Source organism: Maribacter antarcticus DSM 21422, assembly GCF_000621125.1.
Classification (GTDB): Bacteria; Bacteroidota; Bacteroidia; order Flavobacteriales; family Flavobacteriaceae; genus Maribacter; species Maribacter antarcticus.
In genome coordinates, this window is the sequence record NZ_JHZC01000004.1 from 403,701 (window position 1) to 519,043 (window position 115,343).

Consider the following 115,343-nt stretch of genomic DNA (forward strand, 5'->3'; position numbering starts at 1 on the left):
AAGAAAAAGTATAATTTCAGATTTTTGGTAGATGATGCTCATGGTTTTGGAACCTTAGGGGAATCTGGTGCTGGAGCAGGGGAGGAACAGGGCATACAGGATGATATTGACGTTTATTTTGCAACTTTTGCTAAATCAATGGCCAGTATCGGTGCATTTGTAGCTGCTGATAAAGAAATCATCGATTACTTAAAATATAACCTACGATCGCAAATGTTTGCGAAGTCCTTACCTATGGTTTACGTAAAAGGAGCACTTAAACGCTTAGATATGTTACGTACACAGCCAGAGCTTAAGGCAAAGCTTTGGGAGAACGTAAATGCCTTACAAAACGGACTTAAAGAAAAAGGATTTGATATCGGTACGACTACAAGTTGCGTAACCCCGGTATATTTAAACGGAAGTATACCAGAAGCGATGGCATTGGTAAGGGATTTGCGCGAGAATTATGGTATTTTCTGTTCAATTGTTGTGTATCCTGTAATACCAAAAGGATTGATATTGCTACGTATGATTCCTACAGCAACCCATACTATGGAAGACATTAGGGAAACCTTGGTGGCCTTTTCGGGAATTAGGGAGCGATTAGAAAATGGCACGTATAAACGACTTTCTGCTGCTGTCGCTGCAGCAATGGGGGAGTAGTTAAATAATAAAACTTTAAAAAAGCCTAATCAACAGTTTGTTGATTAGGCTTTTTTTTGATTTTAAACGAGAGGTTAAATAGCATGGTGTTTTGAAATAAAAACCAAGTAGTGTTATAAATTCTTCCTGTAGGTTCGTCTCCTTTTGTAAATAACAGGGTCAAAGTTTTTCCATAGCTTATGAATAGCCGTATTATCTGCCAGTTCAGGCGTGCGATAACACATTTCTATTTTTTTTTCCCGGAAAGTTTTACTGTATTCATTAAAAAGGATAGCGGTAACCCCCTTATTGTGGTAGTTAGGATGAACGCCAATAAGATAAAAAATAACGTCTTTGCTGTGTTTTCTAGCCTTTAAAAAATGGAAAATTCCGAAAGGGAATAATTTTCCATTAGCTTTTTGTAGCGCTTTGGAAAAAGAGGGCATTACAATCGCAAAGGCAACCAAGGTATCTTCTTGGTCTACGACGAACTTTATGTACTCAGGATTTATAAAGCTGATGTATTTCTTTTTAAAATACGCTTTTTGAATATCTGTAATGGGTACAAATGAGGAAAGTGAAACGTAGGATTCATTAAAGAGGTCAAACATCCTATCGGCCCATGGCATTACGTCCTTTGTTTTTGTAAAGTTTAAGGGCCTAAGTTTGTATCTTTTTTTTATGAGTTCCTGAGCACGGGAAAAAAATTTTGGATCAGCATTTTTTTCAGGAAACTTATTCTCTAAATATTCTTTTTCAGTTGCAAAACCAAACTGCTCTAGATGATCTTTGTAATATGGATGATTATACCAGGTTATCATTGTGCCAATATGGTCAAAACCTTCTACTAGCACGCCTACTTTGTCCAAATTGGAAAAACCTACTGGGCCTTCCATATATGCTAAGTTATTTTTTGAGCCAATCTCCGCAACCTTTTCTAGTAAGGCTTTGGATACGTTTTCATCATCTATGAAATCGAACCAACCAAAGCGCATTTTTTTTACGTTCTGTTGATTTGTTTCTAAATGATTGATGATGGCTGCAACTCTTCCTACTATTTTATTGTCTTTGTAGGCCAAGAAAAATTGAGCATCTGCATCTTCGAAAACCGGATTTTTGGATTTGTCAAAAGTTTCTATTTCATCTTTTATAATAGGCGGTACCCAATAGGCATTGTCCTTGTAAAGAGAAAATGGAAATGTTACGAATTTTTTAAGATTCTTTGGCGTGGTAGCCTCTATGATTGAAATCATCTATTAGCTTTATAACTACCAATATTAGGAATATATATTAGTATTTAAAAGAATAAAAGTGAGAGTATGATAGATGTGAGTCCTAAAACTCTATTTCTCCATTAACCTCTTTTTTCTTCTTTTGTGCTTTTTTGAGTTTGCGTAGCTGTTTTTTAGATGGGCCAAGATTTACATCCTCTGCTCCACTGCCTTTTCTTTCTCCTTTTTTCTTTTTCTCCTTCTTCATAGCGTCCTTTTTAATCTCCCCGCCATTTTCGTCTGCCGCTTGGTCTTCAATAGGTACTAACGTGTCTTTGTGAAAATCAAACCGGTAGGAACCGCCCATACTTATAAAAACACGAGAAGGTGTATTTTTGAAACTGGCACCTAGGTTCATATCTACCTGAAGTCTTTCATTCATTAGGTAGGCAATACCACTTCGCAGCAGTACATCTGAATAACGGTCGCTTTGTATTCCTTGATGCTCTGCAAAAACACTCCATTTTGGGTTTTTAAAGGCATGGGAGATGGAGATAAGATAGCTAAGTTCAGGAAACTCGGTGCCAATTCTGTCGTAAGCGGTATTAGTAATCAAGACCATTCTTGGGGTCAATCTACTTTGTGTAGCAATCATGGCGCGTGGAGAAATCTGTGCTTCGCCTGGATACCATGGATTGTCTCCTAATATAAAATTTGCTCCCGCATAAACAGATACTGCTGGCAAAAGATTCTTTAATTGAAATTTGTTATTTGCCCGCCAACTGTATAGGTTAGGCTTGTTTCGTTCTGGATTTTTAAATGGATCGTAAACTAAAAATTTTAGTCCAAGCCTGTTCCTTTGAAAATTTGTTCGGGTTTCGCTGATATCAAAATTATCGAATAGGATGTCTTGGTTTTGGAAGGTGCCTTCATAATTTAGCTCTAAGGTTTCAAAAAGGAGTCCATAACGCAAGGAAATATCGCTTCCCCAAATATCTGATTGTGTATTCAAAAGCCCATGGTCTTGCTGCTCATAAAAAAGACCCATTTCTAGTTGAACTACGTTTTTACCAACAGCGTATGCGCTTACGGAAAGTCCTGGGCGGTTAGAATTTATAACATCGGTATATTGTCCTGATACGGATAGTGCTGCCAGAAAAAGCAGTAACGAAAACTTTCCTGTAATTCTTTTGATATAAGCGGGAATTCCCATGAATACGACTTTATAATTATTTTAATACTTTACAATCTAGTATTACAACGTGATAATTGTATTTTTGATATATAAGTATTTAATTAAATGGCTTTTTTAAAAATAATTTTATTTATCCTTTTAGGATATTATCTGCTGAAACTGTTGGCAAAACTTTTTGTACCTAAAATCATCCATTACGCAGCAAAGAAAACTGAATCGCATTTTAGACAGGCGTTTGAAGGTTTTGAGCAACAGCAAAGACCACAAGGGGAGCAGGCAGGTGATGTAGCTAAGAATAAAAAATCTACGAAACGCAAAATGGATAGTGAAAAAGTAGGCGAGTATATAGACTTTGAAGAAATAGACTAGTTATCTTTGAGTAACCAACGACCTCCTAGCAAATGAAGAAAGGATTAAGATTCTTTTTTACCCACTTTTTTGTAACCGTATTTTTTATCGTAGTTGCACTGGCTTATTTCCACCCTGTACTACAGGGAAAAGTGATTTATCAGCACGATATTGCCCAATATACGGGCATGGCAAAGGAACAAAATGATTTCCGCAAGCAGAACGATACAGAACCCTATTGGACCAATAGTGCATTTGGGGGAATGCCAACCTACCAGTTAGGTGCCAATTATCCCCATAATTATGTTAAACAATTAGATCGGTTAATACGGACATTGCCTAGGCCGGCAGACTATCTATTTCTATACTTTTTAGGGTTTTATATACTACTGTGTTGTTTAAAAGTAAATTATAAACTCGCCGTAGTTGGAGCGCTAGCTTTTGGTTTTTCTACCTATTTAATTATTATTCTTGGCGCAGGACACAATGCTAAAGCACATGCTTTGGGGTATCTACCTATGGTTTTAGGTGGAATTGTGCTGGTCTTTAGGAAAAAATATATTTGGGGATTTCTACTTACGGCACTCGCTATGGCACTGGAAATTGTAGCCAACCATTACCAAATGACGTATTATTTTATGCTATTGGTTTTGGTCTTAGGTGTTGTGTATTTAATTGATGCTATAAAGAAGAAGGGGTTAAAGCACTATTTCACTTCTGTAGGATTATTATTATTAGCAGTAGGTCTTGGTATTGCGGTCAATGCAACAGGATTGTTAGCTACTAAGGAATATGCAGATTGGAGTACAAGAGGAAAAAGTGAACTGACTATAAACCCTGACGGGTCCATAAAGGAAAACACAGGTGGATTAAGCAAGGAGTATATAACCCAGTGGAGCTATGGTATTTCAGAATCCTTGAATTTATTTGTGCCCAGATTGTTCGGTGGTGCAAGTCAGGAAAATTTAGGGGAAGATTCCAAATCATTTAATTATTTGGTAGATAAGGGCTTGCCAAAGTCAAGCGCTTTGGATTTTGTTTCAAGTGTCCCGCTTTATTGGGGGCAACAGCCTATAACCTCGGGTCCAGCTTATATTGGCGCAGTAGTATTCTTTTTGTTTATTCTAGGTCTTTTCTTGGTGCGTGGCAAGCATAGGTGGTGGTTGTTCTTTGGGTCGTTGCTTTCCTTGGTATTGTCTTGGGGAAAGAACTTTAGTATCCTTACGTATTTTATGATTGATTATTTTCCGCTCTATGATAAATTCAGGGCCGTATCATCAATACAGATAGTATTAGAATTGTGTGTCCCCATATTAGCCATTCTGGCCCTCAAGAAAATAGTATCTTCCAAGGTTGATGTCAAGGATAAACTTGGGGGTGTAAAGATAGCTGCCGGAGTTGTTCTTGGATTAGGCGCTTTATTATTTTTGTTTAAGGGAATGTTTGATTTTATAGGCCCTGCCGATGACCGCTTGCGCATGACAGGTTTAGAAGAATTACCAGAAATGCTGCGGTTGGATAGAAAAGCAGTGTATACGAGTGACTTGTTACGTTCTTTAGGTTACGTAGTGGTTACAGCAGTTTTACTTTGGTTTTTTATAAAAGAAAAATTAAAGGTTAACTTGCTAATTGTAGCTGTTGGGGCATTAATCGTATTCGACTTGGTAGGTGTAAACCTTAGGTATGTTAATGCCGATAGTTTTGTTTCCAAACGAAAAATGTTACAGCCCTTTAAAGCTACGGCAGCTGATAAAGTGATATTAAATGATGAGGGTGTTTTCCGTGTTTTTGACCAGACAGATGGTTTTGATTCTGCAAAAACAGCCTACTTTCATAAGAGTATCACGGGATATCATGCCGCCAAGCCTGCAGGAATGCAAGACTTGTTCGATTATCATGTATACAACGGAAACCTATCCGTCTTTAACATGCTTAATGTAAAATACGTGGTACGGCAAGATGAGGAAGGAACTAGCTTTCCTGTAGAAAATCCTAATGCGAATGGGAATGCGTGGTTTGTTAAGCAACTCAAACAAGTAAACTCTGCTGATGAAGAAATACGCGCCTTAGATAGTTTAAGGACGGGTTATACGGCAGTAGTAAATTCAACAGTATTCAAAAATATCAATAGGTTTGATTATCAGGTAGATTCTACGGCTTCTATTTCACTTGTGGACTATTCTCCGAATCATCTTACCTATGAATCACAGAACCCAAATACTGGAGTAGCCGTATTCTCGGAAATGTATTATGCGAATGGCTGGAATGCTTACATTGATGGTAAACCTCTAAATCATTTTAAGGTAAACTATGTGCTACGAGCTTTGAAGATTCCTGAAGGAAATCATAGGGTAGAATTTAAGTTTGAGCCCAAAGTAGTGCAGCTAGGTAGCCAGATAAGTTTGGCAAGTACGATGCTATTGGGGCTTATTTTACTAGGAGGTATAGGCTTCTCTTTTTGGAAAGCTAGAAAGGAGGAAACCGATTAATGAAGAAGGTGCTTGTTATCACTTACTATTGGCCACCTGCGGGCGGTCCTGGAGTACAACGTTGGTTGAAGTTCGTAAAGTACCTTAGGGATTTTGATATTGAACCTGTAGTGTATGTACCCGAAAATCCACAATATCCCATGACGGACGCCTCGTTTCTAAGCGAAGTTCCAAAGGATATTACCACATACAAGCAGCCTATTTTTGAGCCGTATCGCTTTGCTAGTTTCCTTTCCAGAAAAAAAACCAAGCGTATGAGTTCAGGAATTATTCAGGCAACAAATCAGTCCCTAACCGAGATGTTACTATTATGGATTCGTGGTAATTTCTTTATTCCGGATGCACGGAAATATTGGGTTAGACCATCTGTTGAATACCTGCATGATATTTTACAAAAAGAAAAAATTGACACCATTATTACTACAGGTCCTCCGCACAGCGTACATCTAATTGGTCACTTTTTAAAGCAGCACAACAAAGTACAATGGATTGCCGATTTTAGGGATCCATGGACATCTATCGGTTATCATAAGAAATTAAAATTAACCTTCCTTGCTAAAAACAAGCATAAGGAGTTAGAGCAATTGGTATTGACTAACGCCGATAAGCTCATAGTTACCAGTGAGACTACTAAGAAGGAGTTCCGGAAGATAAGTAGCAAACCTATAAAAGTTATTACCAATGGCTATGATCAGGAAAAGCCTGAACAAGCGGAATTGGATAAAAAGTTTACTATTTCCCACATAGGTTCCATGCTAAGTGGCAGAAATCCAGAGAACCTCTGGCAAGTACTAGTAGAATTAATACATGAGAACGCCACTTTTGAAGATGCACTGAGGATACAGTTTATAGGAGTTCTTAGCAAGGATATTCTGGGTCGTTTAAAAGCGTATGGTTTAGAAGGATATTTGGATGTAATAGGTTATGTAAATCACGATGAAGCCATTGCCTATCAACAAAAATCTCAAGTCTTGCTTTTAGCCGAAATCGACTCATCCGAAACCAAGGGAATAATTCCTGGTAAGTTGTTTGAATACATGGCATCTGGTAGGCCTATTTTAGGTGTTGGACCAAAAGATTGGGAAGTGGCAACTATGGTAGCACGCACCAAAACGGGTGCTATATTTGAATATACTTCGCATGCTGATCTTAAAAATGTACTTTTAAACTGGTTTCAGCAATATGAAAGACAAGATTTAAAAGTGTCTTCCATGCATGTTGAAAACTATAGTAGGCGTGAACTAACACGACAATTAGCGGAATACATCTAATGGGTATTGTATTTAAACAGTCTTTAAATAACACCATAGTTACCTACATTGGTTTTGCTATAGGTGCTGTGAATACCTTGTTTTTATATACGAATTTTATGCAGGCAGACCATTACGGTCTGGTGCAAGTAGTCCTATCAATAGCTGCGGTTTTAATGCCTCTTCTTGCGTTTGGAGTGCCTAATACCTTGGTTAAGTTTTACAGCAGTTTTAGGTCGGATAAGGACCAAGAAGGTTTTTTAACCATGATGCTATTGCTGCCTTTACTTTTGATACTGCCCGTTGCACTGCTCAGTTATATTTCCAATGAAGCAATTGGAACCTTATTATCCCGCAAGAATCCTATAGTACGGGATTATGTTTGGCATATCTTTTTGGCTGGTATGGCCATGGCCTATTTTGAAGTGTTTTATGCATGGGCGCGGATTCGTATGAAGTCCGTTTTTGGTAATTTTTTAAAAGAGGTTTTCTGTAGGTTGGGTCAATCCGTTTTATTGGTCTTGTTATATTTTGATTATATAGGGATTGAAGATTTTATAAATGCCTTGATAGGTTTTTACCTATTGCGGATGCTCATCATGAAATTATATGCATACACGCTTAGAATGCCAAAAGTGCAGTTTTCCTTTCCTGATAATTGGTGGGATATCGTCAAATATAGTGCGCTTATTATCTTAGGGGGTTCTACCGCTATTGTGCTGATGGAGGTCGATAAGGTCATGCTTAATAATTTTTTGGAATTGAAAAATATCGCCTACTACTCGGTAGCTGGTTTCATTGCATCTACTATAGCAGTACCATCAAGGGCGATGCACCAGATTACCTATCCGATGACCGCCGAGTATTTGAACAGAAATGATACGGTCTCGCTTAAACAATTATATCAAAAAAGCTCCTTAACCTTGTTTATCGTTGCTGGTCTCTTGTTTTTGCTGATTATTATAAACCTAGAAGATTTATACCAGCTTTTACCCGAAGAGTATACAGGTGGATTTATGATTGTATTTTGGATTGGGCTTGCCAAGGTATACGATGCGCTATTAGGGAATAATAATTCCATACTTTACAACTCTGATTACTATCGCTCCATTCTCTTTTTGGGCGTTTTACTGGCCGCACTGGCTGTTGGGTTTAATCTATGGTTGATTCCTGCGTACGGTATCAAAGGAGCTGCAATTGCTAGTTTTTCTGCATTTTTCATTTATAATTCTCTTAAATTATATTACGTAAAATCTAAGTTTTATATTTCTCCATTTACGTCGGAAACTCTTAAAGTACTCGCCTTATTGTTAATCGTTGGCGTGCTATTCTACAGCTTTCAATTTGAATTTCATCCGATTGTCAATATACTCTTAAAAAGCTTTTTGATTACCGTAATGTATGTAGGCATACTTTACCGATTCAAAATTTCTGAAGATGTATACGGTGTACTTTCCAAGTTCTTAAAGAAATAAGATGGAAATTATAGCCACCCATATCGCCAAGGAACAGAAGAAGCCCCTACGGTTACAGGAATATGGTGTTCGTATTTTTGATCTAATTTCTACAAAATCTGCCTTAAAAAAAGCATTGAAAAAGGAATTGATTTTGGTAGATGGTGTTACTGGTTGCACAGCTACTTTTATTAACGGCGGAGAACGCATCGAACTAAAACAAGTCGTAGAAAAAAAGATAATAAGACAGGTACGATTAGATGTACAAGTGCTTTACGAAGACGACCATCTGGCCATTATCCAAAAACCAGCAGGTATAACTGTCAGTGGTAACCGATTTTTCACCCTTGCGAATGCCTTAGCACAAAACCTAAAAAAAAGTACTGCTTTTGATGCGGTTAACCCCAAACCTATTCATCGATTGGATTATCCTACTACCGGTGCACTTCTGGTGGGGAAGACAAGTTTGGCGATTATTCATTTGAATACCTTGTTCGAAAAAAAACAGATACAGAAAGTCTATTATGCAGTTGCCATAGGTGTTATGAAAAAAAACGGAAGTGTAGTGGTTCCGATAGATGGTAAGGAGTCTATGTCCGACTACGAAGTAGAACAAACGATAGTTTCTGAGCGTTTTGGGTATCTAAACCTGGTAAAACTGCTGCCAAAAACTGGAAGAAGGCATCAGCTACGAAAACATTTAGCTTTGATAGGGAATCCAATCCTAGGAGATGTAGACTATATAAAAGAAGGTTTAGTATTAAAAGGAAAGGGACTTTACTTACATGCCTATTCTCTCCAATTTATGCATCCTAATATAAAAACTAATGTATATGTGCAGAGCGAGTTGCCCAAAAAATTTCTAAAGTTGTTTCCTACCATGTAGTACTTTGATATTTTAGTACTAGTATTACCAATAATTTAATGGAAACAATAAAGACGCTTGGGTAAGTGGAATCTTAAGATTTGTCTAAAATCTATCGCCTTTCCTAGGGAGAGGACTAGGGGGGAGCCGACAAAAAAAGCCCCGTAATGGATTTATCCATTACGGGGCTAAACAACTAACCAACCTAAAAACTACCTTTGATTCCCTAAACTTGTTTCAGGGTCTATATATTACTGTCTTCTGCTATTACTACTTTTTCTTGTTTTAGCAGACCTTGAGGAACCTCTAGCAGGAGCTTTTTTTACCGTTCTTGAACTATTACTTCTACTCACAGTACTTCTAGTTCTTGTCGGAGCTTTGCGCACTGTTCTAGTAGTAGCACTTCTTTGGGTTCTAGCTTGACTGCTTCGCGTGCCTCTCACTGTCGGCTTTTTATACGTAGTACTAGTTCTGGAAACTGTTTTACTTCTCGGGGTTTTTGTAACCTCTCTTTTGGTTACAGTTCTCCTTTGATTGCCTCTTACTGCATTATTATTACCACGCATAATGGTTGTTGAACTTCGTGTTGCGGATGTGGTTCTGTTTGCCACCCCACTGTTTCTATTCGTACGACTCGTATTATTAGACGCTATGGTGCTATTATTACGCAACCTGTTAGTACGTTTTGTTACCGTATTATTACTTCTATGCCCATTGCTTCTTTTCGCAACGTTTCTATTGGCTCTTTGTGCATTGTTCCTGACAGCTACGCGTCTGTCATTTCTGTACACTGTAGCTCTTTCACGTCTTGCGTTATTGTATCTATGTTCCCTACCAACTTGGGCATATGCTCTTCTAAAGTTGTTTCTATAAGGCCTGTGCCATGTATATCTAACGGGGTTATAAAACCTTCTGTATGGTGTATTCCATACATTAAAGAAACCTATCGCCGGTCTGGCGAACCATCGGTGAAATGGACGGTAGATGTAGCGTCTATTTTGTATATTGATAAAACCATTATAGTGACTAAAAGCACCTTGGTTATAAAAGATATTCATACCCCCGATTCTATTTACAAAACCGTTATTAAAGTTCAGATTAACAGCACCTATCTGGTTTACACGACCGTAAAAATCATAGAAGATAGGAACGTTTTCGACTTGGACAACTGCTCCGAAATCATCAAATTGGACAAAAGGGTTATAATCGAATCCTGAATTGAAGGTTACGCCTACGTTGCCTATTTGGGCGCCAGCACCTATATTTAATCTGTTATCTACATAAAAATCAAATTCACCATCAGGGTAAACTGAGAAGGTTACTCCATTTTCAACAAAGATGAATGAGTTTACAGCGTTAAGGTTGACGTTAGCAACCTTAAATTCAGCTGTTGCGGCTTTGGCCATTGCTGTTCCAAAAAGTACCGCTGCAAAAATAAGTACGAACTTTTTCATAATATAAGGATTAAAGACCTGCCACTTGGCAAGTGTATTCAGGAAGTAACTATTTACTTTCCATTTAGCTAATTGCAAACGCCGTGCCAAAAAATAGAAGAGTTATTTATAATTCTGATAATCAGAGTATTAGAATAAATAAATCATGTATTTTAGTGTAGGTTCCAAATGTTTTTTCTAGAATAGCACACTTGGTTTTATGTTATTTAACAGGATATTCGTCGCCTTCTCCCCATTCCGACCAAGCCCCATCATAAAGGAAAAGCTCATTTTCTAGGACCAAATTGGCTACCAAAAGAAGAATACATACAGTAATACCCGAACCGCAAGAAAACACCAGTGGATAATCACCTACAAATGCATCCTTAAAAGTAGTTTTCAGTTCTTGTTGAGGGAGGAATTTACCGTCTTTTAAAAGTTTTGTAAAGGGTAGATTTACGGACTTTGGGACATGTCTTCTTTTTAGATGCATTCTTGGTTTTGCACCTTTACCCAAAAATCAATCTTCACTTCTAGCATCGATAACGAGATGTTTTCCTAAACAGATATTATCAAGTATTGCTGAAGCATTTTTTAAACGCGTTGGGTCAAATTTTGATTTAAAATTACCTAAAGGATAGTTTTGTGCATATGCTAAAGTGCAGCCTCCCCCATGTTTTATCCATTCTGAAAGTCCGCCGTCCAAAACGGCTATCGCAGCATGTCCCATGGTTTTGAAGAGAAACCAAGCCCCGGGACTAGAGTAGATTCCCTTTGTATCCTAAATAATAATGGTATTAGCATTGATGCCTAAATTTCTGCAGGTTACTTCAAATTGTTTAGTAGAAGGCATATTGCTATGCAAATTGGCTTGTATGTATAAAAATGTATTTTCAAATCCATAAACCGAGCACCATTAATAATTGCTTGCGTACCGGTTTCTGAGTCCTCGGTTACTACAGGAATACTAGCATCTAAAACCACCATGTTTGGGTTATCGATGTTCTCTTTTAACCACGAAACTGCTACTAACTGTTTATCCATTACAACTTTTCCTTCAAATACTTCGCTGTAAAAGATATTGTACTCTTCGCTACTTTTTCGGGCGTTCCTTCTGCGAGAAGCTGGCCTCCGTTTTCACCTCCGCCAGGGCCAAGGTCAATAATGTAATCTGCACATTTTATCAGTTCTACGTTGTGCTCAATAACTACGACGCTATGTCCTTTTTTGATGAGTGCATTGAACGACTTTAATAGTTTTTGAATATCGTGAAAATGGAGACCGGTAGTCGGCTCATCAAAAATGAATAGCGCTTTGTCCTTTGTTGTTCCCTTTACCAAGAACGATGCAAGTTTAATACGTTGCGCTTCGCCACCGGAAAGGGTAGAGGAGGATTGCCCCAAGGTTACGTAGCCTAAACCGACGTCTTGTAAAGGTTTTAATTTGGATACGATTTTTGTTTGCACCCCAGCTTCAAAAAAAGCAATGGCGTCATCTATGGTCATGGTTAGGATGTCATCTATGTTGGCGTTGTTGAAGGTTACTTCCAAGACATCCTTTTTAAAACGCTTGCCGCCACAGGTATCGCATTCCAAATGCACATCGGCCATGAACTGCATTTCTACTGTAATTTCGCCTTCGCCTTTGCATTTTTCGCAACGACCGCCATCTACGTTAAAAGAAAAATGTTTGGCCTGGTAATTTCTAATTTTACTTAGTTTCTGGTTAGCGTATAAATTACGTATATCGTCATAGGCCTTTATATAGGTTACAGGATTAGAGCGCGAAGACCGTCCGATGGGATTTTGATCTACGAATTCTACATGCTTAATATGTTGATACTTCCCAGAGACCGAGCTAAACTGTCCGGCTTTTTCACCATAGCCGCCTACTTCTTTCAATATAATAGGATATAAAAGCTTTTTGACCAAGGTGCTTTTACCACTTCCGGAAACCCCTGTAACCACGGTAAGCATATCCAAAGGAAAAGTCACATTGATATTTCTTAGGTTATTCTCCCTACATCCTATAATCTGAATGTGGTTCTTGGAAGTACGCCGTTCTTTAGGAACTTTAATTTCCATGGTGCCGTTTAGGTAGCTTGCGGTAAGTGAGCTAGAAAGTAATATATCGCTCAATGTACCTTGTGCAACTACTTTGCCACCGTGAGTACCTGCTTCTGGACCAATATCAATTACCTCGTCTGCAGCTTTCATGATATCCTCATCGTGCTCAACTACAATAACGGTATTCCCCAGATTCCGAAGTGAAATTAACACGTCTATTAAATTTTCTGTATCCTTAGGATGCAGGCCAATACTAGGTTCGTCCAAAATATACATGGAGCCTACCAAGCTGCTGCCTAAAGAGGTCGCTAGGTTAATACGCTGACTCTCCCCCCCGGATAGCGTATTAGATTTTCGATTTAAGGTTAGGTAATTAAGCCCTACGTTATCTAGGAATCCCAAACGGGTATTTATTTCTGTTAACAATCTAGACGCAATAATAGCGTCGTTTTTACCCAACTCTAACTGTCCGAAATAGGCAATCAATTTTTCTATCGACACACCCACCAGTTCCGAAATGGACTTATCACCCACTTTTACATAGTCAGTTTCTGATCGTAATCGTTTTCCGTTACAGGTATTACATTTTGTTTTACCTCTGTATCTCGATAGCATCACCCTATTTTGAATCTTATAGCTCTTTTCCTCAAGGCCAGCAAAGAATTTATGTAGTCCTATAAAATGTGCATTACCGTCCCAAACTAGTTGTTGTTGTTTCTCGGTAAGTTCAAACCATGGCTTGTGAATGGGAAAATCGAATTTATAAGCCGAATTAACCAATTGGTCCCTGTACCAGCCCATACTATCGCCACGCCAAGGAAAAACAGCGTTTTCATAAATGGATAAGGCAGTATTAGGAACCACTAAATCTTCGTCTATACCGATAACATCACCGTAACCTTCACATTTTGGGCATGCGCCATAAGGATTGTTAAAACTAAATAAGTGTACGTTAGGTTCTAAGAAAAGCATACCATCCAGTTCAAAAGTATTACTGAATAGGGTTTGCTCTGCATCTACAAGGGTTTCAATAATACATTTTCCTTTTCCTTCAAAAAAAGCAGTATCTATGGCATTGGCAAGTCTATTGTAAAAATCTTCATCATCTTTTGTTATGATTCGATCTATAACCAAATAAAACTCCTTTCCGATAGTGTCGGGAGCCTGTTCTATTCTTAGTACGGTACCGTCATATTTAATACGCGCATACCCTTGTTTAGAAAACAACTCCAAAGACTTCTTTGTATCACGATCCTCACGTATTGTAATTGGTGCCAAGAGTAACAATTTGGTATTATCAGCAAAGGTCTTCACATGCTCTATAACATCGGTAACCGTATCTTTCTTTACTTGCTTTCCAGAAATAGGAGAAAATGTTTTTCCGATACGCGCATACAACAATTTAATATAGTCATAGATTTCTGTTGTAGTCCCTACGGTAGATCTTGGATTGGTAGAATTTACTTTCTGCTCAATTGCAATAGCTGGAGCTATACCTTTAATATAGTCTACCTTAGGCTTATCAAGTTTGCCTAAAAACTGTCTGGCGTAGGAAGAAAGGCTTTCTACATACCGTCGCTGCCCCTCTGCATAAAGCGTGTCAAACGCCAAGCTAGACTTGCCGGAACCAGAAAGACCCGTAATTACAACAAGCTTGTTTCTTGGGATAACAACATCGATATCCTTAAGATTGTGCAGTTTGGCACCTTTTATAATAATATTTTCCTTGGGGTTTACTTCTGCTATATTGGGCATACATTTAAATAAGAATGCAAAGATACAATATGCGCTATTTAATACGAGCCCATAACATATCCATGTTGCAGTTCATCGAATATTTTCACATAATTTTTAGAATATCTATTTTTTACTATCTTTGAATCTAACTAAAAATTGATTCGCCTATACTGCATCTTTACTTTGTAACGTAATAATTTAACCAAAAACAACCCTTTCTACTAAGAATTGGGGTTCGTTTAACTCGCAAAAGTAAAGCTATGGAAGTGCAAATCGAAGATTCCCAACTAGTCAGTCATTATATACAAGGAGACGAAAGAGCTATGGCAGTTCTTATCAATCGTCATAATTCCCGTCTTACTGGATTTATATATTCCAAGGTAAGCGATAGGGAGTTGACAGAGGATATTTTTCAGGATACCTTTATAAAGGTAATCCGTACCTTAAAACGAGGAGCTTATAACGAAGAAGGAAAATTTATACCTTGGGTTATGCGCATAGCACACAACCTTATTATAGATCACTTTAGGAAGAATAATAGAATGCCTATGTTCAATGCGACCGAAAGTTATAATATTTTTGCTATGATGAACGATGATTGCTTAAATGCTGAAAAGCAATTGATCAAGAATCAAATTGATTCGGATTTGTATAATCTAATAAAAGAGCTTCCTGAAGATCAGCAAGAAGTCTTGCATATGAGGTTATATAAGGATATGAGCTTTAAAGAAATCTCTAACAATACTGGAGTGAGTATTAATACGGCACTGGGTAGAATGCGATACGCGTTAATCAACTTAAGAAAGCTAGTTGAAGCCAATAGTATTGTTTTAACGAATTAATGTACCATAGGTCGGGAGGATCTACTATTTTTATTGTTATTCCGTTTTGCTATTGAACCAAAATGAAAAGTCTTATGGAGAAAATTTACATTAAGAAAAAAGACAAGTGCACTTTAGTAACTGCTAAGCCGGAAACAGTCGAGTTTTTATTGGCTTTTTCTAAATCCTTAAGAATAACTGAAGCAAAAGGGATAAAGTTCGAAAGTAACTTAAACTAAAAGCACTCATCTATATATAAAATAGCCCTAAGGAACCTATCCTTGGGGCTTTCTTTTTTTTGGTACTGATTGTAAGTGACCCTAATGACGGGATTTATCACGTTAGGACAAGGCTTGTCTTAGGTTTCCCACACAACTATATATATACCTGTTTATTGCATAAAAAATAAATATTCGTTGTTTCACATCATAAAAAGCGTGTTTGACAACATACTTTTTTACACAGGGTAGCTTTTCTCTAGTTTTATCTCAGATTAAATAACTAACGAAGAAATACTAACAGATTCCCAAATCGTTCAACCTTAAAGAAAGTAACTCGTATGGAACTACAAATTGATGATTCAGAATTAGTAAGAGATTATATCAGTGGTGATGAAAAAGCACTTTCTGTATTGATAAACAGGCACAACCAAAGAATAACCAGCTTTATCTATTCTAAGGTATTGGACAGGGATATTACCGAAGATATCTTTCAGGATACGTTTATTAAGGTAATTAAAACACTTAAAAAAGGTCGCTACAGTGAGGAAGGTAAATTTCTTCCTTGGGTTATGCGAATATCACATAATTTAATTATTGACCATTTTAGAAAGAATAAGAGAATGCCTATGTTCGAAGGCAATGATGACTTTAATATATTCTCCGTTATTGGCGATGATAAGTTAAATGCTGAAAAACAACTTATTAAAGACCAAATTGATACAGACTTACGTAGTTTGATTGAAGAGCTTCCAGATGACCAAAGAGAAGTTTTGTTAATGCGTATTTATAAGGATATGAGTTTTAAGGAAATATCTGAAAACACAGGAGTTAGTATTAATACGGCCTTAGGTAGAATGCGATATGCACTAATTAATATGAGAAAAATAATAGAAAAAAATAATATTGTTCTCACTAATTAAATCGCGTAAATATTAGCCAAAACAATATTTCTTTTCTTGTTGCGTTATTTTAGTGTACCAATACTAGAAATATGGAAAAAATTTACTCTAATTACCAAGAACAAACCAGTTTTGATAAAGTGTGTCCTAAAACCATCAATTTTTTGTTGAGTTTTTCACAGGCTCTTTATGAAATCGAATATAAAAATTTAAGATTCGAGACTTTCTTAAACTAATAAAAAGACCCGCTATTTGCGGGTCTTTTTATTTTTAAAATACGCATCTAATACTTTTTTTCTTCCAATAGTTTTGGTAATCGTGTCCTTTTCTAAATCCCAGCCTCTTGCAGGGGAGTATTCCCTTCCGTACCAAATAATTTGTAAGTGTAAATCGTTCCATATTTCTAGAGGAAATAATCGCTTTGCATCCTTTTCGGTCTGTACTACGTTTTTACCGGTGGTAAAGCCCCAACGGTACATAAGTCTGTGAATATGAGTATCTACAGGAAAAGCGGGTATTCCAAAAGCTTGTGAAACCACGACACTGGCGGTTTTATGACCAACCGCAGGAAATTCTTCTAATAAAGCTAATTCTTTAGGAACAATACCATTATATTTTTCTACCAGCATTTTTGATAGTCCGTAAATACCTTTGGACTTCATTGGTGATAGACCAACGGGTCGGATAATAGCCCGTATTTCTTCTACTGAAAGTTTTACCATATCGTAAGGATTATCTGCTTTGGCGAATAGTAAAGGCGTAATTTTATTTACGCGCACATCTGTACTCTGCGCGGATAAAAGCACCGCAATAAGCAAGGTATACGGGTCTTTGTGATCTAATGGAATTGGAATTTCTGGATATAGCTCCTGTAAGGTTGAAATTGTAAAGGCTACTTTTTCGGCTTTCGTCATTTATTGTTTAGTTTTACAGAACAAAGATTAAACGTAATTATTATATAAATATACTATGAACACATTAAACGTTGGGGATACCGTTCCTTCATTTTCCGCACACGACCAAGATGGCAATACTATAAATTTATCTGATTATTCCGGTAAAAATTTAGTTGTTTTTTTCTATCCTCGTGCAAATACTCCGGGTTGTACTGCAGAAGCCTGTAACTTAAGGGATAATTATAAAGCGCTCCAGGATGCCGGATACGAGTTGCTTGGTGTAAGTGAAGATTCACAAAAAAAACAATCTAATTTTAAAAATAAGTATGAATTTCCGTTTCCTTTATTGTCAGATGAAGACCATACTGTAATCAACGCTTTTGGTGTTTGGGGCCCTAAGAAATTTATGGGTAAGGAGTTTGATGGTATCCACAGAAAAACTTTCGTAGTTAATGGGGAAGGCAAGGTCTCTAAAGTGATAGATAAAGTAAAAACTAAAGAGCACGCAGCGCAGTTGTTGGAATCTTAAAATATAAAGCCCCTTTACTTAAGGGGCTTTATAGTATAGTTAACCTAACTATTTATTTCTCTAGAAGTACTTTTTTGGTAAATAGCTTTTTATCTTTTATAATTTCTGCGATTCCTTCAGGTAACATTTTCTCCCAGCCTTCTTCATCCTTTATAATTCTCTTAAGAACTTCACGGGAGAAAATATGCATAATTTCGGGGTCGTAATCTATAATGTCCATCACCTTCCCGTTATACTTAAAAAACTTGTAAAGTTCTTTCATTCTTGGATGAACCTTCACATTATTACTGGTCATAACCTGTCCAGTATCTGAATTTTTCATCGGGTATAGATACACTTGTAAATCCTTAAAGAATAGTTTTCCAAAGGCTTCCAAAATGCCACCGCTTAGATGACGGTAGTATTTTTCATCAAATATATCTACCAAGTTATTCACACCCATAGTGAGTCCAATTCTATTCTTAGTGAAATTATTAAAATACTCTACTAACTTGTAGTACTCTTGGAATTTTGAAATCATTACGGTATGACCTAGGGAGCAAAGTAGCTCTGCACGGTCCATAAAATCCTGTTCATCTATCTCGCCAGATGCTTTTAGATTTGATAAGGTTATTTCAAAAATAACGATAGTATTATCCTGGTCCACCCCTGGATCTCTGATAAATATATCATGTGATTTTTGAAACATGTCCATGTTGACCTTGGTTACGGGCCTAAAACTTCCACGTAATGCTAAAATATTTTTTTTGTAAAGAATTGCCGCTGGTAATAAGTTATTACCATCAGGCCCGAACATAACGGCATCCGTCATATCGTTTCTGATCAACTGCAAGCTCATTAGCCTGTTATCTACATCTTTAAAGTTAGGTCCAGAAAAGTTGATCATATCTACTTCCAAAATATCTTTATCAATATGATCGTAGAGATATTTCAGTATTTTTCTAGGTTTGTGATGCTTGTAAAAAGCACCGTATATTAAGTTTACACCTAATATGCCTAAGGTTTCTTGCTGTAATCTAGCTTCGTTCTGTTTAAAACGAATGTGTAGTATAATTTCGTCAAATTCTTTTTGGTTGGGGTCTAATTGGTACCGTATCCCAATCCAACCATGTCCCTTATATCGTTTAGAAAAATCAATAGTAGCAACCGTATTAGAATAGGAGAAAAACAACCTGTCTGGATGCGTTTCTCTACTAATTCGTTCCTCCATAAGTTTCATCTCATAAGCTAGCATTGTTTTTAAACGCGCCTGAGTGACATATCTCCCATCTTTCTCTGTACCATAAATAGCGTCGCTAAAATCCTTATCATAAGCGCTCATTGCTTTTGCGATGGTTCCCGATGCGCCACCAGAACGGAAAAAATGACGTGCAGTTTCTTGGCCTGCTCCTATTTCTGCAAAAGTTCCGTAGATATCCGGATTGAGATTTATCCGTAACGTTTTAGCCTTTATAGATGGAATATTCTCGAAGGCGGATTCTCTTTTAACAACTGATGACATGTGATTTAATTTGCTTTAACAAAGTTATAAAGATCATACTATCTAACGGTTAAACAGTTCAAAAATTTGAAATTAGTTTTGTACAGTCCTTTTTTGTGATATTTAAAACAATGCTTTTTACAAAGAATGGTGAATGCTTCTGCTTTTTGAGTTGTAAGTTGTACGAATAAAGCCCTAGCTTTGTAATTGAACTATGGCTTTAAAAATTACATTTTTAGGAACAGGAACGTCTCAGGGCGTACCGGTAATAGGCAGTAATCATCCTGTTTGTTTAAGTGATGACTCTAAGGATAAAAGGCTAAGGGTCTCCATTCTTGTCTCTTGGGACGATTGTAATTTTGTTATAGATTGTGGTCCGGATTTTAGACAGCAAATGCTTACTAACAAGGTGGCTGCCTTGGAAGCCATTTTATTTACCCACGAACATTCAGATCACACGGCTGGTATAGATGATATACGTCCGTTTTTCTTCAAGCAGGGCGATATTCCTATCTACGCTCACAAAAAGGTTGTTAAAGCTTTGAAAAAGAGGTTTAGTTATATTTTTGATGAAAAAAATAGGTATCCAGGAGCGCCGGCTGTCGAAATCAATTATGTAAAAAGGGGCGTCGATTTTACCCTTGGTGGCAAAACGATAATCCCAGTGCAAGCATTACACAACAGACTAAAGGTTTTTGGCTATCGCATAGATGACTTCACCTACTTAACCGATGTGAAATCTATATCCGATAAGGAGGTAGAAAAAATAATGGGGACGAAAATTTTGGTAGTAAATGCCTTGCGTAAAGAGCCGCATCATTCACATTTTAACCTAGAGGAAGCGTTGGCCTTTGTAGCCAGAATAAAACCTGAAAAAGCATATTTTACTCATATTAGCCACGTAATGGGCTTCCATGCCGAAGTGGAAAAAGGCCTTCCTGAAAACGTGCACTTGGCCTATGATAATCTTACGGTTGAAATTTGATATATAAAACTGCATTTTATTCCCAGTAATAACAGTAAAATACAGTAAACATAAAAAAACACTAACAACTTTGAATTTTATCGCATATGAAAAACCAAATTTTTCTTTACCTGTTTCTTTTTGCCGCATTGGTATGTATGTATCTTTTTGTGAGTAGTGGTAATATGGCGAAGGCCAATATGGCATCTATTGTTAAATTGAAGGAAGAAGTAAGCACACTGGAAGGTTCTTTGCAGCAATCTGAGTTAAATCTTTTGGAAATGCAGTATTTTTCCTTAGAAAACAATGACGACGCGCTAGCGTATTACGAGCATTTAAAATTAGAAAATCCCACACGGTACATATCCGATAAATTGTTGGAGACAAATGAAACCAAGGGGGATAATCCACTTATCCCTTATGAAGGCATGGAGAATGACTTTAAGATTAATAAAATTGAAATCTTAAACCATAAATGGATATTAGCCGATTTTTCCGACGGAAAGCACTGGGGCGAGCTCCTTATCGCATATGAACTTAAGGATGATATGGATGTAGATTTTAAGCTAATAAATCATTTGCTGTATACTAGGAGCAATTAGATTTTATTTACCAACCATTTCTTTAAGGAGTAGAAATTTTGTGGTGCAACGCCATGGCCTACTGGAAATTCCTCGAACACATGATTAATTTTTAGTTTTTTAAGAAGTTCCGGTGCTCTTTGTGCCCATTCTAAGGGGATCACTTGATCTACTTTCCCGTGGGAAGCGTATATGTTAAGGTTGGCGTAGTTTCCTGTCTCATAACCAGCTACCAATATGCTTTCATTTATATATCCGCTAAGGGCAATAACGTTTTTAATTTTATCGGGGTAGGAGAGGGCAACGGCATAACTTAATATGGTGCCTTGGCTAAAACCCAATAAGGAAACGGAATCTATATCTAGATGATAATTGGCACAGGCTTCTTCTATAAAGTGTGTAATTTTATCTCTGGATGCTGTCGCCTCGGTGTCATCGCTCCATTTTCCTTTTTCGGCATCAAAATTAATGGCATACCATGCATAGCCATAAGGTTCTAAGGGATAAGGTGCCCGAACGGAAATAATACAAAGTTCTTCAGGTAATTCCGCTGCGAAAGAAAAGAGGTCATCCTCATTACTTCCATAACCATGCAGCATAAACAACACGGGGGCTTTTTTATCTGTTAGCGAAGAAGGTCTAATAATATGTTGTAAAGAAAGTGGAGCTGTAGTCATGTATCTAAGGAATAAAAGTAAACCATTTTTGAAAATAAGGGCCTAAAACAGGTACAGACTGTTCTTTGTTGCTAAGGGCACCCATAAAACCGTAGAACCAGAGTACAAGGTAAAAAATATAAAGGCCATAAAAAGCATATACATTACCCCATTGGTTATTTAAAAGACCAAATCCAATAAATATTACATGTAAGCCAAAAGCTTGTCTGGTATGGAATCGGGCAAACCTATGTTTAGGTTCTGCATTCATGCTAAGTGCAATCAAAGAACCTAAAATGGTGATATAGGCAACAATTGCAATCATTTTTCCAGGTACGGTTTCATTTTTATCCATTCATTAATCGTTTAGCACCAATTGGTTATTGGCTATAGTACCTATTACTTTTCCCATAAGCATTTTGCCTAAAAACATGCTATTTTTAGAGGAGCTTACAATAGTTGAGGTTGAGAATTGATACGCAGTCACTGGTTCAAAAAGGGTTAATGACGCCGCTTTACCTTCTTGAAGTTGCGGTGTTTCCATACCAAAAGTTTCCCTTCCTTTGGTTAAAAGTTCAATGGCTGCTTCTATGTCAATTACAGTAAGTAACGCTCCAAATGCACTTTCAAGTCCAATAGTTCCGTATGTGGCATTATCAAATTCAACTTGTTTCAATTCTATGTTTAATGGTGTATGGTCGGAGGTTACAAAATCGATAGTACCGTTTTTAATACCCTTGATTAATTCCTTGCTATCCTCTTTGGTTCTCAGCGGAGGAAGTGTTTTAAAATTAGTATCAAACTCCCGTAGGTTGGTATCGTTAAAGATTAAATTATGAATAGCAACGCTACAGGTTAGCTTCAGGCCTTTCTTTTTTGCAGCTGCAATAAGGTTCACCGAATTCTTAGTGCTAATAGTGGGTATATGTAATTTACCTCCGGTATATTCTAAAATAAAAAGGTCACGAGCAACTTGAAGTTCTTCTGCAAGTGCAGGAATTCCCTTTAATCCCAGTTGGGTACTTTCCTCCCCTTCATTAACGACTCCCTTACCTGCGATTTTGGTATCCAAAGGAAACGAACAAACGGTAGCATTAAAACCTTGAGCGTATTGCAAAGCTATTTTTAAAAGATTTGGATTGGAAACCGCATGTTTATAATCATAAAACCCTACTGCACCGGAGTTTTTCATATCGTACAGTTCAGCCAAGCATTTACTTTCTCCCTTAACGGTGAGGTTGCCCAAGGGGTGCAACCCTGTAAGATGATTTTTGGCTGCGTTCTTTAAAAACACAATATCAGAACTGCTGTCAGGCACGGGATAGCTACTTGGGTTTAATACCACATCTGTGAATCCGCTTTTTGCAGCACAAAGGAGTCCGTTGGTGATTGTTTCTCGTTCCTCATACCCTGGTTCGCCAAAGCTAACCCCCGTATCAAACCAACCTATGCTAACATGTAAGTTCTTATATGCAACTACCTTGGTTTTTGGAGGTGGTGCAATGGTAATAGCAATTTTTTCTATTATCCCTTTGTTGATTAGGATATCCCTCTTCTTTAAATGTAGCTCGGTGTTGTTCGAGTTTATTATTTTGGCGGATTTTAAGAGTATTTTCATTTGCCTTATAGGTTGTTTACAAACTATTTTATTTCAATAATCTTTGGAGTACGGTTTCTAAGAAAACAAATAGCAATGCTAAAATAGCGAACCATTTCCAAAACTCGTTTATACTGTTTGTCTTTTGGGCTTTTTCAAAAAAGCTCGGAACGGTTTCATAGACACGATTCGTCGGTATATTTTTTAGGCTTAAGTAGGACAATATGCTCTCGGCTCTGTTGTAGTTGAAGCTTATGTTTTTTAGTAGTACACCATTATTCTCTATTTTGAATGTTCCATCTGTGGTAGGATTCTCCATAAAGGTTAGGGCTACCTTTTTTGGCAGTAAGCGTTGCTGCGGAATAAACACTTCCGTTCCTTTAACCAAGGTTAGAATGTTATCTTTGGATAGAGATATGGGAATCTCAACGGTAATAGGCTCGCCCAAGATATTATACAGCTGTGGTAACTTTAAACTGTTTACGCCCATATTGTAAAATGTGGGCACTATTAAAGGAGAACTCTTAAAGTTTGAATTATCCTGTGATAAACTGGCAGTAAAAAAATAGGCATTTTCTATACCTATCAAAAATGGAGCGTTGTTCTGTAATCCCAATACAGTTGGGTTTGTTGTCCTTATTGAGAAGTAGCTATTTACTTTTGGATATTGAAAATTAGCTACTCTTTTTTCAAAGACATTTTTGTATATCGGATGGTCAAATATTACATTGGCAACGGCAATTTCCTGATTTATTTTAGTGGTGTACCGTGTGTTAAAATACGCTGTAGCAAGCTGGTTGTAGCTTTCAATATCAATATTCGGAGCTGGAATTAAGATGATATTACCTCCGTTTTCGGTGTAGGATTTTATCGCCGTGGTAAGGCCTGTGGGAATCGTTTCCAATTCGTTGAGCACAATAAGGTTATAATTTGCTACGGTGGCGTAGTTCAGTTGTGCTAAACTACTCGTTGAAAACGAAAACTCCGGATTCGTAAATATTTTGGAGAGATAGCTTACATCCGAAGCACCAATGGCAAGCACTTTCAGTTTTTCAGGCGTATTTATATTAAAGTAGAATTGGTTATCGTAGGAGAGACCGTTATCTGACAGTACCACCTTGCCTATAATAGACGTGTTTGAGTCGATAGAAAAACGAACAGATGCCTTTTGGTTTTGGTTGAATTTAGCAGCTGTCTTTGCAATTAGTTTATCCCCATTGTATAATGATATGGCGGTGGTTTCCAAGGGATAACTGGAAGAAAGATTGGCGGTAAGTTCTGAATTATCGGTATCTATTGTGCTTAGATAAATAGAATCTATAGCGACGTTGGTTGGGGAGAGTAAAGGCTGTTGTACATAGTGAATGTTTGCTTCTAAAAGACTGTCGGTTGGGATTGGCCCCATACGGGTCTGGAAATCGGAAATTAGGATGGTGTTCTTACTGGTACCAGTTTTGTTTTTAAAATACGTTTCTGCTGCCAGAATAATTTCCTTAATAGTCAATTGGTTAGCGCTAATATGCAGTTGAAGCAGTTCGTTTTTAATTTCGGGTATCGCTACATTGGTAAACACTTTGTCGTTGGTAAATAAAGTGAAGCGTTCTTCTTGCGGTACGTTTTTAATAAAATCCTGTACCATACTTTGCAGGAGTGTGCCACTTTGTGTCTTGGCTTGCATACTAAAGGAATTGTCCAGATAAAATATGTTCTCCTTCTCCTGTAATGCAATGGCATCTGCTTTAAAAGGTTGAGCAAAAGCTATTACTAGCGCTGCAATAAGACCTAACCTAGTAAAGAGGAGCAACCATTTTTTAATAGAACTGCTCTTTCTGGATTCTGAAACTACTTTTTTAAGCAGTTTTACGTTGGTAAAGGGTGTTTTCTTAAACCTTCTAAGCTGAAAAAGATGAATAATAATTGGAATGACTAGAAGTAGTAGTGCCCAAAGAAGTTCTGGATATTTAAACTGCATTCCTGTTTTTGCTTATGCAAAGATACCTATTTTGAAGGTACCAGCTTTCGCCTTGACTAGTAAATATTTTGTCATTAATAAAATGGAGGGGCGCAGTTTTTTAACAGAAAAAAAAGTAATCTATCGCAGCTACTTTTCCTAGCGTACACAAGTAGTTACGTATTTTTTGTTGTTCATATTCATTAGCCACGGTAATGATGCTTTGAAAATTGATTAGGTTTTCCAACTCTTGATATGGCTGCATGATAGTGCTGTAAATTTCCTTGCCTATTTTATTGTGGTTATCACAAACCCAAGTAAAATCTATATTTTCCTTTTGGAGTATTTGGGCGATTTGCTTCCCTTTTTTACCCGCTCCCCAGAGGCTCAATGGTCTTTCCGTTTCCCGATTGAGTTTCAAAAAGTAATGTAGTTTAATATCCAAAAAATAGTTTTGGGCATAATGTGCGCTGGTGCGGGAGGTGCGGGAATCGTAATCGCGCCATAAAAGAAGCACCTTGTTACAAGGAATAATTTTTAGACCTGAAGCATAAAACCTAAAAGTAAGGTCATAATCTTCAGGGTAGCGTTCGGAATCAAAAGCACCACAGGCATCAAAATCGGTTTTATGAACCATCCAACAAGGGGAGGGCACCACGCATTCTTTATATAATTCGGAGAAATTACTGCCTTTAGCGGTTAAACCGTTTAGCCAGTTTGCATAGCGCTCATACCCATTACTAATGCCATGCTCAGCAAAGTAAGTAACCTGTCCAACGGATAAAAAGCCCATTCCACATTGAATCAAATCCTTAGTCATCTGTATAATTCGTATAGGAGTCATGATATCATCGGAATCCATTCTGGTGATTAGGCTACCCTTACTTTTAACATAGGCTGTTCTTAAAGCCTGTATAATTCCGTTTCCATGGTTGGGATAAGTTTTTATTCGTGTATCCTTCTTGGTGTAAAGCGTAACAATTTCTAAGCTATTGTCAGTAGAATTGTCGTCTATGGCTATAACTTCCCAATTGGTATATGTTTGGTCCATAATGGAATCTAAACATTCCTTTAGGTATGCCGATGTGTTTTTATAGGGAATAAGAATGCTGACTAATGGCTGGCTCATTATAAACGCGATGCATATGAAAAAGCAAACTACTATGGATTGTAGAAGTATCCAATCTTTAGGGTTGTTTATTTAATTAAATTGATAGTTAGTAAGTTTTAAATTCTTTTTTAATATTCTTAAACAAAAATGATTTGAACTGAGTTAATATCCGGAACCTTTAATTTGTTTGGTATTGATCAACAACTGAAAACACCTAAGTCTTTTAGTATCGATTGTAATTTGCATTTAGGTATAATTTAGTTTTACATGGAATATGAATTTATATCGACGAATAGGTTCGGTCGTACTACTTTAACTAAGGACTATTGATTAAATTAATTTTAAATTAAATTAATGAAAAGGTTATAATAGGTAGAAAAAGCTTTCTATATTTGCACCCGCATTCAGATAATAGCTGATGAGACACTTGGAGAAATGGCAGAGTGGTCGAATGCACTAGTCTTGAAAACTAGCGAGGGTCACACCTCCGGGGGTTCGAATCCCTCTTTCTCCGCTTAGGAATTACCAAATTCCGCTAAAAGCCCGTAAACAATATGTTTTCGGGCTTTTTTGATTATTACAAAAACCATCTAAAACTATCTAAAACCATCCAATACCAAATGATTCGGTGCGTGATTTGGTGCGTAAATTTTCAAACTAAAATACGCAACGAATTAACTGTTAAATACTGACATACAATTACTTATAGGTTATTCGTGTTCTTGTATTTTGTATCTTTAATTGGAACAAAAACTACGCACCGATGCAAAATAGATTCTCAGTTCTTTTTTATCCTAGAGGTAACGACATAGACAAAAGTGGGCATGCACCTATTTATCTAAGAATTACAGTAGATGGAAACCCTGGTTCTATCATACGCAAAGGGGTATCCGCGCGTATCCAAGGTTAGAATGCGGTCATGTATCTCTAAGGCCCGTTGTACTAATTCTTCTTCAGTTTCAGTTTTTGTAACTGTTGTTGGGGTCGGTTTTTCTTTACAATTGTAAAGAAAAACTACAGTTAAAAGAAAAAAGGTTACTATTCTTAATAACTTCTTCATGGTATTAGTTTGTTATTAAAATGATACTAAACAGATGGTAGTTACTAAATTTCAGAGCGTTCCCTAGAGGAGAATACACCTATCGGAATAAGCACGGTAACTATTGTATATTGATAAAAATGATTATTCTGATAGCGTCACAGTTCTGCTCACTTTGTTAAAAGGTCCGGGAATATAGTCTCCTTTAGCGTCTATTAAGGCCAAATCTATCGATACCTCTCCCATAGGCAAGCCCTTAATGATTTGTGGTGCCCATTCGGTTATGATAAACTCTTGACCATTAATAGTAGCACGTACCTTATTACCTTCTTCGGAAAGTGTGGTGTTAAGTACAAAGAAATCTAATAAGAGATTTTCTGTATCCTTTCCTTTATAGGTTCCCTTTGGGCGACTATAGATTAAAGTAGGTGCCGATATGTCCATTCCTACGGTATCCTCTGGGTTAGTACCGACACTAAGTTTTTTAACGACGACCGAGTTTGGGTTCTTTACGGACTCATGGTAGGACCGGCTCAAGAAAGCAACCAAGTGGTGTACACCTTCGGGTAGTTCTTTTTTAAAATCGGGTTCGTAGTGCGCCGAATAAGGTTGATTGTTCAGAATAAAATGAATGTGTTGCCCTTTACCGGAGTTTGCTAGTGCCTCTGTATTGGGTCCTGTTGTTTGTGCACCCAGTTCATAATTGTCCACGGTAAAGGAAAAATCCGTTTCTCCGCCCCCTTTTATTTCTCCGCTTGCTGGTTGTTTCATTCCCAAAGCAGCATTTAAATAGGCAGGGGAACCCTCCAACTTTTCTAAGGTAATGGATGGTGCCTTTGACGTTTCCATGACCTCTTCCACTTGGGTTTCGGTTTGGGTGGTTGCGTTTTTTTTCTGGTCTTTACAACCAATGATTCCTACTGCCATTGCTAGGTAAATTGTGCTTTTCAATGTTCTCATTTTTCGAGTTTTAAAATTAATATTTGATTTAAGAATGCTATTCATAGGTATTTGCGAAAGTCCATACGGATTGATGGCCAGAATTGATAATGACCAAATCTCCAAATGCCTTCACACTTTCATCCGCTCGATTCAAGGTGCAAAGCAGTTTGTGAATATGGCTTTGCTCTTGTTCTGGATGTAACATCAGCTTGATGTCGATATCTCCGCTGCGTACCGTAAGGGTATCACCTACCTTTTTTAACAAGGGGCAGCCCAAATGACGCATTTCCTGTGCAATACGATTATAATCAGCTTGATTACAGGCCAATTCGATGCTAGAAATCCCTTTAAAGAGCTTTTCCGGTGCATATGTTTTCTTTAAAAATAGGTCTCTAGCATAGTTTTCATGTTCTGAACCATGCAGACTTGTCAGGAATTCTGGATTGTAAAATGCGTACCAACTTTGCATATTGGTTTTCGGTCCTTTTGTATAAAATGCTTTGAACCAAACGTCCTCTGTTGCTGCTAAGGGTTGCACAATGGTTTCTGAAAAAGCTAAATAAGGAGTGTCTTCCTTTTTAAGTTTGGGCGCTATACTATCATTAAATGATTCTTTATGGTGGGTTAGGCAAAAACCAATACCACTTTTACCTTTGGCTGCTCCGTAGGCATTATCAGGCCCTAGAATTTCGACGTAGTGATGATGTCCTCTTAAATAGCTTGTGGTCGTATTTTCAGTTATGGGATGAAAATTTGGCAAACCCTCATCGATTGCCGCATAAGATTCCATCCATTGAGATGCTTTTAAAAATTGGGAATAAGAAATACTATCCAGCGTTATATACAAATGATTGAACAATATATCTGATGTTTCTTGTTCGAATAGCATATCAATCTTCTGGTAATCAATAGTAGGGGTAGGGGATTCGCCAGTATTTTGTTTGCATGACAACAAGACTAGTTGCAGAATACATAAGAGATAAAGGATTGTGGTTTTCATTAGTTTATATCGTTTAATACATAGCGTTTAGGATTCAATTCCTATAGTTTCTACTTTTTTACTTCTGTTGTAAAATACAGCTAGCCATAGCAGCTGAACCATATATAAAAACGGTTCTGCTATACTAGTATTTGGATGATTATAAATGGTCCAAATGAAGAGTGTTGCGGCCGTTAAGAAAAAAATAAAGTGAGCGGTTCTAAATCCTGTATCTAGAATACTATGAAACAATACCGAGAGCAATAGTAGCAGATGTGCCGTATTTGATAATACATAAAACGTTTCAAAACCTTTACCTAATAGCGCAGCGCTATCTGTTATTGGTTCAAAAGAAAAGAATCCATGAAGGCTATATGTTACACCATAGAAAACAATAAATAATTCTGGTAATGCTGCTAATTTCATACCAAATAGGACTATTTTGGTAAACGAACCATAATAAAGCAAGCACCCATAGAAAAAGAATGCAAATTTATAAACCCATAGATTATTATAATTATTTTTAATTATGGTATTTAGGGAATCAGATACCCATATTGATTCATTCGTCGCCATAAAATAGGTGCACACTAAGAAAACAGCAAGTACAAGTGCTGCAAGCGTATTATATTTTATTAAATCGCTATTCTTAAGTCTGTTTACCTCTAGATTTTTCATGGCTATGTTCGTTTGTGTTGCATCATACATCGTCTTCAAAATATGCCTAAATTTTAAAATGGTTTTAAAAAAGTAATCTTGCTAATGAACTGGGTAGTCTGTTGTACTGGGTCAAAAACATTCGTTTGCGTATCGTTACATACCAGATAAATACAGGACAAGGGCATGTATTCCCAACTAAATCGTGCGTTTACCCGTCATCCCGTTAAGGTATACTTCGGCAGTACTACCAAAACCTCCTGTTTGACGTACGACTACCCCAGGAATCTGTTTAATGATATCGCTAGTATTGGTATTCCTGACACGAAACTGTTCCGTCTCTAAAACTGAAACATTGACCGTACCTTCCCGAACTTTTTGTGATTTGGATTTGCCAATTACGGTAACCTCGGACAAAGCCGCAGTTGCCTCTTTACGTATTATTTCTAGTCGTATCTGCTGATTCGTCATTAGAGAGACCCTCTTACCTAGGGTTTGGAAACCGATGGAAGAGAATTTCAAGGTATATTGTTTTTCTACTGCTAGGCTAAAACCAAAGTACCCTGAAACATCTGTGCTGGTATAGTTCCCATCTGGATTCAATTGAACCGTAATGTCTTGCAAGGGATTTCCGCTTTCGTCCATAACATTTCCTGAGATTTCTGTTTTCTGGGCATGTAAAACTTTCGCAATTATCAGAGATGTAGTTAGTATAAGAATGGTTTTAATGTTCATTAATTTTATTGAAATCAGTTGGTGCAAATTCCCTGTAGCAATATTGGCTGCAGGTTAACTTCATAAGCATTTAAAAAATTATCTTGTGTTGAGTCATACATATGTGCGCTCATTCGTATAACCTCTTTGCTAATATATGCACCTAAATAAGTGCTCTCTTTTAGACGGATAATCTGCCGTGCCAAATGATTTGCAAGCAGGAATTGCGTTTTACCTTTTGCACTAAGTGACCGAGTAGTTTTAGATTTTAGATTTGTATTACTAGGGACCGAGTTGTTTTTCTCGGATTGCAATAAGGGTAATATCGAATTATGTAAAAATCCGTTGTAGTAGGGGTTGTCTATGGTACCGACGAAATGAATTTCAGATATATTTCTCCGCTGCAGTACCCTAATTATGTCTCCTTGCGTTGTTTTGTCCCAATTAAAAAACATACCTACGGACGTATAGAAATAGGAATTTCCTTTAAACCTCTTCCGAATTTGGGGTTCGATAAATTCGCTTGGACACACCAAGAACAATCTGTTTCCTTCAATTTCCCAATCCCTGCTCATATTGTTATCATTTTATAGTGGACATAAAAATGAAAAAGATTCACTCCAAATTCGTTGCGGTTGAAAGTCTTATTTATAATGATATATGCTACTTTGACCTCTACGTTGTTAGGTGCTATAAGGAAATAATCACCACTAATAATGGCGTTAATTACTCCTAAAATCTTTCTAGTCTTAACTCCTCCTTTTCTGCATTTTTGTAAATGTTTCAGCTTTTGTATACGTATAGTTTAAAGTTTGATGATGACTGTTTTTGGTTAAATAATGCTATGTTTTTCATCCGACGAAACATAAAAACGTAAAGCTCCGACCCCAAGAACCACTAATCCTGAACATAACAGTATCACCAATACGGAAGACTGGGATTGGTTGTTAATTGGTGTGTAAGTAAACTCCGGTAATTGACCATAATCCTCGGAACTGAAAGCTTGGTTGTTGTACAGCATTGGTAAAAAATGGTCGCGCCATTCCCCTGCGAAGACAATCACCCGATTGCGATATCCTTCATAAGATTCGCTGCCATTATCTGCCAGTTGATTCATAGATCTCTGCACTAAAATAGCTGGAGAAAGCCATGTAAAATGATCAAGTAACTGCTGTTGTTTTTGCAATTGATTTTCGTACTTGGACAAAACTGGTTCCAACTCTTTTTTAATCAAATTCTGAGATGCCATGTAGCTGTGCCAAAACGAACGCTCCTGTGTAGTATCGTTGACCGCATATTCAGGATGGTTTCTGAGGTAATTGTCCAAGATTACATCTTGGCGTTCCGTGGCCTCGGCCTTAATGGTTCGCATCTCATTAACCATTAAAGCGCGCGAGGGTATGGGATATAGGGTACTGCCCAATTGATTTAGTATAGAGGGAATCAATAGTACAAAAACCACCCATAAGCCCAATAGGGCGACTGCATTCTTTGCCGAGCTTTCTGCCCATAGGTTCACGGCAAAGGCGAGCGCAAACCAGAAGAGCACATAGGTCAAGCTAATGCCCAAAAAACTAAGAATTGCGCTAAAATTGTTCGATACAGGAACTTGATTCGCTAAAAACACCAATAGTACCGTAGCTGTTGTAATTGCTGCTAGCCAGAAGAATCTGAGTGCTAATTTTTGCATTAGCCATTTATATAATAAAATAGGCTGTGCCGCCAATAGCCGAAGTGAGCCGCTTTCCCGTTCCGAGGAAAGTACATCATAGGAGAAAGCTATAATCAACAGGGGCAAAAGAAAAATGATGACAAAAGCAAGGTCAAAACTGCCAAAAAGTAATTGTACTGGACTGGTCATTTCAGAAAAATTAAGGGCAAGGTCGTCACCCCTAACTGTCGGCTTAACAAAATGTGTAAACATATCGCTCTGCCCCGTGGCCAAAAACGAAAGTTCGGATGGCGGTTTACTCGCCACTCTCGGATGATAATTACCTACCGCCATGGGCGTATTTGGAATAGTCCAAGGACGGGCAGTTACTGTGAGGCCATGTTCCACCGAATCCAATAGTTTCAACATATTTTGGTCAGACGTTCGTATCTCGGCAGTCACCTTTTCAATATCCGCCTTCCTTTTTTGTGTCTTCTGCTGCCCATTATAGGTAGCAAAACCAAATAGCATTATTAATATGCCTATTAATACCTGTATCCATTTGCTGCGAAAAAGTAGTATCGATTCGTATTTGAAGTTATATCGTAACATCGTTGTTTTTTTTAGTAGTAAAGAATAACAGACCAAAGGAAAAAACAGCCCACAGTCCTAATATGCCGAAGTTGGAACGGTTGTTTTTCAGTATTTGGCCAAGCTCAGGAGGATTGTAGTCGAATGGTGGCAATTCTTGCCAAAACGCTGCGGTGGCCTTGTAGCCAATTTCTCCATATCTAGTGTTTTGAGCCGTATTGTTGTTCAAGAACTCTTGGGTGGCGATTCGATAATTTTCTGCCGCATCGGAAAAATCCCAATGCGTGGCATAGTCTGTCTGGGCGATGGCCATACTCAGAAAACGAGCTGGAAGAAATGGCGATAGCAAGGCCAAACTACGATAAGTTCCCGATTGGTTTTCATATTGTTCCTTGAGGTAGTTGTAATGCTTAAAATACACCTCGGCCTCGTGTTCTTCCCCTTTTTGTGCCAGATATGCGCTAAAATTGAAAGGGAGTTGTTGAAGACTATCTACTTCATATTCTGCTAAGACTTGTTCTTCCAACAATTTTGCCTCCTTGCTCCAAGGATTGTGTCCGTCAATACCTGCATCTTTATCCTTTAGCACATTTGCGGCAAATTCTTGCCGTGTAGGGTAGGGGTGCCTAGCCTCGGCAATATTACTCGCCGCCTTGGGAGCAGCCAAACAGGCAATAATCCAAAGAGAGAGGGAAATAACCAAAGAGATTCCAGAACGTTTGGTCCATTGGGAAACCCAGAGTACCAAATTGGTAAAAACAGCATAATAGAGTAGGTATACCAAGCCCAATACGAGTAATGAATTCCATTGAAACACCCCATAATCTTGTAGGTTGGACAATACGAGCCCCGCCAACAGCAAGAGCACCACCGTTATGGTCAAAACCGGTAAAAATAAGGCTGTCCATTTGCCCAAAACAATCTTCCAACCTTTGGCTCCTGAACTTTTTATCAAGGCATGTGTTCCTAGTTCCCGTTCTTTGGTAAACGCATTGTAACCCAATAAAACAATAAGTAAGGGTATGATGAAGAGTAAAATGAAATCGGGTGTTAAATCTCCAAAGCGAGCTAGTCCGGTCTGGTCGGTCGCTGCGCTGAACTGTGCCTCGTTTCGTTTGTGCGCTTCCAAAAAGATTGATGTGCCTACATATTTATCCACTCCCTGATCTACCAATGATAAGGGATATTTTGGTTTAAAAGCATAGGTACCATAATGTGCTGCCGAATGGGGGTTCTTTTCGCCCTGATTATCCCATACCTCACGTTCGCTGACCTTGGCAGCGGCATAATCGGCATTGGTTTTTTGATACTGTTGGCTGCTGATCCAAACGGCGATGCCTAAAAGCAGGAGCACAATTAACAAACTGGTGCGAACCCTACCGTCCCTGAACAATTCCTTTAGTTCCTTGTTGATGGTTTTCCGTATCATGAGGCGATTGTTTTGTATTCCATCGTATCTAAATAGGCCTTTTCTAATTGGGAAAGTGAGATTGCATCTGCCACAAACTGTTGTTTCAGTTGTCCATCTTTCATAATACCGATGTGGGTGGCGACTTCCTTGGCACGGAAAAGGTCGTGTGTGGCCATTAGGGTAGCCACTCCTTTTGCTCTCAGTTTTTGGAGCAAATGGCCAAACTCATTACTCGCTTTTGGATCTAGGCCAGAGGTAGGCTCGTCAAGCAGTAGTACCTTGGCATCCTTTGCGAGTGCTATTGCAATACCTACCTTTTGGCGCATGCCCTTTGAGAAACTACTAATCCTTTTATGAAAAGCATCAGATTGGAGTCCTGCTTCCTCTAAAAATTCCTCCAATTGTGTTTTATTCAAATTTTTACCCCCAATTCCAGAGAAATAATCCAGATTTTCTACTGCGCTCAGGCTTGGGTACAACATCAGATTTTCTGGGATATAGGCTAAAAATCTCTTGGTTTCCAAAAGGTTTTCCTGAACGTCCAATTGATTGATAAAGGCACTTCCCGAGCTAGGTTGGATAAAACCTAATAACAAGTTAATCGTAGTAGTTTTTCCAGCACCGTTTGCACCCAAAAGGCAATAGATTTCACCTTCTTTTACCCGCAGTTCTAAGTGGTCCAAAGCGGTAAAGTCACCGTACTTTTTCGTGAGATTGTTTGTGATAATCATGTCGTTTCTTGTTTTAATGTGCGTTGGCAAGGCCGGAGGGAATAGGCCAATTATCCTCTTTAGGCCACTTTTCCACGTTCCATTTGCTTAGTTCGTTTTCGGTAAGCAAACAACCTTCTAATTGTTTAATTATAGCTTCTTTGTCAATGTATTGACCAATAAAGACCAGTTCTACCTTTCTGTCCCCGAAAGGAATTTCCCATTCTGATTCTATCATTTTTTGATTATCAACGAAAGCGGCATAATTGATACGCTCCTTGAAGGGCATGGATGCCCACCAAACTCCAGCTGGATCTGTCTTTAGCGATTCACCTGCAGAACTCCAGATTAGTGCCTCGTTAGGTCGTGTAGCAATCCAGAAAAGGCCTTTGCTGCGTATAATTGAAGTTGGAAACTGAGCCTTAGTAAAGTTTAGAAAGCGTTCTTGGTGAAAAGGCTTTTTACTGCGGAAGACGAACGGACCGATTCCGTATTCCTCTGTTTCGGAGAGATGCTCGTTTTCTAGTTCGCGGATCCAACCTGCAGAATTTTCAGCCTCTTCAAAATCGAAAAGATTGGTGTTCAACAGCTCCAGTAAGGGTACTTTGGAGTTTGTGGAAGGGAGTATTCGCGCCCCGGGGTTTAATTTGTGAAGGATATCGTATAGATTGCGTAGTTCTTCCTCGGTTACCAGATTAGCCTTATTCAATAGGAGTACATTGGCAAATTCTACTTGATCGGTCAGCAAGTTTACAATAGTCCGGTCGTCACCCTCAATATCGCTCAGTTTCCGGTCTACTAGGTATTCTGGACTAGAAAAATCCTTTAAAAAATTAAAGGCATCCACTACCGTAACCATGGTATCGACATAGCTAAAACGGCTTAGGTCAATGCTACCGTCCTCACTTTCAAAACTAAAGGTCTGTGCCACGGGAATAGGTTCCGAAATGCCAGTACTTTCAATCAACAGGTAATCGAACCGATTTTTTTTGGCCAATTTTTCAACTTCGACCATTAGATTTTCCCGCAGTGTGCAGCAGATACAACCGTTTGACATTTCTACTAGCCGTTCCTCGGTTCTAGAAAGAGTATTTTCATTTTTTACAATTTGGGCGTCAATATTGACCTCGCTCATATCGTTAACGATTACAGGCACTTTTAGGCCCTCTTTATTATGTAGTATATGATTGAGCAGGGTTGTCTTGCCCGCGCCCAAAAAACTGCTCAACACGGTTACTGGTAATTTCTTCATTATGAATTATTAAAATGTGAGAGAAGGGTTTGCGGGAAAAATGTAGATTTTCCCACTAATTCTTGAAGAATAAACACGGACTACCAAATACATATCTACATTACTATTTAATGATATGTACGACGAACGCATCATCAATAGCATAAAAGCTTTGAGCTGTTAAAATATGGTATTTCTTAATTTATAAGCCGTAGTTATCCCACCAGTAACTGTGGTGGAGGCTTATTGTATACAGAGGTGGGTGAAACTATTTTCGCAAGTGGGCTGTTGTATGAACGGAACACGATAGCGGTACTAGGGACAAAAACAACGTTTATGCCAACCGGTGTAGCGTCCTGTAGATATACATTAAACTGATGTGAATTTGCAGTAATATAACATTGTTCGCAAGAGACTGGAACGTCGTCGTCAGATATATGTTCGAAAGCATGCAAATCTGCAACCCTTGGTAAAAGGAAGACAACCAAAAACAGTAAGGCAGTAAAATAGTTACGTATTGGCCTTTGCATTATTTATTATTACAGATAGTATAAAATTAATCATTTTATGTTGATTAAAATCGTACGATAGCATAATTTTTTAGAAACCTGTCGTATTTTAAGAATTAAAATAGACCTGATTATCGCAAATACTTTTACTTTATTTTTCTCCAGAACCTCTACTATAGCTTAGAATTAAATACTGTTGAATAAATAATATACCTACGAAATACGTACTTATTTGCGCTGTTATCTTATCAGTTATTTCCTGTAAACAAAACCCAGCAGAAACTGCTGAGCATAAAGAAATGGTGGCAACTCATGCTGCTATCGAAATGGCTCATGAAAAAATGACCGCGGAACATGATGCAATGTAAAGATAACCACGAAGAAATGATAGCTGCTCATGCTGCCATTGAAAATGATTCATTACACCTTGAAATAGAAAAACAACATAGTGCTTTACTTGCAAAACACCAAGGGCTTATGGATTTACATACTGCCCTTTTGGACAAATATTCTGAACTAGAAACTAAGCACGCTGCTGGTGAGGTTACAATGTATGAAATGAAAGAAGAACACATGGCGATGACTTCAGAACATGAAAACATGGAAAAAGAACATCAAACCTTACTTTCTGAACATGAAATAATTGCTGAGGAAGATAAGAATATGATGATGGAAGATGCTGAGAAAGCTATGGAGAATTAACTTGATATTTCAATAAATCTCAGTCAAAGGGCCATTACGGCCCTTTTTTATTTTTAAGATATACTGATATTCTATTCAACAAAAATCAGAATTAAAAGTTAGCTCCCGAACCTTGAAAAACTCATTCGAACCCTCGGAGTTAACATTTTGAATATGTTAAAGTTTGAAAAATATATAAATGGTTTTTAAAGTTTTACTTGTAGCAAAAATTTCTAACTCCGTTTTAAGGTAAAAACATTTTTATCTTTAAATTTACAGTTAAATAACTGTAGTTCAAGTAGTTGAAAATTAGATGCGTAGTTTGGTGCTTAATTTTCATTTACTTGAACTCAATATGCTGACAATCAATATACTTTAAAATAATGGATAGTTCCTCTTTCTCCGCTGAAAAGCCCTGTAAACATTTTGTTTACAGGGCTTTTTTTTGTTTTGGATATTTACGTTATCCAAGTATGGGTCTGTTTTACGTTGCTTGTTTGAAAACCCACCTTTATTTGAACTTTAGTTTTAGCTAAGTTCTTTATTATTTACAGTAGTTGATTTATTTAATAACTTATCTGAAACCTTATATGTGGCTGAATACTGAAGGTTAGGTTGTTGTTTTTTGAATTCAGAAAATGCCTTTTTATACCATTTTGAATCCGTCGCTTTTTTCCTAAAGTCTTCATTTATTTTTATATCAATGGAGTTCCCTTCAAAACGAGGTTCAATTCCATATATTCCAATTCCTAACTTCTCGATTCGCTCTAAGACTATTTCAAAATCTGATTCGGAAAAATAGCCTTTAGAATCACCTTCAAATCCATCATTAAGGTTTTCTAAGTTTAGAAAGATATTTTTTTCAATAAATTCTGTTTTTTCCATAATATGTATTAGTAACAATTAGATATGATTATTGATGATAAAACATTTAACTGGTAAAGTTAAGTAATCCTTTATTTGAATTTGATATTTTAAATTCATCTAGGGGCATCGAATGGATTCGAATCATTAAAAAGACTATTACGGTTTCCTGCCTCGCCATTAACCCACAATGCCGTAAACTTTTATTTATTTGAACTTTTATTCATGAATTTTTTATTGAGAATAAATAACAACGTACTATCTAGTTTTTGGGTATTTTTAAAGCGATATGAGCGACTTAATCGGCTGTTACCGTTGGTTGTTTGTGAAAAAAAATAAATACTTTAGAGAGCTGTCTTGTTGTTAATAATTATAGCTTGGAGTTTAACTGACTTACAAGACCAGTAGTGCTGTTCTATTTGGAATTACAACTTCCCATTCAGATAAACAAATATCCATAACTGATTTAGTTTTATCTCATCCCTTTTACATGCGGGAAGATGCAAAATAGCCAAAGAGTTAAAATTAGATTTTATTCCATCAGGTATCTAGGGTGTCAAAAGGATAAAACCCATCAAGTGGTCACCATAATAGTGCATATTTATAGAAAAAGAAATGGTGGAGAATAGCACAATACATGCTATAAAAAGAGGAAATTAATTTATGAAAAGTAATTTTCATTTACTCTAAAACTAATATTTATTTTAAGATAGAGGCCCTTTTTTCACTCATCATTAACTTCAAATAACTTTAGGATTATATTTATTTTGCTTTCAAACCTCAAGAAATACAATCGAACCCCCAGAGTTTTTTATTTTTAAATATTAAATTTTGTGCAAACAAATCATTTCTAACAACAAATATTTTTTTATTCAATTTGAGGTCTGAAATTTTAGTTACAAATACAATAGTAAGCATATAGGATATACTTTTATCCAATTAAATACGCTGTAGATTCGTTCTGTGTTTTTTTAAAAGTTTAAATAATTGACGATTACAAAAATTATAAATATGAAATAGTTCCTATTTTTCTGCTGAAAATTCTTTGAAAGGCATCATAAAACCTGTAAATCTTTGCTTTATAGGTTTTATGATTTTAAGTAATACCATATAACACGATTTAGTACTAAAGGAAAAGGGACTTATTCGGTGTCACTTCAAAATCAAAATCAACTGACATCGCATGAAGTTTAAGTTGTTAAACTTAAATGTATTATCTTTAGTTATTGTTAGTTTTATTTGATTATAATGAAGTTATGGTTAATAATTTTTTATTTTTTTACAACGAAGTTCCTTTTTTTGAACCAAGTTTTCTGATATTTTTATAGTATACCAAACCCAACCATGACAGACAACATTAGGCGTCTTTACAGACACATGGACGAACCTACAAGGGAGGAAGCCTTAGCCTGCCTTCAAAAAGAGTTTAGTGTTAAAAATAGGAAGTTCGTAAAGAATGCATGGATTATCGGTGGGCGAATACCTGAGGCTTATCAGAGCAGAATTGTAGATTTGTTACAAAACTTAGTAAGAAAGCAAGCAACAAAAGATATCTGATGCTTATGACTACTTCATTGCTTTTCACCTATTTTTAAATCGAGTCATTCAGTTTTCGTCCAAAATTTTCTGGTTAATCTGTTTTTTTTAATCTCACTACAAAACACAATCATTCCATAAGGAAATATAATTCGTTCCTAAATAAATACGTATAATCTAGAAGTAGTCATTAGTTTGGTTTATGGACTTCTTAGAATACTCGCACAAAAAGCATTTACTTATCAAGTTTTAAGACGGCAAATTTTCCTTTATTCCATCCATGTACAAGCAAGTACAACTGTTTTAATCCATTTTTAGTTTCAATAAAATGAGGCCATACCTGATGAATGTTTGTTAATGTAGGAATATCTAAATCTCCTGGGATAATAGTAGATACTAGTTTTTCACCGGTATGCACGTAGATAGGAGCAGACTTCTGATCACCAATGGCACTCAAAGCATTTAGGAAATAATGCTCTGTTTTGTAGGAGACGTTACAAACTAAGCTATTTGCTGGAATATCATTGAAGGTTTCCACAAACTTGCCCTTTTTGGTGAATTTCACCACTTGACCTGCCGCACGATTGGCAACAAGGATGTGCTTGTTGTGGGCATAAATACCATGTGCGGTCTGAAATTGACCAGGATTATCTCCCTTTCCGCCCCATGCCAATTCACCCCAATTCCAAGCACCACCTTTTTCCTTTATGGTCATCACAAAATCTCCTTTAGAATACCCATGGGTTACATAAAGCGTACCTTTTAGGTAGGTTACATCGGTTACGCCAAAATTACTATCGGCAGAAGAAAAGAACGCATTGGCTGCAGCAAACTTGAATTCGCTTCCAGTTGGTTTTAAAATCTCACTTACAATCTTACCATCCAGGGTGAGTACAAGTACTCTTTTTCCTTCTTGTGTTACGGCAAGGTGCTTTTTGCCTTTATGAATAAAGAATACGATTCCATGTATATTATCCTTTAGCCGCTCATCGCTTCCCAAGGTCTTCCATTGCTTAAGATCAGGACTAATGGAACAGAGACCATACCCAGGAATTCCCGTATAAACGATTCCAGTTTCAGGATCTTCATTAAAGCCTCCGTGCATGCCAGGTTCAAATTCATGCGCTTCTTCAGGAAAAGCCTCGGTTAATTCCTTATCCCATAAAAATACAAACGCTCCTTGGCCCGTTACAAGCTTTACCTGTTTAGACCTTTGATTCGTTGTTGTTTGTTCTACCTGATGATTATGGGTAACAGAAGAATTCTCATGCTCATGGTGTGTGTAATCTTGATTTTCATGGGTATGCTGTGCTATTGATGTAGTTGAAAATAGAAGAAAACAAACGAATGAACTTATCGCAATTGATGATTTTTTTGACATGGTAGGTCGATTTTATTTTCACAAAAGATAGTCATTCCTTCTTTATATATTAAGATGGCTTAAAATTTTACTTTTAAAAGTAAAAGACCATTCCATTTTTTGAGATAGGCTACTAATTGACAAGGGAATCATATTGAATTTTATATTGTTCTTGACATAAAACCGAATCCTAATCTAAATTATGGAATAATTCAATCACGTATTTCAGCTATTTTTTGAGGAATAATACGTCATTTAAAGAGACGTATTTGGGATTAAATGAACTGGCAGATGTGATATTATTGCAACAGAAGCTACTATTTCACTGCGCTTAATGCCATTGATGGTATTGTCAAACTATTAATTCTTGCGTTTTGTAGAGCACAGTGCTTATTGGTCCAGGTATATACCTAATAAGGAATATGGGTTCATACGCTGTTGTTAGATTGTTTCCACTCCTAAAAACAAAGTATTGGTAGTTCTATCTATCGATTGCTAGCCAAGGATGTTATTAGTGAGGTAGCAAGAATCCTGAAAAATAGGTGTGAACTGAATATACCTGATTAGCAAAATTTCAAAGCTATTTATGGAAAGAAAACCACTGATAGATACCGCGTTCTAATATAATTTAAGACAAATGATTCATACAACTTTTTAAGCTAAAAAAGCAAAGCTGCCGTTTGTACCCTGTATACATAGCATAGCCATATAAGAATTTATGATTAACAGGGTAGTGATTTAAAGTAGGCTACAAAGGAATTTCTCTAGATAGTACTTTCATTATGAAAAAGACTGTTAGCGAGATTATGTAACAAACTATTGCTACGGAAGTGTCTTGATGCTCAACACGGTTTTTTAACTTTATATATATTGCTTTCATTTGAAATCATTTTTTATAAAATTATTTTAAATATCATTACAGGTTAGTAGAAAATCGGCAAAGGAGTGCAATCTAGGATGAATAGTAGCTTAGGTATTAGCAGTCTGAAATGGTTGCATTCTAACGAATTTATTTTCTTACGAAGAACATGGTTGTTTATGTAAAGCTAACTAACAGATTTTTGAATTAATTTTTTGGTGGCCTTTATTCCTTCTTCATTACTTAAATAGCCTTCCTTTGCTTGAAGGTTAAATAGTCCTCTTTCGTAATCAATGCTAACAATTCTGTTTAAACCTGGATTTTTTGATGATAGCAAAGATTCGTTTCAAATCTATTTCGTTTAAATTTCCGTTTTCATCACACTTATGGGTCTTGCACTCGCACCTTTTGGGTAGGGCATCAACTTTGCTATGCCTAGATATATATCATACTTTTCTAAACAGGTGGTGTTCCTATAACCATTAATATTCATGGTCTCGGGTTTGGTAGGATTAATACAGAAATCACCAAAATCAGAAAGTACACCTGCCCCTGGGTGATTGACATCTTTCATTATTACTGCCAGCCATTTTCCATTGCATGAATGCCCAACATGGTTTTCTACAATGATATTTATTTCGTGTTCATTTCCTTACTGTATCCTTCCAAGGCAGCGTTGGCTTCTTCTTCTGCAGTACCTGTTTGTTCTATACTTCCCAAATTGAAACAGAAGTAAAGTCCAATATTTTGGCCGCATCAGCGAATTTGCAGTAACTTTCTACCGCTATATCTCTTTTTGCTTTGTCAAGATTTATAATATTTTTATCATCGACCATAATTACGTTTTTCATCACTCCCAAGTCCTCTATACGCATTTTTAATTCCTTAAAAAGGAGGTATCATTAAGTTTATCCGCAAAAAACATGGATATATATTCTACAATGTTTACCCCAAATTCATTTTTTCCCCGTTCCGGAAATTTGATGGTATCGTGCTTACCTGGAAAGAATTTCCAAGCCAAAGAGAATTGAGCAAAGGAAATCGAATGTGCATCTAATTAATTCCTCTAACAATCACAGTTTTTAAGTCTTCTATTAATCAGCCATGGGAATACACTTTAGATATGTAATACCTGTATGTACTATTTTAAACTATATTGATAGGGATTGCTTCCTGGAGTTTCCTTTTTAACCTTTGGCAACCTTTCAAACATTCCTGAAGCTAGTATTTTCTTTTGAAACCGGCTGCGGTCCAAACTCTTCATAAGAATAGTCTGATGCAAGTTATGAAGCTGTGGCATGGTGAATTCATTGGGCAATAAATTATATGTTAACTGCTCTCGTTGTACATCTTCTTTTAGTCTCCTTCTGGCCGTATCTAAAATAGCACCATGGTCCAGCCCTACATCCGGCAAATCATCAAAACTGAACCATTGGGCAGCTTCATCAAAATCTCCGGGTTTAGGATTTGTATCATCTATAGCAACAAGAGAATAATAGGCCAGGGTTACAAAGCGATTGTTTATCCAATAATCTGCCCGCCATGGAATTTTTTTTATATCAAAGAACGCTTTAAATTCCTTGGTAAATTTGCGGTCTTTGTGACCAATAACATCCAGAAATTTAAAATGAGGTTTTTTCAAACTCGTACGTTCTTCTAAAATACGGGTTACGGCATCTCCTGTTGATTCATCAATTTTAATGTATCCCCCGGGCAGCATCCATTTATTACCGAGTTTAAGTAAAAGGCATTTCAATTTTGCATCTTGGTACCCAATTATAACAAGGTCAATGGAGAGATTTGGCAGGAAATAATCTTCACCGTGTTCAAGAAATTTTTGTAATTCCATAAAGTAAAAATACTAATTTGTGTCCATTTGTCACAATAAAAATTATATTTGTGGCGGATAGACACAATTATGAACTTATGAAAAATAAATTAAAGGTACTGTTAAAGGCTATTGGAGTCCTTTTGTTACTATTGGTACTTGCTGGCTTTCTTGGTTATTTTTACTTTAACTCAACTTTTATTGATTTTGAAGACGAGTATGCTGAAAAATATGATTTTCCTGAGCTTACAAAGGATAACTATACATTCTTGGACCGCAATGGGAATGGCGAGTTGGATGATTATGAAGACGACCGCCTATCTGTGAGTACTCGGGTTTCTGATGTCCTTTCCCTAATGACACAGGAAGAAAAGATACATTTGTTAAAGGGTTCGGGTCTTGCTTCTGCAATGGGTAGCGGAGTAGAAGGGGCAGGAATTCCTGGAGCTGTGGGAACGATTGTACCCACTCCAAGACTTGGAATTCCAACTATTTACCTATCCGACGGTCCGGCTGGTCTACGAATACAGCCCACTAGGGAAGGGGAGGACAGAACGTATTATTGCACGGCTTTTCCAATAGCCACCTTACTCGCATCTACTTGGAACGAGGAACTAGTATATGATGTTGGAAATGCAATGGGCAACGAGGCTTTACAATACGGTATCGATGTTATTTTAGGTCCCGGAGCAAATATTCATCGGCATCCTTTATGTGGTAGGAATTTTGAATATTTTTCTGAGGATCCATTATTAACCGGGTTTATGGGTGCTGCTATTGTGAACGGCATAGAATCCAATGGCGTAGGAACTTCAGTGAAGCATTTTGTGGCCAACAATCAGGAAACCAAACGAAATTCAAATGATGTACTAGTTTCCGAACGAGCGATGCGTGAAATTTATTTAAAGGGTTTTGAAATCGTAGTTGAAAAAGCACAGCCCTGGACCATTATGTCTTCCTATAATAAAGTGAATGGCACCTATACATCAGAAAGCAAATATTTGCTTACCGATGTTTTGAGGGGTGATTGGGGTTTTGAGGGCTTGGTCATGACCGATTGGTTTGGCGGTAAAGATGCCGTAGCGCAAATAAATGCGGGGAACGATTTGTTGGAACCGGGAACTAAAAAACAATGGGACGCTTTAATAGCAGGAGCCGAAGATAAAAGCTTGTCCAAAGCTGCTATTGATATATCTGCTGGTAGAATTCTAACCCTGATCTTTAATACAAAAAAGATGCAGGACTACAGGTTTGAAAATAATCCAGATTTGGTAGCTCATGCGAATACAACCCGTAAATCTGCATCTGAGGGTATGGTGCTGCTTAAGAACGATAATACGCTCCCGCTTAGTAATACCAAAAATATAGCGCTATTGGGAACTACCTCCTATGCCTTTATTGCTGGTGGAACGGGTTCCGGAGATGTAAACGAAGCCTACACGGTTTCTCTTGAACAAGGGCTGACCAATGCAGGGTTTGAAATCAATAAAGTGGCTAAGCGTATTTTTGAGGTCCAAAAGGCAGCAAATAAGGAAGCTTATATAGCGCCAGAGGGAATTGATGCCATGTTCACTCCGTTTGTGCCACCCGCTATAGCATATACTACTGAACAATTAATGGAAATTACCGCAACATCAGATGTGGGTATTTTTACCATAGGGAGAAATGCAGGTGAGGGCGGCGATCGTTTGGAATTGGATGACTTTTTACTAACCACACTTGAGCAAGAGACAATCACCGCTATAAGTACTGCTTTTCAGCAAGCCGATAAAAAATTTATTGTGGTATTGAACATTGGTGGTGTTATAGAGACTCAATCTTGGAAAACCAAACCAGATGCTATATTGTTGGCGTGGCAGGGAGGTCAGGAAGGTGGTAATTCCGTGGTCGATATCTTGAGCGGTAAGGTAAACCCGAGTGGTAAATTACCCATGACCTTCCCTATTGATTTGAACGACCATGCCTCCAACGCTAATTTTCCTTTAGATGGGGAAGGTCTGTCGTTGGTTGGATTGATGACTGGGCTTATAGCACCACCAGATGAGAAACCAGCGACTGAAAAGCTTCGTAATAAAGATTATACTGTCTATGACGAAGGTATTTATGTAGGTTATCGGCATTTTGATAAAGCTAAAACAGAGGTATCCTATCCTTTCGGATATGGACTATCATATACAAATTTTGAATATTCAAATAGTACTGTCATTGTAGAAAATGATACTATAAACGTGTCTTTAACCGTAAAAAATAGTGGAAATTTGGCAGGAAAGGAAATAGTCCAAGTATATACTGAAAAGCTAGCTTCTAGCATTGACAGGCCGGCACAAGAGCTTAGGTCCTTTGCGAAAACAAGAAATCTAAAAGCTGGTGCCACCGATAGTATTTCGATACGTATTCCGGTAAGGGAATTACAGTATTGGGATGAAAAACAGAATAATTGGGCACTAGAAAAAGGAGTTTATCTAATAAATGTAGGCGCTTCTTCTAGAGATATCAGATTAGCAGGAAAGGTTGAAATTTAAGGGAAGGAAACTACGCTAGAATTAGGGTATTCATTTTAGATTATCAATAGTAGTAGACTAATATCTAGATAGACATAACTATTTGGGGATAAGTGGATATGCTATTGAGAACATATCAAAGGATATCTCGCTTTACTAAAATGGATATCCGATTGCGAAATTAAAAGTAAGATTATCGCTTCCACCATCAAAAAAAGGCACCCTGCCTCGCTCGCCTTCAGGGAGATAAGGAGTGCGCCAAGGCGATGCCAAATCAAATCGTATCACAAAGCTTTGGATATCGACCCGAAGGCCAAAACCAACACCTACACCTAATTCTTTAGCCCAATCAGAACTGAATTTACCCTGCGACGAAAACTGTTCGTTAAACACTTGGCTTTCTTCGGACTCATCTTCAGAAATTTCTATTGCATTGGTAAGCCAAACGTTGCCGACATCAATAAATAGGGCTCCTTTTAGATATGACACTAAAGGAAAACGGTATTCTAGATTCCCTTCCAAACGCATGTTTCCCGATTGGTCGAAAAACGAGGAAGTCCTATCGGCATTAGAACTAAAGGTGCCAGGACCCAAGGAACGTATTTGAAAGGCGCGAACACTGTAAGGGCCTCCAGAGAAAAATTGTTTTACAAATGGTAAGGTTGTAGAATTTCCATAAGGAATACCCAATCCTGCATATAATCGACTAACAAGGGTCTGCTCTTTTCCCCATTTATAATAATATCGAAAATCTATATCCGCTTTAGCGTATTGCGCATACTCTAACCCTAAAACAGTATTTTTTCCGCCATCAAAAAGGGTTAAGGCGTTACCAGCCATATCCAAACTTGAAGAGATGAAAATCGGATGTTTTTTATCTTCATCTACCATTTCATTATAGGTAAAGGTATAGTTAATGCCTGCTATGAATTGCTGCTCAAAACTTCTACGTAAAAAGGGATTGTTGTTTAGAATACCCTCAAATTCATCAGTAGTATTCGAAAGATTTACATAGACCAAACTAATCGGATTCAGTTCGTGATATGCAAAACGATTAGCCTGCCACGTGTAACCAAAATAAGTATTAAAAGAGTTCAGGGTATATAATTCACTTCGTTTTAGGATATCCGCCCCCAGACTTATCTTTGTTTTTGGCACCGCATATTTAAATCGGTTGGTAGAGAAGGGGACAAGCCGTGGAATGGTCACATCTGCCTTTATACCACCGGCAATACTGCTAAGATTAGCATCTCTGCCGCCAGATAGTTGTGTTTCATATGCGAAATTAGCCGATATGCTCAAGGTCTCACCACCTTTATTAAGGTTTCGATTGCTGTAGGTAACCCCAATGCCGGGTCCTGAAAAACCATTAGACTTCGTTACTGCTTGTAATTCGGTTCGTAAAGACCTTTTTGTCAAAGGAGAAAGAAAAATATCGGCGTTGAGCGAACGCTGACCACTAACTAAAACAGTATCAGACTCGTTAAAACGAATATTAACGAATTTATAGCTTCCTAATGAAGATAGTCGATTGCTTGTTAATCTAGCCTGTTCGGCATTGTACTTTACCCCTTTTTTAAATAGGATATAAGGCTCCAGTTTTTTCGCCTTAAAGTATTCTTCTCTTTGGATAAAATGAATCCCATTTACTAGTTCTGTATGGGGATTGCTTAGGATACTATCCCCTTCTATAGAATAATTGGGATAAACAGTAATGGAATCAATGACATAAGGAAGCATTGCTTTCTCCGGAATGTTCTTTTTTAACCGTAAAATAAAATCATACTTTCTACTATCGTAGCGATTGGTATCTGCTTCGAAAATCAAGAAATCGGGAGTAAAATTATAGTATCCATTACGCTTCAATGTTCTATCGATTCGCTCTCTTTCAAATTTCAGTAACTGAAGGTCAAAACGGGTGCCAGGTATAATTTCTGTTTCGGTCAGTGCATTTGATATTTCGGTGTAGATAGCGAGGGAATCGTTATCCAATTCCAGTTTTTCCATCATATAGGGTTGTGGTAGTTCAACATTATAATTGATACCACCAAACTTGGCAGTACTATCTACTTTGGAGGAGACTTTGCTATAAAAGAATCCGCGATTATCCAATCGGTTCAGCATCAGTTCTTCCACTCGCTGTGGATTTACGCTGGAAAGATATACGGGCTCTTCACCAAATTTCTTGTTAAACCACTTAGTTAAGAACCCTTGTCTTTTTCTTTGAGCTTTATAATGATAGTACAGGCCTAATCGCATTCCTAAAAACGTGGTATTGGCTTCTGGCCTCAAAAGGGTTTCTAGTTCTTCTTTTATTTTTTTACTATTTTCTACTGGCTTGTCAAAAGTTATGTCTATTGCTGACCGCGTAAACAAGGTTTCGTTCTCCGGAATGAATTTACTTACACTACAGGAATGTAGAAATACAATAGTGAGCCATTGTAATGCGATTCGGTATGTAGATTTTGAACTCAAAGTTTAGTTATTCTTAGCTTCTGGTTGTTCACTCTTATTTTTGTTATTCGGAATATTTTCAGTTTTCGGTTTAGTACTATTTTTTAAAGGATTAAATAATTGACTAAATTTATTAAACTCACGATTAAAAATCAAAGCTACACCAGTAACAATCAATTGGCCGTCGATTATATTTTCATAACTACTTTTGCGAAAACCCTTTAGTCGATACTTACCATCTTTTGTAAGAAGGTATTCAAGGCTTACATTGCCAATAATAGGCGTTTCCTCTTGGCCTGGCTGTGCACTTCCTTCTACGTATACGGCGCTTCCTGCTGTAACAATGAGACGGTCGTTAAATAACTTTTTCTTAGCATTGATGTTTATTTGGGTGCGGTCTTGAGGATTATCGCCTTGGTAATCTGTAAAGCTGTCCAAGTCAAAATCTATTTCAAATCCTGAATTACCGAATACTTTATCAGAAAAGGCATTTAGTTCACTGGATAGTACTTTGTTGACATTATCCCTGGCAATTGCTGCGGTGCCACCAGAACTGCCATCGCTACCAGAATCAGGATAAAAACGATTTAGAGCCAGTAAGGAGAAAACCTGTTTGTTCAGCTCTGCTTCCTGTTGGTTTAATTGTTGTAGCCTACTGTAAACCGACCCACCCAAGGCGCCTTGCTCGGCCTCTGGCATGTCTAGACCGAATGATAATTTTGGTTCTAAAATTTCCCCATCCACATTAAGGTAGACCAAAAAAGGGAGCACTTGTCTGTATTTGCCTGATACGGTTTTATCTTGACCAGAGGTTACACTAGACATTAACGGAGACGCAGAGGTTTTTAACTGGTAGATGGCCGTAACGTCCAACTTTGCATCCATGGGGTCGCCTTGCCAAGTAATCGTGCTTCCAGGATTAATTTCGAATCTTCGTTTGACCAAGTTATAGAGGTTTGTCTCGTAATGCCCAGATTTTAGTTCGTATCGCCCAGAGAGATTTATTCGGCCGTTTGGCTCCATATTTAATGCAAGAGCCGCCTGTCCTTTAACTGCTAAATTATCTCCAGTACGTTTGTCAATAATCACATTAAAAGTTGCATCATCAGCGATTTCTACGACAGCCCTAACATCTATTCCTTGAAAAAAAGAAGGGGCTTCCTCTTGGGTTTTTCGTGTTAATATAGCGTCGGCGTTTTTTCGGTCTACAAAAATAACAACGCCATCGCGTTCTTCAATGTCTAGTTGCGACTCTGGTACTACGTAGGTAACATCCGTAACCTCTCTAACTTTCAGTTTCCCATTTACTTTAGGAAGTTTCAGGTTACCCTTGACCCGAACATCGGCATCTAGGCTGGCTGTACCATAGAAAAGGGCATTGTCTTCCTTAGTGGAATTCAAGACTCGGAATGCTTTGGCAGAAAGTGTTAAATCAAAAGATGGGTTAAATACATTCTTGGTCAATATGGAACCCTCAAGGGTAAAGGTATTTCCATTGAAGTCTGATATCTTGAAGCTATCAAAAAATACACCTTTGGGATTTATTTCTATAGTTTCATTTGAAATTTTAAATGCAGAGTTAAAAGTAGCTACATTGAAATCAGTTTCATTAAAATTGAATCTACCCCTATATTCAGGATTATTAGTGCTGCCTGAAAGACTAATTTTTCCTGAAATAAAACCATGCGAATTTTTAATCGCTCCATCGGATAATCCTTCTATAAAGCTTAAGTCTACACGATTTAAGTCAAGGTCTAAGTTTAGTTTTGCACCGGTTTCCGCAGTGGTATAATCACCTACTACATCTAAATCTACCCCACCATCTTTTACTGCAAGATTAAGGTCGTAAGCAGCGTTATTCTTTGATTGGGCATTCAAAGTCAGATTTCCTAAAGTATTCTTTAGCACCTCAAATTGCTTTATATTAAAATCAGCGACGATTCCTTTTGCATTAAAGGGGTTCTCAAGAACAAAATCCCCATTTACTATACCCGTAGCAAGAGCCTCATCAGGATTCAACAAACTAAGGAAAGTCTGTAGTTTAAAATTATTGAATGTAACACCTAAGTGTTCCTTCTCAATACCTGATACAGTATTGCTAAAAGCCAATTCTTGTGTATTTCTACGCAACTTTACATTATTGAGAGCGATTAAATTCTGAGCGATTTTAATTTCGTTATCTTCAGGTATAGCCCATTCTTTTTTATTGAAAATAAGGTTGGAGGGCTTAATTTGAATATGTGTAGTATCACTTTGCAAGGTTAACTCAGAAGCGATATGCGCTGCTACTTCATTACCGTCTAATGAACTGAAATCCAAGAGCAGCTTCTTGTTTTTTAGCTTACCGGTAACATAGGTTTTTTTAATATTAATAGGGTCCAAAAGGAAGGAGGAAAGCCCTGCGGCAAAACTAAGGTTTGTGGCGTCTCCTTTTACCAAAACCATAAGACTGTCGATTGAGCCACCGCTATATGTTGCAGAAGGAACACGTAGTGTAGCATTCAATACCTTCGTAGTCTCATCGAAATCAGCTCTTACCAAAACTGAATCAAGTTGGTCGACATCCCTAAAGAAAACTTCGGTCAAAATAGGAAAAGGATATAGTTTCAAATCCATTTTCAATTTCACGGAATCTGCAGCCGAAATCATTTGCGTACTTTTATTAAAATAGTTTTTGAATTGATTTGTCAAAGCAGATGCTATACGTTTTGGTGAAGCATTAGATTTTAAAAAACCAACTAAAAAATCACTATCAATGGTAATATCCGTACTAATCGTATCTATTTTAGTAGCTAGATTGATGTTGCCCATTTGATACTGCTGATTGTCATACACGGCAATCCCCTTATTAATCTTGGCATTTAAGCTGTAAGCAGAAGGGTTACCGAAAAAGATAACACTTAATTGAAGCCCCGTTTTAATTTTTTCTTCGGTCTGGCCCAAAGCGTATAGGTCAGCACCAATCAGATTTAGATTGAGTCCGACTTTTGACGCTATGGAATCTAGTTCAATAGATGCACTTGTGGTGAAATTTAAATTCTTGTCTTTAAACTCCAAATTAATGGCACCTTCTCCATTCTTTATTTTTCCTTGAAGTTCAAGATTTGAAAAATCATAGCCCTGAATAATCAATTGACTAAAATCGGTAGATATTGCTGCATCTAAGGTGTTTAGATTCTTGCCCCCGCCAGATAAATCCATCTTAAACGATAGTGCGCCCAATTGATCATCATTTAGTAATTTATCTAATTGAAGCCTATCGACCATTAGATTCCCATCGAAACGGATTTGATTCTTGTTTCTGTAATTTCCACTTAACTGCACCTTTCCTTCGGGAATCTCTAGTTGTGCATCGGCATTTATGGCCTTCAAATCTCCATCAACCTTGGCATCCAATAAAATGGTTTGTGGTATGGAAATCCCTAGTTCCGCTTCTGCTATAAATGCTAGGATGTCTTCCCGTATAGAAATCGCCTTAATAGTATTAAAATCAAAAGAAAGGGAGTCTTTTTGTGCGATATTGTTCAGCCGCCCTTCAGCCATTAAGGAGGTGTTTTTTCCCCAATTCAGTTGCATGCCATTTACTTGAACTGAATCTAAGGTACCGTTAGCGTTAATATTTCCGGTAAAAGGATGTTTTGTCAGTGTATTGAGATACGGATTTTCTGCCAGTTCTGGTTGAAAAAAGAATACATCTTGGATAGCTAATTCTAAATCAAGAATTAGAACATCTACAACAGTGCTCATCGGTGCACTTATAAGTTTGCTTACAGAAGGATATTTTAATTCCATTGACCCATTAACATGACTTAAATTTGTTCTAATATTTAAGTTTGATATATACGCGTAAGTATCAGTTATAGCGGTATTTATATATATATTTTGCAATTTAAATCCACTTCGTTCCAGAAAAGAAAAACTATCTAATTCTAGATGTACGTTTTCTGGTTGATATGTTATAGTATTGGCCGTTAAATTCAATTGGGAAATAGCTACCGAATTGGAATCAAATTTTCCTTTCAGTGCCTTTGTTTTACCGGATGTATAATTGATGCTGTTGTTTTCAAGCTTTACTTTATTAGCTTCTAGCACAAAGGCTGGCCATTTAAAAGGTGATGTGGTGGCTGCTGTAATAGAAGTATTTTTTTTAAAGGCTGGACTTGGAAGTTGTAGGGTTACACTTGAATTTTTTAGCGTCATGAAATCAATCCCAATTTCCTTTTTTGAAAGATCAGCTTTTGGTAGTTTTAACTGAAAATCACCCAGAACTACATTTGCTGTAATCGCATCTGGAATTGAATTATAATTGGCGGTGGCATTCGAGATAATAAAGTTATCAACGGATATATAGGGTAGTTGAGTCTCTGTGGCGTCTGCTGCGGTCTTAAACGACTTCGTCTGTTTGTATAGAATGTTGCTGTTGGCCAGTTCCAAGTCATCAAGTTCAAATCGCATGGCCTGCAAATCGATTTTATCTGCTGCAAGATGCAACATACCCAGTTGTAGCTGACTCTCAATACCTATAAATCCATCGGAGTATGTTATATGAAAATCTGAGAGGTCTACAGAACCAATATTGATTTGCATAGGTTCGATTTCCGTTGATGAAGCAACTGAATCTTGAGAAACAAAAGCATCTATTAAAAAATCAAAATTAAATTTATCGGCACCTTCCTTACGAATTACATTTGCTCTGAGCCCATCCCAGGTAACCGACTTTAAATTAATTTCATTGCCGAACAATATCGGCGATATGGGAAGATTGACCTCTAAGCTTTTTGCATACAACAAGGTGTCTTTTTCTATATCCTCTAGGTATAAACCCTCCAAGAACAAATTACCCGAAAACGTTATAAAAAGTCTGTCTATTTCTACTTTGGTATTGGTTTTACTGGAAACATACCCGGTTAACTCGGATACGATAAGTTGCTGACCCCAAGGACTCCGAACAAAAAGCACGAGTACGATAAAAAGCAGCAAGAGTACCCCTACAACTCTGGCAACAACTCTTAACCATTTATATTCTCGTTTCTTCTTTTCCACCAAAGAGTAAAGATCATTAATTTAATTAGTATCGATGAGCTCTTGGTCATTTTAAATTGACTTATGTGAATAAATCAATAGAAATAAGTTCCATTTAGGGATGTCTATCAAGTTATTTTCAAAAGTAGGTTTAGACACACCCTAAATTATTCCTGTAGACAAGCGTATTAATTTTAAAAATAAGGTTAACGTTTTGTTTATCCATATGATCATAATGTACCGTGGTAAAGACATTATAATTGAATATGGTTTTGCACGTAAGAAGGGTTTCTTTCATGGATATATCCCAACGTGCTATTTTATTAGTTTGGAAGAATATGACCGTACAGTTGCATTGACCGTATACCTTAGAATCGTATAAAGCCAAAGTTGTCCTGTTTTCCAAAGAGTTCAATCTAAGGCCAAAGTTATCATTAGCGCTAAGTTTTTAACAACACTATTTTATAGGTACCTTTCCTAATTATAAGTCTTAAATACTAAGGATTGTATTTCGGTTGATACGTAGTATGGATGCATGCCTAGCGAATTAAATTTAGTTCGTATTGCTTTCGAAATACAGTAATACTTTATTTCTTAGTAAGCGGACGAAATATTTGAAATAGAAATCAATTAAGCTACTATGATAGAAACCAACGCAATGAATTGGAAAAACATTTCGATATCTAACCTTTTACTACTTTTTTTTATGCTTGGTTGTTCGCCAAAAGCAAAGAAACAGGTGGCGGAAAGTCCACAAGATAAACCATCTTACGAACCTGTAATAATGGCATATTATGTTCCGGAGCCTAATTATGAGCCAGAGAAGATACCTGTTGAAAAGCTTACCCACATCATTTATTCTTTTACCAATGTAGTTGATGGGGAAATGAAATTCAGAAATCCAGAGGCAGCTGGACCAAAGCTAGAAGCGCTTGTGAAGCAAAAAGATCGTAATCTAGATTTAAAGGTTATGATTGCTTGCGGTGGATGGGGAGCAGACGGATTTTCGGATATGGCACTCACCGAAGAGGGGCGTTCTAAATTTATTGCTAGTGCCTCAGAATTTATAGTAAAATACAAGCTAGACGGCTTGGACATGGATTGGGAATATCCTGGAATATCAGGTGCGGGTACAATGGCTCGAGATGTAGATACTAATAATTTTACTGCACTTATGAAAGGGCTTCGTGAAATGTTGGACACTTTTGATACACCCAAAGTCTTAACGTTCGCGTCTGCAGGTTGGAAACGGTACTATGATTTTATTGAATTAAATGAGGTAATGAAATACGCTGATTTCACTAATGTTATGACCTATGATTTGGTCTCTGGTGTGTCTGAATATACGGGGCATCATACCGCCTTAGGGGCCGTTTCTATTGATGAAATTAAAGGTACACCGTTTCATAAACATTTGGATAGTCTCTATCAAAACGGTAGAAATACCGACCGGGACCCGCGTTCAACAGAAAAAATAGTGGACTTCCTGATTAGAGAATCTGTTGATCCAAAACAGATTGTAATTGGGGGTGCATTCTACGGAAGAGTTTGGAAAGGAGTTATACCGGAGAATAATGGCTTGTACCAACGAAGCGGAGGCATGCATATTGGCTGGTTGGCCTACAATCAAATTAGAAAATCCTATGAAGGCGACTCTAATTTTAAGCGTTATTGGGATGAAAAAGCCGAAGCGCCCTACATGTATAATGCCTTAGACAGTCTAATGGTTTCTTATGACGATACGGTCTCTGTAGCCAGAAAAACCAAGTATGCCATGGAAAAAGGACTTGGTGGTATTATGTTTTGGGAATTGGGCAACGATACCAAAGAAGAAGGCAGCCTACTCGATGCAATTTATACCGCTGCACAAGAGTAACCTTAGCGTAAAGGTATCTTGTTACCTTTTATTAAATGCTATGGAAAGTTGAAAATAACGAGAGGAATTTCTTTGCTTTTAGTATCATGAGTATAATTACATGATTAAAAGGAATTATAAATATTACTAACATTCAATTTTAAAATGAGAAACATATTCTATTTTGTCGTATTCCTTCTGTCTTTTCAGATGAGTACAGGCCAATCAAACACAACGGCATATGATATTGTGATATATGGGGGTACCTCCGCCGGAGTTACTGCTGCCATTCAAGCCAGTAGAATGGGGAAATCGGTCGTGCTTATAGAGCCTACATCACGTATTGGAGGGCTTACAACAGGTGGACTGGGGCAGACCGATATAGGGAACAAGCAAGCCATAGGCGGACTCTCTCGCGAGTTTTATGAGAATATTAAAACATACTACGATAACCCGAAGAATTGGAAGTGGCAAAGTAAATCTGAGTATCGCGATGGGGGGCAGACAATGACGAAGGAGAATGAAACTACGATGTGGACTTTCGAGCCCTCGGCGGCACTTGCTGTTTTTAAACAAATGATGGAGAAAGAGAATATAAAACTGGTCTATAATGAACGCTTAAATAGAAAAAACGGAGTTCAGAAAACTGGAAATAAGATTAGTTCCATAGAAATGCAAAGCGGGAGAACCTTTACTGGGGATGTGTTTATAGATGCCACTTATGAAGGCGACCTTATGGCAACGGCCGGTGTGTCCTATACGCGTGGTCGGGAGAGTAACGAACAGTATGGGGAAACCTTAAATGGTGTTCAAGCAAATAGGATAAACACTACCCTAACAGGTACCGTATCTAGAAATAGTCTTTACCATAACTTTCTTCCAAGGGTAGACCCCTATGTAATAAAAGGAGATGTGGAAAGTGGTTTGTTGCCGAATATTGTTGCTAGCCCGGGCATAGCAGGGGAGGGAGATAATAAAATACAGGCCTATTGTTTTAGAATGTGCCTAACCGACGCTCCTGAGAATCGAGTTCCTTTCAAAAAACCTAAAGTGTATAATGAATTGGATTATGAACTTCTATTTCGGAATTTTGAAGCCCGAACGGGAGCGATACGCGATATGTATTTTTATGGAAATTCGTTACTCCCTTGGATTAATGCGGGTATGCCAAACCGGAAAACGGATACGAATAATAAATTTGGTTTTTCTACCGATTACATTGGTAAGAACTATGAGTATCCAGAAGCTAGCTACGCCGAACGTGATAAAATTATTACAGATCACAGGAACTACCAGATGGGCCTTATGTGGAGCTTAGCAAATCACCCAAGAATACCTAAGGAGGTCAGGGACGAAGCTTCAAGATGGGGTACCGCAAAAGACGAGTTTGAAAGACCCGATGGATGGCAGCAGCAGTTGTATATAAGAGAGGCGAGACGTATGATAGGTGCTTATGTAATGACCCAGCACAACTGCGAAGGACTTCATATTCCGGACGACCCTGTTGGATTAGGGGCTTATGGGATGGATAGCCATCATGTGCAGCGCTATGTAGGTGCCAACGGCTATGTACAGAACGAGGGTAATGTTGAAGCCCATGGTTTCAATCCATATCCTATAAGTTATAAGTCTTTAGTGCCAAAAAAAGAAGAGTGTGAAAACCTTATTGTTCCCGTTTGTTTAAGTGCTTCCCATATTGGTTTCGGATCTATTCGTATGGAACCTGTATTCATGGTCTTAGGTCAATCTGCGGCTGTTGCCGCCTCTTTGGCAATTGATAATAATGCCGCCGTCCAAGATGTTCCCTATCAAAAATTGAAAACGGTGTTGTTAGCTAATCGACAACGTTTAAAATAGGGTGTTTACCTGCGAAGGTGTATACTGCATCCGTAACTATTGCACTACACTATATGTTAAAAACACCAGGGAATTGGAGATTAACTGAATTACGGATAGATAAAATTTATGGTAGAACTTAAAATTATGGCTACTTGTGCAAAAAAAAAACGCTGCAGTGTAGGCTGATGGGATATAAACCAGTATTAATTTTAAGCCTAGTTCTATTAATATTTCTTGAGACATCGGCACAAGCGCAAGTGCCTATACCGACGCTAGCGCAATTGCAATTGCAATGGCAAAATGCAGAATTGGCTGCCTTAATAAGTATAGATTTACACGTATTTGACGGTAAGCCATACCTTCAACTCGAAAATCGAATCACTGCAATTGAAGATTATAATATTTTTAATCCTCAGGGGTACGACATGGACCAATAGATTAGGTCACTAAAGGATGGGAGATTTAAAGTAGCCATTCTAACGGTGAGTCGCGAGACCGGGTTCTTTTTTTATCAAAGTTCGGTTACGCCTTATTCAATGAAAGCCTTGGATTGGCAAGATGGAAAAAGAGATATTCTTCGAGATTTTAAGGCATCATGTTAAAAATACGGCATACTTCCCGGCGTTTATATCGGAACGCGATGGAATTCTTTTTATGGTGTATACGACTTCAAAGTAAATGGTGAAAACGAGTTTGCTTGGAACAGGCAAAAGCATTACAATAGGATGATAGAAAACGTAGTGGCCGAAATTTTTACTAAGTATGGGGTATGGTTCATGGTCTGGTTTGATGGCGGTGCACACGGACCTGAGGAAGGAGGACCAGATGTCCTTTCTATCTTTGAGCAGCACCAACCCAATAGCCTTTTTTATCATTATCTACAAAGAGCTGATATGAGATGGGGCGGAAGTGAAACAGGAACAGTATCATATCCATCTTGGGGTACTTTTCCATATATGGCTACTGGAGCAGGGGAGTCGGCAAAAAAAGTAATAAGCGCCAATAACTATCAATTATTGAAGACCGGAGATCCAAATCGCATCTATTATATGCCTGCAATGAGCAATGCACCATTGCGGGGTAACCAAGGCCATGATTGGTTTTGGTCGCCTAATCGAGAGGAGGTGCTTTATCCGCTAAACACATTAGTTTCCATGTACTACAATTCCGTAGGCCACAATACTTCACTTATTTTAGGGGTTACACAAAATTCTAGAGGATTGCTACCAAAAGCCGATGTAGCCCGGTTAAAAGAATTTGGGGATGCAATCACCTTACGTTTTCCAATCCAGTAGCTAGTATCTCTGGTACCGGTAACAAAATTGACCTTAAACTCAAAAAGAACCAAGTCATAAACCAAGTAGTGATTATGGAAGATATTGCTAAAGGGGAGCGAACCAGAAAATTTAGACTAGAGGTAAAAACTGATAAAGGCTGGCAAACACTGTTTCAAGGGTCCTGCATTGGGCATAAGTTCATCCAAGCTTTCGAGGATATTGAAGTCTCCAGGGTTTGCCTTTGTATAAAAGAAGCAATTGGAGAACCTACAATCAAGAATTTTGAGATATTTAGAATAGAAGATTATGCTAATGCAAAAAAGCTTTAAGTGAACTATTAAATTTATTAGGTAATTCACTCAATATCATATATGTATAATCATTATTCTAAATTGGAATAGTACTAAAATTAGGTGCTATTAAAGATAATGTTATAAGCTCTAATTCATGCTTATGTAATGCCTATTAAAAGATTACGTGACTCCTTTGGTCTATGGACTACTTGGAGCGTTCCCACCCAGATACATCATGGGAAGGATAGTTAGTTCTTAAACTTAGCTTTACTTTAATTCCAGTTCGCCTATCTTTTGGGTTTCTTGTCAAGAATTTCCTTGTAAGCGGTAATCATTTTTGCCAATTTCTCGGGATAGGCTTGTGCCACATTGTTTTGTTGACCAAGGTCATCATTAAGGTTATAGAGTTGGTAAATGATGTCATTTCCAAGTTCAATATTTACAGATGTATTTACCCTTTTACCTTTGTAAGGTGGTATCATTACCCAATTCCCTTTTCTAAATGCGGTTCTGGAAGTGGCCTCTAGAATAAGTTCTTTCCTTCCGGTCTTGCTTTTACCTAAAAAGGTAGCCAAAAGGTCTTCGCTATCCTGTCCTTTTTGATTGCTACCCGCGAAGTTGGCTATAGAACTAAGGAGGTCCAGCTGCGATACCAATGCGTCGGAAACTCCTGGCAGTATGGTCCCTTTCCAATAGGTGATAAAGGGCACTCGTGTACCTGCTTCGAATAAACTGTATTTTCCGCCTCTCAGAGGTCCGGCGGGGATATGGTCTCCCAGTTTTTCTACGGAATCGTCATGATAGCCATCGTTTACAACTGGTCCATTATCACTACTAAATACGATTAAAGTATTTTCTAATAGGCCTTCTTGTCTTAAAGTTTTTATAAACTCGCCCACACACCAATCTGCTTCTACGATAACGTCACCACGGGGACCCATGCCAGAAGATCCAACAAATCTTGGGTGCGGTGTGCGCGGAACATGCGGCTGTTGTAAGGCATAATACAAGAAAAAAGGCTCGTTTTTATTACTTTTCACATACTGCTGTGCTTTTTGTAAAAAATGGTCTGCCATATCCTCATCTATCCATTTGGCGGTTTCCCCACCCTTCATGTATCCGATACGGGAAATACCGTTTATGATACTGTTATCATGCCCGTGGGAAGGTTTCATTTTTAAGAGTTCAGGATTTTCTTTCCCAGTAGATTGCCCTTCAAAATTTTGTTGATAGCTAATTTCTATGGGGTCGTTGGGGTCTAAATTATCGACTTTTCCATTCTCTATATATACCGTGGGTACTCGATCTTGTGTGGCTGCCATAATGTAACTATGGTCAAAACCCACTTCGTTGGGACCTGGGCTTATATGTTGGTTCCAATCTACGTTTCCTCTTCCTAAGCCTAAATGCCACTTACCTACGATACCCGTTTTATATCCTTTTGCTTTTAGTAATTTGGGGATGGTTAATTGCGCTGTATCAATAATTAACGATGCGGTACCGGGTAAAATTTTAGCGCTTTTATTTCGCCATGGATAGGTGCCTGTTAGCAAGGCATAACGACTAGGGGTACAGGTAGCGGAGGCAGCATACCCATTAGTGAAGCGCATCCCATCATGGGCCAGTTTATCAAGGTTTGGTGTTTTCAATGTTGTAGCACCGTATGCGCCAAGTTCTCCGTAGCCTAAATCATCGGCATATATAATAATGATATTCGGTTGGGTAGGAGCTGTTTTCTCTACTCTGGATGACTGCTTGCATGCGCTGAGCAGCAGAACGCACAAAACACTATATATTGTAATAGGTTGGAAAATTGTCATAGGGATAGCATGGTATGTTAATCGCGTATCGAATATAAACAAATTAGCAGGTCTCCTAAGAAAAATACCGAGCACTTGTTTAAAAGTAAGGATGGTTTTTTAGTTTTTGAGTATGTTCGGGTAAAAGAAATCTAGGGTTGTAAATCAATACTTTCCTTGTTACTCATTACGTTTTATCAGGGTTCTGGTATGTTGTTGCTTTTTTGTTGATAACAAATGCATGGGCTTCTTGTGTGCTAGTGGTTGAAGCCCCTATTTTTGCCGACTTTACAAGCGCATGAAAAAACTAGAAATAGGGGACAAGGTGTATAACGCAAAACAAAACGGATTTGCCGATTTTATACGCTATTCCTTTTCTGAAGTCGTAACACTTACTAAAACTTTGGCCGTACTCAAAAACGGCGTAAAACTCTTTAATGAACCACGAATTTCCTATATCACAGAAGATGTGGGCTATTCCGTTTCTAGGCAAAGAGGCTTGCACTGGCATTTGGTATCTTTGGAGGCGATTCGAAAAGCCCAAATCGAAAATGAAAAAATTGCTGCCTACGAGTGGTTCGAGGTTAAAGAGTTTAGCTTAGAAGAAAAGAAATTCATCTACAAACAGTTTACAAAGTTAGCAAGCAAAAAGATTTAAGCATTTTAAGTGGGTGGTTTCTACAGGGTAAATATTTTGGTTGAGGTGCTCGCTAAGTAGAAATGAGTCTCTACTTCAAAATATTGTTTAGTAGTAAAATACTAAACAAAACCTAGGCTCTATATACTACTAGTTTTGAAATGATGGAGGAATGGCAGAGTGGACTAATGTAGCAAATCTCCGGATTTGTGAAGTGTAAGCTTTCGAGGGTTCGAATCCCTCCTCCCTCCGAAATAAAAAGCCCCATGGTACTCGTGAGGCTTTTTTTAAAGCATTTTTTATTGGTATACCACCATGAAGTTATTATTTCAAATTATTATTTTAATTATCTAAAATATAGCTAGTTAATATTATTTTTTTATGATTGATGTTATAGTTTTGTTTCGCTATGAAATAAGACCGGCTACTCAACGGGATAAATCCCATTCCAAACGGTTATTTTTGCAGTATGGAAGAATGGTATCATTACCCTTTACTTGTTTTGGTTGGCTTTGTGGTAGGATTTATAAATACAGTGGCTGGTGGCGGTTCTTTGCTAGCGCTTCCTTTCTTGATTTTTATAGGACTGCCATCAAATATAGCAAACGGAACCAATCGTGTTGCTGTTGTAGTGCAAACGGCAATGGCTACAGTAGGGTTTAAAAGCAAAGGAGTTGCTACTTTTCCGTTTAATGTGTATTTAGGAATTGCAGCCTTTTTTGGTTCTATAATCGGTGCCTATATCGCAGTAGATATTACCGGCGAGGTCTTCAACCGAATTTTGGCTATGGTCATGATTGCCGTGGTGTTTATTATAATTTTCAGCCCTAAAATGAGCATCGTTCATCTTGAGGAGCGCCTTACCGGAAAATACCTTTGGTTGGGTATTATCGCTTTTTTCTTTTTTGGAATTTATGGTGGATTCATTAATGCGGGACTCGGATTCTTAATGATGCTGTTCTTGCATTATGTGAACCGAATGTCTTTGGTTCGCTCCAATGCTACCAAAGTAGCGGTGGTTTTTTTATTCATGATTTCTGCCCTAGCTGTTTTTGCCCTCAACGATAAAGTCAATTGGAAAATAGGTCTCATTTTGGCCATAGGTAACGGAAGTGGCGCTTGGTTTGCTAGCCGGTTTTCGGTAAAAAAAGGAGACGGATTCATTAAAATTTTTTTAGTAGTCATGGTGGTAATTATGGCTGTAAAGCTTTGGTTTTTTAATTAATCGTATGCGGTTTAAGCGGTAAACAAGTAAACTCTTAAGGGATGAGTATTGACGTTTATACCTTTAGTATTTAAGTCAAAAAATGAGATAGCTTAAACTTATTTTTAAACCTAAACTTGAGCCTGAACTTGTTTTTGAATTTAAATTTGTGTTGTAACTTTGAAAGTGGCTATTATAGATAGTTACGACAGCTTAAAACATACACATAAATGCCAGGATTTGAATTATTTGGGGAAGCAGAAAAAGCACAAGTGCAAGATGTATTGGATTCCGGTGTGTTGATGCGTTACGGATTTGACGGAATGCGAAAGGGCCATTGGAAAGCAAAAGAGTTGGAAAAAGCAGTAGCAGAACGTATGCAGACCAACTATGCACAATTACTAAGCAGTGGTACAGCTGCCCTCACAGTAGCTTTGCAAGCTGCAGGAATTGGAGCAGGGGACGAGGTAATCATGCCTACGTTCACCTTTGTAGCGAGTTTTGAATCTATCTTGGCTATTGGCGCTATTCCTGTTTTGGTAGATATTGATGATACGTTGACCTTGAATCCTGTTGCAGTAGAGAGCGCTATCACTACTAAGACTAAAGTAGTGATGCCTGTACATATGTGCGGATCTATGGCAGATTTATCAGCTTTGAAAGCAATTTGCACAAAGCATAATTTATTGTTGCTAGAGGATGCTTGCCAGGCAATTGGTGGAACATACGAAGGAAAGCCCTTGGGTAGTTATGGAGACTTAGGCTGTTTTTCTTTTGATTTTGTAAAAACAATTACTTGTGGGGAGGGTGGTGCCATGATAACCAACAACGAAGCGTATTTCAAAAATGCCGATCACTATTCTGACCATGGACATGACCACTTTGGAAATGACAGGGGAGCGGAAAGCCATCCGTTTTTGGGGTATAATTATAGAATTTCTGAACTCAATGCAGCAGTCGGTTGTGCTCAAGTACAGCGATTGGACGAATTTATAACCATTCAAAAGAAACATTATACCGTATTGCGCGAAGCATTGACCGATATCGAGGGCGTAACCTTTAGACGTGTACCAGAAGGTGGTGTTGAGAATTATTCCTTTCTGAACTTCTTTTTACCAACGGAGGAACTAGCCCGAAAAGCACATAAGGCCCTCGGAGAAGCTGGTTTGGACGTTTGTTTTTATTGGTACGATAACAACTGGCACTATTACCGAAAATGGGAACATTTAATCAACTTGAAGACATTAGCTAAGTTTCCACAAGAAATTATTGAGGGGCTTCCGGATTACAGCAAAGCAGATTTTTCAAAGTCAGATGTATGGATGGGGAGGACGATATCCTCTTTGGTGAAACTAAGCTGGACAAAGGAAGGGGTAGCGAGTAGGGCTAAAGCAATGTCGCATGTTATTACCGGAGTGTTAGCCGAGTAATTTAATACGAAACGTAATCCACAATTTCCAATCCGTAACCTACAATACCTACTCTTTTGGACTGCTGACTATTGGTCAGTAACCTCATTTTGGTAATACCAAGGTCATGTAGTATTTGTGCCCCAATACCAAAATCACGTGAATCCATCTCTATTTTGGGTGCTTTGTGTATGTCTTGTTTTTGTAGTTCTTTAAGTTCTTCTAGCCGTGATAGTAGGTTTAGCGATTTTGAATCTTGGTTGATAAAAACAATCGCTCCTTTTCCTTCTTGATTTATCGCTTTGAACATATTCTCCAATTTCTCATCGGGACTGTTGGTTAGCGTACCTAGAATATCATTGTTTACCAAGGTAGAATTAATGCGCGTAAGCACTTCATCTTCCTTGCTCCATATCCCTTTTGTCAGAGCAATATGCACGCGATTGTTTGTCGTTTGCTTGTAAGCTCGCAACCTAAATTTACCAAAACGAGTCGTAATTTCGAAATCGGTTTCTTTGTCTATCAGGCTATCGTGCTCCATTCTATAGGCTATCAAATCCTCAATGGAAACAATCTTTAAATCGAACTTTTTAGCTACCTCAATAAGTTGTGGTAAACGGGCCATGGATCCATCTTCATTCATGATTTCCACAATAATACCAGCTGGCTGTAATCCTGCTAAACGTGCAAAATCTATTGCTGCCTCGGTATGCCCTGTGCGCCTTAGAACACCACCTTCTTTTGCTACCAAAGGAAAAATGTGTCCTGGTCTTGCTAAATCGTGCGGTTTGGTGTCAATTTCTGTAAGAGCTAAAACGGTCTTAGCTCTGTCTGAAGCTGAAATTCCTGTAGTAACCCCTTTACCTCTTAAATCTACAGATACTGTAAATGCAGTTTCCATAGGGTCTGTGTTGTTACTTACCATCATATGGAGTCCAAGTTCTTTGCATCTACCTTCTGTCAGCGGAGCACAAATAAGCCCTTTTCCGTGTGTAGCCATAAAGTTTACGGTCTCCGGTGTTGCGAGTTCAGCAGCGGCTAAAAAATCTCCTTCGTTCTCTCGGTTTTCATCGTCAACAACAATGATGACCTTCCCTTTTTGAATATCGGCAATGGCATCTCTTATGGTATCTAATTGTATGTTATGTTGCATTTTTGTTGTCATCAACTTTCTTTTTCTTAAATTTTTTGAATATTATTTGGAAAAAATCTGTGATGACACCAAAGTTCATCATTCCCTTATCTTCTGTAGCTCGTTTTGTAAACCAAATACCTAAGGGTAACATAATCAATGTAGCTAACCAAGCCCCTAAAATAGGATTTATATTTCCTTCCTTCGCATAATTTCCTGCGAATACTCCAATAAAATAGTATACTAAAAACAATGCAATAGCAATGACCATAGGCAGTCCTAGTCCTCCCTTTCGAATAATCGCACCTAATGGAGCGCCTACAAAAAAGAGAATGATACAGGAAAAGGCCAATGCATATTTGCTATGAAGCGATAAGATATGAAGGTTATAATTTTTATATCTATTTTCCATCTCCTCCTTTTTACCTCTTATGGAACCTAAAATACCTGTGATATCATTTTTTGCATTATTCATCACCTGAATTCTTTGCCATTCCGGAAATATATGAAGGATATCTGCCTTTATGGAATCTTGCTTTACGGGGTCTTCCATAATCGCTTTTATTTTACCAGCTAGTATAGAGTCCTTCTTTAGTCTGGCTTCATTTTTAACGGTGGTAGTGTCCTTTGTTTCTAAAGGCACAAAAAGACCAGTTCTAGCATTTATATTTTTGGAGAAGGCCCGTACAATCCTAAAATTATCTTTTTTTATGGAATCTATATCCAAGGTAAGCCTTAAGATATTTTTCATTTTGGCCGTACTGATATCGCGCTCTTCATCCAAATCCACATTATTAAATTCGGACAAATCAATATTCATGATTAACGTATCAAAATCTGCCTGTGCAAACGGAAATTTTAGTTTGTTTTTGTTGTTTTTGCTTATTACGTCTTTGTAATAATGCCCTTCTTTAAGGATTAGTTGCAGTATGTCGGAATTTTCATTACTTTTTAATTCTCCTGTTTTCGCCTTTATTACCGTGGTATTAGTGTTGTTCTTGCCTTTTTGATGGATAATCACATTTCGTAGAAAGCGATCGTTATCACCATATTTTTCATCAACCTTAATATTCATATCCGCGCCTTCAAAATCGCTAAATACACCTTCAGCAACAGCAACTGCGGGTTTTATCTTTGCGATATTTCGTCTAAGGTTGAATATTTTTCGTTGAGAGAGCGGAATAACATTATTAGCAAAAAAGAAAGTAACACCGCCAAGTATAGTTACAAAGATGATTAAGCTTACCATGGCACGCTGCAAGGAAATCCCAGAAGCTTTCATGGCAGCAAACTCGTAGTTTTCTGCCAATGTTCCAAAGGTGAGTATAGAGGAGAGTAACACGGTTAAGGGAAGTACCTTTTCTGTAAGGTCTGGTATTAAATAAAAAAGGAACTTACCTATAATGAAAATATCAAGACCTTTTCCAGCCAAATCGTCTATAAAAAGCCAAATCGTTTGAAATATGAAAATGAACATCAATATTACAAACGAACTGACAAAATTAAAAACGAACCTTGATAGTATATACCGGTCTAGAATTCTCAATTGTTCTAATTTCTAATGATGTAGTAGTCTTTATCCTCGTACTTTGATGCATCAAAAGTAAATAAGGTTTTTGATAAAGGTTGATTCGTTTTAAAAGAATTAACAGTAATAGTAGTTTTAGTTCCGTTTTTCCCTGTTTCAATAAGCTTATAGATATGCTTTGTTTCTCTATCTATACCTAATAACCTAGACTTTATTTCAGTATCTGAATCGATAGGGATTAGTTTTACATACTGGATTTTTCTTCCTTGTACGTTTTGCAATATGTCCATCGCATAATTGTGTCCCGTTCTATAAAACGTAAGCATTTTTGAAGGTGACATGGAATTTTCATCTTCAGATAAATCTTCTATGGTCACTTCTTCATTTTCAGGTACGATGGTATAGACTTTTCTGCCGTCATACAATTGCTGTGAACCCAGATAGTTAAAAATATACTTTTCTCCAGCTAAGGTAACATCGCCGCGTGTTTCTTGATTAATACCCGCTTCTGTGTTATTTAGGTCAAATTTAAAGTCCACAAAGATATTATCATAGCTTTTGACTTTGGCATATACTTGGTCCAATAAAGCTTTTGCCTTTGTGGATTTTTGTGCATGGGAAATGCTAGCAACTAATAAAAACGCAAATACTATTCCTAATTTTTTCATCAATCTAAATCTATTTTTCTAACTATAAATACTTGAAGCTACTATGCTATCTTTTGTATTATTTTTGCCTTGGTAAATGTTATCTCACCTGAGATGCTTATTCGCTATCTAATAATAGTTGTAGCCCTACAAGGTCTGGAACCAGTACTTGCCTTGCCTTGCTGCCTTCAAAGGGGCCAACTATACCAGCTGCTTCCAGCTGATCAACAATACGGCCTGCGCGGTTGTAACCAAGCTTCAATTTTCTTTGTATCAAAGAAGCAGAGCCCTGTTGCGCAATCACAATGACTTCTGCTGCTTCACGAAACTTTGCATCCCGTTCGGAAATATTATTATCAACACTCGTGCCAGAATCCTCGCCTACATATTCCGGTAGTTCGTATGCTTCTGGATACGCACGTTGGCTACCTATATATTCGGTAATTTTAGCTACTTCTGGCGTGTCAACGAAAGCGCATTGTATGCGTGTAACTTCGTTACCTTGGGTAAATAGCATATCCCCACGGCCTATAAGTTGGTCCGCACCTTGGGCATCAAGAATGGTTCTAGAATCTATTTTTGAAGTTACCCTAAATGCCAATCTTGCTGGGAAGTTGGCTTTTATAATTCCTGTAATTACATTTACTGATGGCCGTTGCGTTGCAATTATCAAGTGAATGCCTATTGCCCTGGCGAGTTGTGCGAGTCTGGCAACTGGAGTTTCCACTTCTTTTCCAGCAGTCATAATCAAATCTGCAAACTCATCGATAACCAAAACGATATAAGGTAGGAACTTATGTCCGTCATTCGGATTCAGTTTTCTAGCCTTAAATTTTGTATTGTATTCTTTTAAATTACGTACCATGGCCAATTTTAGTAACTCATAGCGATTGTCCATTTCAATACACAGTGAATTAAGAGTGTGAATTACTTTTGTATTGTCGGTAATAATGGCCTCTGCCGAATCTGGTAGTTTGGCGAGGAAATGACGTTCTATCTTATTGTATAATGTAAGTTCTACCTTTTTTGGATCTACCAAAATAAACTTAACTTCAGCAGGATGTTTTTTATACAAGAGCGATGTTAATACAGCATTTAAACCAACAGACTTACCTTGTCCAGTAGCACCAGCCATAAGCAAGTGTGGCATTTTGGCTAAATCTACCACAAAGGTTTCGTTGCTAATTGTCTTTCCAAAGGCAATAGGCAGTTCCATCTCGGCGTTTTGAAATTTTTTGGAGGCTATTACCGAACGCATAGAAACGATACTTGCATTTTTATTAGGCACCTCTATACCAATGGTTCCTTTCCCCGGTATTGGAGCAATAATCCGTATCCCTAATGCTGCTAAGGATAGCGCAATGTCGTCTTCTAAGTTTTTTATTTTGGAAATACGAACCCCTGCTTCTGGGACAATTTCGTATAAGGTTACCGTTGGGCCTATGGTAGCTTTGATTTGGGCAATACCAATTTTATAATTTTTTAGGGTATCAACAATTTTGTCTTTGTTTTCTTCAAGCTCTTCTTGGTTTATGGTAATGCCGCCCGTTACCCCGTGTGGGTCCAAGAGTTCTATGGTCGGAAATTTGTAGTTGCCTAATTCTAAGGTGGGATCAAATTCTCCAAAATCGTCTACTAGTTTATTTGCGAGTACATCTAATTCTTCCTGCTCCTCCACAACGTGCTCCACTTCCATATTTAAGGTTGGCTCCTCTTCCTCTGATTCTGTGGGAATCGTAATTTCAAAATCGTTAGCAATGGGTTTTTTTTCTAAATGTGGAATTTCTGCTTTATGGGTATAGGTGTCAATAATTACCGGTTCCTCGTCCAAACCAAGTGGTAGTGTATCTTCCGTTGTGGACTTTGTTTTGCGTGATGACTTAAACTCTGACGATAAGGCTTCCTGTTTTGATTTAAAAAATGATGCAACACCTTCTGGTGTAAGTTTAAACAAGCGAACGGTTATAAAAACAAGACCAAAAACCAAGAGTAGGAGTACGCCAATTTTTCCAGCATAGTCCTGTAGAAAATCATTTATTTCATAGCCTATCAAACCTCCCAGAAGCGGACTTTCTGTAGCAAAAAAACCAAGAGTGACCGAAATCCATATAATGAATATAAGTCCCCATATCCATTTTTTAAGGAGCCCCTTCTTATCCAAACCCAAAAACATGTAGATACCACTTAAACAAAGCAAAATAGGAAAAATCAAAGCTGAAATCCCAAAGCCTTTATAAACAAAAAAGTGACTTACACTAGCACCAAATTTATTTAATAGGTTATTTGCTTGTTCGTTACGATTCTTGAATTCCGTTAACATGCTTTGGTCCTCTTGCCATGTAAAATAAAAGGAGATGAACGAGAAGAACAGGGCAATGCTAAAAAGCGCCAAGAGACTGCCCAATATAATCTTGTTCTGTTTAGACAAGAGTAAGGGTTTTTTGTTTTTAGTAGGTGTGGGCTTTCTTTTGGGTGCCTTCTTTGCCATGAAACGATTTATTCTTGGGGCTAAATTACAAATTTACGGTCTAAGCCGTCTGAATTGTGGGTTTAAAAAATCTTGGGAAAATATATGATGCAGCCAATAATACTGGCTACTATGGAAACTAGCATCACAGCCCCAGCGGAAATATCCTTTATAAAACCTATTTTTTTATCAAATTCTGGTTGTACAAAATCACATAATTTTTCTACAGCGGTATTCATACCTTCGGTTCCCAAAACAAGGGCTATGGCAAAAAGTTGCATAATCCATTCTGTTGTGCTGATATCAAAATAAAAACCGGCAGCAGTCATAATCAACCCTAGACAAACCTGAATTTTAATACTCGCTTCCGTACGTATCAAAAGTATGGCCCCGCGAATTGCGAAGCCAACACTTTTTATTCTATTCAATAGAAAGGACTCTTTGGGCATAATGAAATAGGACTTTCTAGGCCATTAAGGCTTCCAATACAGCTTTATAGTTTGGTTCGTCAACGATTTCAGATACCTGCTCTGAATACAAAATACTTCCTTTTTCATCTATGACCACAACGGCTCTGGAATGCAAAGGCGCCAATGGGCCATCCGTAAAATTAAGGTTATACGCTTTTCCAAAATTACCATCTTTGAAATCTGAAAGCATTATAATATTTTCAATTCCTTCTGCACCACAAAAACGCGCTTGTGCAAAGGGTAAGTCTTTGGATATACAAAGCACAATGGTATTATCTAATCCCGCAGCTTCCGTATTAAATTGCCTTACAGATTGTGCACAAGTACCGGTATCAACACTTGGGAAGATATTAAGTACTACTCTAGAGCCTTTGTAATCGGAAAGTTTTACGGTAGCCAAATCGTTTGTAGTCAATTGAAATTCTGGAGCTTTACTTCCTGATGCAGGTAGTGTACCCAATGTATGTATAGCATTTCCTTTTAATGTAATTGAAGCCATTTTGTTGTCTTTATGAATTATGTTGTGAAATTAAAAAATAATAGATTGAAATATAGGGGTTTTTGGAAGTAAATAATCAATTTAGTATTCTTTTAGGAGTTGCTTTGTTCTAGCCCCTTTGAAATAAAAAATCATGATGTACGAAATAGGATGCAACCTAAAAGTATGACCGCTATACATCCTGAAGTGCTTTATAGTGAACACGAATAAATGGTATTATTTTTACGCTTCGCTAGCCTTGCTGGTTAATTGCTTGATTTTAATTCCTAATCCTGCAAAAATCAACGTCATAATCGGACTTAACCAATTAAAAATAGCAAAAATAAAATAATCCGATACGCTAACACCCAAAACGCCACTATGATATGCACCACAAGTATTCCAAGGAATCAGAACAGAGGTGACCGTACCAGAATCCTCTAGGGTTCGACTTAGATTTTCTGGAGCCAAACCTCTGTCAGCATAAGCTTTCGCAAACATTTTTCCTGGCACTACAATAGCCAGGTATTGGTCGGAAGCCGTCACGTTTAAGGCCAAACAGCTTGCAACTGTACTTGAAAAGAGTCCAAACGTAGTTTTTGCCATACTTAAAAGAGAGGCGCTGATACGGGCTAACGCACCGATACCATCCATAATACCCCCAAACACCATAGCGCAGACAATAAGCCAAATGGTACCTAACATACCTGCCATGCCTTTAGCTGTGAACAAGTCGCTTAATGCTTCATTGTCCGTGGGAATAGTCGTATTTACAGTAATTGCCTTCAGTATGCCCTTATAACCCGATTCAAAAGTAAGTTCCTTTGCATTGGTGATCCCAGCCACGATATCTGGCTGAAAAAATAATGCAAAAGCCCCACCAAGAAGTGTTCCAATGAGCAGTGCCGCTAAGGGAGGTGTTTTTTTGATTATTAAAAAGATAACGATAAGCGGAACTATAAATAGCCATCCGCTAATATTAAAACTTGCTTCTATCGATTTTAAAATACCATCTATATCCGCAGTTCCAGAAGTTTCAAGATTCAATCCGATAACGATAAAAACGGTCAGAGTAATCAATATCGTAGGAATCGTGGTTATGGTCATATATTTGATATGACTAAAGAGTTCGCCGCCTGCCATGGCTGGTGCCAAGTTGGTGGTATCACTCAAAGGCGATAATTTATCTCCAAAATATGCACCGGAAAGGACAGCACCTGCTGTCATTCCCAATGAAATGCCTAATGCATCTCCAATGCCTATTAATGCAATACCTACAGTGGCCGATGTTGTCCAGCTGCTTCCGGTTGCAATAGAGATAATGGCGCAAATAATAACACAGGCCGCAAGAAATATAGTAGGATTCAAGATTTGGAGTCCGTAATAAATCATGGCGGGGATAATACCGCTTATCAACCATGTCCCCGCAAGCGCTCCTACCATTAAAAGGATAAGTAATGCTCCCGTAGTGGATTTTACGTTTTCGGCAACTTCCGCAATCATTGTTTTGTAGGAAACCTTATTGCTAAATCCTACGATTGAAGCTACAGCGCCACCCAATAATAATACAAACTGATTGGACCCGCTTAACGCATCATCCCCAAAAACATAAACGTTATACGCCAACATTACCACGAGAACTATAACGGGAATTAGTGCTTCCCAGATACTTAGCTCTTTGTTTTCGACAATATTTTCGTTCTGTCGGTGTTTATTCGGGTTTTTCTTGGCCATCTATTATTGGTTTGGTTTCCCGTAATATTACAACTTATGCCACGGTTGTGCAAACCTTATTACAATGGGTTATTGGCTAATTAAAGTCTTGCTTCCTAGAATTTCTAGTTGTTCCATACATTGCTTCATCTGCTCATAGGTTCTTTGGATATCATTGTCCAACCCTATGGAAAAACGAATTAATCCGTCGCCCAGTCCCATTTCTTTCTGTTCTTCTTCAGGAATTTCAGAGGAAGTTGAACTCCCGGGCGCGCTAAATAATGTTTTGTAGAATCCTAAACTCACGGCCAAATACCCTAATTTATTGTCTTGCATCAATTCCATGAGGGCATTTGCATTTTCCAAAGAACCAACATCTAGCGAGATAAGACCTCCAAATCCATATTGAGGAATCATTTGGTCTTTCATTTTTAAATGTCCAGGATGGGAGGAAAGTCCGGGATAAATGACCTTTAATCCGTCAGCTTCAAATTTTTCTGCAAGAAAAAGCGCATTTTCGCTGTGTTTTTGTATTCTTATATGCAGGGTGCGCATATTTTTAAGGATTGATGCTCCTCGTTGACTATCCAACGTGCTACCCAAAAGCATTCCTGCGCCATTGTTTACATCTTTTAGACCCAGACAAAAATCAGTCGTGCCACAAACAACCCCAGCAACACAATCGCTGGTTCCGTTGATGAACTTGGTAAGGCTATGGATAACAATAGTTGCTCCTAAGGATGCGGGACGGATAGTTAAGGGCGAAAAGGTATTATCTACTACTAATGGAATTTCGTTTTTATGGGAAATCTTTGCCAAAGCCGAAATATCAGCAACTTCCAATAATGGATTACTCACGCTTTCGCAATAAATCATTTTAGTTTTTGGCGTGATGGCCTTTGCAACAGCGTCCATATCCGTAATGTCCACAAAAGAAGTTTCGATATTGAACTTTTTAAGGAAGTTTTTCATAAAAGCATAAGTGCCCCCATAAATCGTCCTGCTGCTCACAATATGGTCACCTGCATTACACAGTTGCAGGATTACGGCCGTAATGGCACCCATTCCACTTGCGGTAACGTTTGCGGCCTCGGTACCTTCCAATGCTGCAAGTGCTTCTCCTAAATATAGGTTGGAAGGGGTAGAATGCCTACTATAAAGATAACAGCCTTCGGTATTTCCTTCAAAGGTATCGAACATGGTTTTGGCCGATAGAAAGGTATATGTAGAGGAATCTGAAATAGAGGGGTTAACACCACCATACTCTCCAAAATGTTGTAAATCCTGTAAATCGTTCGCTGCTTTCTTACTCATAATAGTATATTTTGCAAGCAAACTTATAGTATTAGTGATTAATTGTCAATGGTAATTGATTAATACAGAATATAAAACTATATTTATAGTAATTTTAGAAAATATAACGGATATATTGTGCGTTGTATTCATTTAAAAGAACCCTATTCTTTATGAAGCTAGATGCAATTGACTTGAAACTATTATGCCTTTTGCAACAAGATTGTAAAAAGACTACCAAGGAATATGCTCATCAACTTGGACTTTCTACCACTGCTGTTTATGAACGTATTAAGCGTTTAGAAAAGTCAGGGACCATTAAAAGCTATGTAGCCTTGGTAGGTAAAGTTGAAGTGGATAAAACTTTTATTGTGTTTTGCCATATAAAACTGGTACAACATACAAGGGAGAATATCAAACAATTTGAGCGCGAAGTTTTAAAACTTGAGGAGGTAGTGGAGTGTCATCATTTGAGTGGAGATTATGATTATCTATTAAAAATAGTGGTTAGGGATATGGGCGATTATCGAAACTTTATGGTCTCCAAACTTACAGCGATTAACCATATAGGAAGCACACAAAGTTCGTTTACCATAAAAGAGGTAAAGCATTCTACAGCAATCCCGCTTTAAAAACAGAAAATAGTATTAATTTTGTAGTAATTTGAAAATATAGAAGATATGAATGAATATGACGTAGCCATTATAGGCTCTGGACCTGGAGGATATGTTGCCGCAATCCGTTGTGCCCAGTTGGGAATGAAGACCGTAATAATAGAAAAATATCCTACCCTAGGAGGTACTTGTTTGAATGTTGGTTGTATACCTTCTAAAGCCTTATTGGATTCATCGCACCACTATGAAGATGCCGTAAAACATTTTGAAGAACACGGTATTGAAATTCCGGGTGAAATAAAAATAAATCTAGAAAAAATGATAGGTCGCAAGCAGGCCGTCGTAGATCAGACCACCAAGGGTATTGAGTTCTTGATGGATAAAAACAAAATAGAAGTACGCCAAGGTTTAGGCAGTTTTAAGGATGCCACACACGTTAATATCACAAAAGATGATGGTAGCACGGATACTATAGAAGCGAAACATGTTATTATCGCAACAGGTTCCAAACCTTCTACATTACCATTTATTACCGTGGATAAGGAACGCATTATCACATCAACCGATGCATTAAAATTAAAGGAGATTCCAAAGCACATGATTATTGTCGGTGGCGGTGTCATTGGACTAGAGTTGGGTCAGGTGTATAAAAGATTGGGTGCAGAAGTTACGGTAGTAGAATATATGGATCGTATTATACCCGTTATGGATGCGGCACTTTCTAAGGAACTTATGAAAGTATTGAAAAAGCAAAAGGTAAAATTTGCCCTGTCCCATAAAGTAAAATCTGTAGTGCGTAGCGGCGATAAAATAACCGTAAAGGCGGACGATAAAAAAGGTAACGAAGTTATTTTTGAAGGTGATTATTGCTTGGTATCGGTGGGTAGAAGCCCCTTTACTAAAGGACTTAATCTAGAAGCGGCGGGCGTGAATTTGGACGATCGTGGCAGGGTTGCAGTAGATGGACATTTAAAAACGAATGTGGATAACATTTACGCCATTGGAGATGTTGTTAAAGGAGCTATGTTGGCCCACAAAGCTGAAGAGGAGGGAACCTTAGTAGCAGAGCAATTGGCAGGTCAGAAACCGCATATAGACTACAATTTAATACCTAATGTAGTATATACTTGGCCAGAGGTTGCATCCGTAGGCAAAACCGAAGAAGAGTTGAAAGAAGCGGGCGTTGCATACAAAGTTGGACAATTCCCCATGCGAGCTTTAGGTCGTGCCAGGGCGAGTACCGATATAGATGGATTTGTGAAAATATTGGCCGATAAAACTACGGATGAAGTATTGGGTGCACATATGATAGGTGCTAGATGTGCAGATTTAATTACCGAAGCGGTTACCGCTATGGAGTTCCGTGCATCCGCGGAGGATATTGCGCGCATGAGTCATGCACACCCAACCTACGCCGAGGCAGTTAAAGAAGCAGCTTTGGCCGCGACGGGTGATCGTGCTTTGCATATTTAAAGTAATACCTACCGCAAATTTGATGTAACGGTAGTGTCACAACAAAAAAAAGCAGCCTTTTCGAGGCTGCTTTTTTTTGTTTTCAAACGCTGTTTGAAAAAATATCTACTTGTTATGACTCCCATCACAATGCGGAGGATTGCTTGTTTTTTTACAAGTACATAAAAAAGCAGCCTTATCTTCTTCAACACTAAAACCCAAAGAAGGTGGCTTGTTATGTGCTCTGTGCGCACCATCACAAAAAGGTTGATTTTCACTATGACTACAGGTGCACCATGCATATTTTCTGTCTTTTTCTAAATCTACTTGAATAGGGGAATATTTTACATCGCTCATATATTACATTTTTTTACAATGTAAGCGAAAGAACCGAAAACGGGAACGGTAGGATTCAATTTTTAATCAGTCCAAATAGCTTGGCTAATTTTAAGGAAAAGTTCCGAAGCAGACTGAAGCCGTATAATAGAGCATACTCTATTCTTTTTCTGAAAACATTTAAATAGGTATAGATAGACAGCTTGATATCAGCCTTATTATCCTCATATCGTAAAGCTAAATAAGAGCAGGCTACAATGAACAAAATAGCACCAGGAACCAGAATAATCGGGCCCATGGAATGATGAAAGAACCCGTAGAGCCCTAAACCTGTAAAACTACCATACAGTATTACAAAATGAATGACGTAGATAGATAATGTACTTTGCCCTAGTCGCAATACAGTTTTGTTAGTAAGAAACTTTCTTGCCAACATAAAAAGAGCACATACCAAAAGGACATCGCCAAGTCTAATAAACAGGTAGTTGTTGAAAAATATAGCTTCAAAGAGTTTTATGTCAGTGTAGTGAGCGAGTGCCAGAAAAGCATCGGAAGAATAGAAAATTAATAACAAACCTGTACTGACACAAATTCCTATGGCAACAGGATATAAATAGGAACTTTTCTTGTATCGATAAAATAGTACCGCGGCGAAACTCCCAAAAGTGGCATATCCAAACCATGGTAAAATAGTAAATACAGAACCATTTGCCTTGGTAAAGTAATTGGCAATCCATTGGGGTAGTAGGTGAAAGTTAGCAAATTTGTACCACGGTTCAAATACAAATAAGGCAATTGTAGTACCAACTAGAATAGCAGGCAGCAACCATTTTTTTAGAGTACCAGATAAAATATAAATCCCAATAATGCCTAGTATGGATAGTCCAATACAGTGCAATACGTCCACTAGATAAAAAGAATCGTAGACTTCGGCCTTAAAAAGTCCAAAAAGATTCAAACGAAGTAAATAGCCAATAATCAATAACTCAAAACCGCGTCTAATTCCTTTTATGACCCTTGGATTGTCCCAGCCATTTTTGGGTGCTTTAATCAACAAATAGGTGAATATGAAACCAGAAACGGTAAAGAATACAGGTGCGGTGATACCTCTAAAATATTTCCAAATGGTAAAAAGTATGTTGCTATCGTCTCGGAACGCATTATCCAAAAGGCCATCTATAAAGTGCCCTTGAAGCATCATAAGGATTGCCCATGCACGTATGGCATCAACAAAATATAACCTTGTATTTTTTGCGATTACGTTGGTCATTTTATAGCTATATACTTCAATACGAGTCGGTTTGGACGTTTTTCGAGGTAAAATTAGATAAAATACTGGCAATTCAATAGTATTTGGGGTATTTTCGTCATCGAAAAAAATTAACTAGATGTCATATATATTAGGATTTGCAGGTAGTAATTCATCAACTTCCATAAATTATAAATTGGTACGTTATACGGCCTCTTTAGTAACCCAACAGGAACTTCGGTTATTGAATCTTTCCAACTATCCTTTTCCTGTGTATAGTGAGGATTACGAAAAGGAGCATGGCTTTTCAAACGCTCTGGTAGCGTTTAAGGAAGACATACAAAAGGCTTCTGGTATTATCATATCCGTTAACGAGCACAACGGTAATCCATCGGCTTATTTTAAAAATTTAATCGATTGGTTGTCTAGAGTGGATATCGATTTTATCAGGCATCAAAAAGTGTTTTTAATGGCTACATCAGGTGGAAAACGTGGAGCCCAGAGCTCCCTGGAAGTAAGTGAGAAATTGCTTTTACGCTTTGGTGCATTGGTCACAGATACCTTTTCATTACCCAGTTTTTCGGATAATTTTGATATGGAGAAAGGTATTTTAGATACGGAATTGGCTTCAGAACATTCAAAAAAGGTGCAAGCTTTCTTAGATGCAATACGCTAGTAGTTGAGAAAAACTGTTTGTTATACCGTTTTCGATATTCAAAATTTTAAGAATAATCTTTTAGAGTGGTCGCGCCAATACGATGAGGTTGCGTGGTTGGATAGTAATGGGCATACCGGCGCATATAGCTCTTTTGACGGACTCTTGGCCGTAGATGGATTAACGGGAATCTCTACCGATGCCCGGCACGGATTTTCTAATTTGGCAGAATATCAATCTCAAGTAAATGATTGGATTTTTGGCTATCTCTCCTACGACCTTAAAAACGATACCGAGTTCTTGTCCTCCGAAAACTTAGATGGTTTAGAATTTCCTGATCTTTATTTTTTTCAACCCAAAAAAATAATAAGGATACAAGGGAATGAAGTCGATTTTATTTATTTGAATATGGTAGCCGATGCCATTTCGGGTGATTATGACGTGCTATCCAAAGGAACATTACAACAAGATAAGAGTATGGCCACTGATGGTGATGTCCACGTTAAAATGCGAATTTTTAAGGATGAGTATTTTTCTAAGGTCAACCAAATGTTGGGTCATATTCATCAAGGCGATATTTATGAGGCTAATTTTTGTCAGGAATTTTATGCTGAAGATTTAAAGATTGATGCGGTAAAAACATACAAAAAACTCAATGCCATTTCCAAACCGCCTTTTGCCACGTATCTAAAATTATTCGACAAGTATTTAATGTGTGCCAGTCCGGAGCGGTACCTGAAGAAAATAGGTTCAAAAATAATTTCTCAACCCATTAAAGGAACTGCGCCACGTTCTAAGGACAAGGAAATCGACACTCGTTTAATCCAAGCATTACAAACTGATGAAAAAGAGCGATCGGAAAATATAATGATTGTGGACTTGGTACGCAACGACCTCTCTAAAAGTGCGTTAAGGGGTAGTGTAGTGGTAGAAGAATTATGTGAAGTCTATTCTTTTGAACAAGTGCATCAAATGATTTCCACGGTATCGGCAATAGTTCCAACCGATAAAAATGTTGTTTCATTGGTAAAGGAAAATTTTCCCATGGGCAGTATGACAGGAGCCCCAAAAGTCTCTGCCATGAAAATTATAGAGGACTTGGAATCTTTTAAGCGCGGCCTGTATAGTGGGGCAGTAGGTTATTTTACGCCCAAAGCCGATTTTGATTTTAACGTGGTAATCCGCAGTATTCTTTACAATGAAACCAAGAAATATGTGTCTTACGCTGTAGGTAGTGCCATTACGGCCAAGTCTGTTCCCGAGAAGGAATATCAGGAGTGTTTATTAAAGGCGAAGGCCATGCGTCAGGTGTTGGAGGAGTAGGTTTTGAGGATTGCTGTAATCCTAGTTCGGAGTTATTAGTTATAGGTTTTTGGACTTTAAGAATTGTTCAAATGCTAAACCAAACATAAATTCAAGTCAAATAAATTATCGTGTCGCAATAACTTTCGCTCATGGCTTAAATCGAAAGGTTCGCTCATCGCAAAGGTGCACAACGATTACTTTTTACTTCCAACGAAACAAGTACATACTGTCTCTTGTATCAAATTTCAATTCTCACGGTCCAATTCTCATGTCTAACATCTTTTAAAAATCCTACCTTTGCCTAATGCTTACTGATTTTAAATCTCATATCGCTTCAAATTTTTCTTCGTTGTTGAAAGATAGGGTGTTAGTTGCTTGTAGTGGAGGATTAGATAGTGTGGTATTAACGCATCTTTGTCACGCTATTGAGATGGATATTGCCATTGCACATTGTAATTTTAAACTACGTGGTTTGGAAAGTGATGCTGATCAGGTATCTGTAGAGCATTTGGCTAAGCAACTAGGTAAAGTATTTTTGAATACCCATTTTGATACGCTTGGCCATGTAAAACAAGAAAAGGTTTCCGTGCAAATGGCAGCGCGAGAATTGAGGTACACCTGGTTTCATGGGCTTATGAAAACAAATGGTTTTACCAAAGTCCTTACGGCGCATCATTTGGATGATAATTTGGAAACGTTTTTAATCAATCTCTCTAGAGGTACCGGAATAGATGGACTCACGGGAATACCCGAACATACAGAGACCATTGCACGTCCGCTCTTAAAGTACTCCAGAGCAGAGCTTTTGGCTTACGCAAAATCAAATGGCTTAGAATGGCGAGAGGATGCCAGTAATGCAGATGCAAAGTATTTAAGGAACAAAATCCGTTTAGAATTGGTACCTGTGCTTAAAGAACTCCACCCTAATTTTTTGGAAAATTTTAAAAAGAGCACTACGTATTTGAATCAGTCGGCTGCTATCGCCAAAAATCAACTGGCAGAGCTTCAAAAAGCGTTGTTCGTGCAAGAAAATGGATTATCGAAAATATCCATTTCGAAGTTGAAAAAGTTGCATCCCTTAGATGGTTATTTGTACGGACTCTTTCAGGAATTCGGCTTTAACGAATGGGGAAATCTCAGGGATTTGTTGGATGCTATGAGTGGAAAATGCATCGAATCCAAAACACACATCTTGTCCAAGGATCGGGGTTTTCTATGGCTTTCTCCATCAGACATAGAAAGAGGCGAAGCGGACACCTATGCCATATCACAAAACGACAATAGTGTTATATTACCTATTGGGTTGGAATTTTTAGACGTACCCGAAAGAAATGAAAACACATCAGCTATAATTTATGTTGATAAAAATGCGTTAAAATATCCGTTACTGGTAAGGAAATGGAAGAAAGGCGACTATTTTTACCCCTTGGGTTTACAAGGAAAAAAGAAATTGGCAAAATTCTTTAAGGATGAAAAAGTTCCCGTAGCCCTAAAAGACAGGCAATGGTTCTTATGTTCTGGCGAGGATATTGTATGGGTTATAGGAAAAAGGGCAGATGAACGTTTTAAAGTGCAGCCCAACACAAAAGCTATTTTAAGAATTGAAGTGAAATTATGAGAATAGTACTACTATCTTTTTTGTTTTTTGTTTTACCGTTTTTTGGGATAGCCCAGGATGATGAAACCCCTGTAGTTTGGGAAACCAATGTGCAGCAAATTTCCGATACCGAGTACGAATTGATTGTAAAAGGTCAAATTTTTGAAGGTTGGCATGTGTATTCCCAGTTTACTTCGGAAGGTGGATCCCTGCCTAGTGAATTTAATTATAAAGAAGTAGGCAAGGATTACCAGCTTATTGGCGAATCTCAAGAAAGTAAAACCATTACTGAATTCAGTGATATTTTTCAGATAGACGAAACCTTTTTTAAGAAGGAAGCTATTTTTACACAACGGATAAAACTCTTAAATACCGATGTTTCCCATATAAAAGTCAATTTGTTTTATCAGATCTGTAAAAAGGTTTGTATTCCTGCCGATATTGATTTTGTTTTTTCTTTGAACGGTGAACCTGTAGTAAATGAAACGGTAGCGATAGACGAGCGCAGTAAGGAACTTTCTGCAGGTTTAAAATTAGACCTAAAGAACAAGGAGTTACTCACTCAGGGACAGGAAAATATTAGCGCAAGTACCAGTTTATGGGTTATTTTTGCATTGGGATTTTTAGGCGGACTCATTGCCCTTTTAACCCCTTGTGTGTTTCCAATGATTCCATTAACGGTATCGTTCTTTACCAAACAATCGCAGACGAAGTCCAAAGGTATCGGCAATGCCCTGTTATATGGATTTTTTATAGTGCTGATATACTTTTTGTTAAGTCTGCCCTTTCATTTGTTTGATTCCGTAGATTCACAAATATTGAATACCATAGCCACTAATATATGGCTGAATCTTGCTTTCTTCGCCATATTCGTATTCTTTGCTTTCTCCTTTTTTGGATATTATGAATTGACATTGCCCAGTTCATGGGCCAATAAGATGGATGCTGCCTCTTCAAAGGTGGGTGGTGCTTTGGGTATATTTTTTATGGCCGTAACGCTTGCTATCGTTTCCTTTTCCTGTACAGGGCCTATATTAGGCGGCCTGTTGGGCGGTACGACTTTAGCAGAAGGTGATGTGGCTATTAACCTTACAGCGGGTATGACCGGTTTTGGTGTTGCGCTGGCCTTGCCATTTGCCTTGTTCGCCTTGTTCCCGGCTTGGTTAAATTCCCTACCAAAATCTGGTGGTTGGATGACTACTGTAAAAGTAGTTCTCGGATTTTTAGAGTTAGGACTTGCCCTAAAATTCCTTTCTAATGCCGATTTAGTTGGCCATTGGGACATTCTTAAAAGAGAGATATTCCTAGGTATTTGGATCTTACTAGGATTACTTATGACTCTCTATTTATTTGGTGTTTTACGTTTCCCACATGACGGGCCAAAGGCAAAATTAAGCATGGGTAGAAAAATTACAGGTATCCTAAGTGCAGCTTTTAGCCTATATCTGATTCTTGGTGTGAGTACTATAACCAACCTTAAATTGCTGAGTGGTTTTCCACCACCTGAATTCTATAGTGTTTTTGAACAGGAAAGCGATTGCCCACTGGGTATAGATTGCTTTAAGGACTTTGAAACCGGCTTGGCGTATGCCAAAGAAAAAAACAAACCCATTTTATTGGATTTTACTGGATGGGCCTGTGTCAATTGCAGAAAAATGGAGGAGAACGTGTGGAGCGAACTGGATATCTTTCCAATCTTAAAGAACGACTATGTGCTAATTTCCCTTTATGTGGATGATCGAGAAGAACTCCCAAAGACTGAGCAATTCGATTTTCAATATGATTCGGGTCGTGTAAAACGCATAGAAAATATTGCACAGAAATGGGGTACCTTTCAGGATATTAATTTTAATGCGGTTTCTCAACCATTTTATGTGCTGCTTTCTCCGGACTTGGAAGTACTCAATACCTCAATTCAAAATAGCGATGCGGATACGTATCGGTTATGGCTTTTAGAAGGGCTAAATAATTTTAATAAGTAACTTTAGGAATAAGGTAACGGCAATAATTCGTTACTAAATTACAGAGCTATAGGTTTTTTTTAATAGAAATAATTATACCTTGAGTTCAAAATCCGCCAAGAACAGATATGAGAATTTTAAAGAAAACCGGACTTCTTTTACTGGTGTTAGTAGTGATACTAGTTATTACCGGGACCATCTTCGTTCAAACCCTTAAACCAGATTATTCGGGTACTAAAACACTGGTACAACTAGAGAATGAGGTACAAGTGTATTACGATGCCTATGGTATTCCCCATATTTACGGCACTACAGAGAAAGATGCGTTTAGAGCATTAGGCTACGTGCATGCCCAAGACCGACTTTGGCAAATGGAGCTACTGCGAAGGATCGGCAGTGGCGGACTCTCAGAAGTATTTGGAACCGATTTGTTGGGGACGGATAAATTTTTTCTTGCGCTAGGAATTGATGACGCTTCTATGGTAACCGTTTCCAAATTGGACCCGAATAAAGAAGCTGTACAGGTGGCACAAGCCTATTTGGATGGTGTTAATCAATTTATAGCCGAAGGGCCAACACCTGTGGAATTTTACTTGACAGGTATTGATAAATCCGACTTTACATTAAAAGACATGTACAATACGATGGGCTATATGGCCTTTAGTTTTGCTATGGCACATAAAACGGATCCTTTTCTTACCAATATTAAGGACAAGTTGGGTAAGGAATATCTAGTAGATTTGGGAATAGACTCAAGTCCGGATTCGGAATGGATAAAAAATTATCCGCCCACAGCGTCCGATTCTGTTCAAAATACAGTCACCGCTTTGGTTTCCAATGCGCTTGGTAAATTAAACCTTCCACTCTTTGAAGGCAGTAATAGCTGGGTTTTAGCATCGGAAAAAACTAAAAATGGAAAAGTAATTTTCACTAACGATCCACACATTGGGTTTGCGCAACCATCGGTTTGGTATGAAGCGCATATAGAAACGCCTACCTATTCCAAATACGGATACCACATGGCAGGTATTCCTTTTCCTGTTTTAGGGCATGACCGAAATTTAGCCTACGGAATGACGATGTTCGAGAATGACGATGTAGATTTTTATTTTGAAGAGAATAATCCTTCCAATGATGATGAATACAAAACGGCAACAGGTTGGGCATCCTACGAAATCATTAATAAGACCATAAAAGTAAAAGATACTGATGACGTTTCTTTTACTTTTAAAAAATCAGTTCACGGGCCTCTACTAAACGGTATCGCAGACCAAGTTACTGGAGAGCGTCCTATTGCCATGTCTTGGGTATACACCCAAATGGAAAACGAGGTAATAGATGCCTTTTATGGAATCAGTCAAGCTACTGATTTAGAAGAATTTTACGCAGCTTTACCCAAAATTCATGCCCCCGGCCTAAATATGATGTACGGTGATGCTGAAGGAAATGTAGGTTGGTTCGCGAGTGCACAGCTTTATGAAATACCGGATAGCGTGAATACAAAATTGGTTTTTGAACCGAACACAGGTTTACCACTAGATAAAAAATTATTAGATTTTTCTCAAAATCCGCAGGCTGTGAATCCGCCTTGGAACTATGTGTATTCTGCTAACAACCAGCCCGATTCTATCGCTGGAATGTTGTACCCAGGGTACTATTTGCCAGAAAATAGGGGCAAACGTATTGTGAACTTAGTAGCACCGAAGAATGACTGGGATATAGACAGTGTGAGTGACATGATGTTAGATATTACTTCCGCTGTAAATCCATCCATAGCTAGTGATTTAGTCAAGCAGATAGATGCTTCGCTTTTAACGCAGGAACAGCTTAAAGTATTGGACGAGATTAATACATGGGAAGGTGACTATTCTTTGGGAAGTATCGCTGCAACGGTGTATACGAGATGGGAATATTATTTTTTAGAAAACACCTTTAAGGACGAACTGGGCGGTACTTTATTTGAGCAGTTTTTAAGTACACACCTGCACAAGCGCTTGATTGCGCCCATGGCATGCCACACGAATTCCGTTTGGTTTGATAATGTAAATACCCCCGAAACTACCGAAACAGCTAAAATTATAGTACAGGATGCCTTTTTAAAGGCCGTTTCCTCTTTGGAGAAGGATTTTGGTAGCGATAGTTCCAAATGGACATGGGATAAGGTACATACCTTGGAACATCCGCACCCAATCGGACAAGTAGAAGCCTTGAGATCATTCCTTAATGTGGGCCCTTTTCCGGTACATGGTACTAAGGAGGTCATTAACAATATGGCCTTTAGTTTTGATGCTACAGGAACCTATAAGACTACTTCTGGTCCATCTACCCGCAGGGTGATTGATTTTTCCGATGTGGAAAATAGCGTAAGCATCCTACCAACCGGACAATCTGGGAATCCTTTCAGTAAACATTATAAAGATCAGGCTCAAATGTTCATCGATGGTAAATTCCGTAAAATGATGATGAACAAAGAAGAAATCCAAAACTCCTCAGAAATCCTTATTTTTAGTCCAAAGGAATAAAAATGCTTACAAAGGTGTATGGGAGTGCCGTATTTGGAGTAGAGGCGACTACGATAACAGTAGAGGTAAATATAGATAAGGGTATAGGCTATCATCTCGTAGGCCTTCCGGACAATGCAATTAAGGAAAGTAACTACAGGATTGCGGCGGCACTGCAGAATAACGGGTATAAAATACCAGGTAAAAAAATCACCATAAATATGGCCCCAGCGGACCTCCGTAAAGAGGGTTCTGCGTATGACCTTACCTTGGCATTGGGTATTTTGGCCGCATCCAGTCAGATACAATCGGAGGAAATAGCGAAATACATCATCATGGGAGAACTATCCCTAGACGGTAGTTTGCAACCGATCAAAGGTGCCTTGCCCATAGCCATAAAAGCACAGGAAGAAGGTTTTGTAGGTTTTATTCTCCCTAGTCAAAATGCAAAGGAAGCGGCAATTGTAGGCGATTTAAAGGTATATGGTGTAGATAATATCAAACAGGTGTTGGAGTTTTTTGATAAGGGAACACCTTTGGAAGAAACGATTATAGATACCCGTGCGGAATTTTATAAAAGCTTGGATTTTCCAGAATTTGATTTTTCAGATGTAAGGGGCCAAGAAAGTATTAAACGCTGTATGGAAATTGCTGCGGCTGGCGGTCATAATGTTATTCTTATCGGACCTCCAGGTGCTGGTAAAACAATGTTAGCAAAACGACTCCCCTCTATTCTACCCCCAATGACCCTACATGAGGCATTGGAAACAACAAAAATTCATAGCGTTGTGGGTAAAATTAAAAATATGGGATTGATGAATCAGCGACCTTTTCGCAGTCCACATCACACTATTTCAGATGTCGCCTTGGTCGGTGGCGGTTCCTATCCGCAGCCCGGAGAAATATCACTATCTCACAACGGCGTGCTATTTTTAGATGAATTACCCGAATTTAAAAGAGGGGTGTTGGAGGTGTTGCGCCAACCCTTGGAAGATCGAGAAGTAACGATTTCCAGAGCGCGATTTACTGTAACCTACCCAAGTAGTTTTATGTTAGTCGCCAGTATGAACCCTAGCCCTGGTGGTTATTTTAACGACCCTGATGCTCCAGTAACGTCTTCACCTGCCGAGATGCAACGCTATTTAAGCAAGATTTCAGGGCCGTTGTTGGACCGAATAGATATTCATATAGAAGTAACCCCAGTACCTTTTGAAAAGCTTTCTGAAGACAGAAAAGGGGAAAGTAGTGTAGACATACGAAAGCGTGTTACGGCAGGTAGAGAAATTCAGACGCAACGCTTTGAAGGACTCGAAAACGTGCACTATAATGCCCAAATGAATACCAAACAGATTCGAGAATATTGCGTATTGGATGAGGCTTCAAAAGCATTGCTTAAAAATGCCATGGAGCGTCTCAACCTTTCTGCTCGTGCTTACGATCGTATCTTGAAAGTAGCACGTACCATTGCAGATTTAGCTAATGAAGAAAAGTTGGATGGGAATCATATTGGTGAAGCCATCCAGTACAGGAGCCTAGATAGAGAAGGATGGCTGGGGTAAGTTTTTGTTCCATGGTTGAGATAAAATTAGGTATTACTCGTGTGGGAACCCGTTGCAAACTGTCGCCAGCTGGGGCTGGGTAAAATAAAATATGAAATATGATAAAAAAAGTAATGTTTGTTTTGGTCTTTTTGATAATGGCCTCTTGCAAAAACGAGACGAAAAATATTGGTTATGAAATACAAGGAACCGTTGAAGGTTTCAATGATAGTATCTGCGAGATTTTTCAATTTGATTATGAATCCGTCTATTTAAAGGATTCTGTTGTTATCAAAGACGGGAAGTTCAAATTCACAGGAACTATTGATATGCCCAGAAGCACACTACTTAAAATAAAAGGTATGCCCGGAAAGGTGTTTTTCTGGTTGGAGAACACCCAAACAAGCGTTACAATAAACAATGACGATTTAAATAAAGCAATAATCGTAGGGGGCGAAGCTCAGCGAATGTTGAATGTGCACAAATTAAAAAAACGCCCAATTAATAATAAAATAGATAGCCTTAGCAAGGTTATAATGACAGGGAGGGAGAGAGGAAATTTGACGGATCAGGAAACGGATACCCTTTACTCCCGAATGCGGGCATTAAATGAAGAACGTTTTGAGATTACCAAAACATTTATAAGGGATTTTCCTAATACCTTAGAAAGTGCCAGAACCCTAAATGAATCTAGAGCTAGATTGGACAAGGAAGTGTTCGCGGAACTTTTTGCATTGATGAACGATAGGACCCAGGCATCGATTTATGGAAAAGAATTAGGTCGGTATTTGAAACTGAACATAGACCCACAAATAGGAGACACGTATGTTGACTTTGAACTGAATAACGTAAAGGGACAAAAAACTAAAGTTTCTGACCTAAGGAAAAAATATACGTTGATTGAATTTTGGGCATCTTGGTGTGTCCCTTGCAGAGAGTCAAATCCTGCCCTTAAAAAAGTATATGAAAAGTTTCACGAAAAAGGATTTAACATTATTGGGGTCTCTATGGATCGTACGAAGGAAAACTGGTTAAAAGCAATTACGGAGGATAGTTTACTCTGGGATCATATTTCGATGGAAAAAGGGTCTCGAAGTGATGTGGCTACAATTTATAATATCAAGGGAATCCCGGACAATATCCTTATAGATGATGAGGGTATAATAATTGGAAGAAGCCTTGTGGTTGAGGACTTGGAGGCTAAACTTGAACTAGAATTCAATGAAAAATAAGCAAAAATAATTATTCTAATTACAAGTAAATGAACCTAAATAATTTTGTTGATTTTTAAAAAAACTCTTTCCATTCTACAAACAACCTGATGCTGAGGATTGTGATGCTACTCGTTTACATTGCCGATTACCTCGATAGCGGCCCTTTACAACGGGGGCTGTCCTGCGTATTATTCTAACAACTCCCATTCTTCTTCGCTTGCCTTTGATTTTTGATATTCCATGACCATCAACCAAGAATTATCTCGTTTTATGAGTAAGGCTTCAAAATGAATGAATTGCCTTGGATTTTCTTTAGCACTGCCATCGTTGGATTGGAAGGTGAAAATTCCTGTTTCATGGGCAGTAGTTTCGTCACCAATACGCTGTGAGAAACGAAAGATTACACTATTCTGTGTCCTTCCTGCTTTGGTATCAATAAAATCCTGCTTCCAGTTCGCCAGCGCTTTGGTAATTGATATTGATGCTTTATTTTCTCCCGTTGTAAATACAACAACCGCATCTTCATGGTACGTAGCTTTATAGCCTTCAAAGTCACCCTCATGTACAGTTCTTGAAACCTCGGCCCAAAAAGCATCCAATGCTGCGAGCCGTACCGAATCATTTTGGGTTTCCATGTTACCCACCATAGTGCCAGCCGGGGTATTAGCATAGGTGGAAGCGACGCTTAGCATAAGAACTAGGCTAAGAAATAGTTGAATTTTTTTCATGTGTATGGTTTATTTTGAATAGGTATACTCTTTTTGGTTCAGGCTGTCAGATTCTTATTCCTTTCTTAAAAATTGGTGTCCGCTTCTTTTAGATCTAGTGTTTTAATCCAGATATTCCTGTAAAGCACATCATGCCCTTCTGCCTGTAGTTTTATACCCCCTGGGGTATTTGTAAGCTTTCCTCCACCATCCAGACCAGAATTTATGCCACCCCAAACTTTATCGATAGCTACATTGTTATGTGCTTTCTGGCCGTTAAAATAAAGGGTGACCCTAGCCTTTTCTGATCGAACACCATTTTTAAACCGTGCAGCACGAAAAGTAATATCGAAGGCATTCCATTTTCCAATGCCGTTATAGGCATGGTATGGAGATTCAGATTCATTGATTACGGCTCCCATGCCATGTTTGGTTCTGTCTCCGTCCAATATTTGAATTTCATATCGGTTTTGTAGGTAAACACCACTATTACCTCCTTCTTTGACCACCAAAAATTCAATATGAAGTCTAAAATCACGGTATTTGGTTTTGGTCACTATATCTGCTGCTCCGTATTTCCCCCCAGCAGCAGACGGGTCATTGGTGTTGACCACAGTTCCGTTAGTCACAGGGTCTTTTTCTATTTGCCATTTTAAAGGTAATTCAGCAGCCAATCTTGGACCTTCCCAATAGGTCCATTTTTTATCCAACAGGTCTTTGGAGCCATCAAAAAGAACTTCGGCGTTTTTGGGTGCCTTAGTGCCAACACCTATCTTTCTAGTTTCCTGACCACTTAGGCCCCCAATCATAAATAATATTACTATTATGCTTGCGGAATGTATTGCCTTTGTTAAATCTTTTTTCATTGTATCGTTTTTTGTCCAATGTTTCTAAAAAGTTAGTCATTAATAATGGTTACTTTTTCAAGGTACTAAATTATCTTTTACGGCTTACTATTAAACGATTTAGGACTGATATGTATAGTGCCACATTGTAGCGTTATAATTGCTTTAATGCAGTTGAACTAGGAAAGATTGACTTAAAATATCGTAGTAAAGCTTTATCATGCTAGTAATAAACAACGTAGAGGTAGTGGTTGGTCTTTTTAATAAAGCACATGATAAATGATACACATTTAAGCTATTAATAAGTGTTTGAATGGAGTAGCAGTAGCGCTGATGCTATATTTCAGACGCAAGGATTACGGTGTATAGGAATTTATAGTGGGCAGTAACAGGACTGAAAAATTGAAAGGAAAGGAACAGACGACTGACCCTATAAACCCTAATGTGATTAATGATGACTTTATTGAATTCTTTTATTACCTTGAAACCGTAAAGTACTATGGATGGATACTGTTTAACTTAAACCAACGATAGTCCCCTAATCAATTGAAATACCTAATATCATGAAAAAGCATGTCTTATTTTTTCTTCTGTTTGCGATTACTAGTACCCTTGTTGCCCAGAGTAAACTCATGGAGAGCCTGCCTATGAAAAGTGCACTGTTGAATACGGAGGTTAACTATTCGATTTATTTACCAGATGGCTATGAAGACTCTGAACGTTATTACCCGGTGGTGTATCTACTAAATGGGTATACGGGTGACGAAACCAGTTGGATTGAAGCAGGTGGGATGCAACGTATCGTAGACCATGCAATTGAAGCGGGAAACATACAAGAAATGGTGATTGTTATGCCTGATGGGGATGACAGACTTTATATGAACAGAACAGATGACACCTATCCCTTTGAAGATATGTTTATGAAAGAGTTATTGCCATTTATAGAGAGTAATTACCGTATTCGCAAAGGAAAACGATATACAGGAATCAGTGGCTTATCTATGGGAGGAGCTGGTTCCTTAAAACTTGCTTTAAAGTATGACAAACAGTTTGGCGCTTGCGCCGCATTTAGTTCTGCTGTATTTACCGAGGAATCGGTGACTACTTCCGATCCAGAATCTATGAATGGGTATGTATCTAAGGCTATGCCCGATATGGTTGGGACTAAAGGTAAAAATAGACTCAATAAAAGCTATGAAGACTACGACGTACTTCATCTTGTTAAAACCAAAGATCCGGCCCTGTTAAAAACAGTAAAAATATATTTTGACTGCGGGGATGATGATTTTCTTACCCTAGGAAATGCTCAATTGCATAAAGAACTTATAACACGCCAAATACCACACGAATATAGGGTGCGCGACGGGGCGCATACGTGGCCTTTTTGGCGTGAGTCTTTGCCTGTAGGGTTAAAGTTTATTAGTGATTCTTTTTGGAAATAGGTTTTCTTTTTTTCTTTTTTTGAGATAAAACCGCAGTGTATTTTATATAGAAAAATAGCCCTGAGTCTAAAAATAGTATGAACTTATTCTGTTATGAATTTTATATAATGTTCATACCTGTTAAAAATCTCATTTACGTAATTAAAGGGTTCTTGACCGTTCACATAGCCATACTTTATTTCCTTCTTATTGTAGTTTTGAGGATAGGTAAGGGCTAGAATCATTTCATTAACGTTATCATCCCAAATAGTTGATTTTAAACCATTTAATCTTGCTAATTTTTGGGCATCTTTAACGTGAAAATAACCGCAATTATAAGAGGCTAGGGTGAATTTAATCCGCTGTTCTCTGTCCGTAATATCTGAGTACGCGTCATATAGTTGTTTTAAGTACCTTACCCCGCCTTTAATATTTTCTTCTGAGTTTAGCCTGTCTTTAACGCCCATGTCTTTAACGCCCATGTCTTTTGCGGTACCTGGCATCATCTGCATTAACCCTTTTGCACCTGACCATGAACTTGCTTCATTTTTAAACCGTGATTCCTGATAAATTATAGCTGCTATTAGACGCCAGTCCCAATTAATTAGCTCAGCATTAGTTTTAATTAAATTGTCATATTGACTTATTTCATTAGTGTTAACACTATAAAAATCGCTTTTAACTCGTTTTTTAAACCTTCTCTTATTCTTAAAATATTTATTATAAATAATATTGTATTCTGGGTTTTTACGGTACTGTTTAATCCATGAATTTGTAGCATTCAGTAATTCAGGTGAATTAGGCCTAACAGCCCAAGCAATTCTTTGTGAAAAACTTACGGGAACGTTAGTATCTAGAATTGGAAAATAGGATGCATTAATAGAGGCAAGGTTTTTATCAGCAATCGTATATTTGATTTTATTGTCAACAACCATTTTAATGATTTCAGCTGTAGATAAATTTCCTTTTAATGTGTCAATAACAATTTCTCCTCCCATTTCTTTTGAGAGGTTGGTAAGTCTTTCAAAGTAGGATGTTTTTTTTCGAACAGAAACCGTATCACCAATTAGTTCTAGCGGATTTTGTATGATGCTTTTATTAATGTTATCCAAGGTCATTTTACGCCAATGCTTAGGTTTTTTTTGAACTAATACCTGCTCCGTCAAGTAGAGATAGTCGGTGAAGGAGGCCACTTTTTTTCTTTCATCTGTAATGGCTAAACCATACGCGATAAGGTCTGCTTTACCTTTTGCTAAATTGGTTAAAAGCATATCAAGGTCGCTAGAGATTTTTATTTCTAACTCTAGATTAAGATGTTTCGCAAGCCGCTGTAACAACTCATATTCATACCCCATTGGCTTGCCTCGGTATAAAAAATAACTGGTACCGCTATACGCAATAAGCACTTTTAGCTTGCCATCTTTTTTAATTTCGGCAAGGTCTTTTATAAATGGAGCGTTGGCTGTTGATTTTAGAACAACGTTGTCGGGTTTGCAATTGCTTAATAGAGCCAGAAACAAAAAGCCTAAAAAAATGATGCGCTTACTTTTCAAAGGAAGCAGCATGTTTCTTGTATTGTTAACTATTAGTGTAATCTCCTCAATAGCAAATCCGACATAATTGAAGAGCTCATCAGCATCAGCTTGTTTTTTGCGAGGTTTCCTAAAGAAGTTAATCATATGATGCAAGGGTTGGTAGTTTCCTTGTCAAGATAAGCAAATATTTAATTACTAATTTTTAACTTTAAAATTAAGGAGTTTGATTTTATTTAAAGAATCTGTTACCTATGATAAGTACGTGTGAAAGTGTTACATTCTGGAGGTAATCGTACCTTATTTGACTTTCGAAGTTTTAACAAAGGGCACTGTTTCGGATTAAACGCATGTTATTCTTGCTGTGGTTAAACAATCATTATCTGTCAAATAACTAATTGTAAATAAAATGAACAAGAATAATCTTGTTTTACATTTTGCTTAAAAGGAATATAATATGAAAGTAACCCAAATACCATACCTAGTTATAATATCAATTTTATGCTTATCAGGGTGCTCTAATTTTGAATTAGATGCTCTAGAAGATGAAACAGAGGTGAAAAGCACTGCCTAGGATGCAACATCTTTGGAAAAGCTAAGGGTTCCTATTGTTTTAACTTCGAAAAAAAATAAATAGTACAATTGAAATGCCAAATTCAATTGATTTTAGTGCGTACGGTAGCAGAATCAGTATATATTCAGGGTTAATTATTCCTTAACAATACTATCCATTTCTGTAGGTAACAATTCTTTTGCTACAGGAGTTATAATCAGGTCTGCACTCATGGCGGGATTACCATCTATTAGAATAACAATGGTATAGGTTCCTGAGCCAAGGTCTTCACCAAAAATTCCTTTTTCATCATCGTAATTCCAACGTTGTAACCAAAAATTTTTACCTGCCCCTACTTCCATATTGTGATTATTTACAACTATCCCATCCTTATACCAGCGCCAACCGAAAGAGGATAAGGATGCCTTATCGTTAATCTGTAAATAGGTATAATAAGCACCTTCTTTTGGGTTTTCCACATTTACCTTCATCCCAGGTGGCGTCATATTGGTACGGAAGACTGCATATAAATCAGTAATATTTTCTGAAAAAGTATTACTTGGGTCAATTGCCTGTCCGTTGGCTTCTACTTTTGTAGCAAAAATTAAACCTCTTGGCGGTTCCTCTACTGTATTTGAAGGCCAATGTAAAGATGCCCAATAAAGTATTCCGGAGCAGAGCAGTACAAAAAGGGTTATCAACAGAAATTTAATATTTTTGTTTGTCAGTATGGAAGAGGAAGTTCTAATCTTTCCTTTTCCTTGCATATCTGTAGGTAAGGGAATGGATAATTTTTTATTTGATATGGCATATAATGTAAGCTCTCTTTCAATATTTTTAAAATTGAAATCACCAATGTTAACCGTTTTTATTTCGGGATAGTTTTTTATCTGAAAATAAACATCAGAACTAATTAAAATAGAATTGCCAACACCCACAGATTCAATACGCGAAGCAATGTTAACCCCCTCTCCATAGACATCACCTTGCTCAATAATTATATCGCCCGAATGAATACCAATTTTAAAAGCTCCATCAAAATCTCTTCTTGCGACTTTTTGTATCTCTATGGCGCAATTCACGGCATCTACCGCACTAGAGAAGGTGGTTAGCACACCATCACCCATCTCCTTAATCCATTGTCCATTATGTTTTTGAACTAATGGTTTTTGAATTTCCTTGCTTATGCGAACCAACTCCATGGTTTTTTGGAAATCTTTCCCCATTAAACTGCTATAACCTACAATATCGGTGAACATTATAGCAGCAAGTTGACGTATCTCTGACATAGGACTTAAACAATCTTAATTAGGGAAAATATAATACATTCTTTTGCATTATGTTTTTAAAACAGACTCAGCCGCCTTAGTTTGTGGAGTAGTTTAAATATGATAAGCATGCTTTATATATACCTACAAGTTAATGATTTATATTGATACGCTTATGCTTTCCTAATTAAGGACCTCGTAGGAAGTGGTATATTCATACTATGGTAGTTTTATGAAAACCTAATCTTAAAAATAATGTCCACCAGTATAGAACTTGAAGGTGAATCTAAGTGAAATACTTAATATATTTTGCAAGCAATACACGAAAAATTTTTGATTAGGGGTAAGTAATTTCAATGGTACTAGGGTGTATAAATTTCATTCACTTTTAGCCATACCAACACGAATATTTATTGATATTTTAATTAAGTTGTTTGATTAACTGGTATGTAAACTCAATAATCTCTTTGTAATTTTCCTTCCCTATTTTTTCATCAATACCGTGAAAACGAGTCATGGAGTCTGGTGCAAGCCGGATGGGATAAAAACGATATACATCATCTGAGACCTCATAGAAATAACGGGCATCCGTGCCACCACCAACAAGTCCAGGTACCACTACAGATTCTGGGAATACCGAGCGAATCGTTTTTTCTAAGGATTTATAGGCTTCTGAATCAATTCTTGAAACGGGGGAAGGGTTGGTGAGAAACCCAACAGGTTCTACTTTAATTTTAGTGCTTATCGTTTTTTTTATATGCTCTTTTACGGATGCAATAGTTTCACCAGGTAAAATTCTAAAATTTATGGTTGCCTCTGCTACCGTAGGGATTACATTATTCTTTACACCACCGTCAATTATAGTAGCCGCTGTTGTGGTATGTGCGTTTAATGCTTCAAGAATTGGTTTTTTGAATAACCAAGGATTTGCAAAAGCGACTTTTTTTAGAAATGGCAGTTCCGCACCCATGTAGTCTAGTTGATAATTTATGGGTTCAACAAGGGTATAGGGTAATTGATTAGCTTCAAGGTCTACAATGGCCTGTGCAAGCATACCAATTGTATTTTCTTTTGGCGGGGCCGAACTGTGTCCGCCTTGGGTTTCAACAATCAATCTAAAAGAGGCAAATCCCTTTTCAGCTAAGTTGACAATTGCTACGGTTTTATCTATTCCAGGGACTAAACCATCCGCCAAAAAGCCGCCTTCATCCAAAGTCATTGATGCTTTAACCCCTCTTTCTTTTAACAATTGCGCAATTTTGGCTGCACCATTTGCACCACCAACTTCCTCATCATGTCCAAAAGCAAGGTAAATAGTTTGAGAAGGCACAAAGGATTCCTTTAACAATAGCTCTACGGATTCTAGCAGTGCCATTAAGGTGCCCTTATCATCTAATGTTCCTCTGCCGATAATATCCGTATTGGTAATCTTGCCTTCAAAAGGGCCAGCTTCCCAATCCGATAAGGTGGGCTGATCAACAGGCACAACATCTTGGTGTGACATTAAGATGATAGGCTTTTTATCCTTATTAGCACCTTTCCAGGTATAGAGCAAACTATAGTCACTTATTTTTTCAAGGGTAAGTTTTTCATGAACTAATGGAAACGTTTCTGATAGAAATCGATGAAAACCATAAAATACCGTAGAATCTGGGATTGCATCTTCACTATACGAGATGGTTGGATATTGAATGGCTTTGGATAAATTGCTGTACACGCCATTGGGAATAGTTATCTTTTGTAGTGGTTCCGAAGCTACTTGTTTTGAGCTTAGCGATACGGTATTGAATAATAGAATAGCGACAAGAACTCCCGTAATAGCTAAAAGCGCGTAAATAATTTTTTTCATCCGTGGTTGGTTTGTAAACTAAAGTGAGTAGAAGCGTAATTACTTTTATTCACTTTAGAATTTGTATAATTGGTTAATAACTGTATTAAAGTTTGTACAAGAGTGATTATTATAACATAGTTAGGTTAACTACGCATGACCTTTCTAAGTCCTTTATCAAAAAGTTTCATATCCTCCATAGTACCCGTACTAATTCTTGCCCATTCGTAAAATGGGGGAAATGGTCTTCCAATGAGGACGTTTTCTTTTTCCATTTCCCTCATCATTTCATCAATAAGTCTACCTGTTTTAAAAAAAACAAAATTGGTATGTGATTCTATATATTCCAGACCTAAGTCGTTAAGGGTGTTGTAAATGGCATTTTTAGCTTCTACATTTTTAGCAATACTGAATTTGTAGAATTCATCGTCTACTAAAGCTTCTTTTGCTGCTTCTATTGCTAGGACGTTTGTAAACGCCATGATGTTTTTCTGTAGCCTTTTAGCAATATCGGGCCGCGCTACTAAATAGCCAATTCGTAGCCCAGCCATACCGTAGACTTTAGAAAATGTTTTGGAAACAATAACATTCATATTTTCCTTTACCAGTTCTACCATAGACGGGTAATCGGGCTCCGTAATAAAATCGTAGTAGGCTTCATCACTAAAAACCATGGTTTTCGTACTTGCCGATATGCAAAAATCTTTGAGCTTTTTCTTATCCAATAAGGTACCTGTTGGATTATTAGGGTTACAAATGAAAATCAAATTGGTTTTGGAATTGATTCTTCTTTCCATTTCTTCAAGGTCGTGCCCCATTTTGGAATCTACCGGAACACGATGTACATAAGCACCAAAATTCTCGGCATAGGTCATCATGGATTGAAATGTTGGGTCTGCCGCTATAATTTCCCCGCCGTCCATGCCATAGGTAAGACCTACAGCCTTTAGACCTTCCGTAGAACCACCTGTAACCACGATATGCTTGGTAGAAACGCCTTCCTTTTCGGCTATTTGCTCCAATAACGGTTTGAACACCATAGATGGATATCTGCAGGCAGTATCAAAAGCGCTGGTTATCCTTTTTCGCACTGCTTTAGAAGGGCCATAAGGGTTTTCGTTGGAATTTAGTTTAGCAACAGTGTTTAGCGAAGGAGTTGTGCTTATCGATATGTCCATAGCCATAGTGCTTAAACCTCCTAAAAAAGTAAAACTGCTAGAAAGTCCGGCAGTTTTTAACCATTGTCTTCTGTCTATATTTTTCATAGTCTCTACAATTTTGGTTTAAGATACGAAAATCTAGAAAAGATTAATACGTGAATATTTTGTGGTAGTTGGGATAATTCAAAAAACTACTTACTGCTTATGCATAAACAAAAAAAGCTATTGGAATTTCCAGTAGCTTTTCGCCATTCTCTTTGCTCTAAATTCCTTCTTCGGTACGTACTTAAGTTACCTTGTAAAGAACTAGAAAAGTAGGTAATTAAAGATTCTGGGTCTATTGTTATACTTGTAATTCTTTGTTATTTTCGTCTGTACTCTTTTCGTTGGTTGGGCTAAATACATCCTTTAAGATGTAGGCAGTTACTATTGTAAGTCCCGCCGTTAAAGTTGTGGTAGAATATTCCCATCCCAACAAATGCATTAATCCACCGCCTATAATGGTAAGCACACCTATCACCATGGCAAAATTCCAAATAATTTCTATCAAGCTGTTTCTGGCTTTTCTGTCTTCATCCATAAAATAAGCTGTGCCTTCCATAGCGAACCAAGTTATAAATGTAATTGCTGTACCTATTTGAAAGATTAGGGTGTATGGGAAATCCATTATTCTAAGCAACCCGTTGGTAGTCCAAAAAAGCACCAAAATGATTTTAATATAGGCTACCGGTTTTTTATTCTCCTTTTTACCAAATCGAACCGCATATAGTATTCCTAACGCCAAAAAGGAAGTAAAAAGTACACCTGCGGCATAGGGCCAGTCTAGCATACGCATCACCATACCTGTTAATAGAGCAACAAGGGATACGCGTAAGGGTGTTTTTAGTAATTTTCTATTGGGTTCCATAAGTGTTTGTATTTAGATCATCTTTATGTTGGCTTTAAGACCTTCCATAATTCCTATAATGTTCTTTACTGTCTCGTTGAGATAGTATCTAACAAGGATGTGTGGAATACGGATTGTGGTGAAGCCATTTTTAAAGGAATGCATGGCTTGTTCCAAGTTATTGATGGCCTGTTCTTCAGTCAGTTTATCGTACTCCGAGTCTATTTCTATATTTAGCTTAACGCGAGATATAGCGATGTCAACGGATTTGTGGCCATCCCACCATTCCAACATTGCTTTTACCCCGGCTTCTTTAAGTCCATAGTAAAGCTGGATGGCTTCTAGCGGTGTATCGTTTTTAACAATCAAGGCTTTCATACGTTTGTGGTGATCAAAACAAAGCTCTACACCAAGACTATCCATTGCATTTTTATGGTCTATGTAGCCTAATTCTTTTTTACATTCTAGACAAATCATTAAGTAGGTTAAATTTAGGTTTGGGGACTACTATAACCATAGATTTTCAGGATTAGTATGATTGATCGATGTATGGTACCCAACTTTTAGACGAACTACATTTTTTTAGATGAACGGCACGCCAACATGTTAAAATTGTGGCGAAAATGACCTTAACCGTTTTCTTTATTTTCACATTTTGCGTCTATATTTACAAAAACTCGACTAGGTATGTTCAAAAACAGTGGACCAGGTGTTCTAATCGCTGCTGCCTTCATTGGCCCAGGCACAGTAACAGCTTGCACGCTTGCAGGTGTTGGTTTTGGATACGCATTATTGTGGGCTATGATTTTATCTATAGTAGCTACCATAGTATTGCAGGGAATGGCGGCTAGGTTAGGGGTGGTTACCCAGCAAGGTCTTGCCGATGTTATCAAACAACAGTTAAAGACAAAATGGATGCGGATTTGTGTGGTTGGTATTATTCTAGCTGCCATTGTAGTAGGTAATGCCGCCTATGAGGCCGGTAATCTTGGTGGCGCAGTATTGGGAATGCAAGCCCTATTTGGAAACGAATTTAGTGGGGCTTATCCTTATATCATAGGTTCATTAGCATTTCTCTTACTGTATCTGGGTAATTACAAGGTCTTGGAAAAGGTTTTTGTTGCTTTGGTTTTAGTGATGAGTTTTTCTTTTATTTTAACCGCGTTGCTCACGGGTCCAAATCTGTTAGCTGTCTTAGAGGGGCTCTTTATTCCCAAAGTACCAGAAGACGGTATACTTACCATAATTGCATTGGTAGGTACTACCGTGGTACCCTATAACTTGTTTTTACATGCCTCTTTGGTCAGTGAAAAATGGAAAACCATTGACGGACTTCCAGCAGCTAAAAGAGATACAGTCGTTGCCATTGTGCTTGGCGGTTTTGTATCTATCTGTATTATCATATCTGCAGCTGCCATCACCAATTCGGAAGTTGCCAACGTTATGGATATGGCCAAGGCTCTGGAGCCGCTTTATGGAGCAAGCGCTAGGTATTTTATGGGTGCGGGACTTTTTGCAGCGGGAGTTACTTCGGCTATTACTGCTCCATTGGCAGCTGCCTATGTAGCCAATAGTTGTTTTGGTTGGAAAGCCAGTATGACCGATTTTAGGTTTAGAGCTGTATGGATATTCATCTTAGGTCTGGGTATTTTCTTTTTGTCCTTTAATATCAAGCCTATAGAAATCATCAAATTTGCGCAGATAGCGAATGGTATTTTACTTCCTGTGATAGCAATTTTCTTATTGTGGGTCGTAAATAGAAGTGCTGTTATGGGTACATATAAGAATACTAATTTTCAGAATGCACTTGGAATACTCATTATAGCCTTAGCTATAATTTTGGGTGCTAAAAGTATTTTTAAGGTGTTGACTAGTTTCTAAAAAATTGATGCTTGTTTAAGGTTTCCGTTGTTTCATGTTCAAGGTTCTCGTACGTAATAAATAGGTTGTGAAAAGTAAAGAATTAGGTAATCTGTTACGGGTCTTTGCAATGAGCGAAATATAATTTTACGTGATGAAGCATAACTAAAGCGACGTAGCAATCTTATTAATAAAGCTTTTTGGCGAAATGATAATAATCTCGGGCTATTATCTATTTTGATTTAATACTAGAACATGAACTTGAGTATGGACATAGATATAAATTGTGACATGGGAGAAGGAATTGGAAATGAAGCCGAACTACTTCCTCATGTCTCCTCTTGTAATATAGCCTGCGGAGGACACGCAGGTGATAAGGCTACTATGAAGCATGTGGTTCTACTAGCTAAAAAGTATCAAGTAAAAATAGGGGCGCATCCTTCCTATCCTGATGTTGCTAATTTTGGAAGGGTTTCTATGGACTTAAGTCCAAAAGAATTAATTGAAACTATTCGCTTGCAAGTAGCAAAATTGGTTTTGATTTGTAATCAAGAGAATATCAAACTACATCATATCAAAGCCCATGGAGCATTATATAATGATATTGCAAAAGGAGGTGCTCTTACAAAAGCATTTCTAGAAGCCTTAGAGCCTTATAAATCAAAAGTGTTTCTTTATGTTCCTGCGGCATCCGTTTTTACACAAATTGCCATCAATAAAGGTTTTAAGATTAAGAGAGAGGCATTTGGCGATAGAAACTACAATAAGGACCTAAGCCTTGTTTCAAGAAAAAAGTCGAATGCAATGATTGTAGAACCCCAACGTGTCTTGGAGCATTTACTCCGTATGGTTACTGATTATAAGGTTTTTACTGTTTCTGAAACCTTGGAAGAGATGCAGGCAGATACTTATTGTATTCATGGAGACACCCCTAATGCTTTGCAAATATTAACGTATCTTTCAGCACAATTACCAAAGTAAAACAACACGCTATACTATTGGAAATCCCTCAAATTCGTACAAAACCTTTTGGAGTTCACGCAGTTTTGGTTGAATGGCCAGTGGAGGTTAGCGAACTAATCTTAAACAAAATTTTACAGTTTGAGAGTTTTTTGAAAATTCAATGTTTAGAAGGTGCTAATTGGGAATACGTTTCTGCATATAACTCTCTTTTAGTGGTCAATACAAAAATGACTATTGATTATGTTTCGTTTAGTAAAGAGTTGCAACATTGGTATGCAAGCATGGGAGAAGCAAAACCCTATAAACGCTATTTATGGCGCCTTCCTGTATCCTACGACCCGGGATTTGGAATAGATTTAGATGATATATCGGTTCAATTGAAAATAGAAATATCGGAGCTTATAAGATTGCATACCAGTCATGTATATACTATTTATGGGATAGGTTTTTTGCCAGGATTTATGTATTTAGGAGGATTGCCAGAGGTTTTGGAAATATCTCGTAAGGCTACTCCACGTTTAAAGGTTGAAAAGGGAGCTGTAGGAATCGCCGGTAAACAGACCGGTGTGTATCCACAGGAGTCCCCAGGCGGATGGAACATTGTAGGAAATTGTCCTGTACCTATCTTTGATGCTACTAAGAAAGAACCTTGCTTTGTTTCGGTAGGCGACCAAATTCAGTTTTATAAGGTGTCGCGAGCAAAATATGATTTGCATAAAATAGAGGTTGAGGTAGGGATTTACCAACCTGAAAAAATACAAATCGATGCTTAAAATACTAAAGTCAGGGTTTTATACCTCTGTTCAGGATTTGGGGAGGTTTCATTACCGTAACAAGGGAGTACCTGTCTCTGGTGTAATGGATGAATTATCGGTTTTTAAGGCCAATGCGTTATTAGAAAATGAAATTACCGATGCTGTATTGGAAATTACGATGACAGGACCAACCTTATTTTTTCAGGAGGAAACCCATATTGTATTGTCAGGTGCGGAAATGTCGGCTACACTTAACAACCTGCCCATTGTAAATTATAAAGTATATCAAATAGATATTGGTGATATACTGTCCTATGGTAAGTTAGAAGCTGGTTTTAGAGGTTATTTAGCTATTAAAAGTGGTTTTAGACCAAAGGTAATGTATGGTAGTTCTTCGTTCTTTAAGCCAATAACCTATGGCAACAGATTGATGGATGGTGATATGGTCCCTTTTAAATATAAGGAAATATTCAAACCAAAAATTTCAGAAATAAAAGTAGATTCCTTTTTGGGCGAAACTATTTTGAAGGTCCACAAAGCACCAGAATTTGATATGCTCACCGAAATTCAGCTACAAGTACTGTTTTCTAAGGATTTTACAGTGGCCAAGGAAAATAATAGGATGGCGTATCAGCTAAATGAAATGCTAGAAGGCCATAGCCATAGTATGCTCACTTCTGCAACTTTACCTGGAACCGTACAATTTACTCCCGCTGGAAAACTCATTATTTTGATGAAAGACGGACAAACCACAGGAGGGTACCCAAGGATTTTACAATTAACAGATAAGGCAATAGCCATTTTAGCCCAGAAAAGGCAAGGCGCTACCATCTGTTTTAAATTGGTTTAATCCAATTTTTGATACACTTCCTCAAATGGCACTCTAAATCGTGGCCCGTAGATTCCTGTTTCTTCTCTTATGCCACAGGCAACTACCATATTTATTTCTGCGCCTGTTGGTAGCTTTAAAATCGACTTTACCATTTTTGTATCGCTACCTTCCATCGGGCAGGTATCATAGCCAATTGCAGCCATACTAGTCATAAAGTTTTGAGCTGCTAGGCCGGCACTTTTGTGTGCTACAATCCGCATATCTGAGTTACGAACTTGTCTGTATATAGGTTTAAAAAATCCGATACATTGGAACACAACATACTTCAACGCACCAAGAATACCTAGAAAATCGATATAGATTGACGGTATTAGTTTTTGATAATAGTTCAGGGCAAAAGTTTCTCTTTTGGTATATTCGGCCTTTTCTTTAGTTCCATATTGCAATTTCAGGAAAGCAACGTTAGCTTTCGCCCGCTTACGCCATAAATCTTTTCTAGCCACGATTACAACCAATTGTTGTGCGGTTTTGGCCGCATTCTGACCTAAACAGGCGGTGGTCATTTTCTTTAAAAGTGTTGGATTGGTAATTTGATAGAATTCCCACAGTTGTAGGTTACTGCTCGTAGGTGCTAATACCGCATTGGCAATACATTGTTTTACTTTTTCATCGTCTAGTGCAAGGTCAGATTTGAATATGCGTACAGATCTTCTAAATTGTATGGCTTCGGTTACCTTTTTTTCCATGATTATTGAGATGGGACTATTCATGCGAAAATAACCAATATGTGTTCTTATTCTTTATTCGCTAGATAATTTTATGTACTATTGTTTTATGAAAGTTTATAAAAATAGAATCAATAGGGTCATTATTATTTCGGATACGGAATGACATAGCTTTTTAATTGATTTAAAAAACGGGTGTCAGATTTGATTGACACCCGTTTTTTTATGCTTTAAACATGAAATTTAAAGGATATGATTTTTATTGAATATGATATAAATTGAATTGTTATATATCTGATTATTAGTAGTTTGAATTGATTTTAATAAAATTGAATTTGAACTAGTGTTTCATGTTTTAATTATAAGGGAATTTAAACTTTTATCTTTGATAAAGAGTGAGAAACGAAGCAGACAAGAATAGAAATATGGAATTGAACAAACACAGTAAAAACGTAACACAAGACCCAACGCAGCCAGCAGCACAAGCAATGCTTTATGCTATCGGTTTAACGGAGGAGGACCTGAAGAAACCATTGATAGGAATAGGTAGTACAGGATATGAAGGAAACCCTTGCAATATGCACCTTAATGATTTGGCGCAAGAGGTAAAAACCGGTATAAATGATGGTGGGTTGATAGGGCTTGTTTTTAATACTATTGGAGTAAGTGACGGTATTTCAATGGGTACTTACGGTATGCGTTATTCATTACCATCAAGAGATATTATTGCAGATTCTATGGAAACGGTGGTGCAGGCTATGAATTATGATGGCTTGGTAACTGTTGTTGGCTGTGATAAAAATATGCCAGGAGCCCTTATGGCTATGATTCGTTTAGATAGGCCATCAATTATGGTATATGGGGGAACAATTGCTTCTGGTTGCTTCAAGGACAAAAAGTTAGATGTAGTATCTGCTTTTGAGGCTTGGGGAGAGAAAGTAGCAGGTACAATGAGTGAAGAAGATTATAAGGGAGTGATACAAAACGCCTGCCCAGGTGCAGGTGCTTGTGGTGGTATGTATACAGCAAATACAATGGCTTCTGCAATTGAAGCGTTAGGTATGTCAATGCCCTATAATTCATCTAATCCTGCAATAGGTAAAGAAAAACAGTTTGATGCCATTAATTCTGGAAAAGCGATTCGAAACCTTTTAGAAAATGATATTAAACCAAGTGATATTATTACCCGTAAATCAATGGAAAATGCGGTTCGCCTGTTGACTTTATTAGGAGGTTCTACGAATGCGGTACTTCACTTTTTAGCAATAGCAAAAGCTGCTGATGTTGACTTTAAATTGGATGATTTTCAAAAAATAAGTGATACAACTCCATTTTTAGCAGATTTAAAACCAAGTGGTAAATTCTTAATGGAAGACTTACACCGCGTTGGAGGAACTCCCGCAGTAATGAAGTTTATGCTTGAGAATGGTATGTTGCATAGTGATTGTTTAACCATAACAGGTAAAACCATTGCAGAGAATTTGGCAGAAGTACCAGGTCTAGTTGAACATCAACAGGTTATCAAGCCATTGAGTGATCCAATTAAGGCTACTGGACATCTGAGAATTTTGTACGGTAATCTTGCTACAGAAGGAGCTGTAGCTAAAATTACAGGAAAAGAAGGCACATATTTTTCAGGGCCAGCGAAAGTTTATGAAGGTGAATTTTTAGCCAATGACGGTATAGCAAGAGGTGAGGTTAAAAAAGGAAACGTAGTTGTTATACGTTACGAAGGGCCCAAAGGAGGTCCGGGAATGCCCGAAATGCTTAAACCAACCGCAGCGATTATGGGTGCAGGACTAGGAAAGGAAGTTGCCTTGATCACAGATGGTCGTTTCTCTGGCGGAACCCATGGTTTTGTGGTGGGTCATGTATGTCCTGAGGCTCAAGAAGGTGGCTTAATAGGTCTTGTAGAAGACGGCGATATCATAACAATAGATGCTGATAAAAATCAAATTTCAGTAAATTTAACGGATGCCGAAATAGCATCTAGAAGAAAAAACTGGAAGCAACCAGACTTGAAAGTAACACGGGGAAGTTTATATAAATTCGCAAGAACTGTCTCGTCTGCTTCAACAGGGTGTGTAACAGATGAATTCTAATCATTAGTCATTACCGAGTGGGGCTGCGGTATTTTATGTCAATAAGTTATTAGGGACTTTAGACCCATTCAATACTTTAATCGAAGTTGAATTATGCAAATAGTAAAAGAAAAAAAAACGGCAACGAAGACTAAAAAGACGATAACAATATCTGGTGCGGAAGCCATTATCCATTGTTTATTGGCAGAGGGTGTGGATTTATTATATGGCTACCCAGGTGGTGCCATTATGCCCGTTTATGATGAGTTGTACAAGTTTCAAGACAAATTAACCCATATATTGGTGCGTCACGAGCAAGGAGCTACGCATGCTGCTCAAGGGTATGCTCGAGTATCCGGTAGGGTAGGTGTAGCCATGGCCACTTCTGGGCCAGGAGCTACAAACTTGGTAACCGGTTTAGCTGATGCACAAATAGATTCTACGCCATTGGTCTGTATTACAGGGCAAGTGCCAAGGCATTTATTAGGATCTGATGCCTTTCAGGAAACCGATATTATCGGAATATCTACACCTGTTACCAAATGGAACTATCAGATTACTACAGCCGCTGAGATTCCAGAAATTATGGCGAAAGCCTTCTATATTGCCAAATCGGGTCGTCCAGGCCCTGTGTTGGTAGATATCACAAAAAACGCTCAGTTCGAGGAATTTGAATTTTCTTATGAAAAATGTACCGGTGTACGGAGTTATAATCCCACACCTAAGCCTAGTGAGGAAGCCATTGCTGCTGCTGCCAAACTTATTAATTCGGCCAAAAAACCATTTATCGTTTGGGGGCAAGGGGTTATTCTAGGGAAAGCGGAAGAACAACTGAAGGCCTTAGTCGAAAAAGCAGGGGTTCCTGCAGCATGGACTATAATGGGCGCTTCAGCATTGGATACCGCACATCCACTCAATGTTGGTATGGTGGGCATGCACGGGAACTATGGTCCAAACTTGTTGACAAACGAGTGCGATCTACTCATTGCCATTGGTATGCGATTTGATGATAGAGTTACTGGCAGGTTAGAGGATTATGCCACTCAAGCCAAAGTGATTCACTTTGAAATTGATCCAGCAGAAATTCATAAGAATGTACATGCAGATGTTGCCGTTTTAGGAGATGCAAAAGAGTCTTTAGAACTTATACTTCCTCTTGTTCACGCAAATTCCCATGAGGCGTGGCACAATGTATTCAAGGAAAAATATCAAATCGAATTCGATACGGTCATTAAAAACGATATTCACCCTACTAAAGAGGGTTTGACCATGGGTGAGGTGATTGAAGAAATCAATATCGCATCAGGTCATAATGCGGTCATCGTTACCGATGTGGGACAACATCAGATGATAGGTTGCAGGTATGCTAAGTTTAATCAGTCTAAAAGTAATATCACTTCTGGCGGATTAGGAACGATGGGCTTTGCCCTTCCGGCCGCCATAGGTGCTAAAATGGGTGCCATGGACCGTGAAGTTGTGGCGGTTATAGGCGATGGTGGTTATCAAATGACGATACAGGAATTAGGTGTTATTTTTCAACACAAGGTTCCCGTGAAAATTGTAGTCTTGAATAATGACCACTTGGGCATGGTGCGGCAATGGCAAGAGCTTTTCTTTGAGAAGCGCTATGCATCAACAGTGATGGTGAATCCTGATTTTGTAAAAATAGCGGAAGGGTATCACATAGAAGCAAAAAGGGTAAGTGAACGTAAAGATTTAAAGGAAACGGTACAGAAAATGATGGCTTCAAAAGAACCTTACTTTCTTGAAGTAAAGGTAGAAAAGGAAGCCAATGTCTTTCCTATGATTCCTTCAGGTGCTTCGGTTTCTGAAATCAGGTTGCAGTAGGTAGGGGTTTATGTTCTCTGATTTGTCAGTTCGCGCGGAGTCGCGAATTGGTATTTAGGTCACATCATTATTTGGGTGTTTAAACAACTTAAAAGAGATAGAAGAAAAAATTTAATGGAAGACGCTAACATACTAAATATACCTAGTATCCATCCGGAGATAGAACGTAAATCAAAAGAAATAGGGTTTACAATGCCGTCGGATGTCTATATAGGCACGTTCTTAAAAACCTTGGTTTCTAGTAAGCCAGCGGGACGTTTTTTAGAGTTAGGAACGGGTATTGGCCTGTCTCTTTCTTGGATGATAGATGGGATGGATTCAAATTCCACTTTGATTACGGTTGATAATGACCACGAGCTGATTGATATAGCAAAACAGTATTTTGGAACGGATACAAGAATAGAAATTGTTTGTGAAGACGGAACAAGCTGGATTAAGAACTATGCAGGGAAAATCTTTGATTTAATTTTTGCAGACGCTTTGCCAGGAAAATATAGTGCAATAGAAGAAGCACTGGATTTGATTAGCGTTGGAGGATTTTATATTATAGATGATATGATAGCGCAGCCCAATTGGCCAGAAGGACATGATAAGAGCGTTGATAGATTAGTTTCCTATTTGGAACGTAGAACAGATTTTAATTTGACTAAGATGAATTGGTCAACAGGATTGATTGTTGCGGTAAAAATAAAGTAAGAATAATGTCATCCTAACTACAGTAAAATAGTTTTATAATCAGGTAGTTAGGGCTGATACTAGGAAAATTAGAGAATGGAAAAAAAATGGTTTACCATGTCGGTATATTCAGAAAACAACGTTGGATTATTGAATAGAATATCTGGAATATTCTTAAAGCGACATATTAATATAGAGAGTTTAAATGTGTCAAAATCAGAGATTGATAATGTTTCGAAATTTACCATAGTAATATACACTACGGATGAATGGGTACAGAACATTGTAGGTCAAATAGAAAAGCAGATAGAGGTCATAAAAGCATTCTATCATACGGATGATGAAACTATTTATCAAGAATCTGCTTTGTTTAAAATAGCCTCAGACCTACTTTTCGATGAACGTCAGATTCAGAATATTATTAAGGATAGTAATTCCCAGATCGTTACGGTGGCTCGTGATTTTTTTGTGCTTGCTAAAAGCGGTAGAAGAAATGAAATAGATGAGATGTATGAGAAATTCAAGCACTTTGGTATCATGCAGTTCGTACGTTCTGGTCGCATAGCCGTCTCAAAGGAAGAAATGCAGATATCAGCCTTATTGAAAGAATTTCAACAGTAATACATATAAATTAATTAGTAACACTAAAGCTGAATTATTTCGGCATAAAAATTAAAACAGCATACAAAATGGCAAATTATTTTAACACACTATCCCTAAGAGATCAATTGACCCAGCTAGGTAAATGTAGGTTTATGGAGTCCTCAGAATTCTCTGATGGTGTAACTTCCTTAAAAGGAAAGAAAATAGTCATCATTGGCTGTGGTGCTCAAGGTTTGAACCAAGGTTTAAACATGAGGGATTCTGGTTTGGATATTTCCTATACACTTCGCGATGCAGCCATTAAAGAAAAACGACAGTCGTTTATAAATGCCTCTGAAAACGGATTTACCGTCGGAACCTATAATGAACTGATTCCAAGTGCAGATTTGGTCATCAATCTTACGCCAGATAAACAGCATACCGCTGTAGTGACCGCTGTAATACCTTTAATGAAGAAGGGTGCAACATTATCTTACTCTCATGGGTTTAATATTGTTGAAGAGGGCACGCAGGTTCGTAAAGATTTGACGGTGATTATGGTAGCACCAAAGAGCCCTGGTTCTGAGGTTAGGGAAGAATACAAACGAGGTTTTGGAGTACCCACTCTAATTGCGGTACACCCAGAAAATGATCCAGAGGGTAAGGGATTAGCACAGGCAAAAGCATATGCGGCTGGTACTGGTGGGCATAAAGCTGGTGTATTGGAATCGTCTTTTGTTGCCGAGGTTAAATCTGATTTAATGGGAGAGCAGACTATTCTTTGTGGTTTGTTACAAACAGGATCTATCCTTTGTTTTGATAAAATGATAGAAAAAGGAATGGATGCTGGTTACGCTTCTAAATTGATTCAATATGGATGGGAAACCATTACGGAGGGCATGAAATACGGTGGTATTACGCATATGATGGACCGTCTTTCAAACCCTTCAAAAATTAAGGCATTTGAACTATCCGAAGAATTAAAAAATATTATGCGTCCGTTATTTCAAAAGCATATGGACGATATCATGACGGGTCACTTTTCTAAAACCATGATGGAAGATTGGGCTAAGGATGATAAAAACTTATTAACGTGGAGAGCGGCTACAGGTGAAACTGCTTTTGAAAAAACTCATGCTGGGAGTCAGGAAATTTCAGAACAAGAGTTTTATGATAATGGAGTTTTAATGGTAGCTATGGTAAGGGCTGGTGTAGAGTTAGCCTTTGAGGCCATGACAGAATCTGGTATTATTGCAGAATCTGCCTATTACGAATCATTACATGAAACACCATTAATAGCAAATACCATTGCGAGAAAGAAATTATTTGAAATGAACCGTGTTATTTCAGATACGGCTGAATATGGTTGTTATCTCTTTGATCACGCATGTAAGCCACTTTTGACTGACTTTATGAAGCATATTGATACAGATGTCATTGGCAATAATTATTCAGAAGGAATGGATAATCATATTGATAATGCACAGTTAATAGCAATTAATAAAGCGTTACGTGAGCATCCGGTAGAAATCGTAGGAACTCGTTTACGGGAATCTATGACCGCTATGAAACCAATCGTATAACCTTTAAAATCTAAACCAGGCTTTCCTATTGTCCGGTTAAGAATAATTAAAAGGAAATTTCAGTATGAAAACTAGATTTCTATTCAGTTATTCTTAACCGGACAATTTTGGTTTTAAAATAGTAGGTAATAAACAGAGTGCTGACTAAAACTTATAAGCTATCATAATCTATGGGAAAACCTAATAAAAAAGTACCCATCTCCTATTTTCCTAAATTGGATGATATACATAGTGCTGCTAAAATAATTTCTGAGATTTCAGAAATAACCCCATTGACTCTTAGTATTCGACTTGCAAAAGAATTTGACTGTACTGTTCAGTTAAAAAGAGAAGACCTACAACGGGTACGCTCCTATAAAATTAGAGGGGCTTTTAATAAAATAAGTTCGCTGACTGCATCAGAAATTAAAAATGGAGTCATATGCGCAAGTGCAGGTAATCATGCTCAAGGATTCGCCTTTGCTTGTCATCATTTAAAAATCAAGGGTACGGTTTACATGCCATCGGTAACACCAAAGCAAAAAGTGGAGCAAACGCGCTTATTTGGCGGTGATTGGGTAGATGTGGTTTTGGAGGGTGATAGCTTCGATGATGCCTCTCAAGCAGCGCAAGTTCATGGAGCTAAAACAGGAAAGATTTTTGTTCATCCCTTTAATGACCCGAAAATTATTGAAGGTCAGGCTACCGTTGGGTTAGAATTAATGAAACAAACTAAAAATCCAATAGATTATCTTTTTGTTTGCGTTGGTGGTGGTGGTTTGGCATCTGGTCTTATTAGTGTTTTTAGTCAGCTGTCGCCAAACACTAAAATTATTGGTGTAGAACCAAAAGGAGCACCCTCTATGAAATCTTCAATGGAGAAGGGAAAAATATTTGCTTTGGACCATATTAACAAGTTCATTGATGGAGCGGCTGTAAAGCGGGTAGGGGAGTTAACATTTCCCATCTGTAATAACTTTTTAGATGATATGATTACGGTAGATGAAGGTAAGGTTTGCCAAATTATTCTTGATTTGTATAACAGAGATGCGATTGTAGTTGAACCGGCAGGAGCGATGACTATTGCCGCCTTAGATCAATATAAGGACGAGATAATAGGCAAGAATGTAGTGTGTATAATTGGAGGTAGTAATAATGATATCGCAAGGACAGCAGAAATCAAAGAACGTGCTTTACTATATGGCAAACTAAAACACTATTTTATTATTAGGTTTCCACAAAGACCAGGAGCCTTAAAGCAGTTTGTGGTAGATATTCTAGGTCCTAAAGATGATATTACTCATTTTGAATATACAAAGAAGTCTAGCCGCGAGAATGCACCTGCGGTGGTAGGAATTGAATTGAAAAGCCCAGAAGACTTAGCACCATTGATTCAGCGAATGAAAGCAAATAATTTCTATGGTGATTATATAAATGACAAGCCAGACTTATTTGAGTATTTGGTTTAGCTTTCATTATATAATAAAAGAACAATCTAACTATTTGGAAAAACGAATAAATTAAAATATCTTAAGCGCAAAAATGCTATGAAAATACCTGAAGAATTTCAAATACATGAGGCTTTACATCAAAAGCACTATTTAGTAAATGGAGAATTAAAAGAATGGAAAGGGGAAACCACAGAAGTGTTTTCAACAATTTCTTCTACAGAAGATTATAAACCTACCTTGTTAGGAAGTATACCTGATTTACAGGAAGCAGAAGCATTAGAGGCTTTGGACGCTGCTTTGGGCGCATATGGCAAGGGTCAAGGAGTTTGGCCCACCATGCAGGTAAAAGATCGTATTGAATGTATGGAGGTTTTTGTTAGCAAAATGAAGACCAAAAGGACAGAAATTATAAAATTGCTAATGTGGGAAATTGGTAAATCTCTGCCCGATTCTGAAAAGGAATTTGATCGTACGGTTGATTATATTGTGGATACGATAGAGGATTACAAGCAGCTAGATAGGGATGCTGCCAAATTTCAAAAACAGGATGGCGTTTATGCCCATATTAAACGAGGACCGCTTGGCGTGGTCTTATGTCTTGGACCATATAATTACCCATTGAACGAGACGTTTGCCTTATTGATTCCCGCAATTATCATGGGAAATACTGCGATTTTTAAGCCGGCAAAGCATGGGGTATTATTAATTACACCACTTTTGGAAGCATTTCAATCTAGTTTTCCAAAAGGGGTAGTCAACATTATATTCGGAAGAGGTCGCGCAGTCGCAGCACCGATAATGAAAACCGGAAAGGTAGATGTGCTCGCCTTGATTGGGAACAGTAAATCTGCTAATGCGTTACAGGAGCAACACCCAAAAAGTAATCGTTTGAGATTGGTACTGGGCTTGGAGGCTAAAAATCCAGCAATCATTTTACCAGATGCAGATATGGATTTGACCATAAACGAATGTATTGCAGGAACACTTTCCTTTAATGGACAACGTTGTACTGCCCTTAAAGTGGTCTATGTACATGAAGATATTCAAAAGAAATTCAATGCACGTTTTGCTGAAGCGGTAGACAGTTTAAAGTTCGGTAACCCTTGGGATGACGGGGTGAAATTAACCCCATTACCCGAGCCCCAAAAGCCAGCATATATTCAAGAACTAATAGATGATGCCCTTTCGAAAGGTGCTAAAATACTGAATAAAAAAGGCGGACAACATTTTGATAATTATATCTGGCCAGCTGTTTTGTATCCGGTCACAAAAGATATGCGCGTGTACCAAGAGGAACAGTTTGGTCCTATAATCCCTATACTTCCCTTTGTGGATATTGAGGAGCCTTTAGATGATATGGCTGAAAGTAATTATGGGCAGCAGGTGAGTCTTTTTGGTAAGGACGTTTATGCTTTAGCGCCGTTAATTGATACTTTGGTAAATCTTGTTTGTAGAGTGAACTTGAACAGTTCCTGTCAAAGAGGACCAGATGTGTATCCGTTTACAGGGAGGAAGGATTCTGCCCAGGCTACATTGAGTGTGCATGATGCACTGCGTTCTTTCTCAATTAGGACTTTTGTGGCCTTTAAGGATAACGACCTTAATACAGAAGTCATAAAACAACTGTTGGAAACCAAACTCTCTAATTTTGTGAGCACGGATTATATTCTTTAAGTTTTTAGGTTCGGGCATGGCTTTTTAGCTTTGCCCTTGCCTCTTTGATAATGTCGCTCAATTTCTGATGTAATTCATTTGGGTTAAACGGTTTAGAAATTAGTCCGTTCATTTTATTATCCATTATTTCATTTTTTATATCAGCACTTGTTGATGCAGAAAGTGCATATATGGGGATATTCCTATTTAGGGATTGGGAAGATTCCTTTATTAATTTACACGATGTAAACCCATTCATAACTGGCATTTGTAAATCCATTAATACAAGGTCGTAGCTGTTTTGTTTAGCCATTTCAAATGCAATCTCTCCATTTTCGGCAATATCGAAGTCAACATGCCATTTAGAGAGGAATTTTTTAATGACCATAATGTTTACTTTGTTGTCTTCGGCAACTAGTATTTTTGCACCAACTAGGTCGGGAGCATCCTTCCCTTCTAGCATACCGTGCTCGTTATTAGAAGTTAAGGTTGACTCTGTTGTTCCTTTATTTAGTTGTAATAAAAAACTAAAAGTAGAGCCTTTACCTTCTTCACTATCAACATGTAATGTGCTTCCCATTAATTCTAGTAATTGCCTGCAAATAGCTAATCCTAGTCCAGTACCCCCATATATTCTAGTCGTATCTGAATTTGCCTGGGCAAAGGATTGGAATATTCTTTCTTGCTTTTCTGACGGGATTCCTATTCCGGTATCCCTTACAAAAATCTCTAAAAGACAGGTTTCTTCGGTTTCTGCCGCCATTTCAAGATCAAGAGTTACCCTGCCTTTTTCTGTAAACTTTAAAGCGTTGCTAACCAAGTTGTTAAGTATCTGTGAAATACGAACAGAATCTCCCATTAGCACATCTGGCAAAACGTTATCTTTTTTGATAGCGAACCGTATATTCTTTGCTTTGGCCCGATTATTAAAAATACCTTGTATGCCGTTAAGCAAATGGGTAACACTAAATTCTACCTTTTCTAAGTCTAAAGAACCCGAGGAAATTTTATTGAAATCCAAAATATCGTTTACAAGTCCTAATAAATGTTCTGATGAATATTTTAAGGTCTGAAGATTTTCTAATTGTTCTGGTTTGGGGTTTTCTAATAGCATTAAATGACTAATACCTATTACCGCATTTAAAGGGGTCCGTATTTCATGAGACATTGTTGATAAAAACTCATCCTTGGCCCGGTTAGCTAAGGTCGCTTTATCTTTTGCATTAAGCAGTTCAATTTCTGTCTTTTTTAAGTCCGAAATATCTACAATAGTTCCAATATAGCCTTGGATTGTGCCAGTTTTATCGATAATCCCTTTGACAGAAACATCCACCCATTTAGTTTCCTTGTGTGCTGTTTGCACCCGTAAAACATTACTTTGAATATTTAGATTTAGTTGCTCTAAATCAATCAAATTTATAATATGTTCCCCATCTAGGGTATAGCTCTTTTCATAAAAAGGCTTACCTATACATTCGGCAACTGTATAACCAGAAAGTTTTTCCCAAGCGGGGTTAAGATACTTCCAATTACCTTCAAGGTCTATTTCAAAAATCACATCCTTAATGTTTTCCGCAACTTTAGACAATCTACTAGAAACTGCGTCAATTCTGGAAATTAGTCGCTTATTTGCTAAAAAAAGCTCTTGAGAGCTCTTTTCTAGGACGTTTTCGGTTTGCTTAAGATCCTTGTCAAAGGCTACATAGGCTTCGTTGATTTGTTCCAAAAATGGAGTTAATTTGTCTAACTGGTTGTTAGTCAAATTAGTTTTCTTTA

Annotated in this window: 95 protein-coding genes and 2 tRNA genes (2 of these 97 cut by a window edge); 46 read left to right on the forward strand and 51 right to left on the reverse strand. The window is 37.8% G+C overall.

Features of this window, described 5'->3' with window-relative positions; translation table 11 throughout:
* Positions 1-645, forward strand: partial view of an aminotransferase class I/II-fold pyridoxal phosphate-dependent enzyme gene (locus Q360_RS0101780; RefSeq protein WP_027075558.1) — the 3' portion only. It extends 615 nt beyond the left edge of the window; the window shows 645 of its 1,260 coding nt (coding positions 616-1,260); its start codon lies off the left edge, out of view; it ends in the stop codon at positions 643-645.
* Between the two features lie 113 nt (positions 646-758).
* Here Q360_RS0101780 and Q360_RS0101785 read toward each other — a convergent pair whose 3' ends face one another.
* The gene (locus Q360_RS0101785; RefSeq protein WP_027075559.1) at positions 759-1,877 is read right to left on the reverse strand and encodes a hypothetical protein; all 1,119 of its coding nucleotides are present in this window, start codon (positions 1,875-1,877) and stop codon (positions 759-761) included.
* 82 nt (positions 1,878-1,959) lie between these two features.
* The gene (locus Q360_RS0101790; protein ID WP_051554519.1) at positions 1,960-3,048 is read right to left on the reverse strand and encodes a transporter; all 1,089 of its coding nucleotides are present in this window, start codon (positions 3,046-3,048) and stop codon (positions 1,960-1,962) included.
* An 87-nt stretch (positions 3,049-3,135) separates the two neighbouring features.
* On the opposite strand from Q360_RS0101790, the gene Q360_RS0101795 reads away from it, so the two are divergent.
* The 5 genes from Q360_RS0101795 to Q360_RS0101815 are packed head-to-tail and all read left to right on the forward strand — an operon-like array spanning position 3,136 to position 9,457.
* The gene (locus Q360_RS0101795) at positions 3,136-3,399 is read left to right on the forward strand and encodes a DUF4834 family protein (RefSeq protein WP_027075561.1); all 264 of its coding nucleotides are present in this window, start codon (positions 3,136-3,138) and stop codon (positions 3,397-3,399) included.
* A 32-nt stretch (positions 3,400-3,431) separates the two neighbouring features.
* A complete protein-coding gene (locus Q360_RS0101800) occupies positions 3,432-5,867 on the forward strand; it encodes a YfhO family protein (protein ID WP_027075562.1) in 2,436 nt (811 codons plus the stop codon).
* Positions 5,867-7,138 (forward strand): glycosyltransferase family 4 protein, encoded by a 1,272-nt coding sequence (locus Q360_RS0101805; RefSeq protein WP_027075563.1) that lies wholly within the window; start codon positions 5,867-5,869, stop codon positions 7,136-7,138. Before Q360_RS0101800 ends, Q360_RS0101805 begins: the two co-directional genes overlap by 1 nt.
* A complete protein-coding gene (locus Q360_RS0101810; RefSeq protein WP_027075564.1) occupies positions 7,138-8,592 on the forward strand; it encodes a lipopolysaccharide biosynthesis protein in 1,455 nt (484 codons plus the stop codon). The genes Q360_RS0101805 and Q360_RS0101810 overlap by 1 nt, the downstream gene beginning before the upstream one ends.
* A gap of 1 nt (position 8,593) precedes the next feature.
* Positions 8,594-9,457, forward strand: a complete 864-nt coding sequence (locus Q360_RS0101815) for an RluA family pseudouridine synthase (protein WP_027075565.1) — start codon at positions 8,594-8,596, stop codon at positions 9,455-9,457.
* A 230-nt stretch (positions 9,458-9,687) separates the two neighbouring features.
* Here Q360_RS0101815 and Q360_RS0101820 read toward each other — a convergent pair whose 3' ends face one another.
* The 5 genes from Q360_RS0101820 to uvrA all read right to left on the reverse strand — a co-directional run bounded on the left by Q360_RS0101820 (position 9,688) and on the right by uvrA (position 14,690).
* Positions 9,688-10,890 (reverse strand): hypothetical protein, encoded by a 1,203-nt coding sequence (locus tag Q360_RS0101820; protein WP_027075566.1) that lies wholly within the window; start codon positions 10,888-10,890, stop codon positions 9,688-9,690.
* A 202-nt stretch (positions 10,891-11,092) separates the two neighbouring features.
* Entirely contained in the window at positions 11,093-11,362 is a 270-nt protein-coding gene (locus tag Q360_RS24330; protein ID WP_051554520.1) for a rhodanese-like domain-containing protein, read from the reverse strand.
* Between the two features lie 27 nt (positions 11,363-11,389).
* Positions 11,390-11,599 (reverse strand): hypothetical protein, encoded by a 210-nt coding sequence (locus Q360_RS24335; RefSeq protein WP_027075568.1) that lies wholly within the window; start codon positions 11,597-11,599, stop codon positions 11,390-11,392.
* A gap of 95 nt (positions 11,600-11,694) precedes the next feature.
* Positions 11,695-11,913, reverse strand: a complete 219-nt coding sequence (locus Q360_RS0101835) for a rhodanese-like domain-containing protein (RefSeq protein WP_027075569.1) — start codon at positions 11,911-11,913, stop codon at positions 11,695-11,697.
* Positions 11,913-14,690 carry an excinuclease ABC subunit UvrA gene (gene uvrA / locus Q360_RS0101840; protein WP_027075570.1) on the reverse strand — a complete coding sequence of 926 codons (2,778 nt, stop codon included), beginning with the start codon at positions 14,688-14,690 and terminating at the stop codon, positions 11,913-11,915. Before uvrA ends, Q360_RS0101835 begins: the two co-directional genes overlap by 1 nt.
* A 242-nt stretch (positions 14,691-14,932) precedes the next feature.
* On the opposite strand from uvrA, the gene Q360_RS0101845 reads away from it, so the two are divergent.
* A complete protein-coding gene (locus Q360_RS0101845) occupies positions 14,933-15,514 on the forward strand; it encodes an RNA polymerase sigma factor (protein ID WP_027075571.1) in 582 nt (193 codons plus the stop codon).
* 538 nt (positions 15,515-16,052) lie between these two features.
* A complete protein-coding gene (locus tag Q360_RS0101855; RefSeq protein ID WP_027075572.1) occupies positions 16,053-16,634 on the forward strand; it encodes an RNA polymerase sigma factor in 582 nt (193 codons plus the stop codon).
* Positions 16,635-16,861: 227 nt separating this feature from the next.
* On the opposite strand, the gene Q360_RS0101860 is transcribed toward Q360_RS0101855, so the two are convergent.
* Positions 16,862-17,527, reverse strand: a complete 666-nt coding sequence (locus tag Q360_RS0101860) for an endonuclease III domain-containing protein (RefSeq protein ID WP_027075573.1) — start codon at positions 17,525-17,527, stop codon at positions 16,862-16,864.
* 55 nt (positions 17,528-17,582) lie between these two features.
* Between Q360_RS0101860 and bcp the strand changes: the two genes are divergently transcribed.
* A complete protein-coding gene (bcp, locus tag Q360_RS0101865) occupies positions 17,583-18,038 on the forward strand; it encodes a thioredoxin-dependent thiol peroxidase (protein WP_027075574.1) in 456 nt (151 codons plus the stop codon).
* A 52-nt stretch (positions 18,039-18,090) separates the two neighbouring features.
* On the opposite strand, the gene Q360_RS0101870 is transcribed toward bcp, so the two are convergent.
* Positions 18,091-19,539, reverse strand: a complete 1,449-nt coding sequence (locus Q360_RS0101870; protein ID WP_027075575.1) for a hypothetical protein — start codon at positions 19,537-19,539, stop codon at positions 18,091-18,093.
* A gap of 193 nt (positions 19,540-19,732) precedes the next feature.
* On the opposite strand from Q360_RS0101870, the gene Q360_RS0101875 reads away from it, so the two are divergent.
* Together Q360_RS0101875 and Q360_RS0101880 are read left to right on the forward strand one after the other, a co-directional pair.
* Positions 19,733-20,503 carry an MBL fold metallo-hydrolase gene (locus Q360_RS0101875; protein WP_027075576.1) on the forward strand — a complete coding sequence of 257 codons (771 nt, stop codon included), beginning with the start codon at positions 19,733-19,735 and terminating at the stop codon, positions 20,501-20,503.
* Between the two features lie 86 nt (positions 20,504-20,589).
* Positions 20,590-21,084 carry a hypothetical protein gene (locus tag Q360_RS0101880; RefSeq protein WP_027075577.1) on the forward strand — a complete coding sequence of 165 codons (495 nt, stop codon included), beginning with the start codon at positions 20,590-20,592 and terminating at the stop codon, positions 21,082-21,084.
* Here the strand turns inward: Q360_RS0101880 and Q360_RS0101885 are convergent.
* From Q360_RS0101885 to Q360_RS0101905, 5 genes are all read right to left on the reverse strand, one after another.
* A complete protein-coding gene (locus tag Q360_RS0101885) occupies positions 21,081-21,740 on the reverse strand; it encodes an alpha/beta hydrolase (protein WP_027075578.1) in 660 nt (219 codons plus the stop codon). The two genes, Q360_RS0101880 and Q360_RS0101885, sit on opposite strands and share 4 nt — an antisense overlap.
* A 4-nt stretch (positions 21,741-21,744) precedes the next feature.
* Entirely contained in the window at positions 21,745-22,074 is a 330-nt protein-coding gene (locus Q360_RS0101890) for a hypothetical protein (protein WP_027075579.1), read from the reverse strand.
* A 3-nt stretch (positions 22,075-22,077) separates the two neighbouring features.
* Entirely contained in the window at positions 22,078-23,337 is a 1,260-nt protein-coding gene (locus Q360_RS0101895) for a dihydroorotase (RefSeq protein WP_027075580.1), read from the reverse strand.
* 28 nt (positions 23,338-23,365) lie between these two features.
* Positions 23,366-25,288, reverse strand: a complete 1,923-nt coding sequence (locus Q360_RS0101900; RefSeq protein WP_027075581.1) for a BatA domain-containing protein — start codon at positions 25,286-25,288, stop codon at positions 23,366-23,368.
* Positions 25,289-25,388: 100 nt separating this feature from the next.
* Complete coding sequence (locus Q360_RS0101905) at positions 25,389-26,396, reverse strand: glycosyltransferase family 2 protein (RefSeq protein ID WP_027075582.1); 1,008 nt, start codon at positions 26,394-26,396, stop codon at positions 25,389-25,391.
* Positions 26,397-26,807: 411 nt separating this feature from the next.
* Here Q360_RS0101905 and Q360_RS0101910 point away from each other — a divergent pair.
* Both Q360_RS0101910 and Q360_RS25585 read left to right on the forward strand, forming a co-directional pair.
* A tRNA-Ser gene (locus Q360_RS0101910) sits at positions 26,808-26,892 on the forward strand.
* 249 nt (positions 26,893-27,141) lie between these two features.
* A complete protein-coding gene (locus Q360_RS25585) occupies positions 27,142-27,288 on the forward strand; it encodes an Arm DNA-binding domain-containing protein (RefSeq protein ID WP_156949976.1) in 147 nt (48 codons plus the stop codon).
* Between the two features lie 273 nt (positions 27,289-27,561).
* Here the strand turns inward: Q360_RS25585 and Q360_RS0101920 are convergent, their stop codons facing one another.
* The 9 genes from Q360_RS0101920 to Q360_RS0101960 form a co-directional block, all read right to left on the reverse strand.
* Positions 27,562-28,377, reverse strand: a complete 816-nt coding sequence (locus Q360_RS0101920; RefSeq protein ID WP_036194886.1) for a hypothetical protein — start codon at positions 28,375-28,377, stop codon at positions 27,562-27,564.
* Positions 28,378-28,414: 37 nt separating this feature from the next.
* Entirely contained in the window at positions 28,415-29,359 is a 945-nt protein-coding gene (locus tag Q360_RS0101925; protein ID WP_156949977.1) for a DUF5829 family protein, read from the reverse strand.
* Positions 29,360-29,386: 27 nt separating this feature from the next.
* Entirely contained in the window at positions 29,387-30,016 is a 630-nt protein-coding gene (locus tag Q360_RS0101930) for a hypothetical protein (RefSeq protein WP_156949978.1), read from the reverse strand.
* Between the two features lie 177 nt (positions 30,017-30,193).
* Positions 30,194-30,730 (reverse strand): carboxypeptidase-like regulatory domain-containing protein, encoded by a 537-nt coding sequence (locus Q360_RS0101935; protein ID WP_027075587.1) that lies wholly within the window; start codon positions 30,728-30,730, stop codon positions 30,194-30,196.
* Positions 30,731-30,744: 14 nt separating this feature from the next.
* Positions 30,745-31,284, reverse strand: coding sequence for a hypothetical protein (locus tag Q360_RS0101940; protein ID WP_027075588.1), 540 nt, complete (start codon positions 31,282-31,284; stop codon positions 30,745-30,747).
* A 257-nt stretch (positions 31,285-31,541) separates the two neighbouring features.
* Positions 31,542-32,972, reverse strand: coding sequence for a DUF3526 domain-containing protein (locus Q360_RS0101945; protein WP_027075589.1), 1,431 nt, complete (start codon positions 32,970-32,972; stop codon positions 31,542-31,544).
* On the reverse strand, positions 32,959-34,380 hold the full coding sequence (locus Q360_RS0101950) for a DUF3526 domain-containing protein (protein WP_027075590.1): 1,422 nt from the start codon (positions 34,378-34,380) through the stop codon (positions 32,959-32,961). Before Q360_RS0101950 ends, Q360_RS0101945 begins: the two co-directional genes overlap by 14 nt.
* Positions 34,377-35,093, reverse strand: a complete 717-nt coding sequence (locus Q360_RS0101955; RefSeq protein WP_027075591.1) for an ABC transporter ATP-binding protein — start codon at positions 35,091-35,093, stop codon at positions 34,377-34,379. The genes Q360_RS0101950 and Q360_RS0101955 overlap by 4 nt, the downstream gene beginning before the upstream one ends.
* 13 nt (positions 35,094-35,106) lie before the next feature.
* Positions 35,107-36,324 carry a GTP-binding protein gene (locus tag Q360_RS0101960; RefSeq protein ID WP_027075592.1) on the reverse strand — a complete coding sequence of 406 codons (1,218 nt, stop codon included), beginning with the start codon at positions 36,322-36,324 and terminating at the stop codon, positions 35,107-35,109.
* 842 nt (positions 36,325-37,166) lie between these two features.
* Between Q360_RS0101960 and Q360_RS0101965 the strand changes: the two genes are divergently transcribed.
* Positions 37,167-37,514, forward strand: a complete 348-nt coding sequence (locus tag Q360_RS0101965) for a hypothetical protein (RefSeq protein ID WP_027075593.1) — start codon at positions 37,167-37,169, stop codon at positions 37,512-37,514.
* Positions 37,515-38,021: 507 nt separating this feature from the next.
* Here Q360_RS0101965 and Q360_RS0101970 read toward each other — a convergent pair.
* Complete coding sequence (locus Q360_RS0101970) at positions 38,022-38,378, reverse strand: hypothetical protein (RefSeq protein ID WP_027075594.1); 357 nt, start codon at positions 38,376-38,378, stop codon at positions 38,022-38,024.
* A 1,323-nt stretch (positions 38,379-39,701) separates the two neighbouring features.
* On the opposite strand from Q360_RS0101970, the gene Q360_RS0101985 reads away from it, so the two are divergent.
* A complete protein-coding gene (locus Q360_RS0101985; RefSeq protein WP_156949979.1) occupies positions 39,702-39,914 on the forward strand; it encodes a hypothetical protein in 213 nt (70 codons plus the stop codon).
* 214 nt (positions 39,915-40,128) lie between these two features.
* Here Q360_RS0101985 and Q360_RS0101990 read toward each other — a convergent pair whose 3' ends face one another.
* From Q360_RS0101990 to Q360_RS0102020, 4 genes are all read right to left on the reverse strand, one after another.
* Entirely contained in the window at positions 40,129-41,274 is a 1,146-nt protein-coding gene (locus tag Q360_RS0101990) for an NHL repeat-containing protein (protein WP_027075596.1), read from the reverse strand.
* Positions 41,275-42,473: 1,199 nt separating this feature from the next.
* A complete protein-coding gene (locus tag Q360_RS24340) occupies positions 42,474-42,686 on the reverse strand; it encodes a hypothetical protein (protein WP_027075597.1) in 213 nt (70 codons plus the stop codon).
* A gap of 133 nt (positions 42,687-42,819) precedes the next feature.
* Positions 42,820-42,987, reverse strand: coding sequence for a hypothetical protein (locus tag Q360_RS25590; protein ID WP_156949980.1), 168 nt, complete (start codon positions 42,985-42,987; stop codon positions 42,820-42,822).
* A 266-nt stretch (positions 42,988-43,253) separates the two neighbouring features.
* Positions 43,254-43,961, reverse strand: a complete 708-nt coding sequence (locus Q360_RS0102020; RefSeq protein ID WP_027075598.1) for an NUDIX hydrolase — start codon at positions 43,959-43,961, stop codon at positions 43,254-43,256.
* A gap of 77 nt (positions 43,962-44,038) precedes the next feature.
* Here Q360_RS0102020 and Q360_RS0102025 point away from each other — a divergent pair, with 77 nt between their 5' ends.
* Complete coding sequence (locus tag Q360_RS0102025) at positions 44,039-46,462, forward strand: beta-glucosidase family protein (RefSeq protein WP_027075599.1); 2,424 nt, start codon at positions 44,039-44,041, stop codon at positions 46,460-46,462.
* A 135-nt stretch (positions 46,463-46,597) separates the two neighbouring features.
* Here Q360_RS0102025 and tamL read toward each other — a convergent pair whose 3' ends face one another.
* Positions 46,598-48,916 carry a translocation and assembly module lipoprotein TamL gene (tamL, locus tag Q360_RS0102030; RefSeq protein WP_051554521.1) on the reverse strand — a complete coding sequence of 773 codons (2,319 nt, stop codon included), beginning with the start codon at positions 48,914-48,916 and terminating at the stop codon, positions 46,598-46,600.
* Positions 48,917-48,919: 3 nt separating this feature from the next.
* Positions 48,920-53,938, reverse strand: a complete 5,019-nt coding sequence (locus Q360_RS22025; protein WP_036194888.1) for a translocation/assembly module TamB domain-containing protein — start codon at positions 53,936-53,938, stop codon at positions 48,920-48,922.
* A gap of 619 nt (positions 53,939-54,557) precedes the next feature.
* On the opposite strand from Q360_RS22025, the gene Q360_RS0102040 reads away from it, so the two are divergent.
* From Q360_RS0102040 to Q360_RS26260, 5 genes are all read left to right on the forward strand, one after another.
* Entirely contained in the window at positions 54,558-55,793 is a 1,236-nt protein-coding gene (locus Q360_RS0102040; protein WP_245603130.1) for a glycoside hydrolase family 18 protein, read from the forward strand.
* 144 nt (positions 55,794-55,937) lie between these two features.
* Positions 55,938-57,629: an FAD-dependent oxidoreductase gene (locus tag Q360_RS0102045; RefSeq protein ID WP_027075602.1), complete on the forward strand. Its 1,692-nt coding sequence runs from the start codon at positions 55,938-55,940 to the stop codon at positions 57,627-57,629.
* Positions 57,630-57,796: 167 nt separating this feature from the next.
* Positions 57,797-58,048 (forward strand): hypothetical protein, encoded by a 252-nt coding sequence (locus Q360_RS26250; RefSeq protein WP_211251559.1) that lies wholly within the window; start codon positions 57,797-57,799, stop codon positions 58,046-58,048.
* A 192-nt stretch (positions 58,049-58,240) separates the two neighbouring features.
* Positions 58,241-58,906 carry an alpha-L-fucosidase gene (locus tag Q360_RS26255; RefSeq protein WP_262493195.1) on the forward strand — a complete coding sequence of 222 codons (666 nt, stop codon included), beginning with the start codon at positions 58,241-58,243 and terminating at the stop codon, positions 58,904-58,906.
* Positions 58,907-58,980: 74 nt separating this feature from the next.
* Positions 58,981-59,217 carry a hypothetical protein gene (locus Q360_RS26260; RefSeq protein ID WP_211251561.1) on the forward strand — a complete coding sequence of 79 codons (237 nt, stop codon included), beginning with the start codon at positions 58,981-58,983 and terminating at the stop codon, positions 59,215-59,217.
* Between the two features lie 251 nt (positions 59,218-59,468).
* Here the strand turns inward: Q360_RS26260 and Q360_RS0102055 are convergent, their stop codons facing one another.
* Positions 59,469-61,001, reverse strand: a complete 1,533-nt coding sequence (locus Q360_RS0102055) for a sulfatase family protein (RefSeq protein ID WP_027075603.1) — start codon at positions 60,999-61,001, stop codon at positions 59,469-59,471.
* Positions 61,002-61,278: 277 nt separating this feature from the next.
* Here Q360_RS0102055 and Q360_RS0102060 point away from each other — a divergent pair, with 277 nt between their 5' ends.
* From Q360_RS0102060 to Q360_RS0102070, 4 genes are all read left to right on the forward strand, one after another.
* Positions 61,279-61,638, forward strand: a complete 360-nt coding sequence (locus tag Q360_RS0102060; RefSeq protein WP_027075604.1) for a hypothetical protein — start codon at positions 61,279-61,281, stop codon at positions 61,636-61,638.
* Positions 61,639-61,783: 145 nt separating this feature from the next.
* Positions 61,784-61,869, forward strand: a tRNA-OTHER gene (locus Q360_RS25595).
* 217 nt (positions 61,870-62,086) lie between these two features.
* Positions 62,087-62,842, forward strand: a complete 756-nt coding sequence (locus Q360_RS0102065) for a sulfite exporter TauE/SafE family protein (RefSeq protein ID WP_027075605.1) — start codon at positions 62,087-62,089, stop codon at positions 62,840-62,842.
* Between the two features lie 209 nt (positions 62,843-63,051).
* Positions 63,052-64,251: a DegT/DnrJ/EryC1/StrS family aminotransferase gene (locus Q360_RS0102070; RefSeq protein ID WP_027075606.1), complete on the forward strand. Its 1,200-nt coding sequence runs from the start codon at positions 63,052-63,054 to the stop codon at positions 64,249-64,251.
* Position 64,252: 1 nt separating this feature from the next.
* On the opposite strand, the gene ribB is transcribed toward Q360_RS0102070, so the two are convergent.
* The 8 genes from ribB to Q360_RS0102110 form a co-directional block, all read right to left on the reverse strand.
* On the reverse strand, positions 64,253-65,395 hold the full coding sequence (ribB, locus tag Q360_RS0102075; RefSeq protein ID WP_036194751.1) for a 3,4-dihydroxy-2-butanone-4-phosphate synthase: 1,143 nt from the start codon (positions 65,393-65,395) through the stop codon (positions 64,253-64,255).
* Complete coding sequence (locus Q360_RS0102080) at positions 65,373-66,839, reverse strand: LptF/LptG family permease (protein WP_027075608.1); 1,467 nt, start codon at positions 66,837-66,839, stop codon at positions 65,373-65,375. Before Q360_RS0102080 ends, ribB begins: the two co-directional genes overlap by 23 nt.
* A gap of 74 nt (positions 66,840-66,913) precedes the next feature.
* Positions 66,914-67,558, reverse strand: a complete 645-nt coding sequence (locus Q360_RS0102085) for a LolA family protein (RefSeq protein ID WP_027075609.1) — start codon at positions 67,556-67,558, stop codon at positions 66,914-66,916.
* 97 nt (positions 67,559-67,655) lie between these two features.
* Positions 67,656-70,025 carry an FtsK/SpoIIIE family DNA translocase gene (locus tag Q360_RS0102090; protein ID WP_027075610.1) on the reverse strand — a complete coding sequence of 790 codons (2,370 nt, stop codon included), beginning with the start codon at positions 70,023-70,025 and terminating at the stop codon, positions 67,656-67,658.
* 62 nt (positions 70,026-70,087) lie between these two features.
* On the reverse strand, positions 70,088-70,453 hold the full coding sequence (locus tag Q360_RS0102095) for a diacylglycerol kinase (RefSeq protein WP_027075611.1): 366 nt from the start codon (positions 70,451-70,453) through the stop codon (positions 70,088-70,090).
* A 16-nt stretch (positions 70,454-70,469) separates the two neighbouring features.
* Entirely contained in the window at positions 70,470-70,973 is a 504-nt protein-coding gene (gene tpx / locus Q360_RS0102100) for a thiol peroxidase (protein ID WP_027075612.1), read from the reverse strand.
* A gap of 222 nt (positions 70,974-71,195) precedes the next feature.
* On the reverse strand, positions 71,196-72,686 hold the full coding sequence (gene nhaC / locus Q360_RS0102105) for a Na+/H+ antiporter NhaC (RefSeq protein ID WP_027075613.1): 1,491 nt from the start codon (positions 72,684-72,686) through the stop codon (positions 71,196-71,198).
* A gap of 69 nt (positions 72,687-72,755) precedes the next feature.
* Positions 72,756-73,979 (reverse strand): aminotransferase class I/II-fold pyridoxal phosphate-dependent enzyme, encoded by a 1,224-nt coding sequence (locus tag Q360_RS0102110; protein WP_027075614.1) that lies wholly within the window; start codon positions 73,977-73,979, stop codon positions 72,756-72,758.
* Between the two features lie 152 nt (positions 73,980-74,131).
* On the opposite strand from Q360_RS0102110, the gene Q360_RS0102115 reads away from it, so the two are divergent.
* Both Q360_RS0102115 and lpdA read left to right on the forward strand, forming a co-directional pair.
* Complete coding sequence (locus tag Q360_RS0102115; protein WP_027075615.1) at positions 74,132-74,590, forward strand: Lrp/AsnC family transcriptional regulator; 459 nt, start codon at positions 74,132-74,134, stop codon at positions 74,588-74,590.
* Between the two features lie 48 nt (positions 74,591-74,638).
* A complete protein-coding gene (gene lpdA / locus Q360_RS0102120) occupies positions 74,639-76,045 on the forward strand; it encodes a dihydrolipoyl dehydrogenase (protein WP_027075616.1) in 1,407 nt (468 codons plus the stop codon).
* 105 nt (positions 76,046-76,150) lie between these two features.
* Here the strand turns inward: lpdA and Q360_RS0102125 are convergent, their stop codons facing one another.
* Both Q360_RS0102125 and Q360_RS0102130 read right to left on the reverse strand, forming a co-directional pair.
* Positions 76,151-76,381, reverse strand: a complete 231-nt coding sequence (locus tag Q360_RS0102125; RefSeq protein WP_027075617.1) for a CDGSH iron-sulfur domain-containing protein — start codon at positions 76,379-76,381, stop codon at positions 76,151-76,153.
* A 55-nt stretch (positions 76,382-76,436) separates the two neighbouring features.
* Positions 76,437-77,630 (reverse strand): acyltransferase family protein, encoded by a 1,194-nt coding sequence (locus Q360_RS0102130; RefSeq protein ID WP_027075618.1) that lies wholly within the window; start codon positions 77,628-77,630, stop codon positions 76,437-76,439.
* Between the two features lie 118 nt (positions 77,631-77,748).
* On the opposite strand from Q360_RS0102130, the gene Q360_RS0102135 reads away from it, so the two are divergent.
* The 7 genes from Q360_RS0102135 (at position 77,749) to Q360_RS24345 (ending at position 88,398) form a co-directional block, all read left to right on the forward strand.
* A complete protein-coding gene (locus Q360_RS0102135; RefSeq protein ID WP_027075619.1) occupies positions 77,749-78,285 on the forward strand; it encodes an NADPH-dependent FMN reductase in 537 nt (178 codons plus the stop codon).
* Between the two features lie 3 nt (positions 78,286-78,288).
* Positions 78,289-79,587 carry an anthranilate synthase component I family protein gene (locus Q360_RS0102140; protein WP_027075620.1) on the forward strand — a complete coding sequence of 433 codons (1,299 nt, stop codon included), beginning with the start codon at positions 78,289-78,291 and terminating at the stop codon, positions 79,585-79,587.
* A gap of 286 nt (positions 79,588-79,873) precedes the next feature.
* Complete coding sequence (gene tilS, locus Q360_RS0102145) at positions 79,874-81,187, forward strand: tRNA lysidine(34) synthetase TilS (RefSeq protein WP_027075621.1); 1,314 nt, start codon at positions 79,874-79,876, stop codon at positions 81,185-81,187.
* Positions 81,184-83,148, forward strand: a complete 1,965-nt coding sequence (locus Q360_RS0102150; RefSeq protein WP_036194762.1) for a protein-disulfide reductase DsbD family protein — start codon at positions 81,184-81,186, stop codon at positions 83,146-83,148. Before tilS ends, Q360_RS0102150 begins: the two co-directional genes overlap by 4 nt.
* A 107-nt stretch (positions 83,149-83,255) precedes the next feature.
* Positions 83,256-85,649: a penicillin acylase family protein gene (locus Q360_RS0102155; RefSeq protein WP_027075623.1), complete on the forward strand. Its 2,394-nt coding sequence runs from the start codon at positions 83,256-83,258 to the stop codon at positions 85,647-85,649.
* A gap of 2 nt (positions 85,650-85,651) precedes the next feature.
* On the forward strand, positions 85,652-87,187 hold the full coding sequence (locus Q360_RS0102160; RefSeq protein WP_027075624.1) for a YifB family Mg chelatase-like AAA ATPase: 1,536 nt from the start codon (positions 85,652-85,654) through the stop codon (positions 87,185-87,187).
* A gap of 98 nt (positions 87,188-87,285) precedes the next feature.
* Entirely contained in the window at positions 87,286-88,398 is a 1,113-nt protein-coding gene (locus Q360_RS24345) for a TlpA disulfide reductase family protein (protein ID WP_084273336.1), read from the forward strand.
* Between the two features lie 170 nt (positions 88,399-88,568).
* On the opposite strand, the gene Q360_RS0102170 is transcribed toward Q360_RS24345, so the two are convergent.
* A complete protein-coding gene (locus Q360_RS0102170; RefSeq protein ID WP_156949981.1) occupies positions 88,569-89,108 on the reverse strand; it encodes a nuclear transport factor 2 family protein in 540 nt (179 codons plus the stop codon).
* A gap of 65 nt (positions 89,109-89,173) precedes the next feature.
* Complete coding sequence (locus Q360_RS0102175) at positions 89,174-89,953, reverse strand: 3-keto-disaccharide hydrolase (RefSeq protein ID WP_027075626.1); 780 nt, start codon at positions 89,951-89,953, stop codon at positions 89,174-89,176.
* Between the two features lie 542 nt (positions 89,954-90,495).
* Here Q360_RS0102175 and Q360_RS0102180 point away from each other — a divergent pair.
* Entirely contained in the window at positions 90,496-91,374 is an 879-nt protein-coding gene (locus Q360_RS0102180; protein ID WP_084273337.1) for an alpha/beta hydrolase, read from the forward strand.
* An 83-nt stretch (positions 91,375-91,457) separates the two neighbouring features.
* Here the strand turns inward: Q360_RS0102180 and Q360_RS0102185 are convergent, their stop codons facing one another.
* The 6 genes from Q360_RS0102185 to Q360_RS0102210 form a co-directional block, all read right to left on the reverse strand.
* Positions 91,458-93,032 carry an MltF family protein gene (locus Q360_RS0102185; RefSeq protein WP_245603132.1) on the reverse strand — a complete coding sequence of 525 codons (1,575 nt, stop codon included), beginning with the start codon at positions 93,030-93,032 and terminating at the stop codon, positions 91,458-91,460.
* A 561-nt stretch (positions 93,033-93,593) separates the two neighbouring features.
* Positions 93,594-94,727 (reverse strand): adenylate/guanylate cyclase domain-containing protein, encoded by a 1,134-nt coding sequence (locus tag Q360_RS0102190; RefSeq protein WP_027075629.1) that lies wholly within the window; start codon positions 94,725-94,727, stop codon positions 93,594-93,596.
* Between the two features lie 400 nt (positions 94,728-95,127).
* The gene (locus Q360_RS0102195; RefSeq protein WP_027075630.1) at positions 95,128-96,555 is read right to left on the reverse strand and encodes a M20 family peptidase; all 1,428 of its coding nucleotides are present in this window, start codon (positions 96,553-96,555) and stop codon (positions 95,128-95,130) included.
* Between the two features lie 125 nt (positions 96,556-96,680).
* Positions 96,681-97,799, reverse strand: a complete 1,119-nt coding sequence (locus tag Q360_RS0102200; protein WP_027075631.1) for a pyridoxal phosphate-dependent aminotransferase — start codon at positions 97,797-97,799, stop codon at positions 96,681-96,683.
* Between the two features lie 238 nt (positions 97,800-98,037).
* On the reverse strand, positions 98,038-98,601 hold the full coding sequence (locus Q360_RS0102205) for a hypothetical protein (RefSeq protein ID WP_027075632.1): 564 nt from the start codon (positions 98,599-98,601) through the stop codon (positions 98,038-98,040).
* A 12-nt stretch (positions 98,602-98,613) separates the two neighbouring features.
* Positions 98,614-99,057: a hypothetical protein gene (locus Q360_RS0102210; RefSeq protein ID WP_027075633.1), complete on the reverse strand. Its 444-nt coding sequence runs from the start codon at positions 99,055-99,057 to the stop codon at positions 98,614-98,616.
* Positions 99,058-99,267: 210 nt separating this feature from the next.
* On the opposite strand from Q360_RS0102210, the gene Q360_RS0102215 reads away from it, so the two are divergent.
* The 4 genes from Q360_RS0102215 (at position 99,268) to Q360_RS0102230 (ending at position 103,008) form a co-directional block, all read left to right on the forward strand.
* Positions 99,268-100,461: an Nramp family divalent metal transporter gene (locus Q360_RS0102215; RefSeq protein WP_027075634.1), complete on the forward strand. Its 1,194-nt coding sequence runs from the start codon at positions 99,268-99,270 to the stop codon at positions 100,459-100,461.
* A gap of 246 nt (positions 100,462-100,707) precedes the next feature.
* Positions 100,708-101,421 carry a 5-oxoprolinase subunit PxpA gene (pxpA, locus tag Q360_RS0102220; protein ID WP_027075635.1) on the forward strand — a complete coding sequence of 238 codons (714 nt, stop codon included), beginning with the start codon at positions 100,708-100,710 and terminating at the stop codon, positions 101,419-101,421.
* Positions 101,422-101,438: 17 nt separating this feature from the next.
* Complete coding sequence (gene pxpB, locus Q360_RS0102225; RefSeq protein WP_027075636.1) at positions 101,439-102,176, forward strand: 5-oxoprolinase subunit PxpB; 738 nt, start codon at positions 101,439-101,441, stop codon at positions 102,174-102,176.
* On the forward strand, positions 102,169-103,008 hold the full coding sequence (locus Q360_RS0102230) for a 5-oxoprolinase subunit C family protein (protein ID WP_027075637.1): 840 nt from the start codon (positions 102,169-102,171) through the stop codon (positions 103,006-103,008). The genes pxpB and Q360_RS0102230 overlap by 8 nt, the downstream gene beginning before the upstream one ends.
* On the opposite strand, the gene Q360_RS0102235 is transcribed toward Q360_RS0102230, so the two are convergent.
* Complete coding sequence (locus Q360_RS0102235) at positions 103,005-103,736, reverse strand: nitroreductase family protein (protein ID WP_027075638.1); 732 nt, start codon at positions 103,734-103,736, stop codon at positions 103,005-103,007. The two genes, Q360_RS0102230 and Q360_RS0102235, sit on opposite strands and share 4 nt — an antisense overlap.
* A gap of 404 nt (positions 103,737-104,140) precedes the next feature.
* Between Q360_RS0102235 and ilvD the strand changes: the two genes are divergently transcribed.
* From ilvD to Q360_RS0102270, 7 genes are all read left to right on the forward strand, one after another.
* Complete coding sequence (gene ilvD / locus Q360_RS0102240) at positions 104,141-105,817, forward strand: dihydroxy-acid dehydratase (RefSeq protein WP_027075639.1); 1,677 nt, start codon at positions 104,141-104,143, stop codon at positions 105,815-105,817.
* Positions 105,818-105,910: 93 nt separating this feature from the next.
* A complete protein-coding gene (gene ilvB, locus Q360_RS0102245) occupies positions 105,911-107,644 on the forward strand; it encodes a biosynthetic-type acetolactate synthase large subunit (protein ID WP_027075640.1) in 1,734 nt (577 codons plus the stop codon).
* A 114-nt stretch (positions 107,645-107,758) separates the two neighbouring features.
* The gene (locus Q360_RS0102250; protein WP_027075641.1) at positions 107,759-108,340 is read left to right on the forward strand and encodes an O-methyltransferase; all 582 of its coding nucleotides are present in this window, start codon (positions 107,759-107,761) and stop codon (positions 108,338-108,340) included.
* A gap of 75 nt (positions 108,341-108,415) precedes the next feature.
* Entirely contained in the window at positions 108,416-108,940 is a 525-nt protein-coding gene (ilvN, locus tag Q360_RS0102255; protein ID WP_027075642.1) for an acetolactate synthase small subunit, read from the forward strand.
* Positions 108,941-109,008: 68 nt separating this feature from the next.
* Complete coding sequence (gene ilvC / locus Q360_RS0102260; protein ID WP_027075643.1) at positions 109,009-110,484, forward strand: ketol-acid reductoisomerase; 1,476 nt, start codon at positions 109,009-109,011, stop codon at positions 110,482-110,484.
* 170 nt (positions 110,485-110,654) lie between these two features.
* Positions 110,655-111,932 carry a threonine ammonia-lyase gene (ilvA, locus tag Q360_RS0102265; protein WP_036194765.1) on the forward strand — a complete coding sequence of 426 codons (1,278 nt, stop codon included), beginning with the start codon at positions 110,655-110,657 and terminating at the stop codon, positions 111,930-111,932.
* Positions 111,933-112,010: 78 nt separating this feature from the next.
* Complete coding sequence (locus Q360_RS0102270) at positions 112,011-113,588, forward strand: NADP-dependent glyceraldehyde-3-phosphate dehydrogenase (protein WP_027075645.1); 1,578 nt, start codon at positions 112,011-112,013, stop codon at positions 113,586-113,588.
* A gap of 4 nt (positions 113,589-113,592) precedes the next feature.
* Here the strand turns inward: Q360_RS0102270 and Q360_RS22040 are convergent, their stop codons facing one another.
* Positions 113,593-115,343, reverse strand: the 3' portion of a protein-coding gene (locus Q360_RS22040; RefSeq protein ID WP_051554525.1) for a PAS domain-containing hybrid sensor histidine kinase/response regulator. 34 nt of this gene lie beyond the right edge of the window; 1,751 of the gene's 1,785 nt are visible here — the last part of the coding sequence; the start codon falls outside the window, past its right edge; it ends in the stop codon at positions 113,593-113,595.

Coding starts and splice junctions, on each gene's coding strand:
- Q360_RS0101990 (WP_027075596.1), bottom strand. CDS start 41,274: ATGTCAAAAAAATCATCAATTGCGATAAGTTCATTCGTTTGTTTTCTT.
- Q360_RS24335 (WP_027075568.1), bottom strand. CDS start 11,599: ATGGGACATGCTGCGATAGCCGTTTTGGACGGCGGACTTTCAGAATGG.
- Q360_RS25585 (WP_156949976.1), top strand. CDS start 27,142: ATGCAAAATAGATTCTCAGTTCTTTTTTATCCTAGAGGTAACGACATA.
- Q360_RS0101985 (WP_156949979.1), top strand. CDS start 39,702: ATGACAGACAACATTAGGCGTCTTTACAGACACATGGACGAACCTACA.
- Q360_RS0101820 (WP_027075566.1), bottom strand. CDS start 10,890: ATGAAAAAGTTCGTACTTATTTTTGCAGCGGTACTTTTTGGAACAGCA.
- Q360_RS0101885 (WP_027075578.1), bottom strand. CDS start 21,740: ATGACTACAGCTCCACTTTCTTTACAACATATTATTAGACCTTCTTCG.
- Q360_RS0102135 (WP_027075619.1), top strand. CDS start 77,749: ATGTCATATATATTAGGATTTGCAGGTAGTAATTCATCAACTTCCATA.
- Q360_RS0102235 (WP_027075638.1), bottom strand. CDS start 103,736: ATGGAAAAAAAGGTAACCGAAGCCATACAATTTAGAAGATCTGTACGC.
- Q360_RS0102065 (WP_027075605.1), top strand. CDS start 62,087: ATGGAAGAATGGTATCATTACCCTTTACTTGTTTTGGTTGGCTTTGTG.
- Q360_RS26260 (WP_211251561.1), top strand. CDS start 58,981: ATGGAAGATATTGCTAAAGGGGAGCGAACCAGAAAATTTAGACTAGAG.
- Q360_RS0102185 (WP_245603132.1), bottom strand. CDS start 93,032: ATGATTAACTTCTTTAGGAAACCTCGCAAAAAACAAGCTGATGCTGAT.
- pxpA (WP_027075635.1), top strand. CDS start 100,708: ATGGACATAGATATAAATTGTGACATGGGAGAAGGAATTGGAAATGAA.
- Q360_RS0101890 (WP_027075579.1), bottom strand. CDS start 22,074: ATGGATAAAAATGAAACCGTACCTGGAAAAATGATTGCAATTGTTGCC.
- Q360_RS0102180 (WP_084273337.1), top strand. CDS start 90,496: ATGAAAAAGCATGTCTTATTTTTTCTTCTGTTTGCGATTACTAGTACC.
- lpdA (WP_027075616.1), top strand. CDS start 74,639: ATGAATGAATATGACGTAGCCATTATAGGCTCTGGACCTGGAGGATAT.
- Q360_RS0101810 (WP_027075564.1), top strand. CDS start 7,138: ATGGGTATTGTATTTAAACAGTCTTTAAATAACACCATAGTTACCTAC.
- ilvA (WP_036194765.1), top strand. CDS start 110,655: ATGGGAAAACCTAATAAAAAAGTACCCATCTCCTATTTTCCTAAATTG.
- Q360_RS0102060 (WP_027075604.1), top strand. CDS start 61,279: ATGAAAAAACTAGAAATAGGGGACAAGGTGTATAACGCAAAACAAAAC.
- Q360_RS0101920 (WP_036194886.1), bottom strand. CDS start 28,377: ATGAGAACATTGAAAAGCACAATTTACCTAGCAATGGCAGTAGGAATC.
- Q360_RS0101815 (WP_027075565.1), top strand. CDS start 8,594: ATGGAAATTATAGCCACCCATATCGCCAAGGAACAGAAGAAGCCCCTA.
- Q360_RS0102045 (WP_027075602.1), top strand. CDS start 55,938: ATGAGAAACATATTCTATTTTGTCGTATTCCTTCTGTCTTTTCAGATG.
- Q360_RS0101925 (WP_156949977.1), bottom strand. CDS start 29,359: ATGAAAACCACAATCCTTTATCTCTTATGTATTCTGCAACTAGTCTTG.
- Q360_RS0102215 (WP_027075634.1), top strand. CDS start 99,268: ATGTTCAAAAACAGTGGACCAGGTGTTCTAATCGCTGCTGCCTTCATT.
- Q360_RS0101790 (WP_051554519.1), bottom strand. CDS start 3,048: ATGGGAATTCCCGCTTATATCAAAAGAATTACAGGAAAGTTTTCGTTA.
- Q360_RS0101900 (WP_027075581.1), bottom strand. CDS start 25,288: ATGCAGTTTAAATATCCAGAACTTCTTTGGGCACTACTACTTCTAGTC.
- Q360_RS0102230 (WP_027075637.1), top strand. CDS start 102,169: ATGCTTAAAATACTAAAGTCAGGGTTTTATACCTCTGTTCAGGATTTG.
- Q360_RS0101855 (WP_027075572.1), top strand. CDS start 16,053: ATGGAACTACAAATTGATGATTCAGAATTAGTAAGAGATTATATCAGT.
- ribB (WP_036194751.1), bottom strand. CDS start 65,395: ATGACAACAAAAATGCAACATAACATACAATTAGATACCATAAGAGAT.
- Q360_RS0102020 (WP_027075598.1), bottom strand. CDS start 43,961: ATGGAATTACAAAAATTTCTTGAACACGGTGAAGATTATTTCCTGCCA.
- Q360_RS0101960 (WP_027075592.1), bottom strand. CDS start 36,324: ATGAAGAAATTACCAGTAACCGTGTTGAGCAGTTTTTTGGGCGCGGGC.
- Q360_RS0101875 (WP_027075576.1), top strand. CDS start 19,733: ATGGCTTTAAAAATTACATTTTTAGGAACAGGAACGTCTCAGGGCGTA.
- Q360_RS0101870 (WP_027075575.1), bottom strand. CDS start 19,539: ATGTCATCAGTTGTTAAAAGAGAATCCGCCTTCGAGAATATTCCATCT.
- Q360_RS0101935 (WP_027075587.1), bottom strand. CDS start 30,730: ATGAACATTAAAACCATTCTTATACTAACTACATCTCTGATAATTGCG.
- tilS (WP_027075621.1), top strand. CDS start 79,874: ATGCTTACTGATTTTAAATCTCATATCGCTTCAAATTTTTCTTCGTTG.
- Q360_RS0102125 (WP_027075617.1), bottom strand. CDS start 76,381: ATGAGCGATGTAAAATATTCCCCTATTCAAGTAGATTTAGAAAAAGAC.
- Q360_RS0102130 (WP_027075618.1), bottom strand. CDS start 77,630: ATGACCAACGTAATCGCAAAAAATACAAGGTTATATTTTGTTGATGCC.
- Q360_RS0102085 (WP_027075609.1), bottom strand. CDS start 67,558: ATGAAAAAATTAGGAATAGTATTTGCGTTTTTATTAGTTGCTAGCATT.
- Q360_RS0102250 (WP_027075641.1), top strand. CDS start 107,759: ATGGAAGACGCTAACATACTAAATATACCTAGTATCCATCCGGAGATA.
- Q360_RS0102170 (WP_156949981.1), bottom strand. CDS start 89,108: ATGAAAAAAATTCAACTATTTCTTAGCCTAGTTCTTATGCTAAGCGTC.
- Q360_RS0101965 (WP_027075593.1), top strand. CDS start 37,167: ATGATGCAATGTAAAGATAACCACGAAGAAATGATAGCTGCTCATGCT.
- ilvB (WP_027075640.1), top strand. CDS start 105,911: ATGCAAATAGTAAAAGAAAAAAAAACGGCAACGAAGACTAAAAAGACG.
- Q360_RS0102190 (WP_027075629.1), bottom strand. CDS start 94,727: ATGTCAGAGATACGTCAACTTGCTGCTATAATGTTCACCGATATTGTA.
- Q360_RS0101895 (WP_027075580.1), bottom strand. CDS start 23,337: ATGAAAATACTCTTAAAATCCGCCAAAATAATAAACTCGAACAACACC.
- uvrA (WP_027075570.1), bottom strand. CDS start 14,690: ATGCCCAATATAGCAGAAGTAAACCCCAAGGAAAATATTATTATAAAA.
- Q360_RS0102040 (WP_245603130.1), top strand. CDS start 54,558: ATGATAGAAACCAACGCAATGAATTGGAAAAACATTTCGATATCTAAC.
- Q360_RS0101860 (WP_027075573.1), bottom strand. CDS start 17,527: ATGACGAAAGCCGAAAAAGTAGCCTTTACAATTTCAACCTTACAGGAG.
- Q360_RS0102270 (WP_027075645.1), top strand. CDS start 112,011: ATGAAAATACCTGAAGAATTTCAAATACATGAGGCTTTACATCAAAAG.
- Q360_RS0101880 (WP_027075577.1), top strand. CDS start 20,590: ATGAAAAACCAAATTTTTCTTTACCTGTTTCTTTTTGCCGCATTGGTA.
- Q360_RS0101905 (WP_027075582.1), bottom strand. CDS start 26,396: ATGAGCCAGCCATTAGTCAGCATTCTTATTCCCTATAAAAACACATCG.
- Q360_RS0102110 (WP_027075614.1), bottom strand. CDS start 73,979: ATGAGTAAGAAAGCAGCGAACGATTTACAGGATTTACAACATTTTGGA.
- Q360_RS0102080 (WP_027075608.1), bottom strand. CDS start 66,839: ATGTTCATTTTCATATTTCAAACGATTTGGCTTTTTATAGACGATTTG.
- Q360_RS0101835 (WP_027075569.1), bottom strand. CDS start 11,913: ATGGATAAACAGTTAGTAGCAGTTTCGTGGTTAAAAGAGAACATCGAT.
- nhaC (WP_027075613.1), bottom strand. CDS start 72,686: ATGGCCAAGAAAAACCCGAATAAACACCGACAGAACGAAAATATTGTC.
- Q360_RS0102205 (WP_027075632.1), bottom strand. CDS start 98,601: ATGGAACCCAATAGAAAATTACTAAAAACACCCTTACGCGTATCCCTT.
- Q360_RS0102160 (WP_027075624.1), top strand. CDS start 85,652: ATGCTTACAAAGGTGTATGGGAGTGCCGTATTTGGAGTAGAGGCGACT.
- Q360_RS24340 (WP_027075597.1), bottom strand. CDS start 42,686: ATGAAAGATGTCAATCACCCAGGGGCAGGTGTACTTTCTGATTTTGGT.
- Q360_RS25590 (WP_156949980.1), bottom strand. CDS start 42,987: ATGCGTATAGAGGACTTGGGAGTGATGAAAAACGTAATTATGGTCGAT.
- Q360_RS0102055 (WP_027075603.1), bottom strand. CDS start 61,001: ATGACAATTTTCCAACCTATTACAATATATAGTGTTTTGTGCGTTCTG.
- Q360_RS0101955 (WP_027075591.1), bottom strand. CDS start 35,093: ATGATTATCACAAACAATCTCACGAAAAAGTACGGTGACTTTACCGCT.
- Q360_RS26250 (WP_211251559.1), top strand. CDS start 57,797: ATGGGATATAAACCAGTATTAATTTTAAGCCTAGTTCTATTAATATTT.
- Q360_RS0101795 (WP_027075561.1), top strand. CDS start 3,136: ATGGCTTTTTTAAAAATAATTTTATTTATCCTTTTAGGATATTATCTG.
- ilvC (WP_027075643.1), top strand. CDS start 109,009: ATGGCAAATTATTTTAACACACTATCCCTAAGAGATCAATTGACCCAG.
- Q360_RS24345 (WP_084273336.1), top strand. CDS start 87,286: ATGATAAAAAAAGTAATGTTTGTTTTGGTCTTTTTGATAATGGCCTCT.
- Q360_RS0101805 (WP_027075563.1), top strand. CDS start 5,867: ATGAAGAAGGTGCTTGTTATCACTTACTATTGGCCACCTGCGGGCGGT.
- tpx (WP_027075612.1), bottom strand. CDS start 70,973: ATGGCTTCAATTACATTAAAAGGAAATGCTATACATACATTGGGTACA.
- Q360_RS0102150 (WP_036194762.1), top strand. CDS start 81,184: ATGAGAATAGTACTACTATCTTTTTTGTTTTTTGTTTTACCGTTTTTT.
- Q360_RS0101800 (WP_027075562.1), top strand. CDS start 3,432: ATGAAGAAAGGATTAAGATTCTTTTTTACCCACTTTTTTGTAACCGTA.
- Q360_RS0102025 (WP_027075599.1), top strand. CDS start 44,039: ATGAAAAATAAATTAAAGGTACTGTTAAAGGCTATTGGAGTCCTTTTG.
- Q360_RS0102210 (WP_027075633.1), bottom strand. CDS start 99,057: ATGATTTGTCTAGAATGTAAAAAAGAATTAGGCTACATAGACCATAAA.
- ilvN (WP_027075642.1), top strand. CDS start 108,416: ATGGAAAAAAAATGGTTTACCATGTCGGTATATTCAGAAAACAACGTT.
- Q360_RS0101950 (WP_027075590.1), bottom strand. CDS start 34,380: ATGATACGGAAAACCATCAACAAGGAACTAAAGGAATTGTTCAGGGAC.
- Q360_RS0101785 (WP_027075559.1), bottom strand. CDS start 1,877: ATGATTTCAATCATAGAGGCTACCACGCCAAAGAATCTTAAAAAATTC.
- Q360_RS0102200 (WP_027075631.1), bottom strand. CDS start 97,799: ATGAAAAATATAGACAGAAGACAATGGTTAAAAACTGCCGGACTTTCT.
- Q360_RS0101970 (WP_027075594.1), bottom strand. CDS start 38,378: ATGGAAAAAACAGAATTTATTGAAAAAAATATCTTTCTAAACTTAGAA.
- Q360_RS0101845 (WP_027075571.1), top strand. CDS start 14,933: ATGGAAGTGCAAATCGAAGATTCCCAACTAGTCAGTCATTATATACAA.
- Q360_RS0101945 (WP_027075589.1), bottom strand. CDS start 32,972: ATGTTACGATATAACTTCAAATACGAATCGATACTACTTTTTCGCAGC.
- Q360_RS0102195 (WP_027075630.1), bottom strand. CDS start 96,555: ATGAAAAAAATTATTTACGCGCTTTTAGCTATTACGGGAGTTCTTGTC.
- Q360_RS0102070 (WP_027075606.1), top strand. CDS start 63,052: ATGCCAGGATTTGAATTATTTGGGGAAGCAGAAAAAGCACAAGTGCAA.
- Q360_RS0101940 (WP_027075588.1), bottom strand. CDS start 31,284: ATGAGCAGGGATTGGGAAATTGAAGGAAACAGATTGTTCTTGGTGTGT.
- Q360_RS0102095 (WP_027075611.1), bottom strand. CDS start 70,453: ATGCCCAAAGAGTCCTTTCTATTGAATAGAATAAAAAGTGTTGGCTTC.
- Q360_RS0102115 (WP_027075615.1), top strand. CDS start 74,132: ATGAAGCTAGATGCAATTGACTTGAAACTATTATGCCTTTTGCAACAA.
- Q360_RS24330 (WP_051554520.1), bottom strand. CDS start 11,362: ATGCATCTAAAAAGAAGACATGTCCCAAAGTCCGTAAATCTACCCTTT.
- ilvD (WP_027075639.1), top strand. CDS start 104,141: ATGGAATTGAACAAACACAGTAAAAACGTAACACAAGACCCAACGCAG.
- Q360_RS0102155 (WP_027075623.1), top strand. CDS start 83,256: ATGAGAATTTTAAAGAAAACCGGACTTCTTTTACTGGTGTTAGTAGTG.
- Q360_RS0102175 (WP_027075626.1), bottom strand. CDS start 89,953: ATGAAAAAAGATTTAACAAAGGCAATACATTCCGCAAGCATAATAGTA.
- Q360_RS0102090 (WP_027075610.1), bottom strand. CDS start 70,025: ATGGCAAAGAAGGCACCCAAAAGAAAGCCCACACCTACTAAAAACAAA.
- Q360_RS0101930 (WP_156949978.1), bottom strand. CDS start 30,016: ATGAAAAATCTAGAGGTAAACAGACTTAAGAATAGCGATTTAATAAAA.
- bcp (WP_027075574.1), top strand. CDS start 17,583: ATGAACACATTAAACGTTGGGGATACCGTTCCTTCATTTTCCGCACAC.